At 71.4% G+C, this 115,343-nt stretch carries 64 protein-coding genes and 2 pseudogenes (2 of these 66 cut by a window edge); 26 read left to right on the forward strand and 40 right to left on the reverse strand.

Annotation, left to right across the window (positions count from 1 at the left end):
* The 3 genes in view from mhpA to ABD236_RS23865 are tightly spaced (at most 28 nt apart) and all read right to left on the reverse strand, a layout consistent with a single transcriptional unit that may run on beyond the window.
* Positions 1-860, reverse strand: the 5' portion of a protein-coding gene (gene mhpA / locus ABD236_RS23855) for a bifunctional 3-(3-hydroxy-phenyl)propionate/3-hydroxycinnamic acid hydroxylase MhpA (protein ID WP_344076549.1). Its footprint begins 790 nt before the window's first position; 860 of the gene's 1,650 nt are visible here — the first part of the coding sequence; its start codon is at positions 858-860; the stop codon falls past the left edge of the window.
* Positions 861-867: 7 nt separating this feature from the next.
* The gene (locus ABD236_RS23860) at positions 868-1,857 is read right to left on the reverse strand and encodes a fumarylacetoacetate hydrolase family protein (RefSeq protein ID WP_344076551.1); all 990 of its coding nucleotides are present in this window, start codon (positions 1,855-1,857) and stop codon (positions 868-870) included.
* A gap of 28 nt (positions 1,858-1,885) precedes the next feature.
* Complete coding sequence (locus tag ABD236_RS23865) at positions 1,886-3,040, reverse strand: VOC family protein (RefSeq protein WP_344076553.1); 1,155 nt, start codon at positions 3,038-3,040, stop codon at positions 1,886-1,888.
* Between the two features lie 136 nt (positions 3,041-3,176).
* Between ABD236_RS23865 and ABD236_RS23870 the strand changes: the two genes are divergently transcribed.
* Positions 3,177-3,812 (forward strand): TetR/AcrR family transcriptional regulator, encoded by a 636-nt coding sequence (locus ABD236_RS23870; protein WP_344076555.1) that lies wholly within the window; start codon positions 3,177-3,179, stop codon positions 3,810-3,812.
* 210 nt (positions 3,813-4,022) lie between these two features.
* Here ABD236_RS23870 and ABD236_RS23875 read toward each other — a convergent pair whose 3' ends face one another.
* A complete protein-coding gene (locus tag ABD236_RS23875; RefSeq protein WP_344076557.1) occupies positions 4,023-5,210 on the reverse strand; it encodes a hypothetical protein in 1,188 nt (395 codons plus the stop codon).
* Between the two features lie 360 nt (positions 5,211-5,570).
* On the opposite strand from ABD236_RS23875, the pseudogene ABD236_RS23880 reads away from it, so the two are divergent.
* The 3 genes and pseudogenes from ABD236_RS23880 to ABD236_RS23890 all read left to right on the forward strand — a co-directional run.
* Positions 5,571-5,795, forward strand: a pseudogene (locus ABD236_RS23880) (cytochrome P450); the annotation flags it as partial.
* A gap of 445 nt (positions 5,796-6,240) precedes the next feature.
* Positions 6,241-6,804 (forward strand): papain-like cysteine protease family protein, encoded by a 564-nt coding sequence (locus ABD236_RS23885; RefSeq protein ID WP_344076559.1) that lies wholly within the window; start codon positions 6,241-6,243, stop codon positions 6,802-6,804.
* A gap of 10 nt (positions 6,805-6,814) precedes the next feature.
* Positions 6,815-7,696, forward strand: a complete 882-nt coding sequence (locus tag ABD236_RS23890; RefSeq protein WP_344076561.1) for a hypothetical protein — start codon at positions 6,815-6,817, stop codon at positions 7,694-7,696.
* 99 nt (positions 7,697-7,795) lie between these two features.
* Here the strand turns inward: ABD236_RS23890 and ABD236_RS23895 are convergent, their stop codons facing one another.
* Positions 7,796-8,185 (reverse strand): VOC family protein, encoded by a 390-nt coding sequence (locus ABD236_RS23895; RefSeq protein WP_344076563.1) that lies wholly within the window; start codon positions 8,183-8,185, stop codon positions 7,796-7,798.
* A gap of 86 nt (positions 8,186-8,271) precedes the next feature.
* Between ABD236_RS23895 and ABD236_RS23900 the strand changes: the two genes are divergently transcribed.
* The gene (locus ABD236_RS23900) at positions 8,272-9,039 is read left to right on the forward strand and encodes a TetR/AcrR family transcriptional regulator (protein ID WP_344076565.1); all 768 of its coding nucleotides are present in this window, start codon (positions 8,272-8,274) and stop codon (positions 9,037-9,039) included.
* Positions 9,040-9,085: 46 nt separating this feature from the next.
* Here the strand turns inward: ABD236_RS23900 and ABD236_RS23905 are convergent, their stop codons facing one another.
* The 7 genes from ABD236_RS23905 to ABD236_RS23935 form a co-directional block, all read right to left on the reverse strand.
* Positions 9,086-10,609: an SDR family oxidoreductase gene (locus tag ABD236_RS23905; RefSeq protein WP_344076567.1), complete on the reverse strand. Its 1,524-nt coding sequence runs from the start codon at positions 10,607-10,609 to the stop codon at positions 9,086-9,088.
* A 271-nt stretch (positions 10,610-10,880) separates the two neighbouring features.
* Positions 10,881-11,423: a GNAT family N-acetyltransferase gene (locus ABD236_RS23910; RefSeq protein WP_344076569.1), complete on the reverse strand. Its 543-nt coding sequence runs from the start codon at positions 11,421-11,423 to the stop codon at positions 10,881-10,883.
* Positions 11,424-11,551: 128 nt separating this feature from the next.
* Entirely contained in the window at positions 11,552-11,755 is a 204-nt protein-coding gene (locus ABD236_RS23915) for an MbtH family protein (RefSeq protein WP_344076571.1), read from the reverse strand.
* A gap of 143 nt (positions 11,756-11,898) precedes the next feature.
* Complete coding sequence (locus ABD236_RS23920; RefSeq protein WP_344076573.1) at positions 11,899-31,800, reverse strand: non-ribosomal peptide synthase/polyketide synthase; 19,902 nt, start codon at positions 31,798-31,800, stop codon at positions 11,899-11,901.
* Between the two features lie 10 nt (positions 31,801-31,810).
* Entirely contained in the window at positions 31,811-50,407 is an 18,597-nt protein-coding gene (locus ABD236_RS23925) for a non-ribosomal peptide synthetase (protein ID WP_344076575.1), read from the reverse strand.
* Positions 50,408-50,650: 243 nt separating this feature from the next.
* Positions 50,651-52,006: a serine hydrolase domain-containing protein gene (locus tag ABD236_RS23930; protein WP_344076577.1), complete on the reverse strand. Its 1,356-nt coding sequence runs from the start codon at positions 52,004-52,006 to the stop codon at positions 50,651-50,653.
* Between the two features lie 107 nt (positions 52,007-52,113).
* Positions 52,114-53,322 (reverse strand): cytochrome P450, encoded by a 1,209-nt coding sequence (locus ABD236_RS23935; RefSeq protein ID WP_344076580.1) that lies wholly within the window; start codon positions 53,320-53,322, stop codon positions 52,114-52,116.
* A gap of 1,712 nt (positions 53,323-55,034) precedes the next feature.
* On the opposite strand from ABD236_RS23935, the gene ABD236_RS23940 reads away from it, so the two are divergent.
* A complete protein-coding gene (locus tag ABD236_RS23940; protein ID WP_344076582.1) occupies positions 55,035-55,373 on the forward strand; it encodes a hypothetical protein in 339 nt (112 codons plus the stop codon).
* A 162-nt stretch (positions 55,374-55,535) separates the two neighbouring features.
* On the opposite strand, the gene ABD236_RS23945 is transcribed toward ABD236_RS23940, so the two are convergent.
* From ABD236_RS23945 to ABD236_RS23955, 3 genes are all read right to left on the reverse strand, one after another.
* Positions 55,536-57,365 (reverse strand): alpha/beta hydrolase, encoded by a 1,830-nt coding sequence (locus ABD236_RS23945; protein WP_344076585.1) that lies wholly within the window; start codon positions 57,363-57,365, stop codon positions 55,536-55,538.
* Positions 57,366-57,370: 5 nt separating this feature from the next.
* Positions 57,371-57,826, reverse strand: a complete 456-nt coding sequence (locus tag ABD236_RS23950; protein WP_344076587.1) for a hypothetical protein — start codon at positions 57,824-57,826, stop codon at positions 57,371-57,373.
* A gap of 272 nt (positions 57,827-58,098) precedes the next feature.
* Positions 58,099-58,785 carry an adenosylcobinamide amidohydrolase gene (locus ABD236_RS23955; protein WP_344076589.1) on the reverse strand — a complete coding sequence of 229 codons (687 nt, stop codon included), beginning with the start codon at positions 58,783-58,785 and terminating at the stop codon, positions 58,099-58,101.
* Between the two features lie 427 nt (positions 58,786-59,212).
* On the opposite strand from ABD236_RS23955, the gene sigK reads away from it, so the two are divergent.
* A complete protein-coding gene (gene sigK / locus ABD236_RS23960; protein WP_344076591.1) occupies positions 59,213-59,797 on the forward strand; it encodes an ECF RNA polymerase sigma factor SigK in 585 nt (194 codons plus the stop codon).
* Positions 59,794-60,540, forward strand: coding sequence for an anti-sigma factor (locus ABD236_RS23965; RefSeq protein WP_344076593.1), 747 nt, complete (start codon positions 59,794-59,796; stop codon positions 60,538-60,540). The genes sigK and ABD236_RS23965 overlap by 4 nt, the downstream gene beginning before the upstream one ends.
* 93 nt (positions 60,541-60,633) lie before the next feature.
* Here the strand turns inward: ABD236_RS23965 and ABD236_RS23970 are convergent, their stop codons facing one another.
* From ABD236_RS23970 to ABD236_RS23985, 4 genes are all read right to left on the reverse strand, one after another.
* Positions 60,634-60,762, reverse strand: coding sequence for a hypothetical protein (locus ABD236_RS23970; RefSeq protein WP_344076706.1), 129 nt, complete (start codon positions 60,760-60,762; stop codon positions 60,634-60,636).
* Positions 60,763-60,947: 185 nt separating this feature from the next.
* Complete coding sequence (locus ABD236_RS23975) at positions 60,948-61,613, reverse strand: fasciclin domain-containing protein (protein WP_344076595.1); 666 nt, start codon at positions 61,611-61,613, stop codon at positions 60,948-60,950.
* 124 nt (positions 61,614-61,737) lie between these two features.
* The gene (locus ABD236_RS23980) at positions 61,738-63,366 is read right to left on the reverse strand and encodes a sulfite oxidase (protein ID WP_344076597.1); all 1,629 of its coding nucleotides are present in this window, start codon (positions 63,364-63,366) and stop codon (positions 61,738-61,740) included.
* 301 nt (positions 63,367-63,667) lie between these two features.
* On the reverse strand, positions 63,668-64,084 hold the full coding sequence (locus tag ABD236_RS23985; protein ID WP_344076600.1) for a hypothetical protein: 417 nt from the start codon (positions 64,082-64,084) through the stop codon (positions 63,668-63,670).
* Between the two features lie 1,309 nt (positions 64,085-65,393).
* Here ABD236_RS23985 and ABD236_RS23990 point away from each other — a divergent pair.
* On the forward strand, positions 65,394-65,777 hold the full coding sequence (locus ABD236_RS23990; protein ID WP_344076602.1) for a phytanoyl-CoA dioxygenase family protein: 384 nt from the start codon (positions 65,394-65,396) through the stop codon (positions 65,775-65,777).
* A 411-nt stretch (positions 65,778-66,188) separates the two neighbouring features.
* Here ABD236_RS23990 and ABD236_RS23995 read toward each other — a convergent pair whose 3' ends face one another.
* Complete coding sequence (locus ABD236_RS23995) at positions 66,189-67,121, reverse strand: LysR family transcriptional regulator (RefSeq protein WP_344076604.1); 933 nt, start codon at positions 67,119-67,121, stop codon at positions 66,189-66,191.
* A 117-nt stretch (positions 67,122-67,238) separates the two neighbouring features.
* Between ABD236_RS23995 and ABD236_RS24000 the strand changes: the two genes are divergently transcribed.
* From ABD236_RS24000 to ABD236_RS24015, 4 genes are all read left to right on the forward strand, one after another.
* On the forward strand, positions 67,239-68,102 hold the full coding sequence (locus ABD236_RS24000; RefSeq protein ID WP_344076606.1) for an alpha/beta hydrolase: 864 nt from the start codon (positions 67,239-67,241) through the stop codon (positions 68,100-68,102).
* 348 nt (positions 68,103-68,450) lie between these two features.
* Entirely contained in the window at positions 68,451-68,822 is a 372-nt protein-coding gene (locus ABD236_RS24005) for a hypothetical protein (RefSeq protein ID WP_344076609.1), read from the forward strand.
* A 145-nt stretch (positions 68,823-68,967) separates the two neighbouring features.
* Positions 68,968-69,672, forward strand: a complete 705-nt coding sequence (locus ABD236_RS24010; RefSeq protein WP_344076611.1) for a hypothetical protein — start codon at positions 68,968-68,970, stop codon at positions 69,670-69,672.
* A gap of 282 nt (positions 69,673-69,954) precedes the next feature.
* On the forward strand, positions 69,955-70,314 hold the full coding sequence (locus ABD236_RS24015) for an Imm51 family immunity protein (RefSeq protein WP_344076613.1): 360 nt from the start codon (positions 69,955-69,957) through the stop codon (positions 70,312-70,314).
* 90 nt (positions 70,315-70,404) lie between these two features.
* On the opposite strand, the gene ABD236_RS24020 is transcribed toward ABD236_RS24015, so the two are convergent.
* Both ABD236_RS24020 and ABD236_RS24025 read right to left on the reverse strand, forming a co-directional pair.
* Positions 70,405-70,950: a hypothetical protein gene (locus ABD236_RS24020; protein WP_344076615.1), complete on the reverse strand. Its 546-nt coding sequence runs from the start codon at positions 70,948-70,950 to the stop codon at positions 70,405-70,407.
* A 228-nt stretch (positions 70,951-71,178) separates the two neighbouring features.
* Entirely contained in the window at positions 71,179-71,532 is a 354-nt protein-coding gene (locus tag ABD236_RS24025; protein ID WP_344076617.1) for a VOC family protein, read from the reverse strand.
* 223 nt (positions 71,533-71,755) lie between these two features.
* Between ABD236_RS24025 and ABD236_RS24030 the strand changes: the two genes are divergently transcribed.
* Entirely contained in the window at positions 71,756-72,334 is a 579-nt protein-coding gene (locus tag ABD236_RS24030) for a hypothetical protein (protein WP_344076619.1), read from the forward strand.
* Positions 72,335-72,501: 167 nt separating this feature from the next.
* On the opposite strand, the gene ABD236_RS24035 is transcribed toward ABD236_RS24030, so the two are convergent.
* The 4 genes from ABD236_RS24035 to ABD236_RS24050 form a co-directional block, all read right to left on the reverse strand.
* On the reverse strand, positions 72,502-73,251 hold the full coding sequence (locus ABD236_RS24035) for a DsbA family protein (protein WP_344076621.1): 750 nt from the start codon (positions 73,249-73,251) through the stop codon (positions 72,502-72,504).
* A 97-nt stretch (positions 73,252-73,348) separates the two neighbouring features.
* Entirely contained in the window at positions 73,349-73,663 is a 315-nt protein-coding gene (locus ABD236_RS24040; protein WP_344076623.1) for a hypothetical protein, read from the reverse strand.
* Entirely contained in the window at positions 73,660-74,085 is a 426-nt protein-coding gene (locus ABD236_RS24045; RefSeq protein ID WP_344076625.1) for a hypothetical protein, read from the reverse strand. Before ABD236_RS24045 ends, ABD236_RS24040 begins: the two co-directional genes overlap by 4 nt.
* A gap of 131 nt (positions 74,086-74,216) precedes the next feature.
* On the reverse strand, positions 74,217-80,486 hold the full coding sequence (locus ABD236_RS24050) for an RHS repeat domain-containing protein (RefSeq protein WP_344076627.1): 6,270 nt from the start codon (positions 80,484-80,486) through the stop codon (positions 74,217-74,219).
* Positions 80,487-80,782: 296 nt separating this feature from the next.
* Here ABD236_RS24050 and ABD236_RS24055 point away from each other — a divergent pair, with 296 nt between their 5' ends.
* Together ABD236_RS24055 and ABD236_RS24060 are read left to right on the forward strand one after the other, a co-directional pair.
* Positions 80,783-84,391: an FG-GAP-like repeat-containing protein gene (locus tag ABD236_RS24055; RefSeq protein ID WP_344076629.1), complete on the forward strand. Its 3,609-nt coding sequence runs from the start codon at positions 80,783-80,785 to the stop codon at positions 84,389-84,391.
* A gap of 248 nt (positions 84,392-84,639) precedes the next feature.
* Complete coding sequence (locus ABD236_RS24060) at positions 84,640-85,815, forward strand: hypothetical protein (RefSeq protein ID WP_344076631.1); 1,176 nt, start codon at positions 84,640-84,642, stop codon at positions 85,813-85,815.
* A gap of 49 nt (positions 85,816-85,864) precedes the next feature.
* Here ABD236_RS24060 and ABD236_RS24065 read toward each other — a convergent pair whose 3' ends face one another.
* Positions 85,865-86,371, reverse strand: a complete 507-nt coding sequence (locus tag ABD236_RS24065; RefSeq protein ID WP_344076633.1) for a DUF6069 family protein — start codon at positions 86,369-86,371, stop codon at positions 85,865-85,867.
* A 307-nt stretch (positions 86,372-86,678) separates the two neighbouring features.
* Here ABD236_RS24065 and ABD236_RS24070 point away from each other — a divergent pair, with 307 nt between their 5' ends.
* The 3 genes from ABD236_RS24070 (at position 86,679) to ABD236_RS24080 (ending at position 95,250) form a co-directional block, all read left to right on the forward strand.
* Complete coding sequence (locus tag ABD236_RS24070; RefSeq protein ID WP_344076635.1) at positions 86,679-87,734, forward strand: hypothetical protein; 1,056 nt, start codon at positions 86,679-86,681, stop codon at positions 87,732-87,734.
* 261 nt (positions 87,735-87,995) lie between these two features.
* On the forward strand, positions 87,996-92,585 hold the full coding sequence (locus tag ABD236_RS24075) for a HAMP domain-containing protein (protein ID WP_344076637.1): 4,590 nt from the start codon (positions 87,996-87,998) through the stop codon (positions 92,583-92,585).
* Positions 92,586-92,679: 94 nt separating this feature from the next.
* Complete coding sequence (locus ABD236_RS24080) at positions 92,680-95,250, forward strand: SpoIIE family protein phosphatase (RefSeq protein WP_344076639.1); 2,571 nt, start codon at positions 92,680-92,682, stop codon at positions 95,248-95,250.
* A gap of 83 nt (positions 95,251-95,333) precedes the next feature.
* Here ABD236_RS24080 and ABD236_RS24085 read toward each other — a convergent pair whose 3' ends face one another.
* The gene (locus tag ABD236_RS24085; RefSeq protein ID WP_344076641.1) at positions 95,334-96,320 is read right to left on the reverse strand and encodes a hypothetical protein; all 987 of its coding nucleotides are present in this window, start codon (positions 96,318-96,320) and stop codon (positions 95,334-95,336) included.
* Positions 96,321-96,924: 604 nt separating this feature from the next.
* On the opposite strand from ABD236_RS24085, the gene ABD236_RS24090 reads away from it, so the two are divergent.
* A complete protein-coding gene (locus ABD236_RS24090; RefSeq protein WP_344076643.1) occupies positions 96,925-97,689 on the forward strand; it encodes a maleylpyruvate isomerase family mycothiol-dependent enzyme in 765 nt (254 codons plus the stop codon).
* A 188-nt stretch (positions 97,690-97,877) separates the two neighbouring features.
* Here ABD236_RS24090 and ABD236_RS24095 read toward each other — a convergent pair whose 3' ends face one another.
* A complete protein-coding gene (locus tag ABD236_RS24095; RefSeq protein ID WP_344076645.1) occupies positions 97,878-98,864 on the reverse strand; it encodes an SGNH/GDSL hydrolase family protein in 987 nt (328 codons plus the stop codon).
* Between the two features lie 490 nt (positions 98,865-99,354).
* Here ABD236_RS24095 and ABD236_RS24100 point away from each other — a divergent pair, with 490 nt between their 5' ends.
* Together ABD236_RS24100 and ABD236_RS24105 are read left to right on the forward strand one after the other, a co-directional pair.
* A complete protein-coding gene (locus ABD236_RS24100; RefSeq protein ID WP_344076647.1) occupies positions 99,355-100,506 on the forward strand; it encodes an FAD-dependent oxidoreductase in 1,152 nt (383 codons plus the stop codon).
* Positions 100,507-100,651: 145 nt separating this feature from the next.
* On the forward strand, positions 100,652-101,632 hold the full coding sequence (locus tag ABD236_RS24105; protein ID WP_344076649.1) for a helix-turn-helix transcriptional regulator: 981 nt from the start codon (positions 100,652-100,654) through the stop codon (positions 101,630-101,632).
* Between the two features lie 150 nt (positions 101,633-101,782).
* Here the strand turns inward: ABD236_RS24105 and ABD236_RS24110 are convergent, their stop codons facing one another.
* Positions 101,783-102,244, reverse strand: coding sequence for a hypothetical protein (locus ABD236_RS24110; RefSeq protein WP_344076651.1), 462 nt, complete (start codon positions 102,242-102,244; stop codon positions 101,783-101,785).
* A gap of 1,141 nt (positions 102,245-103,385) precedes the next feature.
* Here ABD236_RS24110 and ABD236_RS24115 point away from each other — a divergent pair.
* Positions 103,386-104,249, forward strand: coding sequence for a hypothetical protein (locus tag ABD236_RS24115; protein ID WP_344076653.1), 864 nt, complete (start codon positions 103,386-103,388; stop codon positions 104,247-104,249).
* Between the two features lie 128 nt (positions 104,250-104,377).
* On the opposite strand, the gene ABD236_RS24120 is transcribed toward ABD236_RS24115, so the two are convergent.
* The 6 genes from ABD236_RS24120 to ABD236_RS24145 form a co-directional block, all read right to left on the reverse strand.
* On the reverse strand, positions 104,378-104,899 hold the full coding sequence (locus tag ABD236_RS24120; protein WP_344076655.1) for a hypothetical protein: 522 nt from the start codon (positions 104,897-104,899) through the stop codon (positions 104,378-104,380).
* A gap of 271 nt (positions 104,900-105,170) precedes the next feature.
* The gene (gene tgmC / locus ABD236_RS24125) at positions 105,171-106,307 is read right to left on the reverse strand and encodes an ATP-grasp peptide maturase system methyltransferase (RefSeq protein WP_344076657.1); all 1,137 of its coding nucleotides are present in this window, start codon (positions 106,305-106,307) and stop codon (positions 105,171-105,173) included.
* Positions 106,297-107,268, reverse strand: a complete 972-nt coding sequence (gene tgmB, locus ABD236_RS24130; RefSeq protein WP_344076659.1) for an ATP-grasp ribosomal peptide maturase — start codon at positions 107,266-107,268, stop codon at positions 106,297-106,299. Before tgmB ends, tgmC begins: the two co-directional genes overlap by 11 nt.
* The gene (locus ABD236_RS35060; RefSeq protein WP_425543931.1) at positions 107,265-107,369 is read right to left on the reverse strand and encodes a hypothetical protein; all 105 of its coding nucleotides are present in this window, start codon (positions 107,367-107,369) and stop codon (positions 107,265-107,267) included. The genes tgmB and ABD236_RS35060 overlap by 4 nt, the downstream gene beginning before the upstream one ends.
* Positions 107,370-107,758: 389 nt before the next feature.
* Positions 107,759-108,538, reverse strand: a complete 780-nt coding sequence (locus ABD236_RS24140) for a calcium-binding protein (protein ID WP_344076661.1) — start codon at positions 108,536-108,538, stop codon at positions 107,759-107,761.
* A 399-nt stretch (positions 108,539-108,937) separates the two neighbouring features.
* Positions 108,938-109,063, reverse strand: a complete 126-nt coding sequence (locus ABD236_RS24145; protein WP_344076664.1) for a hypothetical protein — start codon at positions 109,061-109,063, stop codon at positions 108,938-108,940.
* Between the two features lie 183 nt (positions 109,064-109,246).
* Here ABD236_RS24145 and ABD236_RS24150 point away from each other — a divergent pair.
* Positions 109,247-110,170 (forward strand): annotated as a pseudogene (locus ABD236_RS24150) (MFS transporter); the annotation flags it as partial.
* Positions 110,171-110,413: 243 nt separating this feature from the next.
* Positions 110,414-110,815 carry a YybH family protein gene (locus ABD236_RS24155; protein WP_344076666.1) on the forward strand — a complete coding sequence of 134 codons (402 nt, stop codon included), beginning with the start codon at positions 110,414-110,416 and terminating at the stop codon, positions 110,813-110,815.
* Between the two features lie 275 nt (positions 110,816-111,090).
* Here the strand turns inward: ABD236_RS24155 and ABD236_RS24160 are convergent, their stop codons facing one another.
* From ABD236_RS24160 to ABD236_RS24175, 4 genes are all read right to left on the reverse strand, one after another.
* A complete protein-coding gene (locus ABD236_RS24160; RefSeq protein ID WP_344076669.1) occupies positions 111,091-111,414 on the reverse strand; it encodes a MerR family transcriptional regulator in 324 nt (107 codons plus the stop codon).
* A gap of 613 nt (positions 111,415-112,027) precedes the next feature.
* Complete coding sequence (locus tag ABD236_RS24165) at positions 112,028-113,233, reverse strand: PP2C family protein-serine/threonine phosphatase (RefSeq protein ID WP_344076704.1); 1,206 nt, start codon at positions 113,231-113,233, stop codon at positions 112,028-112,030.
* A 267-nt stretch (positions 113,234-113,500) separates the two neighbouring features.
* Complete coding sequence (locus ABD236_RS24170; protein WP_344076671.1) at positions 113,501-114,034, reverse strand: RICIN domain-containing protein; 534 nt, start codon at positions 114,032-114,034, stop codon at positions 113,501-113,503.
* Positions 114,035-114,238: 204 nt separating this feature from the next.
* The gene (locus ABD236_RS24175) at positions 114,239-114,868 is read right to left on the reverse strand and encodes a type III effector protein (protein WP_344076673.1); all 630 of its coding nucleotides are present in this window, start codon (positions 114,866-114,868) and stop codon (positions 114,239-114,241) included.
* A 129-nt stretch (positions 114,869-114,997) separates the two neighbouring features.
* Between ABD236_RS24175 and ABD236_RS24180 the strand changes: the two genes are divergently transcribed.
* Positions 114,998-115,343 carry the 5' portion of an Hsp20/alpha crystallin family protein gene (locus tag ABD236_RS24180; protein WP_344076675.1) on the forward strand. 86 nt of this gene lie beyond the right edge of the window, so only the first 346 of its 432 coding nucleotides appear in the window; its start codon is at positions 114,998-115,000; the stop codon falls past the right edge of the window.

The raw sequence follows: 115,343 nt of genomic DNA on the forward strand, positions 1-115,343 counted from the left end.
TACTGCGTCTCCCGTACGACCTCGAAGTCCCCGTCGTACGAGGGCGACAGCCACGGGGCGATCAGTTCGCGAACCGGTTGCTGCCCGTCTTGCAGCCGGAACTCCCAGCGGTAGCGGTCCTCACCGACGCGCATGAACGTCGCCGGGCGGCGCGGGTCGCAGACCTGGTCGATGCCTTCCCAGCAGCGGACGTCGGCCTTCGTGCGCACGTCGATGACGGTCCAGCGTTCCTCGAAGCGCAGGTCTTCCCATGCGGCGCCGATGGCGTCGCGGGTGAGGCTGCCCGCGCCGTCGCAGCCGAGGACCGCCTCGGCCCACAGGTGGTGCTCAGCGTCGTTGTCGCGGTAGGTCACGCACACGGGGCCGGCCGGGTTCGGGCTGACGCCGGTGACTTCGACACCGCCCCGCAGCTCGCACTCCGGGCGCTGGGCGAGGGCGTCGCGCAGCAGTCGTTCCAGCTCGGGCTGGTCGAACATGCTGGTCTGCGGGTAGCCGTGGTGGCCGTGCTCGGAGCGGCGGAACTCGGCCATGACCCGGTGCCGGGCGTCCAGTAGCCGTAGTCCGTGCGCGGGGCGGGCGATGGCGGCGAACTCCTCGCCCAAGCCTGCGGCTTGGAGGATGCGGCGCACCTCGTCGTCGGCGGCGACGGCGCGCGGGAGCGGGTAGACGTCCTGATGGCGTTCCAGGATGACGGTGCGGATACCGCGCCGGGCGAGGAGGAGGGCGGCGGTCACGCCCACCGGCCCGGCGCCGATGATCACGACGGGTGCGGGGTCCGTCAGTGCGCGGTCTGTCTGTGCGCGGTCTGTCTGTGCGGGCCCGGGTGCGGTGTGCCCGGGCCCGGTCTGGTCGGCGGTCATCGGCGGCTCACCTCGGGTCTTCCTTCGCGTCCGTGACGGGCGTGCGCTGCTCGCCGAGGTCGATCCGCCGACCCGCGGTCGAGATTGTCGCCGTGATCACGTCACCCGTGTGCAGGTAGTGCGGGTTACGGGCCTGGCTCTTGAAGAACGCCTTCCACTTCAGGGCGGGCGGCAGCAGCGCGCCGATCTTCTCGACCGCCTTGGGCGGGGCCTTGAGGGCCGTGCCGCCGGGGGTCCCGGTAAGCAGCAGGTCGCCGGGGTCGAGGGTCTGGAAGCGGGCCAGCAAGGTCAGCGCCTGCGCCGGGCGGACGATCATGTCGGCGAGAGTGCGGTCCTGGCGCAGCTCACCGTTGACCGACAGCCTCAGCCGCAGATCCAGGAGGTGGGCGAAGTCCTCGGGCTCCAGCAGCGCCAGGTAGGGCCCGGTCGGTGTGAAGGTCGGGTAGGACTTGCTCTCGTAGAACTGCGTCTTGGTCAGCTGCACCTCACGGGCGCTGACGTCGTTCGTGATCACCAGCCCGGCGACGTACGACGGCAGGTCGCGCTCCTCGACGACGGTGCCGAGGGGCAGGGATGCGCCCATGACGAGCCCGAGTTCGATCTCGTAGTCGAGGAACTTCACGTGCGACGGCCGGACGATCGCCTCGCCCGGGCCGCTCACCGACCCGGACGCCTTGCGGAAGAAGGCGGGCGGGATGTCGCCGCTGAAGCCCGAGTCACGTGCATGGCTGCGGTAGTTGACCATCTGTGCGACCACGCGGCAGGGAGTGGTGACCGGCGAGAGGGCGACCAGGTCGGCGACGGGCGTGCCCACCTCCCCGGAGAGGGAGGCCTCGCGCACGGCCGCCCGGTCGGCGATCAGCTCGGCGGTGGTGGCGGCCTTGGTGTCGACGGGGACGGCCCGGTCGAATGGGGTCTCCCCTGCTCGAGCGGAGTCGAGAGCTCGGGGAAGGAGGACCCACCAGCCGTCGGCGGTGCGCAGGACGTTGGTGCTCATGTCAGTACCTTCGTGAGGGGGTCGGGGTTCAGGACTTGGCGGCTCTGAGCAGGCCCAGCAGGCGTGCCGGGTCCATCTCGTTGTCGCCTCGCAGGGCTTCGATGACGTCACGGACCCGCTGCGGGGAGGGGCTCGCGCCGAGGAAGTCACGGGTGGCAGGAGGCCCCCACTGGGCGAGGCCGGTGGTCGACATGGGTGCCCAGCCGGGCTCCAGGTCGCAGGAGAACAGGTCGCCGTCGGCGAAGTGCTCCAGCATGAAGCGGTCGGGGTCGCGCCAGTAGTCGAAGAGCTGGCTGCCCTGGATGTGCCGACCGATGCCCCAGCTGCGCCGGTAGCCGCGCTCGGCCAGGTACTCGCCGCCCGCGGCGATCGAGTCGAGGTCGGTCACCTGGTAGGCGGAGTGGACGTAGCCGTTGCCCGGGCCCAGGTGCATGGCCAGCGTGTGGTGGTCGACGGCCCGGCTGCCCTGGTCACAGCGGATGAACGCCATCGTCGGGCCACGGCCGCGCTGGCCGTCCAGGAACAGGAAGTCGGACACGATCATCCCGAGGGTGTCCAGGTACCAGTCCAGGGCGCGCCCGAACACCCTGGTCTCCAGGACCACATGGCCCAGGCGCTGGATGCGGGAGGGTTCACGCGGCGGGCGCTGGGTGACGTTCGCGCGACGGTGATCGGTGCCGAAGTTGAGCAGGAGCGGCTGCTGCTCGGGCAGCGCCGGCAGTTCCTCCCCGCAGTGCACGACCCGGACCGGGAAGCCGGAGGGGTCGAGCAGGTCGACCGCCTTGCCGCCGCCGGGCACGTCCGCGTCTCGTACGGACGTGCGCGTGGCGCGGGCCAGCCGGTCCAGGTCGGCCTGCTCGGCGGCGCGGAACGCCGGGCCGATGAAACGGGAGGTCCGGCCGCGCCGGATCACCATGCACGGTGAGCCGGCGAAGGTGCCCCGCAGCCACAGCTCGCTCTCGCTCCGGGCGGCGATACCGAAACCGAAGTCCCGGGCGAAGACCTCGGCCCGGTCCAGGTCGGGCTTCTCGAACTCCAGCCATGCCAGGTCGGCGACCTTGATCACGGGGTTGCGCGACCGCCCGGGATGTTCGCCGCGCAGGGCGCCCTGCGCGGCGTGAAGGTCCTGGTGGGCCGTCCTGACGTCCGGGACGCCGACTGCGGTGACGCGGGTTTCGGACATGGTGCCCTCCAAGCGACATTGCCATAATGATGAAATCATCAAGTGTGACGGTTCCGTCGTCAAGGTGTTCGTTAGGGGGAAATGATGAATTCATCAGGACTGTGATCGTCATCGTCTCCACGGTTAGACTCTGCGTATGCCTACGTCAGCCCCGCCCAGCAACCGGTTCGAGCGGCGTCGCGCCGAGACCCGCGGAGCTCTCGTCCGCGCGGCCCGCCAGATCCTCGCCGAGACCGGGGACACCAGCATCAGCATCCAGGTGATCGCCGAGCGCGCAGACGTCGGCTTCGGCTCGTTCTACAACCACTTCGACTCCAAGACGGAGCTGTTCGAGGCCGCGGTGCAGGACGCGCTGGAGGAGTTCGGCCAGACCTTCGACGAGCACCTGGCCGGCATCGACGACCCGGCGGAGCTCGTCGCGACCGGCTTCAGGCTCAGCGCCCGCATGGCCGAGTCGCACCCGGAGCTGATGCAGGTGCTGCGCCGTCGCGCCCTGGGCCACATCCACTCGGACAACGGCCTGGCCCGCCGGGCGCTGCGGGACGTCGAGGTCGGCATGGCCTCCGGCCGCTTCACCGCCGTCGACCCGACAGTGGCCCTGTCCGCACTGGGTGGCACCTTGCTGTCCCTGGTGGAGCTGAGATTCGCCCGCCCCGACGTGGACGGCGATGACGCCGCGGTGAACCTCGCCGAGATGGTCCTGCGCATGCTGGGCGTACCACCGGACGACGCCCACGAGGTCGCCCGACGCCCCCTCCCCGACCTCGTCTGACCGACCACCGGCGTCCACCCCAGCGCATTCAGGGGCGGGGTCAGCTCACCCCGGCCCGTACGGACGTCCGTGGAGGCTATGTGGCCGTCCTTCGCTGCCGAGACGACCGTACTCACGCCCTGCGGCCATGAGCCGGGAACAAGTGCAGATCAGCAACGGCATTCAGAACCTGCGGGAGTCACAACCCGTGAATAAAGCCAGGGCGAGCCTTTACAGTTCGACGGCGGTCGTGGGCGTCGTGTCGTGCAGTGCCTGTTGCGCACGGGCGGTCACTGTCCGGGTGAAGGCGTTGAGCGCGTCGAGGCCGGCGGTGCTGCCGTCGTCATCGGAGACGACGACCCGCACCAGGATGCTCCCGCAGCGAACCACCGAGAGTCCCTGCGATACGCGCGAACCACTGCCGGGCACAGTGCCGGTCATGGTGACAGCCGATGACTCGTCCCCGTAGGCCGGCAGAGTCGCCTGCGTCACCTGCTTCGCGTCGTTGCTGTCGGCGTTTTCGGCTTCCACTCCCAGAAAACCCTCGGCCGCCGCGGCCGCTGAGGGGTACGCCAGAACCTCGACGTTCACCTTGTTGTAGTCGGCACCGGGGCCCGGCTCGTATTCCGACTGCAGGTCGAGAACCGAGCCGGTCTCGCAGATGGGGTGGGACTGCCCGTCCTTTGAAATACCGACGCGGCTACGGCACTGCTGCGTCGTCGGCGAGCCACTCGCGACGGCCCACCCCTGCGGCAGGCTCGCTGCGTCCGGGAGGATCTGCCGCACCTTCACCGCGTCACGTACTGCGGAGGCGTCAGCATCCGAGGTAGCGTCCGAGGTACCGGAGGCCGGGCGGGAAGGCGTTCCCGCAGGGGACTTCCGACCGGACGACGGCCCGGCGGCTGAGTGGTGGGAGTCGTCGCCGGTGAGCAACTGCACGCCCCGGTAGAGGCCCAGGGACAGCAACGCGACGAGCAGGGCGGCGATCCCGGTGAGGGATACGCGGGCGGCGCGCGTATTGGTAATGGTCAGCGGGCCCAGTGAGATCTGGCTGTTCCGTACCTTGCTGCCGCCCCCGATGATGATGCTGCCGGTGTACTGCGGACTGACAGCGTGCGCGGGCGGCGCATCCGGCGGGGGGCCGGCCAGCGCTACGGCCATGCGGGTCCGGAACTCGGGATCGGCAGCCAACGCTTCCCGGATTGCCTCCTGCAATCCGGCGACCGCCGACGGATCCGCGGGGTCGGCGCTGAGCCCGTCCAGAGCGGCGCGACCGTCACCGGAAGTGACCAGCCGCGCCCGGACGAGGTCGCCCACCGCCCGGCCCGCCTCGTTCCCCACCGCCGTGGCCGCCCCTGTCGCCAGGCCGGTCAGTACCTGTACGGCAGATAACGCCATGCTCCCTGCCACATCATCCATGTGACACCCCCCAAGCCGTCGGACCTTGAGACAACCACAGCCCCAGCGCCAGCGCCAGGATGCCCGGCACGTGCCCACGTAGTACCGACGACGACGCCTCCAGCGGCCGCGCCCGGCCCCGGCGCCGGGCTGATCAGAAGCCACCGGCCGGCGCGGCCTGCCGAGGCTTTCAGCCCCTGACAACGGGTCAGCGATCCCGCACGGATACACCCCCCGCCAGCGTTAATTGTCCGGTCGCCGGACAACGATGCCTTGTCCGCCGTCGACCTGCGGGTTTGTCTCCTCGTGTTGACGGACAAACCACGCCGACGCCAGGGTGAGAAGGCCAGCGCGACTCGTCGCTTAGAGAGCGGTGGTTGCGCGGGCCACGAGACCACCGTCAACACCACGGCCAACGGCTGGTGGACCCTCTTCCGCCACCCCCAGCAGCTCGCCCCGCTCCGCGCCGAGCCCACGCTCCTGCCCGGCGCCGTCGAGGAACTGCTGCGCTACGACACCCCGTTGCAGCTCTTCGAGCGCTGGGTGCTCGACGACATCGAGGTGGGCGGCACCGTCATCCCGCGCGGGTCCGAGGTCGCGCTGCTCCCGCGCCCAGGCGCCGGGACCAAGGGCGATAGGGGCGGCCGTCGCCCTGCCGTCTCGCCCGGCAAAACCGACGACGTGCGCACCGCGTACCTGGAGGGCCGCTCGATCACAACCAAGTTCTGCGATCTCAGGTGCCGCACCCCGAACGGACCCAGCGCCGTAAGGGGCTGGCTGGCCCGCTCCCCCGGCGGTACCGCTCTGGTGCTGTTCGCATCAACGCACTGAGCGCCTGGAGTCTGCCGGGGCTGACAGGTTGCGAGCATCGCACCTCCCTGCGGTATGGAGGCATGAACTGTAAGTGCCGACTTTGAGTATTAGCCCACAAGTAATCAGTAGGGAGTAATCTCCTGCAACTCCTCTATGTGTCCCCGGCATGATGCGCTGTCATATTCCTGACCCGATTGTCCCGTTCATCTCGTTCAACCCGTCAAGGGAAGGCAGGAAAATGGGCAGGTTCAGGTACGGCACCACGGCGTCGGCGATCGCGCTGGCCGCGTTGGGAGCGCTCGCTGCCGCGGGAGGCACAGCTCACGCGGAAGCGGGCCAGGACACCATCACCATGTACAAGCAGGAGAAGACCCAGTGGTGCTGGGTCGCCTCCGGGCTGACCATCGCCAAGTTCCAGGGCTTCGGCTCCACACAGACGGACTTCTGCAACCGGGCCCAGCCCTACTACGGCTGCAACAACCAGCCCGCCACGCTCGACGACATGGCCAAGGGGTGGAGCAGCCTCGGCATGACCCACACCGGCACCGGGTTGAGCAGCGCGGCCACGTTCAACCAGGTGTACACCGACGTCAAGGCGGCCCGACCGATCGGTGCCCGCATCGGGTGGACGTCGGGGGGCGGCCATATGAACGTCGTCTACGGCTTCGACACGTCGAACAACACGATCGCCGTGACAGACCCGTGGCCGGACACCACCACGTACACATGGTGGAACTACAACGACTACGTGAGCAACAGCTCGTCGAAGTGGACCCATTCCCGCATCGGTATCTCCCGCTAAGGCAGGCGACATGCGCGACACCAGCGGCACCGAAACGTCCAGCAAGCGGGCGGTCTCCCGCTCCTCCCGTCTGTCCCTCGTCATCGCAGTGAGCGCGTCCGCGCTGCTGTCCGTCGTCGGTCCGACGCACGCGGCCGCCGCCAAGGACCCCCTCCCGGCCGACATCCCCGACTACCAGGCCGCCCTCAACGCGGTGAAGTCCGCCGACGTCCTCAACACCGTCTGCCGATTCCTGCGCACTCCGGTGCCCGCTGACGGCGCCGGCGGGCCAGTGCAGACCATCCCCGAAACGGCCGAGCCCCGCCAGGGCCTCCCGGCCTTCACCATCAACGACCCGGTGGCGCGGAACGAGATCACCCCCGGGTTCGTCGCGGGCACCGCGAACCCCCTGCCCACCGAGGCGATCCAGCTGACACAGCTCGTCTCCTCGCTGAGCGCCACCGTCAACGGCCGCAACGCCACCGTCACACTCGCCCCCACCCAGGGCGGCGGCTGGCATCTGGCAGCCGTGAGCGACGGCGACAGCGACGCCGCGTACGCCGGCAAGGCCACCCTGGGCACACTGGTCTTCACCGAGCCGCAAATCCGCGGCTGGTACCAGCTCAAACTCAACACCGTCGAGCCCCTCAACGACCAGGCAAGGCAAGGATTAGGCGGCCAGGCATCGGTGTCACTCAGCGACTACCAGAAACTGGTCAAGGCCCGCTACGCCGACAAACTTCCCGGATCGGAGTACGCCACCAAGGGCTACTCCAGCGGCTACAGTCGCCAGCACGCGCAGGACGACGGCCCGTCCTCCACTCTGCTCCTTGCCAGCGGTTCCAGCGCGGCGCTCGCCCTCGCGGGCGGAGCCGTCGTGCTCCGCCGACGCCGACGCGCCAGCACCCACTGAGTCCAACCCCGCACCGCCACTGCGCTCCGTTCCGACAGCCAGCCGGGACGGAGCGAGTGCCGGTCCGGTTATCGCGCTGTGGGTTGTGTAAGGGCGGGCTCAGCGGCTGGTGGGTGCGTTCCAGTCGACGAGCTGGACGATGACGCCGTTGGGGTCGCGGACCTGGAAGGCGCGTTCGCCCCACTCCTCGTCGGTGAGCGGCATGGTGATCGAGACGCCCTCGGCACGCAGGCGTGCCAGCTCGCCTTCGAGGTCATCGACGGTGAAGGCGAGGATCAGGCCAGTGGCGTGCTCATCGCGCTGGTCGGCGGGCAGGGTGGCGAGGCCCCGCCGCAGGAATATGACGTTCATCCCGATGTCGTCGCGGGTCAGGGAGGCGAAGCCGTCGGCGGCCATGTCCTCGCGGAAGCCGAAGTGCTCGGTGAGAAAGGCGCTGGAGGCGGCGACGTCGTCGACATTGAGCGACACGGCACTGGCGGTGATCTGCACGGGGGCTCCTCAACGTGATGATCGAGCTTACTCTATACGTCGTACAGTGTACTGCGTATAGAGTAAGTGTGCGAGAAGATGCCCACGTGGCGACAGAACGAACCAGCGCCGGCGACCCGGCCCGCACCCTGCAACTGCTGTGGCGCGCGAACACGGACAGCGGCCGACGCGGACCGCGACGGGGACTGAGCATCGATGCCGTGGTGGAAGCGGCGACCGTCATTGCCGACACCGAAGGCCTGGAGGCGCTGACGATGCGCCGGGTGGCCCAAACGCTCGGGGTGGTGCCGATGACGCTCTACACCTACGTGCCCGGCAAGGCCGAGCTGCTCGACCTCATGCTCGATGCCGCCTACGCCGGCATGCCGCGCACCGACACCACCGGACAGCCCTGGCGGGACCGCGTCACCGCGATCGCACAGGAGAACATGGCCCTCTTCGAGCGCCACCCGTGGGCCGCGGCGGTCACCACCGCCCGGCCGCCGCTGGGGCCGGGGCAGATGGCCAAGTACGAGCACGAACTCTCCGTACTCGACGGGCTCGGCCTCGACGACGTCACCATGGACGACTGTCTGAACCATCTCCTGGCCTTCGTACAGGCCAGCGCCCGCGCCGCCGCCGACGCCCGCGCCGCCCGACATGACAGCTCAATGGACGACCAGCAGTGGTGGGAGGCCAACGCGCCCCTTCTCGCCCGGGTCTTCGACGCGGACGCCTACCCCCTCGCCGCCCGCGTCGGAGCTGCGGCCGGCGCGGCACACGGCAGCGCCTACGATCCCGACCACGCCTACGCCTTCGGCTTGCGACGGGTCCTCGACGCCCTCGGCGCCCTCATCGACCCGCACCACAACTGAGCGTGCTGCCTCGTCGGCGGCATGAGGCGGAAGGGCGGGTTCAGGTTCAGCGAGCGGCACGCCGCCGGCGCCCCGGCGGGCGGGTGCCCAGGGCCGCACGGGCGATGTTGCGTGCCATGCCCCCGAAAAGGAAGGTGTGGAAGGGCGCGATGCTCCACCAGTACAGGTGGCCCAGCAGGCCGTGCGGATGGAACAGGGCGCGCTGACGGTACCGGGCCCCTCCGCCGGGCTCCGGATCGGCGCGCAGCTCCAGCCAGGCCAGACCGGGCAGCCGCATCTCGGCGCGCAGCCGCAGCAGGCGTCCGGGCTCGATCTCCTCCACGCGCCAGAAGTCCAGCGAGTCACCCACCCGCAGCCGTTCGGCGTCCCGGCGCCCACGGCGCAGGCCCACGCCGCCGACCAGCCGGTCGAGCCAGCCGCGCACGGCCCAGGCCAGCGGGAAGGAGTACCAGCCGTTCTCGCCGCCGACCCCCTCGATGACCCGCCACAGCGCCGCGGGAGAGGCATCGACGGCCAGCTCCCGTCTGTCGGTGTACAGGCTCCCGCCTGCCCAGTCCGGGTCGGTGGGCAGCGGATCGCTGGGGGCGCCGGGCAGCGCGGCAGACGACCAGCGGGTGGTGACGTCGGCATCGCGCACCCGTCGCAGGGCCAGCTCCAGGGCGGCCTGGAAGGGAAGCGGGGTGCCGGGCGGATCGGGCACGTAACGGGCGATGTCATGCTCGTCGCAGACCACTTCGTGCCGCAGGGATTCGGCCAGTGGCCGGGCCAGCGTACGCGGCACCGGGGTGATCAGGCCGATCCAGTGGCTGGACAGCCGGGGCGTGAGCATGGGGACGCGCACGATGAGACGTCGCGGCAGCCGCGCGACCTCGGCGTAGCGGCGCATCATCTGCTCGTAGGTCATGACATCGGGGCCGCCGATGTCGAAGGCGCGGTTCAGGTCCTCGGGCAGTGTGGCGCTTCCGGTGAGGTAACGCAGGACGTCGCGGACGGCGATGGGTTGGATACGGGTGCCGACCCAACTCGGGGTGACCATGACGGGCAGCCGCTCGGTGAGATAGCGCAGCATCTCGAAGGAGGCCGACCCCGAGCCGATGACGACGGCCGCCCGCAGCACCGCCGAGGGCACCGGCGACTTGAGGAAGATCTCCCCGACCTCGGCACGGGAGCGCAGATGCGGCGAGAGGTCCTCGGGCCGGACCCCGGCCGGGCTCAGACCGCCCAGGTAGACGATCCGCCGCGTGCCCGCGCCCGCGGCCGCGTCCGCGAACGTCCGCGCGCAGTGGCGGTCGGTGTCCTCGAAGTCGCGCCCGGTCCCCAGGCCGTGCACGAGGTAGTACGCGACGTCGACATCCTTGAGTGCCGAGGCCACGGACGCGCGGTCCTTCACATCGCCGCGCACCACGTCGACGTCCCCGATCCAGGGGTAGTCGCGCAATTTCTCCGGTGTACGGGCCAGGCAGCGCACCCGGTGCCCGGCGGCGAGGAGATCCGGCACCAGCCGGCCCCCGATGTACCCGGTCGCTCCCGTCACCAGACAGGTGAGCCCCGCCGTCGGCATGCTTCCCATGAGTGGCTCCCGAACCAGTGGTCAGCCGCTCCCGTGCGGATGTCCCGTACCTCATCCTTCGGCCCGGCAGGCGAAAACGGATGCGGACGGCGGGCGCGTGGCGTACCAGCCACCCGACCGGCCGACACCCGCAGGACAGGTACACCGGCGTACGGGGTCTGACGGGCGGGAACGGAGGGAGCATTCCTCGCCGGGTGCGACCGGCGGGACGGTTCGTGGAGATCCGCTGCCCCGGATCCCGGATCAGCAGGAGGCTCATCACCAGCGGCGGCTATCCCCGAGGCGGCGTCTCCAGTTGAGATGTCGCGCCTCTGACCGTGGGCACGACCAACATTTTCGTGACCGTTCCGTCGTCGCCGACGACATCGCGAACGTGCCGGAAGCCGAGCCGTTCGCACATCGCGAGGCTGGCGGTGTTCTCCGCGCCCACCATGCCCCACGCCTCGGTCAGACCCAGGTTGTCGGCCGCGTGCACCAGCAGCCCGGTGACGACCTCCCTGCCCAGGCCCCGGCCCCAGTGCCCGGGGACGAGTGCGGTGACCAGCTCGTGTCCGGGGACGTTGCCCGTCTTCTTCACCTCGGCGTGGCCGACGTAGAGCCCATCCAGCCACAGGCCCCATACGTCGAACAGCCCCTGCGGGTAGACCTCGTTCAGGATCGACCGGAACAACGTCCGGATCTCAGGTTCGGGCACCAGGTCCTGGCCCATCCACCGGCACACCTCCTCGTCGCGGAGCAGGGTCACGAAGCGGTCCTCGTCCTCGGGCCGGTAGGGGCGAAACCGTAGGCGAGCGGTGTGCAGTTCGGGGGTCATGGGCTGCTCCTGGGTGTCGACTCGATACGTGGGGCGCCAGGCTGTCGTAGCCGTCAGTACTAGGAGGGCCAAGGGGTGGGGGCCAGGGGGTGGGGGAGCCGCCCGGGCGCCCCCACCGTCCGGAACGGTCAGGCCTCGGCGTTCTCCATGCGCTCGCGCAAGCTGCGGGGACGCATGTCGGTCCAGACCTCGTCGACGTAGGAGGTGCACTCGGCCTCGGTGCCCTCCTTACCGACAGGCTGCCACCCTGAGGGGACCTCCACGTCAGACGGCCACAGAGAGTACTGCTCCTCGTCGTTGCGCAGCACCTGGTAGCGGGTGTTCTCGTCCATCTCTTCTCGTCTCCTTGGTTCGTTGGATGCCAGTGGGTGGCGGTTCGGGGTGTGCGGGGCGGCAGGGGTGGGCGGGGCCCGTAGGGGCCGTAGGACGTGTCCGCCGGTCCCGTGAGTCGCCGTGAGGCGTGGGGGTGCGGGGCTCACCTGCCTCCTCGGGCGTGGCGGGCGATGTGGCGCAGTGCCTCGGCGAACTCCTCGGCCACCCGGCGCACCGTCGCGGTGTCGTGCAGGGACGGCCGGTGGTGCCAGGTGAAGGCGAGCCGTCCGTTCTGGACGGCGCCGACCACCTCCAGGGGGTGGGAACCGCCGTCGCGGGGGTCGTGGTCCTGTCCGAAGGAACCGTGCTGGGTGCGGATCAGGCCGCTGCCGGTGGTCTCCGGGTGGGCGTCCCACTGGCCGAGGTAGTTGAACACCACCTGCCCGTGGGCGCTGCCGCCCAGACGCTGGCGGACCTGAGGCGGGCCGAAGGTGCGCAGGGCGCCGAAGCCGATGCCGTTGCCGGGTACGGCGCGCAGCTGGCGGCGTACCTGCTTCACCAGGCCCCGCCAGTCGCGTTGCGGGCCGAACTGATCGGGATCGGTGATCCGCAGGGCGACGGGGTGGACGCTGGTGAACCAGCCGACCGTACGGGACAGGTCCACGCCGTCGAGCAGGTCCTCGCGGCCGTGCCCCTCGAGGTCGAGGCGGACCCGGTCCTGGCCGGTCCAGCGGGCCAGGGCGAGGGCGAGGGCGGCGAGCAGCACGTCGTTGATGCGGGTGCGGTAGGCGGTGGGGGCGGCCCGCAGCAGGGCCTCCGTGTCCTGCTCGTCGAGTTCGACGCCGACCACGGCGGCCGGCGCGCCGTCGGTCCGCGCCGGGACGGGCTCGGCCTGTACCACCTCCTCCCAGTACGGCAGTTCGTGGTCGAGGCCGCCCTGGGCGACATGTGCGGCGAGGGCGCGGGACCAGTCCCGGAAGCTGGTGCCGCGCTCCCCCAGGTCGACGGTCCCGCCCTGGAGAGCCTGCCGGTAGGCGTTCTCCAGGTCGTCGCTGAGGATGCGCCAGGACACAGCGTCCACGACCAGGTGGTGGGCCACCAGCAGCAGGCACGCGGGGCGCTGGGAACCGCCGGTGAACAGGGCAGCCCGCAGCTGTGGGCCTCGGGCCAGGTCGAAGCCGGCGTGCAGCTCGTCCGCCGTCTTCTCCATGGCCGCGTCCGCGTCCTCGGCGGACAGGCCGGACAGGTCGTGCCGCACGAGGATGCCGTAGCCCGCCCGCTCGCGGCCGGCGGGCGGCGGGTTGAACTGGTGCCAGCCGTCGCCGTCGTGCGTGAAGCGCATGCGCAGGGCGTCGTGGTGGTCCAGCAGGGCGTTGAGGGCGGTGTCGAGGGCGTCGGGGTCGGGGGCGCCGTCGAGTTCGAGCAGCGCCGACTGGTTGAAGTGGTGGTGGGCGGCACGTGGGGTGGTGAGGAACCACTCCTGGATGGGGGTGAGGGGGACGTCGCCGGTCACGGGGCCGTCGGCCTGCCGCTGCGGGGCCGCGCGGACGACGTCGGCGAGCGCGCCGAGCGTCTGGTGGGTGAACAGGTCGCGGGTGGCCAGGTGGAGGCCGTCGCGGCGCAGCCGGGAGACGACCTGCATGCTCAGGATGGAGTCGCCGCCCAGGGCGAAGAAGTTGTCGTCGACGCCGATGTCCGCGACGCCCAGGACGTCGGACCATATCCGGGCGACGCGGCGCTCGGTGTCGGTGCGCGGCGGGATGTGTGCCCGTCCGCCGGGCCGGGCGGGCCCGGGGGCGGGCAGGGCCTGGCGATCGAGTTTGCCGTTCGGGGTGAGCGGCAGTTGCCGCAGCGGTACGAAGAGGGAGGGCACCATGTGGGGCGGCAGCAGGCCGCCCAGGTGCGCGCGCAGCTCCTCGACCGGGAAGTGTCCGGCCGCGTCCTCGTCGGCGGCTTGCCGCGGGACCACGTAGGCGACGAGGCGTGCGGGAGCGGTCGTCGCGCTGTCGGTGGGCGATGTCACGTCCGCGCGTACGACGACCACCGCGTCACGCACCAGGGGGCTGCGGCGCAGGGCGCTCTCTATCTCTGCCGGTTCGATGCGGAAGCCGTGCAGTTTGACCTGGTTGTCCACGCGTCCCGCGTAGACGAGTTGACCGTCCGCGCTCCAGCGTGCCAGGTCGCCCGTGCGGTACATGCGCTCTCCCGGCGCCCCGTACGGGTCGGGCAGGAAGCGCTGCGCGGTGAGCCCGGGGCGGCCCAGGTAGCCGCGGGCCAGGCCGGGACCGCAGACGTACAGTTCACCGGTGACGCCGGTCGGCACCGGGCGCAGGGCGGTGTCCAGGACGTACAGGCGGGTTGCGCCCGAGGGGCGGCCGATGGGGGGCGCGGCTGGGCCCGGGGTGAGCGGGTCGGTCCAGCTGGCGACGACGGTGGCCTCGGTCGGACCGTAGGAGTTGATCATCCGGCGGCCGGGGGCCCAGGTCGCGACGAGTTCGGCGGGACAGGCCTCGGCTCCGACGATCAGGGTACGCAGGCCGGGCAGGGCGGAGGCCGTTTCGGGCGCGAGGGTGGCGAGCGCGGCCGGAGGGACGAGGGTGTGGCTGATGCGCCGCTCGGCGAGCACCTGGCTCAACCGTTCCCCGACCAGCGGGCCTTCCTCGTCGGTGACCAGGGTGGCGCCGCTGAGCAGGGCGGTGCACAGCTCCAGGACGGAGGCGTCGAAGCTGGGCGAGGCGAACTGGAGGACACGGTCGCCGGGGCCCGCGGCGTAGCGTTCGGCCGCCGCTGCGGCGAAGGAGGCGAGGCCCCGGTGGGTGACCGCGACTCCCTTGGGGGTGCCGGTGGAGCCGGAGGTGTAGATGACGTAGGCCAGGTGGGCGGGGGTGAGAGGGGCCGTGCGGTCCTCGTCGGTGGGGGCGGTGTCGGGTCCGTCGCCGTTCCAGACCTCGGCCGGGTCGGTGACGGTCCGGTAGGCGCCCGCGTCGCGGATCATGAACTCCCGGCGCTGGCGCGGGTAGTCGGGGTCCACGGGCAGGTAGGCGCCGCCCGCCTTGGCGACGGCGAGCTGGGCCACCACCATCGCGGCCGACCGCGGCAGGGCGAGGGCGACCACCCGCTCGGGCCCGACGCCGTCGCGGACGAGCCGGTGGGCGAAGCGGTTGGCAGCCTGCTCCAGTGCGGCGTAGGTCAGCTCGCGGTCGCCGTCGTCCAGGGCGACCGCGTCGGGCGTCCTGGCCACCTGCCGGGCGAACAGCGCAGGCAGTGTCGCCTCGGGAAGCACAGGGCCGTGGCTGCCCCTGCCCCGCTCCAGCAGCGTGTGGGTTTCCTCGGCCGAGGTCAGGGGCAGGGCGCCGAGGGGGCGTGCCGGGTCCTCGGCGACGCCGGTGAGCAGGATGCCGAGCCCGGCGGCCAGCCGGTCGGCGGTGGCCCGGTCGAACAGGTCGGTGTTGTAGGTGAGCAGGGCGTGCAGGGGACCTTCCGGCGTCTCGGCGAATTCGAGGGTGAGGTCGAACGCCGACTGCCGCGAGTCGGTCTCGACGTCACTGACGTCCAGGCCGGGCAGGTCGAGGTCGGCGGCCGGGGTGTTCTGCAGGACGACCATGGCCTGGAACAGCGGGCTGCGGCTGGTGTCCCGGACCGGCTGCACCTCGTCCACGACCCGCTCGAAGGGCACGTCCTGGTGGGCGAAGGCGTCCAGGACGGTGCGCCGGACGCCGGTCAGGAAGTCGGTGAACGGCAGGCCGTCCTCGATCCGCGAACGCAGCACCAGAGTGTTGACGAAGAACCCGATGAGCCCCTGGGTCTCCGCCCGGTCGCGCCCGGAGGTGACGGTGCCGACGGTGATGTCCCGCTGGCCGGACAGCCGTGCCAGGTATGCCTGTACGGCGGCGACGAGCGTGGTGAACAAGGTGGTACCGTTCGCCCGGGCGAGCCGGGTGAGCCGCTCGGCGATGTCGGCGGGCACGACCAGGCGGGTGCTGGCGCCGTTGCTGGTGCGCACCGCCGGGCGGGGCCGGTCGGTGGGCAGCTCCAGGGGCGCCACGCCGGCCAGGTACTCCTTCCAGTAGGCGAGTTGCTCGTCGGCGTCCGCTGCTCCCGCGGTGCGCTGCCAGTGGGCGTAGTCGGCGTACTGGACGGGCAGGGCGGGCAGTTCGCCGCTCTCGGCGCCGAGAGCGGCTCGGTAGAGGTGGGCGAGGTCGCCGACGAGGACCGAGGTGGACCAGCCGTCGGTGACGATGTGGTGCAGGGTGAGGGCCAGTACGTGCACGTCGTCGGCGAGCCGAACCAGCCGGGTGCGCAGCAGCGGTCCCTCACGCAGGTCGAAGGGGCGCTGGCGTTCCTCGGTGAGCAGGGTGTGCAGGGCGGGTTCGCGCTCCGCGGGCGGCAGCGGCGTCAGGTCGTGGGACGGCAGCGGCACCGGGCGGGCGGGGTGGACGACCTGTATGCCTTGGCCGTCGACGCTGTCGAAGGTGGTGCGCAGCGACTCGTGCCGTGCGACCAGGCCGTTCAGGGCCTGGGTGAGCGCCGCGGTGTCCAGGCGGCCGCGCAGGCGCAGCGCCAGCGCGGTGACGTACTCGCTGCCGCCGGGCGCGAACTCCTCCAGGAACCATAGGCGTTGTTGCGCATACGACATCGGGGTCGCGCCGTCGCGGGCGACGGGGACGATGGCCGCGGCGGCGGGGCGGTGGCGTTCGGCCAGGAGCCCGGCGATCCCGGCCGGGGTGGGACGGGTGAAGACGTCCCGGGGGGTGAGGTCGGCGCCGAAGGCATCGGAGAGGCGGGCGGCGAGCCGGATGCTGAGGATGGAGTCGCCGCCGAGGGCGAAGAAGTCGTCGTGCGCGCCGAGCGGTTCGGTGCCGAGCACCTGGGCGAAGGTCTCGGCGGCCCGGACTTCGGCAGGCGTGCGGGGTTCGGTCCGGCCCCGTTCGCTGACGGCTGCGGGCGCCGGGAGGGCGGCGCGGTCGACCTTGCCGTTGGCGCTCAGCGGCAGGGCCCCGAGCGAGACGACGTCGGTCGGCACGAGGTAGTCGGGCAGGGTACGGCCCGCGAACTCCCGCAGCGTCGACGGGTCCCGTCCGGCCTCGCCGACGACGTAGGCGACCAGGCGTTTGACACCAGGCTGGTCCTCACGGGCCAGCACGGCCACGTCCGCGACGCCGGGGTGGGCGGCCAGGACGGCCTCGACCTCGCCGGGCTCCACCCGGAAGCCGCGGATCTTGACCTGGTCGTCGGCGCGGCCGAGGAACTCCACCGTGCCGTCCGGGCGTCGGCGTGCCAGATCGCCGGTGCGGTACATGCGGGTGCCGGGCGGGCCCGCAGGGTCGGCGAGGAAGCGGGCGGCGGTGTCGCCGGGGCGGCCGAGGTAGCCGCGTGCGACGCCCTCCCCGGCCAGGTACAGCTCGCCCGGGCTGCCCGGGGGGACCGGTCGCAGCCGGGCGTCCAGGACGTGGACGTACATGCTGTCCAGGGGCCGGCCGATGGGCACGGTGTCGGGCACGGCCGCGGGGTCGGTCAGCGCGTGGGACGTGGCGAAGGTGGTGGCCTCGGTGGGGCCGTAGCCGTCGACGACCGCGAGCCCCGGGCAGGCGGCCAGGACGCGACGGACGGCGGCGGACGGGACCACGTCGCCGCCCGTCCACACCTGCCGCAGTCCGGCGAAGCAGTCCGGCGCGTCCTGGGCAAGCAGCCGGAACAGCCCGGCGGTCAGCCACAGCGCGGTCAGCCGCCCGCCACCGGCGAGTCGGCACACCAGAGGCGCGTCGACCGTCCCCTCGGGGGCGACGACGACACCGCCCCCGTTGAGCAGGGGTGCCCACACCTCGAAGGTGGCCGCGTCGAAGGCCACCGGGGAGTGCAGCAGCACCCGGTCGCAGACCCCGTCGGCGAACCGGCTGTCGGTGGCCAGCGCCGCCACGTCGCGGTGGCGTACGGCAACCGGCTTGGGGCGGCCGGTGGAGCCGGAGGTGAACATGATGTAGGCGAGCCGGTCGGGATCGACGGGTGCCGGCGGGTCCCCCTCCTCACCGGTGCGGGCGGCGGCCACGTCGGCGGCGGTGAGCTGGACCGTGGCGCCGGCCAGGGCGAGCAGGGTCCGGCGGCGCTCCTCGGGGGCCCGAGTGTCGACCGGCACATAGACGCCGCCCGCCGCGAGGACGGCGAGCTGGGCGACGACGAGCTCGGTGCAGCGGTCCATCACCAGCGCCACCCGCCCCTCGGGCGTGAGGCCGCCGTCCAGCAGCCGGGCGGCCAGACGCTGGGCCCAGGAGGCGAGTTGATCGTACGTCAGCTCCTGGTCGCCGTCGCGTACGGCGACGGCGTCCGGGGTGCGGCGGGCCTGCTCGGCGAACAGGTCGACAGGGCTGCGCGGCGGTGTCGTACGGGCCGGGAGGCGCCACTGCGCCAGCAGGTCGCGATCGGCTGGGGTCAGCCCGTCCAGAGCGGCTACCTCGCCCTCCAGTCCGTCGGCGAACGCGGTGAGCACCCCGGCGAGCCGCTCCACGGCACGTTCGACGGTGACGGCGTCGAAGAGCGCCGGATCGTAGGCCAGGTCGAAGCCGAGGCGCTCGGCGAGGTGGGCACGCAGGCACCAGGCAAAGGTGGGGGCGTCATCGGCTCGCACCTCGGCGACCCGCACCCCGGTGCGGGCGGTGGCCGACTCGTCGACGGGATAGTTCTCGAAGACCACCATGCTGTCGAACAGCGCCTCCCCGGACCGCACGGCACTCTGGGCCTGGATGCGGGGCAGGGCGAGGTGGTCGAAGCGGCGGGACTCGGTCTGGGCCTCCTGGAGGCCGCGCAGCCAGTCCAGTACTCCCCCACCGGACAGCCTGACCCGGGTGGGCACGGTGTTGATGAACATGCCGATCATGCCCTCCACGCCGGGCAGTTCGGCCGGACGGCCGGAGACCGTGGTGCCGAACACCACGTCCTCGCAGCCGGCTCCCCGGGCCAGCAGCAGCGCCCAGGCGCCCTGGACCAGTGTATTGACGGTCAGCCCGGCACGGGCCGCCTGTTCGCGCAGCCGCCCGGAGACCCGCTCGTCCAGCGCATGACTGACCTGCGCGGTGGCGCGGGCCCGGTGCGCCTCGCCGGGGCCGCGGTCGTAGGGCAGCGGGGTGCGGGCGGTGAACCCGGCGAGCGCCTCGCCCCAGTGGCGTTCGGCGGCCCCCTCGTCCTGCTCGCGGAGCCAGCGTACGAAGTCCGCGAAGGGGCGGCGTGTCACGGGTGCCGGGTCCGGACCGCCGGTGAGCGCCGCGTAGTGTTCGCACACCTCGGTCAGGAGCTGGCCGGTGCTCCAGCCGTCCAGGGCGATGTGGTGGCTGGACCACAGCAGCAGCACGGCATCGCCGGGCAGCGCGGCCAGGGTGAGCCGGGTGAGCGGTGCGGCGGTCAGTTCCATGCCCGCCGCGCGGTCCTGTGCGATCAGCTCCTCCGTGCGCGCCGCGCGCTCGGCGGCACTCACATCGCGCCAGTCCAGGTGGCGCACGGGCAGTTCGACGTGTCGGTGGACGACCTGCACGGGCTGCGGCAGGTCCCGCCAGTGGACGCTGGTGCGCAGCGCCGGGGTGCGGTCCACGACCTGCTGCCAGGCGCGGGCGAACGCCTGCGGATCGGCGACCCCGCGCAGCTGTACCGCGATCCGGTCGAAGTAGGCGCCCTCGGTGTCCATCAGACCGTGGAACAGCATGCCGGACTGGAGCGGGGTGAGCGGCAGGACGTCCTCGACGTGCCGGCCGTCGCCGACCAGCCGGTCGAGGGCCTCCTGCCCCAGAGCGGCGAGCGGGAAGTCGGAGGGGGTACGGCCGCCCGCGCCGGGCAGCGCGCAGTGCTCCACGACGGCCCGCAGGGCCGCGAGCATACGGTCGGCCAGAGCCCGGACGGTGGCCTCGTCGTGGACGGCCGCCGGATAGGTCCAGCCCAGCTCCAGACGCCCGTCCTGGACGACGCCGGTGACGTCCAGGACGTAGGGGCGCGGGGCGTCCGGGTCGGTGTCGCGGCCGGTGGGGGCGAGCACGGCGGTGAAGGGTCCCTCGTCGCTCCCGCCGCCCGCGTCCCACTGGCCGTGGTAGTTGAAGCCGACCTGCGGTCCGGGAGCGTCGGCCAGGGGGCTGTGCGGCAGGAGGTGGCGCAGGGCGCCGTAGCTGAGCCCGCGTACGGGGACGGCACGGAGCTGTTCCTTGACCGACCGCAGGGTGTCACGCCAGTCGGCACGGGGATCGACGCGCAGCGCGAGCGGGAACTCGGCGGTGAACCAGCCGACCGCCCGGGACAGGTCGACGTCGTCGAAGAGGTCCTCTCGGCCGTGTCCTTCCACCCCGACCAGGACCGTGTCGCGCCCGCACCACTCGGCGAGGGTGTGTCCCAGGGCGCTGAGCAGGACGTCGTTGACCTGAGTGCGGTACACCTCGGGCACCCGGCGCAGCAGGGCGTCGGTGGTCTCCGTGTCCAGGGCGACGGTGACCGTGGCCGCGGTGGCGTACGTGTTGGGGCCCGGGCGTCCGGCGGGCAGATCGGCCGGGGCCTGGGCGGTGCGCAGCCAGTGTTCGAGGTCGGAGGCGAAGCCGCCGGAGCGCGTGTGGTCGGCGAGCCGTGCCGCCCAGCGGGCGCTGGAGGTTCCGGCGGGCGGCAGCTCCACGGTCCGCCCGGCCGCGGCGGACCGGTAGGCGTGGGCGAGGTCGGCCGACAGTACGCGCCAGGAGACCCCGTCGACCGCCAGGTGGTGCACGGTGACGACGAGTTGGGCGGGCCGGTCCGGTCCGAGGTCCAGGAGCAGGCAGCGCACGACGCGGCCCTCGGCCGGGTCGAGTCCGCTCTGGGCGCGCTCGGTGAGCCGGTGCGCCCGCGCCTCCGCGGCCGCGTCGTCGAGCCCTGTCAGGTCGTGGCGGCTGAGGACGGCGGCCGGTGCTGCCGGCAAGATCTCCTGCTGCCAGCCGGAACCGGTGTGGACGAAGCGGGTGCGCAGCGCCGGGTGCCGGGCGACGACCGCGTCGACGGCCCGCTCCAGGGCCGCGTCGTCGGTGGCCGCGCGCAGGGCGAAGCGCTGGGTCATGGTGAAGCGCAGCGGGCCGCCCGGCTCTCGCCCCTGCAGGTACCACTGCTGGATGGGGGTGAGCGGAAGGAGGCCGGCGGGCTCCTCGTCGGCGGCGCGGACAGGAGCGGACTCGGCGGCGCTCAGGGCGAGTTCGGCGATGGTCTGGTGCCGGAAGACGTCCTTGGTACTGAGGGCGAGTCCGGCCTGCCGGGCGCGGGAGACGATCTGGATGCTGAGGATGGAGTCGCCGCCGAGGGCGAAGAAGTTGTCGCGGGCGCCGACCCGCTCGACGCCCAGGACGTCGCTCCAGATGGCGGCAAGTGCCTCTTCGGTTCCGGGCCGGGGGGCGACGTAGGGCGTGCCGTTGTCCGGCTGGGCGGGCGGGTCGGGCAGGGCACGGCGGTCGGTCTTGCCGCCCGCCGTGCGGGGCATGCGCTCCAGCGCGACGAAAGCGGCGGGCACCATGTGGTCGGGCAGGACGCGGCGCAGCCGCACCCTCAGGTCGTCCGGCGAGGGCGAGGTGGCGGGGGCGGCCACCACGTAGGCGACCAGCATCACACGTCCGGCGTGTTCGCGGGCGGTGACGGCGGCGTCGGCGATGTCCGGCAGGGCGAGCAGAGCAGCCTCGATCTCGCCGGGTTCGATACGAAAGCCCCGGATCTTGACCTGGTCGTCGGCGCGGCCGAGGAACTCCAGCACTCCAGCCGCGTCCCAGCGGACCCGGTCGCCGGTGCGGTACATCCTCCCTCCCGGCGCGCCGAACGGGTCCGGCAGGAAGCGGGTGGCGGTCAGTCCCGGCCGGTGCAGATAGCCGCGGGCGACCTGGGCGCCGCCCAGGTACAGCTCGCCGGGCGTCCCTGCCGGTACCGGGCGCAGGGCGCCGTCCAGGACGTAGGCGCTCAGTCCGCCGCCGGGCCGGCCGATGACGGGACGCTCGGCGCGGGCGGTGACGGGGCCGCAGACGGAGTCGACGGCACACTCCGTGGGGCCGTACATGTTCAGGACGGTGACGCCGAGTGCGTCGTGCGCCGCGGCCAGGTCACGCCAGAGACCGGCGGGAACGGCCTCGCCGCCCACGAGCAGCAGCCTGGGACGGTGCCGGCCGGGGGTGAGGAGCCCGGCGGCCAGGAGCTCCCGCATGAACGTCGGCGTCACGTTCACCAGGTCCAGGCGGTCGGCGGCCACGCGGGCGCAGAACGCCGCCGGGTCCAGCCGCGTGTCGTCGTCGATCAGGTGGACCTGCTGGCCGAGGGCGAGCAGCAGCGGCCCTTCCCAGGAGGTGTCGAAGGCGAACGACGCGCTGAGCGCCACCCGCAGCCGGGTGCCGTCGGCGGTGTGGGGCGCGACGAGTGCCTCGCGGTGGTCGTGGCAGAGATTGACGAGCTGGCGGTGTTCGACGGCGACGCCCTTGGGTCGGCCGGTGGAACCCGAGGTGTAGACGACATAGGCGGTGTTCTCAGGCCGCAGCGGGCCGGTGCGGTCGGCGTCGGTGGGGTCGTGGGCGGGCAGGTCGCTCTCGGCCGCCGCGCGCAGGGTCTCCTCGGTGAGCAGGGTCCGCGGCCGGGCGTCGTCCAGCAGGAGGCGGACCCGTTCCTCGGGCAGGCGCGGGTCGAGGAAGAGGAACGCGGCGCCCGCCTTGACGACCGCCAGCAGCGCCACCAGCACGGCGGAGGTCCGTGGCAGGCGTACGGCGACCACGCTCTCGGGTCCGGCGCCCTCGGCGATGAGATGGTGGGCGAGCCGGTTGGCGCGCTCGTTGAGGGTGGCGAAGTCCAGGGTGGTGTCGGGCGCGACCAGTGCGGTCAGGTGCGGCGTGCGGGCGGCCTGCGCCTCGAACAGGGCGGGGAAGGTGGTGGCGGGCGGGGGCAGCGTCCGGCCCTGGCCGAGCCGCAGGAGCCGCTGGCGCTCGCTCCCCGTCATCAGTGCCAGCGCGCCCACCGCGCGCTCCGGATCGTCGGCGACGGCCTCCAGCAGGATCCGCAGCCGCTCGGCCAGGAGCTCGACGGTGGAGCGGTCGAACAGGCCGGTGCTGTACTCCAGATGGCCGGTGAGACCTTCGCCGTGCTCGACGAAATCGAAGGCGAGGTCGAAGGTGGCATGCCGGACCGGCGGGGTCAGCGCCGTCACCTCCAGTCCGGGCAGCGCCGGTGCCTGGGTCCCCAGGTTGTGCAGCGCGACCATCACCTGGAACAGCGGCGTGCGGCTGGTGTCGCGCTCGGGCTGGACGGCGTCCACGACCCGCTCGAAGGGCACCTCCTGGTGAGCCACGGCCTCCAGTACGGTGGTGCGCACCTCGCTCAGCAGGTCGCGGAAGGGCAGCTCCGGGCGGACCCGGGCCCGCAGGACCAGCGTGTTGACGAACATGCCGACCACATCGTGGAGGTCGGGGTTCTCCCGCCCGGCGGTGATCGTGCCGACCGTGACGTCCTGCTGGCCGGTCCAGCGTGCCAGCAGGACCTGGCAGGCGGTCAGCAATGTGGTGAACAGCGTGGCGTCGGCCTCCCGGCCCCGGGCGCGCAGTCGGTCAGTGAGCGTGGCGGGAAGGGTGAAGGTGACCAGTGCGCCGTCGCGGGTACGGACGGCGGGGCGCGGCCGGTCGGTGGGCAGGTGCAGCGGGGCCACGCCGTCCAGCGCGCGCCGCCAGTGGGCGAGGTCCGCCTCGGCCTGGGCGGTACGGGTGCGCTGCCAGGCGGCGTAGTCGGCGTAGCGCACCGGCAGCGCGGGAAGGGCGGGTGGGCGCCGCTCGACGGCCGCGGCGTACAGCTCGCCGAGGTCGCGGCCGAGGACGCCCATGGACCAGCCGTCGGTGACGATGTGGTGCACGGCCAGCACCAGGACGTGTTCCTCGCCGCCTCGGCCGGCCAGCCGGGCCAGCTGGGCCCGTAGCAGCGGGCCGGTGGCGAGGTCGAACGGCTGGGCGGCCTCGCGCGCCACCAGGGCGTCCAGTGCGGCGGTGTCCGGGCAGTCCTGGGTGCGCAGGTCGACGGGGGTGGCCGGGTGGACGACCTGTCGTGCCTGGCCGTCGTGTTCGGCGAACGTGGTGCGCAAGGACTCGTGACGGGCCACCAGGCCGTCCAGGGCCGTGCGCAGGGCTGCCTCGTCCAGGTGCCCGTTCAGGCGCAGGACGGACAGGGTGGTGTACTCGGTACTGCCCGGCTCGAAGCGGTCGAGGAACCACAGCCGCTGCTGGGCGTGGGAGAGCGGCACCGGGCCGCCGGGGTCGGCCGGTGGGATCGTGGCGGGAGCATCCGGTGCCTCGCGCGGGTCGCCGAGGGCGGCCGCGAGAGCGGACAGGGTCGCATGGGTGAACAGCATCCGCGGCGAGATGTCGGCGCCGAAGGCCGTGCGCAGCCGGGAGACGACGCGCACGGCGAGGATGGAGTCGCCGCCCAGGGCGAAGAAGTCGTCATCGGCGCCGATCTCCGCGGCGTCGAGGACGTCCGCCCAGGCAGCGGCGACGAGCCGTTCGGCGGGGGTGCGCGGTTGACGGCGCTCGCCGTCGCCGGCGAAGCCCTCGGGGCCGGGCGTCGGCAGGGCTCGCCGGTCCAGCTTGCCATTGGGGGTGAGCGGCAGCTCCGCCATCGGCACATAGGCGGCGGGCACCATGTGCGCGGGCAGTGACCGCTGGAGGTGGGAGCGCAGCTCCGCGGCCGTCGGCGTGCCCGCGCCGGTACCGACGACATGGGCGACCAGCCGACGGGTGCCGCCGGCGTCCTCGTACACGCCGACGGCCGCCTCGGCGACTTGGGGATGGCCGTGCAGGGCGGCCTCGATCTCGCCCGGCTCGATGCGGTAGCCGCGGATCTTCACCTGCTGGTCGGCGCGGCCCAGGTACTCCAGGGTGCCGTCGGCCCGTCGGCGGGCGCGGTCCCCGGTGCGGTACATACGGGTGCCCGGGCGGCCGAAGGGGTCGGCGAGGAAGCGTGTCGCGGTCAGGCCCGGCCGGTTGAGGTAGCCGCGTGCCAGGCCCTCACCGGCGACGTAGAGTTCGCCGATCGCCCCGGCAGGCGCGAGGTTCAGCGCGTCATCCAGAACGTAGGTCCGCAGGTCGGGGATGGGGGTGCCGATGGGGCTCGCCGCACCGCCCCCCGCCGTTGCCCGGTCGAGTGCGGCGTAGGTGACGTGCACGGTGGTCTCGGTGATGCCGTACATGTTCACCAGGCGCGGCGCGGTGTCGGGGTGGCGCCGGTACCACGCGCCGAGCCGGGACACGTCGAGGGCCTCACCGCCGAAGACGACCGTGCGCAGTGCCAGCCGGGCGCTCACGTCGGGGTGCTCGGCGTCGGCGCGGATCAGCGGATAGAACGCGGAGGGCGTCTGGTTGAGGACGGTGACCCGCTCGTCGGCGAGCAGGCGCAGGAAGTCCTCCGGGGAGCGGGCGGTGTCGTCGGGGACGACGACGAGCCGGCCGCCGTGCAGGAGCGGGCCCCACAGCTCCCAGACGGAGAAGTCGAAGGCGTAGGAGTGGAACAGGGTCCACACGTCGGTGTGGTCGAAGCCGAACCGGTCCCGGGTGCGGCTGAAGAGGCGGACCACGTTGGCGTGCGGCACGACGACGCCCTTGGGGCGGCCGGTGGAGCCGGAGGTGTAGATGGCGTAGGCGGGGCTCTCGGCCTCCGGGCGGTGGCCGGGTGCGGCCGGGCCGTCGGCGGGACGCCGATCCAGGTCGGCGCGGACTTGGGGGTCGTCCAGGCGCAGCACGGGCACGGCGGTGTCCGCGGCCGCCGGCGCGGTGGTGACGAGGACGACGGGGGCGGCGTCGGCGAGGAGACCGGCGACGCGTTCGGCGGGCAGGGCGGGGTCGATGGGCAGATAGGCGGCGCCGGTCTTGAGGACGGCGAGGACGGCGACGACCAGGTCGGTGGAGCGGGGCAGGGCGAGGGCCACGTACCGCTCGGGCCGGGCGCCGAGTGCGGCGAGGCGGTGGGCCAGCCGGGCGGCGCGGGCGTCCAGGGCGGCGTAGTCGACGTGTTCGGCGCCGCAGGTCACGGCGATGGCGTGCGGAGTGCGGGCGGCCTGTGCCTCGAAGAGGTCCACCAGGGTCTCAGCCGGGCGCTCCCCTTCGATGCCGTTGGCCTCGGCGAGGATGCGGCGTCGTTCCTCGGGGGTGGTCCGGGCGAGTGTGGCCACGGGGCGCTCGGGGTCCTCGGCCAGCTCGGTGAGGAGCCGGCTCAGCCGTGCGGCCAGGTCGGCGGCGGTGGTCGCGTCGAACAGTTCGGGGTCGTAGGCGAGGTCAAAGCCGAACCGCTCGCCTTGGTAGGCGCGGAGCACGAGGGCGTAGTTGGTGGCGTCGCGGGAGGAGACGTCGGCGAGCCGCACCCCGGAGGTGGCCGTGTTCGCGGTGTCGAAGGGGTAGTTCTCGAAGGCGACGATGCTGTCGAAGAGGGCGCTGCCGGACGGCACGTCGCTGACGGCGGTCAGCTCGGCCAGCGAGACGGCGGCGTGGCGGCGCGCCTCGGCCTGCGCCGTCTGGAGGTCGCGCAGCCAGGCGGCGGCGCTGCGGCCGCTCTCCACGCGGACCCGGGTGGGCAGGGTGTTGATGAACATGCCGACCATGTCCTCGGCGCCCGGCAGGTCGTCGGGACGGCCGGAGACGGTAGTGCCGAAGAGCACGTCCGGCTCGGCGGCGTAGCGGGACAGCAGCAGCGCCCAGGCGCCCTGCACCATGGTGCCGAGGGTGAGTCCGGCGGTGCGGGCGGTGCGGACGAGCCGCGCGGAGACCTCGTCGGACAGAGCGGTGGTGTGCACGGCGGCGGAGCGTGCCTCGTGCCCGGCGGGGCGGGGCCGGTCGGCGGGCAGCGGCGTCGGGGTGGCGAAGCCCTCCAGGACGCCGCGCCAGTGGGCGCGGGCGGCGTCGGAGTCCTGCCCGGCGAGCCAGCGGACGTAGTCACCGAAGGGCCGGCGCACGGGCGGTGCCGGTTCGGCGCCGGCGGTCAGGGCCGCGTACTCGGCGATGACCTCGGTCAGGACCTGGCCGAGGCTCCAGCCGTCGAGGAGCAGGTGGTGGGAGGTCCACAGCAGGTGCAGGCGGGCGTCGGGCAGCCGGACGAGGGTGAGCCGCATCAGGGGCGCGGTGGCCAGGTCGAGGCCGCGGGCGAGGTCGTCGGCGCGCAGCCGCTCCAGGCGGGCCGCCCTCTCCCCGGCGTCCAGGCCGCGCCAGTCGAGTGTCTCGACGGGCACCTTGACGTGCCGGTGCACGATCTGGAGCGGGACGGGCACGTCCTGCCAGACCACGGAGGTGCGCAGGGCCGGGGTGCGGTCGGTGACGCGCTGCCACGCGGTGGCGAACGCGTCGGGGTCGCCGACGCCTTCGAGGAGCAGGGCGGCCTGGTCGAGGTAGACGTCGTCCGCGCCGCCGACCAGCCGGTGGAAGAGCATGCCCTCCTGGAGCGGGGTGAGGGGCAGCAGGTCCTCCACCGTCCTGCCGTCGCCGGCGAGCCGGTCCACCGCCGCCTGGTCGAGACGGGCGAGGGGGAAGTCGGAGGGAGTGCGGCCGCCCGCGTCCGGGCGGGCGCAGTGTTCGGTCACGGCGGTCAGCGCCCGCAGCATGGCGTCGGCGAGGCCGCGGACGGTGGACTCGCGGTGTACCTGGTCGCTGTAGTGCCAGGTGATCTCCAGGGCGCCGTCGCTCACCACGGCCGACACGTCGAGGAGGTGGTCGATCGGCTCGTCGCCGCCGATGTCTCCGGGGGGCACGTCGGCGATGGGCTCGAAGTCGCCACCCGCGGACGGCGTCCACTGTCCGTGGTAGTTGAAGGACACCTGAGGGAGCGGGAGTTCGCGCAGCGCCCGGGCGGCGGGCGCGGGGGAACCCAGACGGGCCAGCGCCTCATGGCTCAGTCCCCGCCGGGGTACGGCCCGCAGGCGTTCCTTGACGGACTTCAAGGTGGCGGCCCAGTCGGGGGCGGCCGCCGGGCCCGCCGGGGTGAGGGTGACGGGGTACTGGCTGGTGAACCAGCCCACCGTGCGTGACAGATCGGCGCCCTCGACGAGGTGTTCCTCGCGGCCGTGGCCCTCCAGCGCGACGGTGACGTGCGGGGCGTCCGCCCAGTCGGCGAGGGTGCGGCCGAGCGCGCTCAGCAGCACGTCGTTGATCTGCGTGCGGTAGACGCCGGGAACGCGGCGCAGCAGCGCCTCGGTGGTGGCGGCGTCCAGCCGGGTGCGTACGGTACGCACGGAGTCGGCCAGCGGGATGCCGGGCAGGTCGACCGGGAGCGGGGTGCGTGGGCGGGTGGCCTCGGCGGTCCAGTAGGACAGGTCGTCGTCGAGTTCGCCGTCGCGGACCCGTGCGGCGAGACCGCGCGCCCAGGCGGCGAACGGGGTGTGCTCGGGCTCCAGACGGATCTCCTCGCCAGCGGCGGCCTGCCGGTAGGCCTGCTCCAGGTCGGCGAGCAGGACGCGCCAGGAGACGCTGTCGACCGCGAGGTGATGGGCAGTCAGGAACAGGCGCGGGCGGGCGCCTTGCTCCGCCGGGAGCAGGACGGCGCGCAGCAGGGTGCCGGTGGCGGGGTCGATCGCGGCGCGGGCGGCTTCGGCGGCCCCGGCCAGGTCAGCCCCGTCGTGGCGGACGAGGTGGCCGGTGGCGGAACCGGCGCCGGGGTGCTGTCGCCAGGTGTCCCCCTCGTGGACGAAACGGGACCGCAGCGCGGGGTGGTGGGCGACGACCTCGTCCAGGGCGCGGGCGAGCGCCGTCTCGTCCAGGGCGTGCGGCAGGTCCAGGAGCATCGACATGGTGAAGCGGCGCAGCGGACCGTGGGCGGCGAAGAACCACTCCTGGACGGGGGTGAGCGGGCCGGGGCCCGTCGGCTGCGGGCCAGGCGCGGCCGGGGCGGACCGGGATACGGCAGCGGCGGCGAGGTCGGCGACCGTCTGGTGGCGGAAGACGTCCTGCGAGGACAGGTGCAGTCCGGCGGCGCGGGCGCGGGAGACGGCCTGAATGCTCAGGATCGAGTCGCCGCCCAGCTCGAAGAAGTTGTCGGTGACACCCACCCTGCGTATCCCGAGCACCTCGGCCCATATTCCGGCGAGGGTCTCCTCCTGCGAGGTACGCGGGGCGACGAACTCCCGTGTGGCGTCGCCGCCTTCGAGGTCCGGGGCGGGCAGGGCCCGGCGGTCGAGCTTGCCGCTGACGGTGAGCGGGAGCGCGTCCAGCACCGTGAAGGAGGACGGCACCATGTGGTCGGGCAGCACCCGGCGCAGCGCCGCGCGCAGACTGCCCGCGTCCGGCTCGGACGCGCCGGGGGCGGGGACGGTGTAGGCGGCCAGCCGCAGGTGGCCGTGGGCGTCCGGCACCGCGACGACCGCGGCGGCCGCGATCCCCGGCAGGTCGAGCAGCGCGGCCTCGACCTCCCCGGGTTCGATGCGGTGACCGCGTACCTTCACCTGGTCGTCGGCACGGCCGAGGTAGTCCAGCCGCCCGTCCGCGGTCCAGCGGGCCAGGTCGCCGGTACGGTACATCCGGGTGCCGGGCGGGCCGTAGGGGTCGGGCAGGAAGCGGGCGGCGGTCAGGCCGGGGCGGCGGACGTACCCCCGGGCGAGCTGCTCGCCCGCCAGGTACAGCTCACCGCCGACGCCCGGCGGCACGGGCTGGAGACGGTCGTCCAGGACGTAGGCACGGGTGTTGGGCAGCGGGCGGCCCACCAGCGGCCGGCCGGCGCCGTCGATCCGGCACGACAGCGCGTCGACCGTGCACTCGGTGGGGCCGTAGAAGTTGTACGCGGCCACGTCAGGGTGGGCACCCAGCTCGCGCCAGAGGGCGGGTCCGAGCGCCTCGCCGCCGAGCATGAGGATCCGGGGGCGGTGGCGCGGGTCGGTGAGCAGTCCGGCGGGCAGCAGTTGGCGCAGGTACGAGGGGGTGAGGTCGAGGAAGTCGACGCGGTGGGCGACGACGTACTCCACCAGCGCGGCCGGGTCCATCCGGGTGGACTCGTCGACCAGGTGCAGCGGGTGGCCGTCGGCGAGGAGCAGAACGCCTTCGAGGGAGGTGTCGAAGGAGAAGGAGGCGGTGAGCGCGACCCGCAGCGGTCCGCCGCCCGCCTCGGCGACGAACCCGGCGCGGTGGGCGGCGAGCAGATGGGCGGCGGCCCGGTGGGACACGCTGACGCCCTTGGGGCGGCCGGTGGAGCCGGAGGTGTGGATGACGTAGGCGGGGTGCAGCGGGTCGAGGGGGGCGAGCCGGTCGGAGTCGGTGGGGTTGGTGTCCGGCAGGCCTTCGGGCACGGCGGCGACCGCCGCCGCGTCCAGGACGAGGGCCGGACGGGCGTCGCCGAGCAGGAAGCGGACGCGTTCCTCCGGCAGGCCTGGATCCAGCGGCAGGTAGCCCGCGCCGGACTTCCACACGGCGAGGATGGCCACGATCATGTCGGCGGTGCGCGGCAGCCGCAGCGCGACGAGCCGTTCGGGGCCGGCGCCCAGGGCGATGAGGTGGTGGGCGAGCCGGTTGGCGCGGGCGTTGAGCGCGCCGTAGGCGAGCCGTTCCTCCCCCGCCACCAGGGCGAGGGCGTCAGGGGTGCGGGCCGCGCGGTCCTCGAAGAGGTGCGGGTGCAGCTCGCCGGCGACGGGCAGGGCGGTGGCGTTCCAGTCGCGGGTGACCTGCCGTGCCTGCGCCGCCGACAGCAGCGGCAGGGTGCCGAGCGGCCGGTCGGGGGCATCGGTCGCCGCGGCCAGCAGGTGCAGGAACTGGTCGGCCATGCGGCGGGCGGTGTCCGGATCGATCAGGTCGGTGCGGTACTCCAGCAGTCCGGTCAGGGCATCGCCGTCGGGGACGAACTCGATGCTGAGGTCGAAGGTGGCCGCCTGACGGGGCACGGACACAGGGGTGAGCGCCAGCTCATGAGAGGCGGTCGTGGCCGTGGGCGGATCGGGGTGGAGCAGCACCATCACGTCGAACAGCGGGTTGCGGCCCGCCTCGCGAGGCGTGCCCACCGCTTCGACGATCCGCTCGAAGGGAGCGTCGCCGTGCGCGAAGGCGTCGTTGACGGTCTCGGCGGTGCGGGCCAGCAGGTCCCGGAAGGATCTGTCCGGCGCCACCGGCGTGCGCAGCACCACGGTGTTCGCGAAGAAGCCGACAGCGCGCTCCAGGTCGGTGCGCGTGCGGCCCGGGGTCAGCGAGCCGACGGTGCTCTCGTCCTGCCCGGACCAGCGGGCCAGGAGCGCCTGGGCGGCGGCGACCAGGGCGGTGTGGAGGGTGGTGTGCTGCTGTCCGGCGAGTGCGCGCAGCGTACGGGTCAAAGGGGCGGGAACGGTGAAGGAGTGGACGGCGCCCGCCCCGGCCTCCTCGCCGCGCCGGGGGCGGTCCAGCGGGAGTGCGGGGGCGATCGCGCCTGCCAGCCGCTCCTTCCAGTGGGCCAGGTGGCGCCGCAGCCGCTCCCCGGAGAGCTGCTCGCGCTGCCAGACGGCGAAGTCCGGGTACTGGGCCGGCACCGGAGGCAGCTCCGGCGCGTTCCCCCGGGCCAGCGCCGCGTAGGCGGCGCTCAGTTCGTCGAGGACGATGCCCATCGACCAGCCGTCGATGATGATGTGATGCGCCGTCAGCAGCAGGACGTGCGTGTCGGACGCTTCCCGCAGAAGTAACGCCCGCAGCAGAGGACCCGCCTGAAGGTCGAAGGGGGCGGAGTACGCGTCGAGAAGAGCCGCCTCCACCTCCCCGGCCGGAACGTCCCGGACCGGCAGCGGCACCGGGGCGGCCGGGTGCACGCGCTGCACGGGGCGGCCGTCGGTCTCCTCGAAGGTGGTGCGCAGCGCCTCGTGCCGCTCCACGACCACGGCCAGAGCGCTTTGCAGAGCGGCCCGGTCCAGGGGACCCGTGAGGCGGACCGCGACCGCGCTGTTGTAGCGGGCGTCACCGGGCCGCAGCCGGTCGAGGAACCACAGCCGCTGCTGGGCGAAGGAGAGGGGCAGCGGCCGGTCGCGGTCGGCGCGCGGGAGACCGCTGGGCGCGGCGCGTCCTGCCAGCCGCTGGCGCAGGGCTTCCCGCAGGTCGTCGGGCAGGGCCGCGGCGCGCTCGCGCCGGGAAGGCTTCGAAGACGTCATCGTCGGGTCCTCACCGTTCGTCGTGGTCGGGGCCGCCCTGGGCGGCGTCTTCGAGTTGGCTGAGCACGTGGTCCTCCACCAGTTCCGCCAGGGCGGCGACGGTGCGCGAGACCAGCACGTCGCGCGGGGTGAGGTCCACCCCGAACAGGTCGTTGGTGCGGGAGGCGATGAGCAGGGCGCGTATCGAGTCGCCGCCGAGCAGGAAGTAGTCGTCCTCGACGCCCACGGTCGTGCCGAGGGCCTCCTCCCACAGACCGGCCACCGCCTCCTCGACGGGGGTGCGGGGCGCCACGTGCGCGGACGGCGGTGCGGCGGCGGGGGCCGGCGCGGGCAGGGCGGCCCGGTCGGTCTTGCCGTTCTCAGTGACGGGAAAGCGGTCCAGGCAGACGAAGGCCGTCGGCACCATGTAGCCGGGCAGCGACCGCGCGGTGAGGGCGCGCAGTTCCGTCTCCGCCACGGGCGCGGCTCCGGGCGCCGTGAGCAGGTGGGCGACGAGCCGGGGCAGGCCCGGTTCGTCCTCGCGGACGCTCACCACCGCGTCCAGGACGTCCGGGTGGCGCGTGAGAACGGTCTCGACCTCGCCTGCCTCGATGCGGTGGCCACGCAGCTTGAGCTGGTGGTCGGTGCGGCCCAGGTAGTGCAGTTCGCCCCGGCGGTCGCGGCGCACGAGGTCGCCGGTGCGGTACATGCGGGTGCCGGGCGGCCCGTAGGGGTCGGCGGTGAAACGGGCGGCGGTCAGGCCGGGCCGGCCGAGGTAGCCGCGCGCCAGAGCCGGTCCGCTGAGCCAGAGTTCGCCAGGTACCCCGTCGGGAACCGGCCGCAGCCGGGCGTCGAGGACGTAGGCGCCGGTGGCGGGCAGCGGGCGGCCGATCGGCGGGGCGGCTCCGTCCGGGCACAGGGGCGCGGACCAGGTGGCCACGACGGTGGCCTCGGTGGGGCCATAGGAGTTGACCATGCGGTGGTGCGGGGCCCAGCGGGCGACCAGGTCGGCGCCGCACGTGTCGGCGCCCACGATCAGCGTCTTCAGGTCCGTGAGGGTGCCGGGCGTGCCGGACGGCAGGGTGGCGAGCGCGGCCGGGGGCAGCAGGGTGTGGGTGATGCGCTCGGCGCGCAGGACCTGGGCCAGGGCCTCGCCGAGCAGCGGCCCGGGTTCGGGCACCACCAGACGGGCGCCGTGCGGCAGGGACGCGCACAGCTCCAGCACCGAGGCGTCGAAGCTGGGTGTGGCGAAGGCCAGCACCCGGTCCCCCTCGCCCACCTGGTAGTGGGCGGCCTCGGCGGCGGCGAACGCGGCGATCCCGCGCTGGGTGACGACGACACCCTTGGGGGTTCCGGTGGAGCCGGAGGTGTAGATGACGTAGGCGGGGTCGTCCAGATCGAGCGGGCGGCTGCGGTCGGCGTCGGTGGGCCGGTGGCCGGGACCGTCGTCGGCCGGGTCGGCCAGCAGCGCGGCGACCTCCTTGGCGTCCAGGGTGAGCACGGGGGCGGCGTCGCGCAGCATGAGCGTGATCCGCTCGTCCGGGTAGGCGGGGTCCACCGGCAGGAAGGCGGCGCCCGTCTTGGCCACGGCGAGCTGGGCCAGCACCATGTCGAGCGAGCGGGGCAGCAGCAGCGCCACGAGGTCGCCGGGCCCGGCGCCCCGGGCGATCAGCCGGTGGGCGAGGCGGTTGGCGCGCGTCTCCGCCTCGGCGAAGGTCAGCAGCCGGCCGGGATCGCTGAGCGCGGGATCCCCAGGCCACCGATCCACGGCCGCCTCGATCAGGGCGGGCAGGGTCGCCGGGGGTACCGGGTCCGCCGCCGGGCGCACCGGTCCGCCCAGGAGCCGGGCGCGCTCCCGTGGCGGCAGCGTGTCCAGGTGGTCCAGGCGGGTGGTGCCGTCAGTGGCGGCCAGCGCGTCCAGGGTGTGCAGCAGCTGGGCGGCGAGGGAGCGTGCGGTGTCCGCGTCGAAGTGGCGCGGGTCGTAGCCGAGTTCGACGGCGAGCCGGTCCCCGGGCGAGACGACCACGGTGAGCGGGTAGTTGGTGGCTTCGCGGGCGTCCAGGTCTCGCAGGGTCAGACCGTGCGCACCGGCAGTGGCGTCCCCGACCGGATAGTTTTCGAACACCACCAGGCTGTCGAACATCGCCGAGCCGGGCGGCAGTTGGGTGAGGGCGTGCAGCTCGTTGAGGGGTATGTGGTCGAAGCGGCGGTCCTCCGCGCGCGCCTCCTGCAGGGCGCGCAGCCAGGGGGCGATGCCGGCGTCGCCATCGATACGGGTGCGGGCGGGCAGGGTGGTGATGAACAGGCCGGTGATGGTGTCCGCGCCGGGCAGGTCGGAGGGGCGGCCCGAGACGGTGGTGCCGAAGCAGACGTCCGGTGTGCCGCTCCAGCGGGACAGCAGCAGGGCCCACGCGCCTTGGACGAGGGTGTTGAGGGTGAGCCGGTGGCGGCGGGCGAATTCCTGCAAAGCCGCCGTCCGTCGGGCGTCGAGCCGTTCGGACAGCCAGGTGTCGCAGCGGGCGGTGGTCTCGGGAGCGGGCCTGCGGTCGTAGGGCAGCGGGGTCGGGGCGGCCAGGTCGGCCAGGGCACCGCGCCAGTGGTCCCGGGCGCCGGCGGTGTCGCGGCGGGCGAGGTGGGCGGCGTAGTCGGCGAACGGACGGCGTTCGGGCAGGCGGGGCTGCTCCCCGCGGGCGAGCGCCGCGTGGGCGGCCAGCACGTCACCCAGGACGTGGAAGACACTCCAGCCGTCCAGCAGGACGTGGTGGAACGTCCACACCACGCGTATCGTGTCGTCGCCCAGCCGGACCAGGGCCAGGCGCAGCAGCGGCGGCCGGTCGAGCGCGATACCTCGAGCCTGCTCCTCCCTCAAGAGTTCTTCCAGGGCGGCCGGGCGGCGTTCCTCGGGCAGGGCGCTCCAGTCGTGCCGGGTGACCGGCACGACCGCGCGGCGGTGGACGCTCTGCAGCGGTACGGGGACGCCGGCGAGGACGACAGCGGTGCGCAGGACCGGGGTGTGGTCGACGACGTGCTGCCATGCCGCGGCGAGCAGGTCCGTGTCGTTGGCCCCGTCCACGACGAAGGTGATCTGCTCGACGTACAGACCGTGGGCGGCCTCGTCCATGCCGTGCACGACCATGCCGGTCTGCGTGGGGGTGAGCGGGTACACGTCCTCCACGTCCCGGCCACTGCCGGCGACGCGGTCGACGCCCGCCTGGTCGAGCGGAGCGAGCGGGAAGTCGGAGGGGGTGCGCCCGCCCGCACCCGGCTCGGCGCAGTGCTCCACCAGGGCTCGCAGCTCCTGCGCCAGCTCGCCGGCGAGCCGTTCGACGGTCTCGCGGCGGTGCAGGTCCCGTGAGTACGACCAAGCGAACTCCAGCCTGCCCTCGCTCACCCGCCCCAGCACGTCGAGGAGGCTCGGCCGGCCGGCCGAGCGGTCCATGCCGCCGGTGAGGCCGCCACGGGGGGCGCGCAGCAGCCCGCCGGACGGCATCCGCCCGTCCTGGCGGCCCAGGTAGTTGAAGGTGACCTCCGGCAGGTCCGGCAGGTCGCGCCCGGCTGTCGGGTGCAGGTGGCGCAGGGCCCCGTAGCCGATCCCGCCCCTCGGCACGGCCCGCAGGCTCTCCTTGACGGCCTTGAGCACGCTGCCCGTGCCGGCACCCTGTGGCACGTCCAGGAGGACCGGGTACAGGCTGGTGAACCAGCCGACGGTACGGGAGAGGTCGGCGTCGGCGAAGAGGTCCTCGCGTCCGTGCCCCTCCACGGCCACGGCCACCCGGTCGCGCCCGCTCCAGCGGGCCAGCACCCGCCCCAGGGCGTACAGGAGCACGTCGTTGACGCGGGTGCGGTAGACGTCCGGGACGTCCTGGAGCAGCCGCCGGGTGTCCTCGGCGTCGAGGCCCGCGAACACGGTCTCCTCCTGCTCGGCGGTGTTGGCTCCGCCCGGGTGGTCCACCGGTAGCGGGTCCGCGACGCGCTGGGAGCGCCAGTGCGCCGCCTCGTCGTCGAAGCCGCCCGCCGCCGTGTGCGCGCGCAGCCGCTGCGCCCAGGCTTGGAAGGAAGTGCTCTTGGGCGTGGGGTGGGGGTCTTCTCCGGCGCGCAGCGCAGCGTAGGCGACGTCGAGGTCCTCCAGGATCAGCCGCCAGGACACCGCGTCCACGACCAGGTGGTGGGCCGCGAGCAGCAGTACCGGCCGGTCTCCTGCCCCGCCCCGGTACAGCGCGGCCCGCAGGAGCGGCCCGTTCGCCAGGTCGAAGCCGTGGGCCAGCCGGTCGGCGGCGCCGGGGGCGTAGGGCTGGTCGTGGACCTCCAGGTACGGGGCCTCGCCGGGCGGGGTGCCGTATTGCCGCCACGCCCCGTCCGGGCCCTGGTCGAAGCGCATCCGCAGCGCGTCGTGCCGTTCCAGGACGGCGGCCAAGGCGGACCGCAGCAGTGACGTGTCGATGCCGTCCGCCAGTTCGTACGCGACGGCCTGGCTGAAGTGGGACGGGTCGCCGGGAAGGGTGTCCAGCAGCCAGTGCTGCACCGGGGTGAGCGGGCTCTCCCCCACCACCGGGCCCTGTTCGGCGACGACCGCCGAGGCGGGCACCTCCTGGGCGGCGCCGGCGAGTTCGGCGAGAGTCTGGTGGGTGAACAGGTGGCGCGGGGTCAGGGCGAGTCCGGCCCGGCGAGCGGCGGAGACGATCTGGATGCCGAGGACCGAGTCGCCGCCGAGCATGAAGTAGTTGTCGTCGGCGCCGACTTCGGGCAGGCCGAGCACCTCGCACCAGATGGCCGCGAGGGTTTGCTCGGCCGCGGTGGCGGGCGGTCGGCCGGGGCTCGCGCCGGTGGTCCACTCCGGGTCGGGCAGGGCCCGGCGGTCGAGCTTGCCGGTGGCCCCGAGCGGGAGCCGGTCCAGGGGCACCACCAGGGCGGGCACCAGGTGGTCGGGGAGGGTGCCGGCGAGGAAGGCACGCAGCTCCGCCGGGTCCCACGCGCCGTCCCCGGCGGGGACCGCGTAGCCGATCAGACGGCGGTGGCCGTCGTGTTCGACCACGCGGGCCGCGGCGGCGGCCACGGCCGGGTGGCGGGTCAGGGCCGCTTCGACCTCGCCGAGTTCGATACGGAAGCCGCGCACCTTGACCTGGTCGTCAGCCCGGCCCAGGTAGACGATGTCGCCGTCGGCGGTCCAGCGGGCCCGGTCGCCGGTGCGGTACATGCGCCCCCCGGGCGGCCCGAAGGGGTCGGCAAGGAAGCGGGAGGCGGTCAGCCCGGGGCGGCGCAGGTAGCCGCGGGCCACGCCGGTCCCGGAGAGGTAGAGCTCACCGGGCGCGCCGACGGGCACCGGCCGCATCCGTTCGTCCAGCACATAGGCGCGGGCGCCACCGAGCGGCCGCCCGATCGGCGGGTCCCGGTCGGGGTCCGCGGGGTCGCAGGTGAAGGCGGTGGCGTAGACGGTGGCTTCGGTGGGGCCGTAGATGTTGCGCACCTCGCAGCCGGGGACGGCGGCCCGTACCTGCCGTACGGTCCGGGCGGGCAGCCCCTCCCCCGCGAGCACCACGGTGTCGGCTGCGACGTGCACGGTGTCCTCCGCCAGCAGCCGGCCCAGGGCGGAGGGCACCGCGCTGAGCAATCCGGCCCGCCACGGCTCCGGCCGCTCCGCCAGGGCCAGAAGGTCGCGGACGACCTCGACGCAGCCGCCGGACATCAGGGGCGAGAAGATCTCGAAGACCGACACGTCGAAGTTGAGCGAGGTGGAGGCCACGACGTGTGCCAGGCCCCGGCCGGTGAACTCGGCCGCTGCCCAGTCGGTCAGGGCGAGCACCGAGGCGTGCGCGACGACGACACCCTTGGGGCGGCCGGTCGAGCCGGAGGTGTGGATGACATAGGCGGGGTGCGCGGGCAGCAGGGGGGCGCGCCGATCGCCGTCGCCGACCGGCAGGGCGGAGGCGGCGGCGAGCCGTTCGGCGCAGCGCGGGTCGTCCAGGACGATCCGGGTGGCCGCCCCGCGTGGCAGACGCTCCTGCGTCGTGGTGGCGGTGACGACCGCCAGCGGTGTGACGTCGTCGAAGAGGAATGCGATGCGCTCGGCCGGGTACCCGGGGTCGACCGGCAGATAGGCCGCCCCGCTCTTCAGGACGGCGAGGAGGGCCACGACGAGGTCGGCGGTCCGGGGCAGGGCGAGCGCGACGTACTGCTCGGGGCCCGCGCCCGCGTCGATGAGCAGCCGGGCCAGCCGGTTGGAGCGCTCGTCGAGTTCGCGGTAGGTGAGCTGGTCCGCGCCGTGGCGGACGGCCGGCGCGTCGGGCATGCGGGCCGCCTGGCGGGCGAACGCCCCGGGCAGGGTGTCCTGGGGGGCGGCGGTGCCGGCGCCGCCGAACCGGTCGAGCAGTTCGCGGCCCCGCTCGGCCGCGGTGAGCGGCAGGTCCGCCAGCGTGGCTGTGCCGGGTGCGGTGGCCATGGCGGTGAGCAGGGTGCGCAGGCTCTCCCCCAGGCCCTCGACGGTGGAGGCGTCGAAGGCCGCCGGGTCGTAGTCGAGGCTGACGTCAAGGGCGTCCCCGGGGGCGACGACCACACTGAGCGGGTAGTTGGTGGGCTCCAGGTCCCGTTCCGTCTCCATGGACAGGCCGTGCCGGGCGAGGGCGGCCTCGTCGAAGGGATAGTTCTCGAACACGACGATGGAGTCGAACAGCTGGGTGCCGCCGGGCACGTCGCTCCAGGTGCCCAGCTGCGCCAGGGAGACGAAGTCGTGGCGCCGGGATTCGGACTGGGCGGACTGGAGCTCGCGCAGCCAGTCCAGCAGGCGGCGCTGCCCGTCGACGCGGGCGCGGGTGGGCAGGGTGTTGATGAACAGGCCCACCATGGCGGTGACGCCCGGCAGTTCGGCCGGGCGGCCCGAGACCGTGGTGCCGAACACCACGTCGTCCCCGCCGCCGTAGCGGGACAGCAGCAGCGCCCACGCGCCTTGGAGCATCGTGTTGACGGTGAGCCCGGCCTGCTGGGCCGTCTCGCGCAGTTGTGCGGACACCTTGCCGTCGAGCGTCATCCGTACCGTGCCGGAGGAGCTGGCGCGGTGCGCCTCGGTGACGCGGCGGTCGCACGGCAGCTCGGTCGGGGCGCGGAACCCGGCGAGGGTGGCCCGCCAGTACTGTTCGGCCTCGGAGGTGTCCTGCCCGGCGAGCCAGGCCAGGTAGTCGGCGAAGGGCCGCCGCGCGGGCAGCTGGGCGGGACGCCCGGCGGTGAGCGCCGCGTACCGCTCGCACACCTCGTCGAAGACCTGGGCGGCGCTCCAGCCGTCCAGCAGGATGTGGTGGAAGGTCCACACAAGGCGTACGCGGTCGGGAGCCAGCCGGATCAGGGTGATCCGCATCAGCGGCGCGTCGGAGAGGTCGATGCCCGCCTCCCGGTCCTGCTCGACGAGCCGGTCGAGGTCGGCCGCGCACCGGTCTGCGGACCTGCCGGTCCAGTCGTGCTGGGCGACCGGCAGGGCCGCCCGGTACCGGATCACCTGGACGGGTTCGGCGCTGTCCTGCCAGGCCGGGTGCGAGCGCAGCACAGGGTTGGCGTCCACGGTCCGCTGCCATGCCTCGGCGAGGGCGTCGCTGTCGGTCACGCCGGCCAGCACCAGCTGCACCTGGTTGACGTACGTGCGCCCGTCGGGCTCCAGCAGGCTGTGGAACAGCATCCCGGACTGCATCGGGCTCAGCGGCAGGACGTCCTCGACCGTGCGTCCGTCTCCGGCCAGCCGGTCGACCGCGCTCTGGTCGAGGCGGGCGAGCGGGAAGTCCGACGGCGTACGGCCGCCCGCGTCCGGTCGGGCGCAGTGGGCGAGGACCTCCTCCAGGGCGTGCAGCATGGCGTCGGCGAGCGCGGTGACGGTGCTCTCGTGGTGCCGGGCGCGGCTGTAGTACCAGCTGATCCGCAGGTGCCCGTCCTCGACGCGGGCGATCACGTCCAGCAGGTGGGGGCGTTCGGACTCGGGTGCGTCGGCGCCGCCGAGGCCGCCGGGAACGGCGCGCACCAAGGCGGCGTCGTCGGCCGACCAGTCGAAACGGCCCAGGTAGTTGAAGCTGATCCCGGGCATGGGCGCGGCAGCCAGGCGGGGGTCGCGGGCGAGGTGGCGCAGGGCGCCGTAGCCGATGCCGCGTCCGGGCACGGCCCGCAGCTGCTCCTTGACGGCCTTCAGGGCACCGCCCCAGGCCCCTGCGGGAACGGTGAGGGCGAGGGGGAACAGCGTGGTGAACCAGCCGACCGTGCGGGACAGGTCGACGTCCTCGAACAGCTGGTCCTCGCGGCCGTGTCCCTCCAGCGCCACGGCGACGGTGTCGTGCCCGGTCCAGTCGGCCAGGACCCGGCCCAGCGCGGTGAGCAGGACGTCGTCGATGCGGGTGCGGTAGACGGCGGGAACCCGGCGCAGCAGTTCGTCGGTACGCCGCCGGTCCAGTCGTACGGTGACCTCGCGGGCATCGGCCGTGGCGTTGCCGCCGTCGGCGTCCTGGGGCAGCGGGCGCGCGCAATGGCCGGCAGCGCGGGTCCAGTGGGCGAGCTCGTCCGCGAAGCCGCCGGCGACGGTGTGGTCGGCCAGGCGGCGCGCCCACTCCCGTACGGAGGTGGTGCGGCCGGGCAGCCGCACCGGCTCGCCGGCCAGGGCCTGCCGGTAGGCGGTCTCCAGGTCCTCCAGGAGGATCCGCCAGGAGACGCCGTCGATGACCAGGTGGTGGACGACGAGCAGCAGGCGGGCGGGGCCGGCGCCGTCGGTGAACAGGCGGGCGGTGAGCAGCGGGCCGGTGCCGTCGCCGAGAGACGCGTGCGCCTCGGCGGCGGCGTCCGCCTCCGCCCGCCGTGCCTCCTCGGGGTCCAGGCCGTCCAGGGGGCACACCGTCAGCAGGCCGGGGGCGGGCACGTCGGCGGCGATGACCTCCTGATGCCAGGCGTCGTCGCCGGTACGGGTGAAACGGGAGCGCAGGGCGTCGTGGTGGGTCCACAGGGCGTCCAGCGCGCGGCGCACGCAATCCGGGTCGGTGCCCGGCGCGGTCTCCACCCAGACGCACTGGTCGAACACGCCGGGCCGGTCGCGCAACGGGTCGAGGAACCAGTGCTGGATCGGGGTCAGCGGGACCTCGCCCCGGACCGGTTCGGTGCCGCGGACCGGTGCGGCGCTGCCGGTGGCCGCCGCGAGCCGGGCCACCGTGGGGTGCCGGAACAGGTCGCGGGGGGTGAGGGCGAGACCGGCGGCACGGGCGCGGGAGACGACCTGGATGCTCAGGATGGAGTCGCCGCCGAGCATGAAGAAGTTGTCGTCGACGCCGACGCGTTCGCTGCCCAGCAGCTCGGCCCAGATCCCGGCCAGGACGCGCTCGGTGTCGGTGGCGGGGGCCCGGTAGGCGCTGTCGCCACCCGCCGACCAGTCGGGCTCGGGCAGCCGCCGACGGTCCACCTTGCCGTTGGCGGTCAGCGGCAGCCGGGGCACCGGTACGAACGCGGCGGGCAGCATGTAGTCGGGGAGGTCGGCGGCGAGGTGGGCGCGCAGCTCTGCCACGTCGGGCAGGGCGGCGCCATCGGCCGGGACGAGGTGGGCGGCCAGCCGCTTGCGTCCGTCGGCGCTTCCCACGTACGGCGTGACGACCGCTTCGGCGACGGCGGGGTGCGCGGTAAGCCGCGCCTCGATCTCGGCGGGTTCGACGCGGAAGCCGCGGATCTTGATCTGGTCGTCGGCGCGACCCACGAAGTGCAGTTCGCCGTCCGCGCTCCAGCGCACGATGTCCCCGGTGCGGTACATCCGCGATCCGGCGGGGCCGAAGGGGTCCGCGAGGTAGCGGGCGGCGGTGGCTCCGGGCCGGCCGGCATAGCCGCGGGCCAGACCGGCGCCCGCGAGGTACAGCTCGCCGGGGATGCCGGGCGGCTGCGGCTGGAGGGCGTCGTCCAGGACGTAGGCGCGGGTGTTGTCGAGGGGGCGGCCGATGGGCAGCACGGCGGGCAGCGGGTCCCCGGCGCGGAAGGGCCGCCGGGTGGCGAAGGTGGTGGTCTCGGTCGGCCCGTAGCCGTCGACGACGGTGAGACCGGGGCACGCCTCCAGCACCCGACGGACGACGGCGCCGGGGACGGCCTCACCGCCCGTCCACACCTCGCGGGCGCCGCGCAGACAGGTGGGGTCCTCCTGGGCGAGCAGCCGGAACAGCCCGGCCGTCAGCCACAGGTGGGTGACGCCGCGTTCGGTGAGCGCGTGGCGGACCGCGGCGGCGTCCAGGTCGGCCGGTGGGGCCAGGACCGCGGTGCCGCCACGCAGCAGCGGCACCCACACCTCGTAGGTGGCGGCGTCGAAGGCGTGCGGGGAGTGCACGAGGACCCGCTCGTGTCCGGCGAAGGCCCGGTCGCGGGCGAGCGAGGCGACATCGCGCTGGCGGACCGCGACGCCCTTGGGGACGCCGGTGGAGCCGGAGGTGAACATCAGGTACTGGACGTGGTCGGGGTGGAGGCGGACGTCGGCGCACGTGCCGCTCCCCCGCCTCCCCGCCCCCTCGTCCACACGGCGCACGCCATCGCCGGGCAGCAGCTCGCGGGCGGTCTCCTCCCACGCGGCGTCGGTGAGCAGCAGCTCGGCACCGGCCTCGGCGAGCATGCGGCGCAGCCGTTCGTGAGGTGCCCTGCCGTCCAGCGGTACGTACACCCCGCCGGCGCGCACCAGCGCCAGCTGGGTGACGATCAGGTCCGTGGACCGCTCCATGAGCACGGCGACGGGCCGTTCGTCGCACACTCCCAGGTCCGCGAGGCGCCCGGCCAGCTCGGCGGCCCGGGCGTCCAGTTCGCGATAGGTCAGCGCGGCGTCAGCGGTGTCCAGGGCGATGGCGTCGGGGGTGCGCGCGACCTGCGCGGCGAAGAGGCCGGCGACTGTGGTCTCCGCGAGATCGGTGGCTGTGCCGTTCCAGGTGTGCAGGACTTGGGTGCGGCGCTCGGCCGTCAGCAGCGGTATCCGGGCGGGAGCCCGATCCGGGTCGGCGGCCATCTCGGTGAGCAGGACGGTCAGATACTCACCGAGCCGCCCTACGGTCGCGGCGTCGAACAGCTCGGGGTCATAGCCGAGCCGCAGCGTCAGCTCACTGCCCGGGTAGGCGACGAGTGCAAGCGGGTAGTTGGTGGTCTCGATGCCGTCCAGGTCGCTCAGGGCAAGGCCGTGGGCAGCGGCCAGGGTCTCGTCCACCGGGTAGTTCTCGAAGACGACGATGCTGTCGAACAAGGAGGAGCGCTCGGGGAGTTCGGTGAGCGTCTTCAGCCGGTTGAGCGGCAGGTGGTCGTGCCGGCGGTCCTCGCTCTGGTCGCGCTGGAGCGAGCGCAGCCACTCGCGCAGGCTGCCTTCGGCCGCGACGGCGACCCGGGTGGGCAGCGTCGTGATGAACAGCCCGGTCATCGACTCCGCGCCGGTCAGCTCGGCGGGACGGCCCGACACCGTGGTACCGAACACGGCCTCCGCGCGACCTGACTGACGCGCCATCAGGATGGCCCAGGCGCCCTGCACGAGGGTGTTGAGGGTCAGGCCCGAGGTCCGCGCCAGCTCCTCCAGGGCCCGGGTGGCGGCCTCGGGCACGGCGACCCGTACGGCGGCGGTGGACTCGGCGCGGTGGTTCTCGCGGGGCTCCCGGTCGTAGGGCAGCGGCGTCGTCTCGTCAAGTCCGGCGAGCCGTTCACGCCAGTACGTCTCGGCCTCCTCGCGGTCGCGGTCGCCCAGCCACGCCACGTAGTCCCGCCAGGGACGCCGGTCGGGCAGGGCCCGCGCGCCGGGCCTCCCGGCGAGGGCGGCGTGCCGGGCGAAGACGTCCGACAGCACCTGGAACAGGCTCCAGCCGTCGAGCAGCAGGTGGTGGAAGGACCACACGACGCGAACGGCGCTGTCGGAGACCCGTGCGAGCAGCAGGCGCTGGAGCGGGCCGTCGGCCAGGTCGAACCCCCGCTCGCGGTCCTCGCGCAACAGCGCGTCCAGGCGCTCACGGACCTCCTCCTCGCCCGCCCCGCGCCAGTCCAGTCCGGTCACCGGCACGACCGTGCCGCGCCGGACGACCAGCAACGGCTCGGGCACGTCCTGCCAGACCACCTGGCCGCGCAGGACCGCCGTGGCATCGGTGACGTCCTGCCAGGCCGCGGCCAGGAGGTCCGGCCGGTCCACGCCTTCCAGGACGAACGTCAGCTGTTGGAAGTAGACCGCTCGGTCGTCCTGGGAGAGACCGTGGAAAAGCATTCCGGCCTGGGTCGGCGTGAGCGGCAGGATGTCCTCAACCGCGCCCGGGGCGTCGCCGGCAAGGCGGTCGACGGTCCTCTGGTCGAGCGGCACCAGCGGGAAGTCGCCGGGAGTGCGCCCGGCCGCGTCCGGCCGGGCGGCGTAGCGGGCGAGGTCGGCCAGCGCGTCGGCGTAGCCGCGGGCGAGGGCGGTGACGGTGGCCTCGTGGTGCACCTGGTCGGAGTAGAACCAGGTGAACTCCAGTGCCTCGCCGTCGAGTCGGCCCACGACCTCCAGGGCGTGGGGGCGCCGGGCCGCCGGGTCGGCGTCGAGCTCCAGCGGCCGGAAAGAGCCCCGGTACAGGCCCGTGCGGTCATCCTCGACGTCCATCCGGCCCAGGTAGTTGAAGCTCAGCGAGGCGGCCGGGGCGGCTTCGTCGCCGGCCCGGGGGGCCAGGTGGCGCAGGGCGTCGTGGCCGACGCCCTGCCGTGGCACGGCCCGCAGCTGCTCCTTGACCTGCTTGAGCACGGCGTCCCAGGAGGCGCTCGTCGGGACGGTGAGGGCGACGGGGTGGCGGGTGGTGAACCAGCCGACGGTACGGGAGAGGTCGAGGTCGGCGAAGAGCTCCTCGCGTCCGTGGCCCTCGACATCGACCACGACCCGGTCCCGCCCGCTCCAGGCGCACAGGGTCCGGCCGAGCGCGCCGAGCAGGACGTCATTGGCGCGGGTGCGGTAGGTGTCGGGCAGCCTGCGCAACAGGACGGCGGTGTCCTCGGCGCTCAGCCGTACGGTGACGGCACGGGTGGAGGCGTAGGTGTCGGGGCCGGGCAGATCCATGGGCAGGGCGGTGGCCTCCGGCGGGATCGCCTGCGCCCAGTACTCGCGTTCGTCATCGAAGCCGCCGGCGGCGGCGTGCGCCGCCAGCCGCCGCGCCCACTGCCGCACCGGCGAGGACTTGGGCGGCAGAGCCGCCGCGCCGTCCGCGCCGCCCCTGCGGGCGCGGTAGGCGCGGTCCAGGTCCTCCAGCAGCACCCGCCAGGACACGCCGTCCACGACCAGGTGGTGGACCGCGAGGTGCAGGACGGGGGCGCGGCCGGTGCCCCGGTCGTGGAGGACGGCCCGCAGCAGCGGTCCCCGCGCGAGGTCGAAGGGACCGAAGTGCGGGCTGTCGGTGTCGGGTCCGGTGTGCCGGGTCAGCGTGATCCGCTCGCCCGCGTCGGTGACGTGCCAGGAGGGCGTGGCGCCGGGCCCGGTCTCGAACCGGGAGCGAAGGGCGTCGTGGTGGGCGACGAGGTCATTGAGCGCACGTTCGAGGGCCACCGGGTCGAGGTCGTCGGGCAGCAGCACCGAAAGGGCCTGCGCGAAGTGGCCGGCCCGGCCGGGATCCGCGCGGAACAGCCAGTGCTGGATCGGGGTCAGGGGCGCGGGCCCGGTGGGCTCCACCGGCGCGGCCCCTGCGCTCCGCGAGCCGGCGGCGCTGTCGGCGCAGCGGGCCAGCGCGGCGACGGTCTGGTGGCGGTAGACGTCCCGGGAGGTGACCGTCAGACCCTCCTGCCGGGCCCGCGCCACCACTTGGATACTGAGGATCGAGTCGCCGCCGAGTTCGAAGAAGTTGTCGTCGACGCCGACGCGATCGGCGCGCAGGACCTCGGCCCAGACGTCGGCCAGCAGCCGCTCGGTGGGGGTGCGCGGCGCGACGTGGCGTACGGCGCGGGCGGCCGGGGCGGGCTGGGGCAGCCGGGCGCGGTCGATTTTGCCGTTGGGGTTGAGCGGCAGCTCCTCCAGGAGCAGCACGGTGGCGGGGACCATGTAGTCGGGCAGGGTCCGCCCGAGCGCGCGGCGGGCGGACTCCGGGTCCACCCGCTGTCCGGGCAGGGGGACGACGTAGCCGGTCAGGCGCCGGGTGCCGTCGGTGTCGGCGACGGAAACCGCGGCCTCGGCGACTCCGGGGCAGCGGCGCAACGCCTCCTCCACCTCGCCGAGTTCGATGCGGAAGCCGCGCACCTTGACCTGCTGGTCGGTGCGGCCGACGTACTCCAGTTCGCCGTCGGCGCTCCAGCGCACGAGATCCCCGGTGCGGTACATGCGCGCGCCGGGCGCGCCGAACGGGTCGGCGACGAACCGCTGGGCGGTGAGTCCGGGGCGGCGCAGATAGCCGCGGGCCAGTCCGCCGCCGCCGAGGTACAGCTCTCCCGTGACGCCCGGCGGCTGGGGGCGCAGTCGCGCGTCCAGGACGTAGGCGCGGGTGCGGGCCACCGGTCGTCCGATGGGCGGCGCCTGGTCGGGTAACCGGTCCCCGGCGAACCAGGCGGTGGCGTACACGGTGGCCTCGGTAGGGCCGTAGATGTTGGCGATCTCGCAGGAGGGCAGGGCAGCCCGCAGGTCGCGCACGGTCTGCGCGGACAGCGCCTCACCGGCCAGGACGACCGTGTCGGCCACCACCGGCGCCGCACCCGAGGCGAACAGCCGGGACACCACGGACGGCACCCCGCTGATCAGCCCGGCGCGGCGCACCCCGGGGTCGGCGAGGGCGGTGGCGTCGGCCACCACCTCCACCTGCGCACCGGCCAGCAGGGGGCACAGCAGCTCGAAGACGGAGACGTCGAAGTTGAGGGAGGTGGAGGCCATGACCGGGGCCGCGCCGCGGCCGGTGAACCGTCCACACGCCCAGGCCGCCAGGGCGGCCACCGTCCGGTGGGTGACCACGACGCCCTTGGGGCGGCCGGTCGAGCCGGAGGTGTAGATGACGTACGCCGGGTGGTCGGGCAGCAGCGGGCGGATCCGGGCGTCGTCGGTGACGGCCGCCGACGCGTCCGCCGACGCGTCCTCGTCCCCGTCGGCTTCGGCGTCGGCTTCGGCGTCACCGATGATCAGCGGCTCGCAGTCGTCGGGCAGTGCCGCCGCGGTCTCCGTGGTGGCGAGCACGAGGGCGGGCCTGGCGTCGGACAGCATGAACCGGATGCGGTCGGCCGGGTAGGTGGGGTCGACGGGCAGATACCCGGCACCGGACTTCAGTACCGCCCACAGCACGACCACGAGCTCGGCCGTGCGCGGCAGACAGAGCGCCACCAGCGTCTCCGGCCCCGCGCCCCGCGCGATGAGCCGCCACGCCAGACGATTCGCGCGGCGCTCGACCTCGGCATAGGTCAGCCGTTCGGCGCCGTGGATGACGGCGACCCGGTCGGGGGTGCGCTCGACCTGGGCCCGGAACAGCTCGGGCAGGGCGGTGACGTCACGCTCGCGGTCCGCGTCCACCGGCGGATTCCAGGCGTCGACGAGGGTGCGCTGCTCGTCCGGGGAGAGCATGGGCAGTTCGGCCAGGTTCCGCCCCGGGCCGTCGGCCATCGCCTCGAGCAGCCGGTGCAGATGGCGGGAGAGGCGAGCCGCGGTCCGCGCCTCGAACAGGTCGGTGTTGTACTCCGCGGTCAGCACGCAGCCGTCGTCCGCGTCCGGGGTGAACTCCAGCACCAGGTCGAAGCGGGCGGCGGGCCTGGGCAGCGGGTGGTCGTCGAAGAGCACCCCGCCCACACGGGCGGCCGGGGCGGTCGCGGTCTGCTGCACGACGAGGACCTGCGCCAGCGGGTTGCGGCTCGGGTCACGAGGCGGCGCCAGCTCCTCGACCACGCGGTCGAAGGGCACCGCGTCGTGGGCGAACGCGTCCAGCAGGGTGGTGCGCATGCCCTCCACGAAGCGGTCGACGCTGACTCGTTCGTCCACCTCGGTGCGGAGCACCACGGTGTTGGCGAAGAAGCCGACCACGTCCTCCAAGTCGCGGCGTCCGCGCCCGTTCGTGATCGTCCCGAAAGCGACGTCCCGCTGTCCCGAGTAGCGCGCGAACAGCAGCGCGCACGCCCCGGCCAGCACGGTGAAGACGGTGGTGCCACGGCTGGTGGCGAGGGTGCGCAGCCGGGCCATCAGCGCGGGCGGCAGGTGGTGGCGGTGGCCGGCACCGGCGGTGGTGCGCACGGCGGGGCGGGGCCGGTCGGTGGGCAGCTCCAACTGCTGGAGGCCGTCGAGGTGCCTGCGCCAGTAACGCAGGTGTTCCGCGTCCTCGTCGCGTCCGCGCTGCTCCCAGACTGCGAAATCCGGGTATTGCACGGCCGGTTGGCCGAGGGAGTCCGCCTCGCCGGTGGTCTCGGCGTGGTACAGCGCGGCCAGTTCCCGGATGAGGATGCCCACCGACCAGCCGTCGGTCACGATGTGGTGCTGGGCGACCAACAGCAGGTGGTCGGCGTCGGCGAGCCGCACCAGCAGGGCGCGGGTGAGCGGCCCGGCGCCCAGGTCGTGCGGCCGGCGCAGCTCCTCGGTGAGCAGGCGCTCGGCCGTCTCTTCGCGGCGAGCCGCGGGGACTTCGGTGAGGTCGGCGGTGCGCAGCGGGAGGTCCGGCTCCGCCGCGATGAGCTGGGCACCCTGGCCGTCGACGGTGCGGAACGTGGTGCGCAGCGCGTCGTGCCGGGCGGCCAGGCGGTGCAGGGCACGGTGCAGAGCGCCGGAGTCCAGTGGGCCGCGCAGGCGCAGGGTGAAGCCGGTGTTGTACTCGCCGCCGCCGTCGGCGAGGTCATCGAGGAACCACAGTCTGCGCTGGGCGCTGGACAGCGGCAGGGGGCCGGGACGCGGGGCGGCCGGGATGGCGTCGGCGGGCGCGGCCGCGGAGGGGTCGCCCAGCAGCGGGGCGAGCGCCTCGACGGTACGCGCGGTGAAGACGTCCCGGACGGACAGCCGCACGCCCAGTTCTTCGCGGATGCGAGCAAGGACGCGCGCGGCGAGGATGGAGTCACCGCCCAGGTCGAGAAAGTCGTCCGTGACGCCGATCCCGTCGGCGCCCAGGGCGTCCGCCCAGACCGCGAGGAGAGCCTCCTCCTGCGGGGTGCGCGGGGCCACCCGGCCCGCGCGGGGGGCGTGTTCGGGCGCGGGCAGCGCGGCGTGGTCGGTCTTGTTCTGCGCCGTGAGCGGCATCCGGTCCAGGACGACCACGGCGGACGGCACCAGGTGAGCGGGGAGCACGGCGGCGAGGGCGGCGCGCAGGGACAGCGCGTCGGGACGCGCGCCGGAATCCGCGGGGGTCGCATAGCCGACCAGGCGAGGGCGGCCCGGCTCGTCCTCGCGGACCACGACGACGGCTTCGCCGACCAGGGGGTGCCGCGCGAGCGCCGCCTCGATCTCGCCCGGCTCGACGCGGAACCCACGGATCTTGACCTGCCGGTCGAGGCGCCCCAGGTAGTCGAGTTCACCGTCCGGACGCAGCCGTACCCGGTCGCCGGTCCGGTAGAGGCGGGCGCCGGGCGGCCCGGCGGGGTCGGCGACGAACCGGGCGGCCGTCAGGCCCGGGCGGCGCAGGTATCCACGGGCCACCGCGTCGCCGCCGATGTACAGCTCGCCGTCCGCGCCAGGCGGGACGGGCCGCATCGCGGGGTCGAGCACCAGGGCGCGGGTATGAGGCAGGGCCGCGCCGATCGTCGGGGTACCCTGCCCCGCCGTGAGCGCTCCGGTCCACGTGGCGACGATGGTGGCCTCGGTGGGGCCATAGGAGTTGATCATGCGGCGGCCCGGGGCCCAGCGGTCCACGAGGCCCGCCGGGCATGCCTCGGCGCCCACGATCAGCGTGCGCAGATGACGGCCGGTGCCCCGGTCGGGCGCGGGCAGCGTCGCCAGCGCGGCCGGCGGGATGAGGGTGTGGGTGATGCGGTACTCGTCCAGGACCGCGGCGAGCTCGTCGCCGAGCCAGGGGCCGTCCGGCGGGACGACGAGGGTGGCGCCGGTGAGGACGGAGACGAACAGCTCCAGCACGGAGGCATCGAAGCTGGGGGAAGAGAACTGGAGCACCCGGTCGCCGGGACCTACGGCGTACCGCTCGACCGCGGCGGCGGTGAACCCCCCGATGCCGCGGTGGGTGACCGTCACGCCCTTCGGGATGCCGGTCGATCCCGACGTATAGATCACATAGGCGGCCCGGTCGGGCCCGGCCCCGCGCGCGGCGTCAGGGCCCGCGGGAGCGCCGTCCCCGTGCTCCAGCAGAGCGGCGACCGCCCCGGGGTCGTCGAGCGTCGCCACGGGGGCGGCGTCAGTGAGCATCAGCGCCCGCCGCTCGGCGGGATAGCCCGGGTCCACCGGCAGGAAGGCGGCGCCCGCACGCGCGACGGCCAGTTCGGCCGCGATCAGTTCCATGGAGCGCGGCAGGATGAGGGCCACCACCTGGTCCGGGCCCGCTCCCCGACGTATCAGGTGTCCGGCCAACCGGTCGACGCGCTCGGCGAGTTCGCGGTAGGTCCAGGTGCGGCTGCCGTCGGTCAGAGCCGGGGCTTGGGAGCGGCGGGCCACCTGGTCCGCGAACAGGTCTTCCAGCGCCGGGTGTGAGAGTGCCGGGGCCGCGGTGTCCGCCGGTCGTGCCGCGTCGCCGCCCTGGGGTCGCGGGGCGGTCGAGGGCGTGTCGTGCGGGTCCGTCATGGGTCCAGTCCTTTGGCGGTCAAGGTACGGAGCGGGTGTCCAGCGGGGAGCGGGGGCACAGGCGCCCCTCCTGCGGGGGCGCGACGGGACGGGCGGCGGAGCGGGGGCACCAGCGACCGCACCGCAGCACGACGGGCTGACGCCGCCGCCCGGCGACCGAGGCGAACCCTGCCTACTGGGGGCCACCTCGCGTGCGGACCCGGGGCACTCCCGGCCACCGGGTGGTGGCCGGGTCCCGGGGCGTCAACAGTCGTCGACGCGGCGCGCCGTACGGCCGGACACCTGCACGCGTTCGACGCGGCCGCCGGCCGGGTCCCGGTGGAAGCGGCCGCCGGGCTCCGGGCGGCCGGTGGCGGGATCGAGCAGATCGAACGTCAGGTCGGGGTAGCAGACCAGCGGCAGGGACAGATCGCCGTCGATGGACAGCACCGGTGAGCCGTCGGGCCCGGCGGCGACGCGGTAGGCGACGCCACCGTTGCGGTAGGTGCCCAGGCACTCGGGCAGGGCGACCGGACGGCCCCGGTCGGTGGCGGGGCGGGCCGTGGCCGGCACCCGTATACCGGCCACGCGCTCCAGCTCCCGGGTGAGGTCGCGCCAGAGGCCGGTGGCCCCGCCCGCGTTCCCCGTGAACGCCACCACCATGCCGCTCTCGGCGTCGGCCCGCAGATGGCACGAGGTCCCCTGGGCGTTGCCGTCGTGGCCGCACCACACGCGCTCGCCCTGCCGGAACAGGGCGACGCCCAGTCCCCAGCCGTCGGCAAGCGCGCCGGGCCGGGCCCCGCTCTCCCCGCGCCGCATCTCCTTGGCGACGGCAGGCGGCAGCACTTGGGAGCGGCCCACCAGGGCGGAGCCCAGCGCGGCCAGGTCGGCGGCGCTGCCCAGCAACGCACCGGCGGGAGCCTCCAGCGGTGCCAGGTACTGCCGTACGGGGCGCACCTGCCCGGTAGCCGTGTTGACGGCGTGCCCGGCGGCCGTGGGGCGGGCGGCGGCGGTGTCGCCGATGAAGGCGGGCCTGGTGCCCAGCGAGTCGAGCAGGAGCGTGCGGACGGCCTCGTGCCAGGGCATACCGGTGATCGTCTCGACGAGCCGCCCCGCGGCGACGTATCCGGCGTTGGAGTAGGAGAAGTCGGTACCGGGCGGGAACAGTGCCTGCTCGGCAGTGCACAGCGCGGCCAGGTAGCGAGAGCCGTTGGTCGTGGACGCCGCATCGGAGTCGGGTCCGGTGGGCAGTCCGCCCGTGTGGCTCAGCAGGTGGCGGACGGTGACCCCGGGCAGACCGGACAGCTCCGGCAGGTGGGCGGCAACGGGCTCGTCGAGGTCGAGGTCACCGTCATCGGCGAGCAGCAACACGAGCGCCGCGGTGTAGGGCTTGGTGAGCGAGCCGAGGGCCACGGCCGTGTCAGCGGTGAACGGGACGCCCGTGGCCGTATCGGCGGTGCCGGTGTACAGCGAGAGGGTCTCCGTGCCTGTGTCCAGGACCAGTTGGGCACCGGGGACACGGTGGGTGTCGGCAAGGGCCTCTAATCGGCTCTGTATTTCCTCACGGAGTCGGGTCGGCGCGCCGGCGGCGGCCCGGGCGGCGGGGACGGTGTACGGCATGGGAGTGTGCTCCAGTGACGTGGGCTTGTCGTGCGCGGGTGGGTACCTGCGGCCCGGTGGCGGAAAGGCCGGGCCGGGCCGGCGCGCGGCCGGGGTGAGCGGAGCGGCTAGGGCCTGTCGACCTCGACCGGCAGATGGCGCACGCCGATGATGACTGCCGGGTTCTGCGTGACGATGTCGTCATACGAGGGGATCGCGACGGAGCAAAATCGTTCATGCAACATACGCAGGGCGATCCGGGCCTCCAACCGGGCCAGGGGGGCACCGAAGCAGAAGTGGATGCCGTGCCCGAAGGTCAGGTGCGGGTTGGGCCTGCGGCTCACGTCGAACTCGTCCGGCCGTTCAAACCGCGCGGGGTCGCGGTTGGCTGCGCCCAGGTGGGCCATCAGCAGCGTGTCGGCGGGCAGTTCATGACCTCCCAGGACCACCGGCCGGGTAAGGCGTCGTCCCAGCTCGGGGAAGGGGGGCAGCCAACGCAGCACTTCCTCGACGGCAGCGGGGATGCGGTCGGGGTCATCACGCAGCGCGGCGTCCGTACCGGGGTGGCGGTCGAAGGCGATCACGGCGTTGCCCAGCAAGGCGGTGGTGGTGATGTGTCCGGCGACCAGCAGCAGGGCCACGAAGCCGACCATCTCCTGGTCGGTGAGCCGGACGCCGTCCACCTCGGCCCTGATGAGTCTGCTGGTGAGATCGTCACCAGGGGATGCCCGGCGGTTGCGTATGTAGTCCAGCATGTAGCTGTTCATCTCCCGGATGGTGGGCGCGATGGCCTCCAGCGCCCGCTCCAGGTCCGCCATGTCGGGCGCTTCGCCCAGCTGGTCGCCGCCGAACAGCACACTCGCCCAATCCTGGAAGGTGCGGTGCTGCTCGGCCGGGATACCGAGCAGTTCCGCGATGACGATGATGGGCAGCGGGTAGGTAAGGGTGTCTACGAGGTCGAAGCGGTCCCGGTCATCGACGGCGTCCAGCAGGCGGGCGCATATCGCTTCGATGCGGGGCTCGAGTCCCTGCACGACACGGGGGGTGAATGCCTGACTCACCAGCTGGCGGAGCTTGCGGTGCTCGGGCGGGTCCATACCGACGAAGTTGCCTTGGGTGAAGGTCGCGAAGTCCTCCTGGGTGGGGGCCAGGGAGGAGAGGTCGGAGGAGTAGGTCGCCGGGTCGGCGAGAACCGCGGAGACGGTCTCGTGGTCGACGACTTGCCAGACACCCTGGCGCTCGTCGTGACTCACCGGCCCGGCCGCGCGCAGATCGCGCCAGCGACCTGGTAACGCGTCCAGCAGGAAGGTTTCGCTCTTCGTCTGGTCGATGGGCACGATGTCTCCTCGGCTGACGGCACACGAATGCGGCTGGGCCGATAGCAGGCGGCCGGATGCGACGGAAGTGAGCAGTTCGGAGGGCGGCTCCGGGCGGCGGCGACGAACAGATCTGCCGGCGCGCAGCGGGGCGCGGCTTGGCACACACAGACATGGCAACGGTTTACTCACGTGAGGAGCGCCGCTGCGGGAGAGTCAGCCGTGTGCGATCGCGGTCAGACCACTTTGTCCGGGCCTCAACATGCTCGGCACGACGTGATGGTCGGCTTCCGGCCTGCCCGGCAGGCCCTCATTACCGCACGCCAATCCGACACAACAATCCCCCCTCGGCGAAGCCGCCGCGTGACGGTCACGCGGCGCGCCCTGCCGGCCCTTGGCCGGACAGCAATGAGCCCCGGGCACCCGGAAATGGATCGAGAGCACCCACCAGCCACCCTGCGATTTCCCAGGATCGACTGACGCAGACCCTTGAACAGCTTCATTTCCGCGGCACTTCGACCATAGTTTTCACACTCGGTCACCGCAAAGCAACCCCCCGAAGTCTAGCGGAAAACTCCTTGACGGTGTGTTTACATCACCGTCAGGCGATGTCAGCGGGGTGCTGCAGCGCACACAGCACTATGGCCGAATCGCCGACCATGCGGGTGCCCTGTCGCCGAGGAGACAAACGGTCTTGTACGCGTCTGCACGCGAAAGCGAAATATACAAGCCATTCCAGGCGCCGCCCCGATCAAGAAACCTGACGGAGCACCACACGCCCGACCAGTTCTTTCACCACACTCAGTGCAACTACTGTTCGAAGCGATGAAAGGCTGGGAATGGACGCTCAGCGGACTGGTGAAAGCGGCGGTCGGCGCTCTGCCTGTCTGGACTGCGCGCCCGCGGAAGCTGCCAGTTGTGCGCCGGTTGCACATCGGGCACCGTCCAACTTCGGCCATACACCAAGACACCCAACCGCGCCTCGATCGCCTTGCGAAGCTCGTCGGCCGGCCGATGAGGGCCGTCACCTCCTTCGCCGGCGTCCGCCGGGCGCCCTGAAGCGTCTCCCGGCCGCGAGACACGCGAAAGCCCCCACTGGCGGCGTTGTCCGCGCGGCACCGAAGGCACCCATGGACTGAATGCCGACCAACTCGCCCCATAGCTAGGCGAATTGCCGGGAGTGGTACCGGGCGGATTCAATCGGTCGTCGCGACACCTTCTGGAGGTTTCCTCATGCTGGCGTTGTGCAGCCGTGTCTTGCCCCGACCACCTCCGGCGCTCCCTCTCGTTCGCCGGACGGGAGGAGGTCGCGTTGCTGCGTGCCGCGTGCCCGGACCGTCGGTGTTCGTGCAATCGCGCGGCGCTTGGGACGTCAAGTGATAGCCTGCACACAGCAAGTACCTGCCTGCGGGGGACAGTAGAGCCCCTGGACGTCTCACCGTCCCAGGCAAGGAGATGTTTTCGCTTCTCGGCCAGCATCCGGACCGACCTCCCCTGAGACACCGAGGTCCGTCCTTCCATGTCCCCCTCTGCTATGTGCACATCGCCAGCAGAGGGGCATGAAAGCAAGTGGCATGTCCGTTCGCTCAAGGAGTGAGGCGACGAACGCCCCCGAAACCGTCGGCCTGTTCACCATTGCCGGGACCCCCCACGGGCCCTACCCCGGCATAGCCGCTGATGAGACCGACCCCCATGGAGTCGTCACCCTCAGTTACGCCACAGTTCGCCAGCTCGTGAACGACATCAACCACGATTCCGGTGCGTATGCGGGTACCTGGCACGGCTCCGTGCTGCAGATCATCGGAAATCGTGACGATCGGGAACAGCCTGCGAGCATGCACTTCACGCCCGATGCACATAGGCGGTACGCAATCGGAGGGCTGTGGCGCTGGGATGACTGGAATGGCTGGGGCGAGGCCGGATTCCCGAGCACCCGTACACAGGCATTTGCCCTGGGCGTCATAGAATACTGCTACACGCGCGGCACTGCGCTCCCCGCTCACCTCAGCGAACCCTATGCCCACGGGCGCGCAGTAGCCCATGAAGTCACCCGCTACCGCTACGCATCCTGAGTACAACCTTCTCTCCGCTCGGAGCAGGTGCTGCGGGGCAGCCCGAGGATCACCAGTGTTCGACGGTCCACCCCTCGGGCACCCGGTAGCAACCGGATCTGACCTCGATACCGATGCCCGGGGGGTGGGTGGGTGACGGCGTCGCCCGGTGGACGCGCCGCGCTAGTGGGCAGCGGTGACGTCGGCGTATCTGCCGACGACGACCAGTGCCTGGTTCTTGAGGGAGGTCGTGCCCGGATCCCAGTACTCGCCGTGGCCGTGGGCCCCTTTGAAGTGACCGAAGCCGCCGTCCTCGCCGTGGGTGTTCATCTGGTGGGCCCCGAACTGGTCGTCACTGGGTACGAGGAACACTCCCCCGCGGTACTTCCACTGGCTGCCGCCATGACCGAAACGGCCGATGTCGGGCACGTCGTCACCGTCGGCCTCCTCGTTCCACACGTGCCCCTTGGGGACGTCCAGTTGCTCGGCCGAGCCCACTCTGACGCCCGGACTGCCGGCGAAGATGACGTCATCGGCGTTGAGGTCGCCCTTCTGGGCCGCGGCTCCGATGAGGGTGCTGCCGTACGAGTGGCCGATGGCCGTGCGGTGCGGTTCCCCGGGGCTGGTGTACGAGGCGTCGAGACCGTCCAGGAACTTGCGGTAGGCCGGTGCGCCGTCGTAGGCGTAACCCGGGAAAGGAGCGTCCTTGAAAAGGCTCTGGGGAGCGTCGTAGCCCAGCCAGGTGATCGTGGACACCGAGGCACCCGGCGCCGCCTGGCTGGTCTGACGCCACAGCTCGGTCATCCGGTCGATGCCTCCCCCGATGCCGTTCAGGCTGGATCCCGTGCCCGGCACGTACACCGCTTGGTGCTGCGCCGTGTCGGGGTTTCCGGTGGCGACGATGGCGCGGCCGCGGCCCTCGGGGCTGAAGCCGAGGAGGTAGGCCTCCGGCAGGCCTTCGGCTCCGGTGGCGTCGAAACGCTTCCGGATGGCTTCCATGCCGTTGAGGGAACCCGTCAGATGGCGGTACTCGTCGCCGTACTTCCGGTTCCACTCCGACCACTCGTCCGTAGTGCTCCACACGGGCCCGGTGGTGGTCATCAGCATGGTCGTCTTGTTGGCGGGCTCTTTGGGTATCGGCGCCAGCCTGATCCGGTACTCCGCCTCCTTCTCGTCCAGCACCATCCGATTGGCCTCGTCCCTCACCTCGGCGGGCAGACCGTCCAGCCGGCCCACGACGTCGGGGCGCGTGGAGAGGTATGCCTGTTGTGCTCGGGGGGTGAGGCTCCTCCACCAGTCGGCGTTCTGTGCGGGGGTGCCGTCCTTGAGTGGTCCGCCGACGGAATCCAGATAGCTCTGGCCGCCCTGCTGTACGCCCCTCATGTCCGACTGGGCGTCGGCGAGGTCGTACACCGAGACGGTGAGGTCGTCGTCGGCCTTCAGCGCCCGGATCCTCGGCTCCCACGTGGCGTCCGCGTCCGTTGCCTCCTTGAGCGCGGCAGCGATGCGGTCCGCCAGGGCGATCGCCTCGGCGCGGTGGGGGTTGGGGTCGGGGGCCAGCCGGGCGAGGGCGGACTGGGCACCGGCTGCCTGGGGCGGCGCCCCGGCGGCGACGGTACCGCCGGGGGGCGGTAACTCGACGCCGTTGCGCGCCTGTCCGGCGGGGTAGGTGATGCTGCCGTCGGCGCCGACGGCGAACTTGAGGGCTTCCGCGTCGCCCAGCGCGGACAGGAGCTTGCTGCGGGCCACTTCCATGTCGTGGGCGAAGGCGTTGAGCGCGGTGCTCACGAGACCGCACTCGATCTGCGTGTAGTGGAAGTTGTCCGACAGCTGCTTCAGCTCCGCCAGCGCGGCGTCCCGGGCGGCGCCGTTGAGCGCTCTGCGCATGCCCGCCGCGACGGTGTTGTCGATGTGGTCCTTGGCCGCGGCGGCCATGGTGCTGGCCGCCCGGTAGCCGTCGGCCGCCCGTACGAAGTCGGAGGTGTTCAGCGCGTTGAGAGTGGCGAGATCCATGGCCCTCACCGACCCGCCGCCTGGCCGCCGACGGCATGCGTGTCGGCGTACCGGCCGTCGATGGCGGCGAACGCGCCCCTGACCGCTTCGTCGGTCACCAGGAGGTCGTGCCCGGTCTTCTCCAGCGCCTCCCTGACACTGCCGCAGCGCTCGTCCACGCTCCGGGCGTACCGGGTCCAGGAGTCGTACACGTCCTTCTGGGCGCCCGCGGTCAGACATCCCGTGGCGCCGAGCCCGTGCTGTCCGTCGGCCAGCTCTGTCAGGGCCTTGTCCAGCCCTTCCTTCAGTACGGCGATGCCCTCGCTCGCCTTGATCCACGCCTGCTGGTTGGACCGCAGGCCGCCGGTGACCCCGCTCGTCGCCGACGTGGGGCCGCCGTCGTCATAGTGGTTGAGCCGAGTCTGGCCCGCGTGCCTCTGTACGGCGCCCTGCTTCAGCCGTTCCCACTCGTCCCACGCCATCCGCGCTTCCCTCCCCCGTGCCCCGGACCCGTCCCGGGACGTGTCGTACCTCTTGCCGCGCCCAACTACTGAGCGGCCTCCGGCATCCGTACCGGGCGGCCGGGCCCACCGTCACAACGGTGGTGGATTGTCCGCAACCGCACAGCCGACCGGGTACGGAAACGGTGTTGTCCGCGGACAATGCGGCGACCAGCCATCCAGGACCTGCCGGCGCGCTGACGGCGCGCGGGTGACGGCCGGCACGCGTCGGCCTGGCACCTCGGGTCACGCGCTCAGCGCAGGGCCGGGGCCGCCCCGCGTACGGCTCGGTGGACAGCGCGGGCCAGGCGCGCGCCCCACAGCGAGCGGGGACCGGCGAAGGCGTGCACCTCCTCCCCGTCCACCGGCGTCCGGGCGGCGACACAGACGGCGTCCGTGGGGGTACCGGAGCAGTCGTAGCCCATGTCGAGCAGAGCCTGCACCTTGGCTTCGGTGGCCGTGGCCACGGCGTTGACCAGCGCGGCATCGGTCATGGCCACCGGAAGCGCGACCACGATGTTGATCGTGCCGGGCCGCGAGGGGGCAGCCAGGGCTTCCGGTGCGGCGGCCGCCCAGCCGCGCACTCCGAGTCCCGCGGTGGCCACCGCCACCACTCCCTCGTCGGCCCCGTGGCCGTACGCCCGGACGTCGGCGGCCGTCATCAGCCCGACCCCCGCCCCCTCGGCACCCGCCTGCCGGGCCAGCTCGGCGAGGTGCCGGTCGGGGTCGTGGCGCCGATAGCCGTGGGAGACCTGGGCGTTGAGGACCCAGGCGCGCTCCCCGACGCCGCCGCCCAGCACCGCACTGCTGATCATCCGCCAGCCGGCACCGGCCTGCCACAGCAGGCTGTGCAGCCGTTCGCCGTCCTCGAAGCGGGACAGCTGCCGCACAGGGAGGAGGGTGGCGGTGGCGGGTCGTGGCGGCGGAACGACGGCGGTCACCGGACAGGCACTCCTCACAGGCGGAAACCGCTTGATCGTACGTTGTCCCGCCCATTCCGCCCCGCCTCGGGCGCTGGGTGCCGCCACCGAGCGGGCGCGCCCTCGGGGGCGAGTCAGCTCGGCGTCATCACCGTCGCCGGACGTCTGAGCCGCGCCACCGGCCACCGGCTGGCGGCTGGCGGCTGGCGGCTGGCGGCTGCGCAACGTGATCGCCGAGTGTCTCGGGCGGTCGCAGCCGCCCGTACCGCACACTCAGACGACGGACAGCGACGGCAGCAGCCATTCGGCCGGTGCCCGAACCGATCTGAGCGAGGAACCGGACACCGCGGCAACCCCCGCCGCCATCGTGTGGCGACCAATCCTCAGCTCGCGCGGCCCCGGATTACACAGGGCTGTTCCGCCCCGCCGTACCCATGGGAGAGCCGTTGTGAAGGAACCCGTATATATCGGCCGTGATCAAGCTGCCAAACCTGATCTACAACAGCTGGTGCACGCGGTGGCGCTGGGCGATCAGGAGGCTTTCGCCTCGGTCTACGACGCCGTGGCCGGCTCCGTCCTGGGGGTCGCCCGGGCCGTTCTGCGTGATCAGGCGCAGTCGGAGGAAGTGGCGCAGGAGGTGCTGGTGGAGGTGTGGCGCACCGCCCCGCGCTACCGGCCCGAGCGCGGCACGGCCATCAACTGGATCCTCACCCTCGCCCACCGGCGGGCAGTGGACCGGGTCCGCTCGGTGGAGGCCGCAGCCGCCCGTGACACCAAGGCCGCGCTGCTGGAGCATCAGCCCGCCTACGACGAGGTGACCGAACAGGTCGAGACCCGGCTCGAGCAGGAGCAGGTGAGGCGCTGTCTGCGCACCCTGACCGAGCTGCAGCGCCAGGCCGTCACACTCGCCTACTACCGGGGCCTGACCTACCGGGAGGTCGCCAAAGCACTGGCTTTGCCGCTGGGCACGGTGAAGACGCGGCTGCGTGACGGGCTCATCCGGCTCCGCGACTGCCTGGGGGTGACCGCATGACCACGACCGATCTGCACGCGCTGACCGGCGCCTACGCCGTGCACGCGCTGGACGGTGAGGAACGTGCCGCCTTCGAGCGGCACCTCGCCGACTGCGAGGCCTGTCGGCAGGAGGTCGCCGAGTTCACCGCCACCGCCGGGCGCCTGGCCCTGGCGTCCACGGTACGCGCGCGCCCCGCCATGCGGGAGGAGGTACTGCAGCGGATCACCACCGTGCGGCAGGAGCCGCCCGGTGCCGCACCGCTGGAGCGGGTACGCCGCGGCGCGCTACGCGGAGGGGGCCTGGCCCGGTGGGCGCTGGCGGCGAGTGTGGCCGCCGCCGTGCTCGGCGGAACCGTCGTGTGGCAGTACGAGCGCGCCCAGGACGCCCGGCACGAGGCTGCCCAGGCACAGCAGCACGTCGAGGACCTGGCAGGGTTGCTGGCCGCGCCCGATGCCAAGTCCCGTTCGGCGAAGGTGGCGGGCGGCGCGAGCACGCTGGTGGTCTCCGCCAGCCAGGACCGGGCCGCCTTCGTCTCGTACCACATGGCCGCCCCTCCACGCGGCAAGGTGTACCAGCTGTGGTTCGCCGACGGCGGCACGATGCGCTCGGGTGGCTTGATGGACCCCGACCGCAACAGCCAGGCCGTGCTGATGCAGGGAGCGGTCGACGGCGCCTCCGGGGTCGGCATTACGGTGGAACCGGCCGGTGGATCGGCGCAGCCGACTTCGGCGCCGCTCGCCTTGCTCGGCGTGCCGGGGTGAGGATGCGCGTGGGGAGCCCACACCATGGCGGGCTCCCCACGCGGTTATACGGCGTCGGCCCGGTGGCCGAGGAAAGAACCCGAGGTCCGCCGGTCACGGGTCACCGGTCGGACGGAGCGGTCGCCAGCCCACCCCCAGGGCAGCGGCGGCGTCGAGGCGTTGGAGCCGGTTCACGTCGTCGCTCGCCAGCACCCGGTCGCCGCCGGCCCGGCAATCAGGCATCAGGTAGTCCCAGGAGGCGCGGGCACCAGGCCGTGATGCCTGCCGACCAGTCGTCGGATGAGGGGCATCCGCCAGCCGCTGCCGGGGGCGGCTGACGGATGCCCCGTTTGGAAGGGACGCGCGCCGCCCGACTAGCTCCCGTCGAGGCAACCGGGCGGCGCATGCGTCCTCGCTCCGTGGTGGTGTCAGCTCTTGGGCATCAGAACGGTGTCGATGATGTAGACGTTGGCGTTGGCGGTCTTGACGTTGCCGCAGACGACCATGGCGGAGTCGTTGACGGTGTAGGACTCGCCCGAGCCGGAGGTCATGACCTTCGACTTCTCCAGCGTGTCGAAGGAGCCGTTCTCCAGGTCCTTGGGAGCGAGCTTCTGACCGACGACGTGATACGTGAGGATCTTCGTCAACTGCGCCTTGTCGTTCAGGACCTTGTCCAAGGTGGCCTTCGGGATCTTGCTGAAGGCGTCATTGGTCGGCGCGAACACGCTGATGTTCTGCGCGTTGTTGAGGGTGTCGACCAGCCCGGCCTTCTTCACCGCCGCCACGAGCGTGGACAGCGCGGGGTTGTTGGATGCGGCCGTAGCCACCGGGTCCTTGGCCATGCCATCGAAGGAACCGGCACCGTTCTTCGGCACGGAGGCACACGCCGGGCCGAACGGCTGGTCCGTGCTGCTCGAGGAGGCCGTCGAGCCGGCCATGTCGTCGCTGCTCTTCGTGGCCGGAGCCGATGCGTTGCTGGTGGAGTCGTCGGACTTGCCCGAGTCACTGCTGCCGCTGGAACAGGCGGTCAGGACCAAGGGAAGCGCGGCGGCCGCGGCGAGGAGTCCGGTGCTACGGCGGATACGGGTGTACATGAGGTTCTCCTGTTTGACGGTGCAGCATGATGCGGCTGCGCTTGTGGTGGTGCGGAACGGTGGTTCGGGAAGGGGCACGAGGGGCCCTTGAGGGGGAAGGAGGGGCCCTTGAGGGGGAAGTTGGTCATTCGACGGTCACGACGACGGAGTGCCACCCGCTGGCGCCGTCGGGAATGGTGCGGGTGCGTTTGTCGGTCTGTACGGCGCCCGTGCGGTCGGTGGCGCGGACGGTGAGGGTGTGGCCGCCCTTGGTCGCCCGCCAGGGAAGCGACCACTGGCGCCAGGTGTCGCGGGTGTCCTCGCCGGCCAGATCGGCTTCTTGCCAAGGGCCGTCGTCGATGCGGACCTCGACCCTGTCGACGCCCCGGTGCTGGGCCCAGGCGACTCCGGCGATCATCACCGTGCCGGCCTTGGGCCGGGCGAACGGCTTGGGGGTGTCGATCCGCGAGGCGGTCTTGATCGGAGCCCTGCGGGACCAGCCGCGCTTGACCCAGTAAGGGTCGTAGGAGTCGAAGGTCGTGAGCTCGATGTCCTCGATCCACTTACAGGCCGAGACGAACCCGTACAGGCCCGGGACGACCATCCGGACGGGGAAGCCATGGTCGAAGGGCAGCGGCTCGCCGTTCATTCCCAGGGCCAGCATCGCGTCACGGCCGTCCATGACGTCCTCGACCGGGCTGCCGATCGTCATGCCGTCCGCCGACCGGGACACCAGCTGATCCGCCGCGCCTCCCTGGGACGGGGGCTTGATGCCGCATTCGGCGAGCAGGTCGGCCAGCCGTACCCCGATCCACCGGGCGTTGCCGACATACGGGCCGCCGACCTCGTTGGAGACACAGGTCAAGGTGATGTCCCGCTCGATCAGCTCACGGTGCAGCAGGTCGTCGAAGGAGTAGGTGGTGGGACGGCGTACGCCCTTGCCGTGGATGCGCAGCCGCCAGCTGGCGGCGTTCAGCTTGGGCACCACCAGCGCGGTGTCCACGCGGTAGAAGTCCGCGTTGGGGGTGACGAAGGCGCTGATGCCGGGGATGCGCAGCCCGGCCCCCTTGGGGATGGGTTGCGCCGGTGACTGGGGAGAAGGCAGCACGAGCCTGTTACGGGAGGCGATCGCGCCCTGGCCGCGCGAGGCGTTCAAGGACCGGCCGACCCCGCCGACCGCGGCAGAAGCCGCTGCGGCGGAGACGGCCGCCAGGACGAATCCCCGCCGGTCCCATCCAGCGGACGAAGACAGACCGTCACCGGCTTCCCAGGTCCCACCCCCGGCGGCCGACGCTGGCGTCTTCACCTTCGTCAGACGCCCGACAAGTACGTACAGCAGCAGCGCTCCGGCAGCGGCACCCACGAGGGAGGGCAGCGCATCGGCGAGGCTGGTGGAGTCGGGCCGGCTGACGGCGGCCGCCGCCCCGATACCCCCGAAGACAAGGAACCCGGCGGCTCCAACCTGCCGAAACCACACCGCCAGCGCACCCAGCGTCAGAGCCAGCACGGCCAGCACGGCGAGGATGCCGAGCTGCAGTACGAGTTTGTCGTTGGTGCCGAAGTGGCGGATCGCCCAGTCCTTGACCGCGGCGGGTGTTGCGTCGATGGACGCCCCGCCCACCGCGATGACCGGACTGGACTGCGGGCGCACCGCCGCGGCGACCAGTTCGGCCAACGCCAGCGACGCGAAGCCGGCCAGCACCCCGCTCAGCGCACCCAGCGCCACCCGGGGCCGACCCGGCCGTACTCGCTGATCCTTCGCTTCGTCCCTCACGGGGGGAATCCGGTTCTGGCGGCCGGGTGGATTGGTCCTCGACCTGATCAGGTGAAAAAAGATCCCAGACCAATCCACCCGCGTATTCCGCTACGGATTACTCAGATGGGCTCCAGCGCCCCTCCGCCCTGATCGCAGTGTTGGAGCAGCTCAACGTTCTACGCTGACGACCTCGGGTTCTGGCACAGGTTCCGAATGCCATGCAGCCGGTCATCCAGATCGCCCTCCGCGGGCGCAGGGCGCTTGACCTGCCCTGACGGTCATGCCGACCGCGGGGCACGGTCATCATGAGATCTGCGCGCTACGGCACGCAGGTGAGTGTCGGCCCCTGCATCATGTTCCCGGTGTACGTGTCCTGGCCCTTGGGCAGCCAGTACCCCATCTTGGACACCACAGTGGAACAGGACTTCCCGACCTGGACATCCACCTTCACCGTGCTCGGGTGACCAGGCTGGATGTCGACCAGCGCGCAGTCCAAGACGTGTGCCTGCCGCTGGGAGGACGGATACCCACCGGTAAGAGGGTTGCTGCACTGCCGGTCGGCGGACGTCAGACGTACGCCGGTGGTCGCCTCACCGACCAGCCCCAGTCGCGCGTTGCTGTCTCCACGGGCCCCCAGGCGGGTCACCGTGTACGTCACGGTGGTGGTGCGGCCTGACCGTACGGTGCGCGGACTGACGTCGATACGGTGCGTAGGTTCCGGGGAAGGCCAGCTCAAGGTTCCTTTGGTGGTCCACCGTGTCCGCAGGTCGACGCCCCGGGACGCTGATGTCACCCGCAGGGTGGTGACGATCTCATAGGTGCCCGGTCCCGGATACTGCACACGCCGACCGAGTACGCCGGAGGCGATCCGCCCGCCATTGCGGGACATCCGCCACGTTCCCGCACTGTCACAGGCGGCGAACCTCGCGGTGCCGCATTCCGCAGGGGCTGTCACCGTCATAAACACATGATCGAGCGACACACACGTATGAACCCTTGCGGCCTGCCGGGCCTTGCCCTCAACCACGTGGGACGGGAAGCAACGTTGGGCGCCGGGTGACCTTGGCGTGGGCTGGGCGGCAACGGACGGCGAGTGCGGTGCGGCGGGGACCGTTCCCAGGGGGACGGCGAGCAGTGCGGTCACCGCAAGCGATCGAGCGAGCATCATCATGGCAACCTCGGCTCCCGCAGTCGTCTTATCGAACAACCCGCATCATCCTTCCCCGGGCCCGTCTGCCTTCCCGCGACGCGCAGGGCACCCCTCACTCGGCGTAAGGCCCAGCCCTTGACAGACCGTCGATCAGCCCAATCGAGGGGCTGCGCCATACGACATGTGCGGGCCAGGACCCTGTGCCGACGCGGGGTTCGCTCGGTCGGCCAAGTCACCAATGACTTCGACGTGACCAACACCGCGGTGGCTGCGGGTCAGCCAAGCTCCGCTCGACACCGGGGGGAAGGACGGGCTGTCCAGCAGCGAAGACGACGAACTGGCACCCCTGACGAGTCCGGGCACGCCCGGGAAGGGCCTGGCTTCGATTCCGTGGCTTGTTCTCACCGGTTCTCGCCCGGCGCGTGGTGCGCCACAATGACCGTTCCGTCCAGTTGTCGCACGGACCGGGAGGCCGGACATGACGAGCAAGCGTGATCGGCCGCATCCGGCAAGAGCAGCAGGGTCCGTAGTCATCGCTGCGGCACTGGCGTTCAACGTGTCCGCGTGCTCTGGCGAGTTGGACACCGAATGCACCGGTGGCGCGTACGAGGTGGAGTGCCATCCGGTGTACCGGCCCCCGAGCACCACCACGGCCTCCGTATCGCCGGTTGCGGCACCGACACCTACCGGTTCGTGCCCGTCGGACTGGGCAGAGGCGTGGAAGCGGATGCACGCGCGGACCTGGGACTCCGCCTGCCCTCTTCCCAGTCCTTTGGGGACCGTTCTACCGGCTCCGAGCGGTTGATCCCTGCCCCACGTCATCGGTAGGGCGGGGCGGTGGGGCAGTCCCGATGCGGGGTGCGCCACCGCCGGTTCAGGGGATGGGGTCAGTCGTGTGGCCGCGCCAACTGCTGCTCGCGGCAGGAGGAACGACCCGAACGATTGCCTACGTCGCTGGCTCCGCCCACGAACAACGGGACCATCTGCTGGGGGCACCGACACCGAGTCCGGCGCCACCCTGGTCTGGCCCGGCAGCCATCTCCACAACAAGGACACGCCCGCCGACCACGAGGCCGTCCCGGTGGCTGCCCGCCCGGGCTCCGTCCTCTTCCTGCACTGCCTCACCCTGCATCGCGCGAGCACCAACGTGACGACACACCACCGCTCCATCCTCATCAACGAGTACAAGAGCGCCCGGACGACAGAACTCACCCCCAACGACGCCGCCTTCGGTGACCTGCCACTTCGCAGAGGAGGCCGCAACCTCGTCGAACTGTGACGGCGTGAATGCCCGGGAACACCCTCTCCCCGGGCAGAGCGCACGCACTTCCCCTGCCCGCAGGGTGCCACGACGGCATCACCCGGGGTAGTACAGAACGCCCGTGACGCGGTCGCCGACGGAAGTCCGTATGAGCTGACTTACGCCCCCGCCCGACACACCGACGCCCTGCGCGGAACCCCACACTGGAGCGTGCGACTGACCAGGCGCCTTGTACCTCCGGCCGGATCACTCGTCGACCGAGGGCCCAGTGGAATATCGCCCTGGAGGACGGCGATCCCGCGGCGACCGCGTCCGCCGGCTCCCGTTGCCGTGTGCGTCACCCCAGAGGGATACCGGCCCCCGACATGGGTGGCGTATCGGCGTGCAGGACGTCGCACGTTCCCGTCCCGAGAGGGAGGGCAGCGCGAATCAAGTGTGGCTGCCGATACGGTCGTTGAGTGCGGCCCCGACGTCGGGGCAGTTGGCCCGGATGACGTCGAGGAAGGCGCGCAGCACCGGGGAGTGATCGCGGGCCGCGAAGGACAGGACGAGATCGGGCAGAGGCGTGCGCGGGGTCACTTCGCAGAACCGCACTCCCGGACGCGGGACCGCCCTCATACGGGACGGCCCCAGGCCGACGCCCACGCCAGAGGCGGCGAGGCCGATGATCGTGTGCACGTCCCTCGCGACGATCGCCCCGCCGAGAACCGACGAGTCCGTGCCCAGCAAGGTGCGCAGTGCGGCGACCACGGAGGGCTCGTCCTCGCCGGCCGACACAATCAGCGGCTGCCGCCGCAACTGGTCGGCACTTACCGACAGTTGTCCCGCGTACGGGTGCGCCGTATTCACTACAGCGATCACGTGGTCGCGTCCGATCGGGACGGACACGAGATGCTCGACTCCGGCCCCGCGCGGGGAGCCGAGGGTGATGGCCACGTCCAGTTCCCCGGCGACGAGAGCGAGGCTGCTGCGGCTGGTTGCCATCTCGTGCAGTTCCAGTCTCACGTCGGGCCGTTCGCGGCCGAACCTGCTCAGGACGCCCGGCAGCGGGTCGAGCAGTGCCGAAGCGATGAATCCAAGGCGCAGACGTCCCGTCTCACCGCGCGCGGCCCGACCCGCGTCGACCGTGGCCGCCGCGATCTCCTCGAGCGCGCGGCGCGCCCGTACGAGGAACGCCTCGCCCGCGGCGGTAGGGAAGACCCCCTGACGTGTGCGGTCGAACAGCCGGGCCCCGACCTCGCGCTCCAGGTCGGCGATCTGCTTGGACAGCGGCGGCTGCGCGATGCCCAGCTCGCCGGCCGCCCGGCCGAAGTGTCCGTGCTCGGCGAGAGCAACCGCATACCGCAGGTGTCGGGCTTCCATGACCCTTCCTTCACTCCACCGATCCTGTCGGCCGTTGGCGATACCTCAAAGATATCGCCACGCCACTTACCAGATCTATGCATGGATGATGCTGTGCTTCCTGTCTGGAATGGAGCCATGAAGAACGTTCCTCTGACCGACACCGTCTTCGTTTTCGTACACGGCGCCTGGCACAGCTCTGGGCAGTGGGCGGCGACGCAGCGCGCACTGGCGGGACTGGGCGCCGCAAGCGTGGCCGTCGACATGCCCGGGCACGGCTTCGACGCACCCCTGCCCACCGGATACCTGCTGCCCGGCCAGCCGGGCCTTCTGACCGAGAAGTCACAGCTCGCCACCCTGACGATGGACGACTGCGCCGGGGCAGTACTGAGCCTCCTGCACCAGGTGCGTCACCATCGAAGTGTCGTGCTCGTCGCGCACAGCGCGGGCGGCGGCCCCGCGTCCCTGGCCGCGGAGCGGGCGCCCGAGCTGGTGGACCGGATCGTTTACGTGTCCGCTTTCGTCCCGGGCGGGCGGGCGCGGTTCTTCGACTATCTGGGCTCGCCGGAGAACGCCACCGCACTGGGCCAGAACCTGAACCTCGGCGACCCCGAGGCCCTGGGCGCCGTACGGATCAATCCACTCTCACCGGATGCCGCCTACCTCGCCGAACTGCGGGAAACCCATTACCACGACACCCCCCTGGACCGATTTGACCGCTGGCGGTCCGCGCTGAGCCCTGACCTGCCCCTGGCGATCCCGACCACTCCGGTCACCCTGACCGCAACACGGTGGGGACGAATTCCACGAACCTTCCTGCGCTGCGCCGAGGACCGGGCGCTGGCGCCGACCGCACAGGACCTGATGATCGCGGAAGCCGACCGGGCCTTCCCCGCCAACCCGTTCACGGTGCATACCCTGCCCGGCAGCCATAGCCCGTTCGCCGCCCGGCCGGGAGAGCTCGCCGCAGTCCTCGCCTCGTCAGCCGACATCGGCCCATAGAGGGGTCCCCGCCCCCGAGCGGGGCGGCGCCACGCCGGTGACGAGGGCCTCGTACTGTGGGTCGTGCTGAGGTCGGTCCGGATCGCTGCGGCGGCGACCTATATGGCGGTGACGTCGGGCAGCTGTAGGAATGCCGCGGCGCCACCGCGCCTCCGCTGCCCCGCGAGCCGTTTGGCACATATGTTCAATTACTGACCATTTGGCGCGATTCGCCCTTACTGGCCTCCGTGGTGACGAGTCACTCTGCGAGTGCACGCCATCTGGGACCGACCCGGTCGAGGCGGCGTCAGCACGGATCGAGTGGTCGCATACCGCCTGCTGCGGCCACGTCAGCAGCGGGGAGGACCCATGTCCCGTCGGATCAGCACCTTGTTCATCCTGCCCAGCGCCGCCCTCCTCGCTCTTACGGCGAGTGTGGCGACAGCCTCGGCCGCTGGGGTAGCTCACGGCGACTTTCTCTATACCAGCGGAGCAAACACCACCATCGGCCTGCGCAACGCGCCGACGGACAAGTGCATCCCCCTAGTGATGGTGGGCGCGAAGAGCGGAACCAATGGCACGGACAGGACGGCACGCATCTACGCGACCGGCGACTGCCACCAGCAGTTGGTCGTCGCCGCCGCCGGGAAGCCCGGGCGCGGCACCGCATGGAACACGCCGGACTTCCAGCCCACCGCGCACTCGGTATGGTTCGAGTGCGACAGCCCGGCTGTGTGCTGAGGCCCAACGCGGCGTCGATCGGGGCGGATCCAGACATCGCCCCAGGGTTCGTCAGCAACGCTGCTGGCCCTTCTCTGGTTGTTCCACGGGGAGCGCGTTCCGTACGCCATAGTGGGAGTAGCGGAGCCGGACGGGGGGATCCTTCATGATCGAGCAGGCGTACCTTCAGCAAGGGGACGTGACCGTCCCGGCGGTCGCGTCGTTGCGGACCCGGATCGCCGCCGCGATCGACAACAATCCCGCGCCGGGCACGGGCAGCGTCCTCGACCGCGTGACCTTCTGGTTGCAGCTGCCGACCACCACGATGTTCACCGGCATGCTGGACAAGCTTTGCGAGGCTCGGGGCGCGCGCGTGGCGAACGCCCTCAGTTCGCCCGGAGCAGGGGGGCTCTATGACCCCGCGGACCTGTCAGCGGCTGCGGACATCACGGCCAAGTGGACCGCGATCAGTGAGCGCCTGCACGCCGGCCGTGCCGTGACCGTCAAGGGCCCGACCGACCATGTCGGCGGGCCCAGAAGCCTGTTCATCCAGCCCAACGGGGCCGGGTTCCACGTGATCGTGCTCCTCGCCACCGGCAACGACGGCGGACCCGACGGACGCCCCTTCTTCCTGGCCTTCGACCCCGACGTCAGTGCCGTGACCGAGGCCCGCCAGACATGGACGACCAAGAAAACCATCGGCGACACCAACGCGAAGGTGCCCGCGCTCACCGCCCCGGAGGCCACCGCGCACATCAAGCTCATGCTGCTCGGCAACGACCCGAACAGCTTCGGCCCGCTGATCCGCAAGTACTACATCGACACGGCCGCGAGCTTCCCCGCGATCTCCCGCGCCGGGACCGGTCAGTAGTTATTGCGGCGAGATCGCGCAACCCGCAGTCCTGAACCGCCCGGAGCTGCGCGCCGTCGCCGACACGGACCGCGCCGCGTACCGCCCGGTGAAGGCTGGCCGCCCCGGGGCAGGCGCAGTGGGAGATCAGACGCTCGGAAGGCGGACGCAATCTGTCGGGGACACGGCTGAAGTCGCCCATCGCCGCGAAGTCCACCGCGCGCACGGCCCCTGCCCGGTGCCCGCTCACCTGGCGAACCGTCCTGTCGCGATCAAGATCCGGGCACACCTACCATCACCCCCGTGAGTGACCCATCAGCCCTGGCCCCGTTCCACCTGGACGCAACCGGTGAATCCGACCCCTCCCACTGCCTCTATCTCTTCGCCGGCGACATGGAGCAGGTCGCCGACGTCTTCGAGGAGCACAACGCCGAGAGCCATGGCCACGGCTGGGAGGGGCTGGCCGGGTCACTGGTCAATTCCCGCATGCCCGACAGTGCGGACCAGCTTCACTTCGGATCAGAAGCCGACACGTTCGTCGTCTTGAGCAGCGACCTCAAAGCCCTCACGGAGCTGGCCGTGCTCTTACGCTCCGCGTTCCACAACCGCGAACTCCTCAGCCAGTACATCCTGACGGCCGAGCCACGTTTCCTGGAGCGATAGGGCCCCTGAGTGGAGCTGGTCTGGTCCGATTCACTCGCCGTCTCAGAGCGTCTCGTCCGTCCTGGCTCCGCTGCGCGGTGCGGCGGCTCTTCATTCCTCGTCGTCGACGTGGCGTGCCCGAAGCCATGCTGCCTCGAACTCGTCCGGGTGGATCTCCTTGTCCGCCCACTCAGGGTCGAAGAGGTCCACAACCGGCGGATTGAACGGCCAGTCGTCGGGACCACTCTTCAACGCGGCTCCGTCGTCGGCGAGTTCGACCTGACGCAGCCTGCGGCCGTCGGAGCCGACCTCCAAGAGGAAGGTCGCTGGTTCACCACCGTCGCCGTCCCAGCGGCGCCGAAGGCGCACGATGCTCCGGCCCGCGAGTGCGCCGAAACCGGGGCGGCCGCGCTGTGCGTCGCGCTTGGCCCGCAGCCCGTCCAGGCCCGCAGGCATGGCCGGCTCGTCGATGTCGACTTCGTCCAGGTCCCAGTTGGCACGCTCGACAGCATCTGGACCGTCGACCACCTCGACCTCGGCGAACGTCTCAAGAACTTCCCCGGCCGATCGTGCATGGACCCACCACCAGGTGCCGCCCATGCCGTAGTCGTGCAGGACGAGGAAACGGGCCTTCGACGCGGAGTGAGGGCTTGTCATACCGGCTGAGGGTAATGGAGCACGCGCGTCCCACTATGCCGCCGGCCCTCCCTGGTAGTTCGTAAGTCGTCCAGGCCGAGCCGCGCACGCGTCACCAACGCACCAGCCGGAGCCATGCACGGATCACGGTCGAGCACCCGGCCAGCGGGTCGACGAGCAGCGGCTGGCGCAGCTGTGGGTGGGCGAAACCGTCCGGCGCCACCCGCCCGAACGGCTGCCCGGCCCCGCTCAGCTCTTCCGCTCACCAAGGACACAGAATTCGTTGCCCTCCGGGTCGAGGAGGGTCACCCAGTGCTGTTCGTCCCCCACGGTGTCGGCACGCCGGGCACCGAGGGAGAGCAGCCGGGCGACCTCGGCCTCCTGATCGTCGGGGCGGAAGTCGGGGTGGAGCCGGTTCTTCGACGTCTTGCCCTCGGGGACAGGCACGAAGAGCAGCCCCGGCATCCGATCCGGCTCAGGCCGGATCTCGATGATCTCCTCGGTCTCGTCGACGACAACCCAGCTGAGAGCCTCGGCCCACCAGCGCCCGAGGGCGATGGGGTCGGAGGAGTCGACGATGATCTGTTCCCATTCCAGTGCCATGGACGTGAGCATAAACAGGGTCGGCCGACTGCTGGGGCCGGGGGTGGCTCCCGTCGACCGCCGGAGCACACCCTCGCCTGAACCGGAGTCATCGAACCAGACCGGTTGAGACAGCAGCTCCGCGTACCGGTCGAGGCCCGGGGAGTCAGCGGGACTGTCATGTAGTGGCGACGCTCCGGCACCGGCCGTTTCAAGGCCGCGACCGCAGGCGTAGTGTCCGGGCATGGTCGAACTGAACTTCCCGTCGGCGCACCGGAACCGCGCGGCAAAGTCGTCCGTGGTGTTGGCACTTGTCGTCTTGGTCGTCGAGGGGGTCGCCGCGTACGTCACGCTCGGTGGGGTGGGGTTCTGTTGGCTGGTGGGCGGGAGCATCGTCCTCCTCGCCCCGCTTGTGCTCCTGTCGTCGCGGAGCTGGAGCAGGGTCGGGGCCGACGGAATAACCATCTGCTGGGGCCTGGGAGGCGGCCGCACCTACCCCTGGCACGAGATCCAGTGGATTGACGTGCGCGAGACCCAAGGCCAGGGTTCCTCCGTGTCTGCGATCCGCGTGTTCCTGCTGGGCGGCCGGCGTCGCTCGTTGCCCGGGCTTTACCGCAGCGCCACCCATCCCGCTCCCGATTTCGACGAGCAGTTCCAACGGGTTGTCGACTGGTGGGAGTTGAGTACTGACCCGAGCGCCCGAGTGCGGCCCCCCAAGCGGTTCCGGGACCGGCTGACTCCCGTCACGGTCGGACTCCTCGTCGTACCCGCGGCCATTGCCGTCGCGGCCGTCGTGGCTCTCGTGGTCTTCGGACCCCACTAGAGGAGTGAGGCGACGCTGACGAACGCCCACCTGAGCCGGTCGACGCTGATTGAGACGCAAAAGGCTCGCCAGGATCAGCGACGGCAGAGATAACGGAGATACCGGAGAGGAACGTCCGGCGCACAGCCCGTGGCTGGCTGAAGGGAGTTCCCGCCGAGGCCCCGACGTCAGCCGATGCCGCGCTCCTTGAGCATCCCCGCGAAGGCGCCCGCCTCGTAGAGGGCGTCGTCGGGTCCCAGCGGCTTGCCGTCGAGCAGCACCGTGGGTGTACCGCGCGCGCCGGACGTCTCGAACGCCTTCTCGGCGCGGGCGGTCCAGTCGGCGTGGGCGCCGGAGGTGACCGCCTTGTCGAAGGCGGCGCCGCGCAGCCCGGGCACCTGGTCGGCGAGCGCGAGCAGGAAGGCGGGGGTGAAGCCGTCGATGGATTCCTTCGGCTGGGAGGCGTAGAGGGCCGCGTGGTACTCGGGGAACTTGTTCGCGTCGAGGGAGGCGCGCAGCGCCCGTGCGGCGTTCGCCGAGCCGCTGCCGCCGAGGTTGACATCGAGGAACGAGGCGATGGTGTACTCGATCTTGATCTTGCCGTCGGCCGCGAGCTCGGCGAGCTTGGGACCGGCCGCGGTCTCGAACTTGGCGCAGTACGGGCAGCGCGGGTCCTCCAGGATCTTCACCGTGTGCGGGGCGGAGTCCTTGCCGACGATGAGCGAGGTCCCGTCGGCGCCGAGCTTGGCGGGCAGCTTGGCCAGTGTCGGCGCCGCTTCTCCGGCGCGCGCGGTCGGGCCGACCGTGGAGACGGCCGGCGCGGGCTCGGCCTTCTCCCCGCTCCCGGAGGAGCAGGCGACCGCACCCGCGCAGAGCAGCGCGGCGAGCGCTCCCAGAGTGGAGCGGTGTCGAGCGGATCGGGCGGCACTGTTCAGCACGAGAAGGGACTTCCTTGGTGGGACGGAGGAAAAACGTGGAAGGAGGGGTAGGGGCGGGCGGGCCGGCGCGCGCCGACCGCGCGCACGCCCTGAATGGTCAGAGCCAGCGCCCCCAGGCGAAGGTGACCAGATACGCCCGGCGGACCGACTGCCAGGTGAAGCCGGCCAGGCACTGGACGCCGAGGGTCAGCAGGAAGATCGCGGCGAAGGCGGCTGCCACGAGCAGCCCGTAGAGCGGGGCGACGAAGGCTCCGACGAGCGCCGACAGGATGATCGCGGCGGCCAGGCCGAAGTGTGCGTCGGGCAGGTCGGCGCGCAGGGCCGCGCGCTCGGCTGCCTCGTCGGCGGCGGCACGTGCGTGGGCGTCGTGCCCGTCGCCGGGCACCGTCCCGAAGTCGGGGTCTTCGCTCACTGCGTACCGCCCGTGCTGGTACCGGCGCGGCCGAGCAGCGCCGTGACCGTCTCGGTGTCGGCGGCGCTCGTCATTATCCGGATCTCCTGGCCGTCGGAGGTCCGGTAGAGCAGGTCGGTGTTCCCGGCCCGCCAGCTGTTCGCCGTCTCCGCGATCCGGCCCGCCGGGAGGGGCAGGGCCTGGCGCATCGGGCGGATGAAGACCGCCTGGCCGCCGTCCGGGGCCGCGGTCAGCTTTCCGTAGACCGATCCCCTGCTGCCGGTTCCCTGCTTCCAGGTGATGCGGCAGGGGATCTGTGCGCGGTTTCCGGCGCGCAGCTGTGTGGAGCGCTCAGCTGCCCGGCGGCGTTGCACGGACATCACGACCCTCGTCGTGACACCCGCCACCGCGAGGATCAGAAGCATCTCGATGATGGTCGACATTTCTCTTTTCCGTGTCCTTGAATTCCGTGTCCGCACATTGTCCGTGCTTTTCCGCAGCACCGTTCCCGGAGGGGAAGCGGCGGCGCGGCCGGTGGGCGCCGGAATTCGTCCGGCGCCCACCGGTATCCACCCTAGAAGAGGTTCCGCACGTGGTTCACGATCGTGCTTCCCCACTGGCTTCTGGGTACGCCGTACAGCAGGGGTGACGATCCGCCCCGGGTGCTGAGCGAGGAGACCGCCGGGGATTTCGCCCCTCTGAGCACTCCGCCCACCAGGCCGCGGCCGAACAGCGTTCCGCCGATGATGCCCTTGGCTTCCGCCTTGCCCGTACGCAGCAGGAACTGGGCTCCGCCCTTCCTGCGCTCGTCGTCCGAGGCGACCGCCATATGGGCGCCGAGGCCCGCGGTGAACAGGGCCGCCGCGCCGACGATGAACAGACCGCCGCCGCAGACGACCGAGGCGATACAGGCCGCGGTGCCCATGGCTGCCACGGCGCCGACGGCCACGTCGACCACCTTGTGCTTCCAGTCACTCTTGAAAGAGTCGACCTTGTGCGAAATGGCATCGGACGCCTTCTTCGCTCCGCTGGAGACCGAGTCCCCTGCCTTGCGTATCCGGTTGCCCGCCGCCTTTACCTGCTTGGCCACGTACTTACGCGTGGCGTGATAGGCCCGCTTGATTGTAGGCCAAGCCTTGGTCTTCACCCATCGCTTGGTGGACTTCCAGACCTTGGCCGCCTTCTGCTTCACGCTCCGCACGATCTTCTGGAGCTTCTTCGGAACGTACTTGTGGTAGACCTTCTTGACCTGCTTGACGACCGGGGCGACGACCTTCTGCTTCACCCAGTTCGTGGCCTTGTGGGTGACCGTGGCCACCTTCTTCTTGGCCTTCTTCCACGCACCCTCGCCCCACCAGGTTCCGTCCGGGTCCGAGATCGTCGCGGGCGCGCTGTTGGCGTACTGGTACGCGTTGAGCTGCTGCGGACTGGTCGGGTCCAGGACCGGGTCGACCGAGATGAACCGGCCGAGCTGCGGGTCGTAGGGGCGGGCGCCGAGCTGGGTCAGCCCGGTGGTCCGGTCGATCGTGCCGCCGACGAACCCCTTGTTCCCGGTCCATGGCGCGGACTGCTTGAGCCGCTCGTTGCCGAACTCGTCCAGGGTGCGCCGCGTCACGTCCAGGCCGACCGAGCCGATCTGGGTGACGTTGGTGCCGTGGTGGTCGTTGATCAGGTAGCTGACCGGGGTGGCGCCGTCGTCGGCGGCGGTGCGCACGGCGACCTGCTCGTCGCCGTGGGTGTAGTAGCGCGTGCCGCGCAGCGACTTCTTCACCGGGTCCCAGGTGAACTGCTCGTCGCCCAGGTTGAGGGTGACGCCCTGCGGGCCGCGGGTGATGAGCTGCTTGCCCTCGGCGTCGTAGAGGTAGCTGCTGGTGTTCCCCTCGGTGTCGGCGGCGACGAGGTCGCCGCTCGCGTCCCACTGGAGGGACTGACCCTTGGGCAGCTCCGGAAGGGTGCGCTTGACGGTGTTGCCGGACTCGTCGTACTCGAAGGACGACTCCCCCGTCATGCCACCGGTCGTGGTGACCTTGCGCACGGCGTGCGGCTGGGCGGAGCCCGGCGCGTTGTAGGTGTAGGTGTCCTTGATGTCCTTGGCGGTGTCCCCCGTGGTGTCGTGGGTGGTGCGGGAGGTGCGGTTGCCCATCAGGTCGTAGGTGTACGAGTGCCAGTACGGGGCGAGCCCTGCCAGGTCCTCGGCCTTGGGCGCGGAGTTCGCGGCGCAGCCGGACTTCGGCGTCCAGGACTCCGTGGTACGGCCGAGGTAGTCGTAGCGGAAGCACTGGTTGTCGGTGCCCAGCGGGTTGTTGTCCTGCTTGGAGTTGATGCCGAGGACGTTGCCCATGGGGTCGTAGACGTAGGAGCGGTCGTCCGTGTTGGCGCCGCCGGTGACCTCGCGGTCAACGACCGAGCGCTCCAGGCGCCGGGTGGCCTCGTCATACGTGCTGGTCACGCCGACGCGCGCGCCCGCGGTGCCGTGCACCAGCTGGGTCGCCTCTCCGAACGGCGAGTAGCTGCTCTCCTGGACGTAGCGCACCCCGCCGCCCGTGGTCGCGGCGGGCATGCCGTCCGCGGTGTAGGTGTGGGTGACGCGCTCGGCCTTCAGGCCGCCCTTCGCCTCGTACTGCTCCCAGGCGATCTGGCCGGTGGTGGTGTAGCCGAACTTGACGTTGTACGTGCCCGCCAGGCCCGTCTCCTCGGCCGGGACGGTGACCGTCATGCCCGTGGGCTGGTAGTCGTCCGTGTAGCCGTCGATGGCCTCGGTGTAGGCGCGCCCGTCCTGGTAGCGCGTGGACGAGCTCAGATACCCCTTGGCCAGCGAGTCGTAGGTCCAGGAGGCGAGCTTGGTGCCGTCGGTGCCGCCCTCGTACGCGGCGGTCTTGCGGCCCGCGATGTCGTATGCGTACGACGTCTTCTTGCCCCGCGCGTCCGTGGTGGACGTGAGGCGGCCCTGATCGTCGTAGGACATGGTCTGGGTTCCGAAGTCGGGGTCGGTGACCTTGGTCCGGTTGCCGGCGACGTCGTAGGTGTTGGTCCAGGTGTTGCCCGCCGCGTCGGTGATGGTGGCGAGGTCGCCCTCGGGGGTGTAGGTGTACTTCGTGGTGTCGAAGGTGGCCGGTCCCGTGGTGGTCCGGTGCTGGCGCTGCTCCACCACGTTTCCGCGGACGTCGACGACCGTGGTGGTCGGTGTGCCGCCCTTGGGCGGGACGGTGGTGGTGACGTTGCCCGCGTACGCCGTGGTGGTGCGCCACTTCTCGTCGCCGAGGGAGTAGAACACCGACGCCGTGGGCCGCCCGGCACCGTCGTAGGTGTAGCCGGTGGCGCGCTGGAGCTCGTTGTCGTTGGGCTTGAGCAGGTCGCCGCTGACGGCCTGGTCGTTGTAGTAGGGGCCGTTGTGGGCGATCTCCAGGCCGCGCGAGTCGAAGACGCTGTCCTCGTTGACGCGGCCGCCGCCGACCGCCGGCACCTGGGTCTGCCGCTCACGCAGCAGGGCGTCGTAGATCACGTTGGAGGCGGCGTAGTCGCCGTCGTCCTTCAGCGTCTCCGTGGTCACCACGGAGGGCTTGGTCTGCGACATCTCGTAGCGGTAGCGCACCGAGGCGGACTGGGTGTCCTTGGCGCGGCCCGGCGCCCAGACGGCGAGGGTGCGGCCGAGCGCGTCGTACTCCGCGTCGGTGCGCCGCCCGTTGGGGTCGGTCTGCGCCAGCGGCAGGTCGCGCGTCGGGTTGATCTCCAGGGTGGTGACGTTGCCGAGGACGTCGGTCTCGGTCGTCTTCACCGGGTTGGCGCCGGTGGCCGGGACGTACTCGGTCCGGCTGGTCTTGCCGCTCGCGTCGACCTCGGTCAGCGGACGCCCGTAGGTGTCGTACGTGGTCTTGGTCGCGGTCTTGTACTGGGGCGAGCCGTCGGCGTAGTCCTTGAGGCCCTTGACCTCGGTGACGTTGCCCTTGTCGTCGTAGGACGTGACGGTGTCGGTCACCACGTCCTTGGGCCGCTGCGCGGTGGCCGAGCAGGAGACCGAGACGGTCTCGACGCGCTCGGGGTCCTCGAACATCCACTTGTCCGCGTTCTGCGCGTACGTGGTGCGCGTGCACAGGTTGTCGGAGTCGATGGACAGATCACCGGCGTCGTCGACCTCGACGGCCTCGCCCTGGTCGTTGTACGTGGTGGTCTTGCGGGTGCGGATCCACTGCTCGCCCTCGCCGAGGCTGCGGGTGCGGGTCTCGGCGGTGGCGGTCATCCACGAGGTGAGCGGGGCGAGACCGGCGCGCGGGCGCGATGCGGTCGCACCGCGCAGCCACGGGTCGGACGCCTCGGCGCCCAGCAGCTTTCCGCCCTCGCCGTCGTAGGTGAGCGACTCACGGACGGTGCCGGCGAGCGCGTCCGCGTCGGTGATCTCGCGGCCCTCGGAGTCGGCGACCTTCACCGAACGGGTCCCGGAGGCGGCCTTGTCGCCGTCCATGCCCCGGAAGAAGACGGCCTCGGTCTGGGTCCGCCCGGCCTGGCCCTTGGTGCCCAGCAGGGTGCGCACCTTGCCGTAGCCCCGCCACTGGCTCCAGGTGCGGTGCTCGGGCTTGGCCATCTCGCTGTCGTCGAAGTGCCAGGCAGGGGCGCCCAGATACTCGTACGAGCTCTCCTTGGCGGCGGCGCCGCCGGTGGTGTCGCTCTCGACGACCCGCGTCACCACGTACTTGTGGAACCAGTCGATCGTCGGCTTCTCGGCGCCGTCCTTGGCCCAGAACACCGGGTAGCAGCGCTTGGCGTTGGTCGCCGGGTCGGGCAGCGAGGCAGGGGTGCACTCGGGGGCCGAGTAGGTGGCGCCGATGACGCCACCCGCCTCGGTCCTGATGGAGGCCACGCGCCAGCGCACCATCGGCGCCAGGCCTTCCAGGCCGTCGACGCGGTTGGCCAGCTGCTCCCCGGTGAAGGTGACGGGCGGCAGCGTGACGGGGGTGCCGTCCTTGCCGGTGCGGGTGACGGACTTCAGCCACAGCGGCGGCGGCATGCCGTCGCCGGTCTCGGGGAAGCTCTGCTCCAGCTTGTAGGAGTCGACGTCCTTGAGGGCGCCGCCGACGAGCACCCGGGTCGTGATGTCGGTGAGGCGCTTGCGGCTGAAGAAGGTCGGCGACTTCTGCGTGGTGCACTTGGCGCCGTCGGCGCAGATCTGGTCGAAGGGGGTGTCCGGCCAGTTCTTCGCGGTGGTCTTCGTCAGCTTCTCGGGCGCGCAGTCGACACCGGTGCCCGGCACGCACCGCTCGGCGGTGGTGAAGGCGACCTCGGCCGGGGCCTTGGCGGTGAACAGCTCGTCGGCCTTCTGCCCGTAGCGGATGGCGTTGAGGTGTCCGCCGCGCACATAGGGGGTGGCGGTGTCGCTGTTGTTCTTGCCGTAGTTGTTGCGCTCCGCGGTGTACCAGTACGTCGAGGTGTTGCCCTGGGTGTCGACGACGTAGTCCAGGTTCCAGCGCCAGCCCTGGGTCTTGAAGGAGTTCGCGAACGAACTGGCGTAGCCGGGCTCGCCCTTGTTGTTGCCGGCGACCGGGACGGTCCAGGCGGAGTTGGTCTCCTCCTTGCCCGTGCTCCAGCCGGGCAGGCGGCCCAGCCCGAAGAAGTACTGGGTGCCGTCGGTCGCGGTCACCTTCCAGTGCTCGCCCCCGTCGGTGCCGTTGGCGGCGCCGGTCAGACGCTCGACCTTCTCGCCCGCGTCCTTGGTGGGCCGGTAGACACCGGTCTTCTCGTCCTTCACCAGCTGGGAGGAGGAGCCGCCCAGGGAGAGCGTGAGGATGTCCGGGCCCCAGCACAGGTCGCCGGTCTTGGCGGTGTTGTTGGCGCCGCCTCCCATGTCCTGTGAGCAGGACTTGTAGGAGCGCTCGACGAAGCCGGTGGAGTAGTCCCAACCGTCACCGATCCAGGACGACTGGTTGTTGGTGGCCGAGGTACGGCCGTCCAGCGCCTGGGAGTTGTAGGAGAGCGCGACGGTGGGGCCCTCGCCGGCCGGGGACTCCGGCGTCTCGATCGGGTACGCGTAGGTGAAGGCGCCCGAGGATCCGCCCTCGGACCACGCCTGCGAGGTGGAGAGCGAGGAGGCGGCGAAGCTGCCGCCGTCACCGGCCGCCTGGGCCGCCATGGCGTAGGTGGCCGGGGCCGCCCCGAAGGCCGCGAGGGGCACATCGGCGCTCAGCGTGCGCAGTTTCGGGTTGTTCTTCACGCCCGTGAGCGCAAGGGCCTGGCCGCGATCCTTGCCGTCGCCCACGCGGAACAGGGTGAGCCGGGAGGACCAGTCGCCGCCGTAGGCCTGAGCAAAGGCGGAATAATCCATTTCGACCCGGATTGATCCGTCGGTCGCCTTGCCGTCCTTGCGCTCCAGACGGATGAGCAGGCCGTCCACTCCGGCCTGCTGGGCAGCCTTGCGGTCGAGGAGGGAGACGCCGACCTTGCCGGGGGCGGGGTCGAGGGCCGGGGCCGCTGCCGCGCTGCGTGCGGCGGCCTTCAGCGGGGCCGGGGCCGAGGTGCGGCCCACCTTCACCGGGAGCGTTCCGGCCTGCTTGAGGCCCTGGGCCGCGGCGCGTCCGGCGGCCGGGGCGCCCGCACCCAGGGAGCGCAGGGCGGGGGCGGCAGGAGCGTCGGAGAGGTCGACTTCGGCGGTGCCCGCAGCGGGCCAAGTCGCCTTGCCCGGGCGGTAGTCGCGGCCCTTCATCGGGTCGCCGCCGAGGGATCTCACCGGCACCGCGGTGCCGGAGACCGACTTCTCCCGCTGCGTCGCGCGCAGGTGGAAATCGACCTGCGCGCGCTCGGCGGCCAGTGCGGGCCAGCTGCCGAGGAGGGGGGCGAGCAGCGCGGTCAGCAACACGCCCGCCAGGAGTCTCAGATGGCTCCGGGACCGAGGTCTCCGAGCCCTACGAAGGCACCCACAACCGGCATACCTGTTTGAAGATATCAAAACGAACTTCCCGCTCAAAAGCGTTGAATGCCTGATGGCATGACTAGGACGCCGCATGACCAGCAAGGTCAAGGGCGATGCAAGGCACATGGAAGCACAGGCAAACCATTGGTAAATGCTGTGTAAAGTGTGTCCGTTCTACCCGTCTTGTTCTGAGAGGACCGCCTGTGCCTCGGCCCCCGAGCCATCGCATACGTACAACCGCGATGGCCACGCTGCTCGCGCTGGCCGCGCCGGCAACCGCCGCCTACGCCGATGGACTTCACGTCCAGCCCACATCGACCCAAACCCCCCGAACCACAGCGGAGGACGGCGCCCGCGCCGAGGCCCGCGAGACCGGCAAGCGGGTACGGGTCGACGCGGCGACCACCGAGACGAGCGAGCTCTTCGCCAACCCCTCGGGCACCATGACGCTGGAGGAGACCCTCGGCGCCCCCCAGCGCGTCAAGCGCGGCACCACCTGGGTCCCCGTCGACACCGCGCTGCACAAGAACGCCGACGGACGCTGGCAGCCGGCCGCCGCCGCGATGCGGATGTCCTTCTCCCCCGGCGGCAGCGGCCCGCTGCTCACCATGGAGGGCTCCGACGGCAAGGCCCTGTCCTACAGCTGGCCCACCGCCCTGCCCGCGCCCCGTATCGACGGAGCGGGCGCCCTCTACCCCGAGGTGCTGCCCGGCGTCGACCTACGGCTGACCGCCGCCGCGGCGGGCGTCGAGCAGGACCTGGTCATCAAGGACCGCAAGGCCGTCGACAACCCCGCGCTGGGCGAGCTGAAGCTCACCGCCCGCTCGGCGGACGGCCTCAAGCTCAGCGCCGACACGACCGGCAATGTGGCCGCCGCCCCCGCGCGCGGCGCCGAGGAGCCGTCACTGGCCGCACCCGCGCCGGTCCTGTCGGACTCCACCGGCGGCGGCCCGGGCCGCGACGACGCCCCGCAGGGCCCCGACCGCTCGCGCACCGCGCTCGGCGGCGCCGAGGTGAAGGGCACCACCCTGCGGCTGGCTCCCGACACCGCCTTCCTGCGCGCCGCCGCCACCCAGTACCCCGTGCAGATGAGCCAGCAGTACGCGCAGGGAAACCGCGCCAACTGGAGCCGCGTCTACAAGCGCTACCCCACGACCAGCTTCTGGAACTCGACCGACCCGGCGCGCGTCGGCTTCGAGAACGAGACCGACGGCCTCTCGCGCTCACTGTTCACCATGGACTCCCGCAACCTCAAGGGCGTCAAGGTCACCAAGTCGACCTTCCGCGCCTACGAGACATGGTCCTGGTCGTGCTCGGCACGGCCCGTAGAGCTGTGGCTGACCGGCCAGATCAACTCCAGCACCCACTGGAACAACCAGCCGAACTGGATCTCGAAGGTCGGCTCGGCGAACGTCGCCAAGGGCTGGGGCGGCGACTGCCCCGCCGGCGGCGTCGAGTTCGACGTCACCTCCACGGTGCAGAAGGCCGCCGAGGGCAGCTGGAACGACATCACCCTGGGCCTGCGCGCGGGCAACGAGTCCGACACGTACGCGTGGAAGAAGTTCAAGAACGACCCGGTGCTCGTGACCGAGTACGACCGGGCCCCCGAAACCCCCTCGGACGCGGTCACCGACCCCGTCATCGCCTGCGGCCGCACCCAGCCCTTCCCCAAGATCGGCAAGGTGCTCACCGAGAAGGGCATCGGGCTCCAGGCCACCGTCAACGACCCGGACGGAGGTGACGTCACCGCCAGGTTCACCTTCAAGCACTTCGGCGGCGCCGACATCACCACGCCCGAGACCACCGTCAAGTCGGGCTCGCCCGCCAAGGTCCGCATCGCCACCGAGCAGCTCAAGGACGGCGAGACGTACTCCTGGAACGTCCAGGCGCGCGACCCGTACGGCATGACGTCGGCCACCACCGAGACCTGCTCCTTCGGCGTGGACTTCACCCGGCCCGCCGAGCGGCCCAAGGTCTCTTCCGAGCAGTACCCCGAGGACAAGGCCGGCGCCTCCGCCCGCACACCGGGCGTCTTCGTCCTCGACGCCAACGGCATCGACGACGTCGAGTCCTTCCAGTACTCCCTCAACCACGACTTCACCACCGGCTCCAAGCCCGCGACCGTGAAGGCCGACAAGCTCGGGGGCACCGCCCAGGCGAAGCTCACCCCGTTCAAGTGGGGCACCAACACCCTCTACGTCCGCAGCGCGGACGGCGCGGGCAACCTCTCCGACACCTACAAGTACGCCTTCAAGACGGGGACCTCGCACGCCGACCCCGAGGGCGACATGAACGGTGACGGCTTCACCGACGTCTTCACCATCGGCGGCGACAAGCTCTCACGCCACCCCGGCAATGGCAAGGGCGGCTTCGGCGACGCCAAGGTCTTCGGCGGCGGATGGTCCGGCGGCAAGCTCAGCCACCGCGGCGACTGGACCGGCGACGGCTACGAGGACCTCTTGGCCCTGCTGCCGCTGGACCCCAAGAACCTGCGCCTCTACCCCGGCGACGGCATGGGAGACTTCCAGGCCACCACCACGCTGCCGCGCCCGGCGGGCGCGCCCAGCCCCGACTGGTCCAAGGTCACCAGCTTCGTCTCCGCCGGTGACATCACCTGGGACACCTTCCCCGACCTCCTCACGGTCGAGGACGACAGCCTCTACCTGTACCCGGGCACCGGCGACGGCAAGGTAGACACCCCGGTGAAGCTCGGCGCGACCGGCTGGGCCAAGACCGATCTCCTGGCCCCGGGCGACGCGGACGGCGACGGCCTCGCCGACCTGTGGGTGCGCGACGGCGACTCCGGTGACCTCTTCCAGATCCTCAACAGCACCGACAACCCGGGCAACTCCCTGGGCGAAACGGACCGCCGGGTGCGGATCGCCGACGGGCTCACGCGCAGCGCCCACCCCCAGCTCGGCGCCGACGGCGACCTGACCGGCGACGACCACGGCGACCTGTGGATCCAGACGGCGACCGGCCGCCCGGCCATCGTCGCCGGCCACCCGGACCCGGCGGCCGGAACGGTCTTCCGCGGGCCCTACCCCAAGGCGACGCTCGGCGACGCCGCGCAGTGGAAGGGCGTCAAGCTCAGCACCGCCGGCGACTTCACCGGCGACGGCAAGGCCGATCTGCTGACCGTGCGCGCAGACGGTGAGATCCGCGTCGCGCCGGGCACCGGCACCAGCTGGTTCGGCGCCGAGATCCAGGCGCAGTCCGCCAACAGCCTCTGGGCCAACCACGCCACCCTCATCACCGCCGGGGAGTTCACCGGAGACGGCAAGACCGACCTGGTCGTGCGCTGGAGCGACGGCGAACTCAGCCTGTACCCCGGCACCGGCGACGGCAGGTTCACCACCGACATCATGCTGGCCGCCCCGAGCGAGGCGTGGAAGAGCGCCGGCGCACTGGCAGCCGAGGACTTCACCGGCGACGGCAAGACCGACCTGGTCGCCGCCCGTTCCACCGGGGTTCTCAGCGTCTACCCCGGCAACGGCACCGGCGGCCTCGGCACCGAGAAGCAGCTCGCCGCGGCCGGATCGATCTGGAAGTACGACGTCCAGCTCACCGCGGGCGACTTCAACAAGGACGGCAAGGCCGACCTGATCGCGCGCTGGGTCGACGGAGAGCTCAGCTTCCACCCGGGCAACGGCTCCGGGGGCATCGGCCAGGACGTGACGCTCATCGCGCCGAACGCCGAATGGAAGGAGACCAAGGCGATCGCCGGCGGTGATTTCACCGGCGACGGCAAGGCCGACCTGCTCAGCCTCTGGAACAGCGGCCGACTGGCCCTCCAGGCGGGCAACGGCACGGGCGGCCTGAGCACACCGGGCGACCTCGTCTCGCCCTGATCACCCCGTTGTTCGCGACCGGCCGCACCCTCAGCGGGGTGCGGCCGGCCGTACGTTTTCGGCAAAAGACCGGGTGAACGTCTTCCGTGGGCTTGGCTGGTGACTGGCGCGCCGGTCTTCCGACGGTTCGTCTGATGTCGATCAGTCCGCCATGGCACACTCCCCGAAGACGGCCGCCAGAGGCGGGAGGCCATGCCGCTCTTGGCAGCGGCCGTCCGGCAGCGACGACATGTCCCTGGGGAGGCCCCATGCCCGCGCCGATACCCGTCACCGACGACCAGCTACGGCGTTGGGCCACCGAACGCGTAGACCGCTGGATCGACGACACCGAAAGCCGACTGCGGATGGCCGCTGAGCCCACGCAGATGCCGCCCCAGGCCCTCGCCGGAATCCCCGACAGACGCCGGCCGAAATGGCGAGACCTCGTACAACAACTGGCCCGTACCGGTGCGGATGCCTTCCGCAAAGCGGCCGCCCAGCGGCGCCCCGACATCGCGGCCCAGGCCTTCGCATTGCTGCGCGCCGCCGAACCGCGCCTGACCGACCGCGACATGGCGCAGCCGTCCGCCGCCGTCAAGACGATGCTGGACGGCCTCGCGGCCCAGACCGAAGCCGGGGCAGCACTCGCGGCACTGGCCACGGCCAGCTATGCCACGGTGGCCGAGCTCCTCGAACGGGCGCCCCTCTTCGACGACCTGCGCGCCGCCAAAACCGTCGAACTCGGCTATGTACGTGATTCGTTGCTGAACCTCATCGCGCCGTTCAGCCAGGCCCAAGCAGCGGTCACGGGGTCTTCCGCCCGGAAACTGCTGCCCCTGCTCGTCGAGGAGACGGCCGTCGGCGCCGCCGCCCGGGCCGCCGTGCCCGACCTGGCACGTGTCGAACATGACTGTGACCTAGCCCTGCGCAACTCGCTCGGCATGTCGCTCGGAGAGCAGTACCGAGCGCTGGTGGGCCCCCTCAATGCCGCACGCACCGCGGCGCAGACGGCGATGGACCGTCTTGCCCCGGCTTCGGCCGCGTACGGCGCCATGCTCGCCGCCTTCAGGGACCGTTGGATCGACTCCCACTGGGACAGGCCCTACAGCGCCCTCGACAAGCTCTTCGACTTCTACGGGCTGACAGCGCTGCGGGCGGTGCTCGCGATCTCCCCTCAACAGGCACGCAAGGTGGCCTACCAACTGGATCCGCCCTACGACCGGTTGCGGCCCGACGACCCCGCCATCGAGCTGGTGCCGGACTTCTGCCGGATCTTCCCCAGGAACACCACGGAGAACGTACTGATCTGGGCATTCAACGAACTCACCAACACCACGGAAGAGCCCGGCGCCTGGCTCCGCTCCCTGGAACACCAGCTCACCGGCAACCCGGCGACCACTCCATGGCCACCCGAACTCGGACCACCCGCACCCCCCGACAACTGACCGCTCTCCCCCCACACCGCCGTGGTGGCAACCGGTTCGCCGGGCCGGCTCAGCCCTCGTACGCCCGCCCCGTGGCCAGGCTGACGGCCGTGGTGGACAGCAGACCGGTGATGGTGGCACCGATGACGAGGAAGACGGCGGCGCTGGCCAGTTGCGTCGACGTGCTCAGGTCAGCGGTGAAGGGCAGCAGCATCATCGCCACGGTCACCAGCGAGGCGATCCAGGTGAAGAAGGCGCGGGGCCGGGGCACGGCGAGGAGCAGCAGGTGCAGCAGTCCCGTGGCCACCAGCGCGGCCACCGCCGCCCAGGCGGCGAGGTACCCCGTCGTGGCGTCGCCCCAGACACCGGCCCGGCGGGGCGCGAAGAGAGGCACGTCCAGTACGCCGCGCATCAGCAGTGTCCCTACGACGGCGGCCAAGGCAGCGACCACGGCGGTGGCCACACCCGTCGCCCACAGCCGCCCGGCGGACACTCCCGACGGCGGCGCCGGCTGGGCGGTGGAGTAGGTGGGGGCGCTGTAGGACGGGTAGTCCCCGTAAGGGCTACGGTCAGACACAAGATCACCTCGGTGAACGTCACGGTGCTGATTGCGGGCGCCGGTCGGGGCCATGGGTTGCGCCTGTCCGTCCGGCCGACGTGGCGACGGGTGCCCGCCTCCCGAGCGAAAACACGCCGAATCGCCGCAGCGCCGGCGAGGGATCCGGGTGTCGACCGCACGCGGCCGCCCGCGCCCCCGTCGTCCGTTGCCGCGCAGGTCAGCCCCAGGCCGTATCTGGGGCTCCGGAAACCGAACGCTATGCGAACGCGTCCCTGAGGGTCGATACGCTCAATCGGTCGCTGTATCGCACCAACACGGGGATGGCATGAGTCAGGCGCTCTATACGGAACGGTCGTGGAATCCGCTGGCGCGGACCGCCGAGCTGACGGAGGAAGGGCTGCGTCGCGGCGGCAAGGTCACGCCGCTGAGCGAGCTGAACCTCCCGGCCATGGCGGAGGCGTTCCAGCGCGGCCACTGGCTCGGCGGCGGCGGTACGGAACGCCCTCTGGACCGGCTGGCCGAGGGCGGCGGGGTCGTCCCGGTCACTCGCGTCACCGGCACCACCGCACCCGTGAAGGTACAGCGGGCGGCCGAATTCGCCCGCGCACTGGGAGAGTTGGCGGTGCGGCACTGCGGAGGGCCCGCGCAGGTGCACGCCTTGGCCGAGCAAGCGCGGGCGGCGGGCGTGCCGCTGTGGATCGCCCGACGGCACGCGCAGGGTCCCGCCGGTCCGGTGGCGGTGGCCGTGGACCGCCGGCTCGTACGTGTCGACGTGTGGGGGCCGGGCGCTCCCGCCGTACGGGTCCGGGCTCCGCTCGGGGTTCTGAGCAGCACCGCCGACCAGGCGCAGGGGCTACGGATGACCGTCGGAGAGATACCGGCCGTCCTCTGTCTGAAAAGGAAGCTGCGCAAGTCCAAGAGTTACGCGCAGGCACGGCTGCCCCAGGGCGTCTGGGAACTGCGCCGGGCGGACAGCACCAGTTCGTGGCTGCTGCGGGACGAGCGGCGGGTCGCCCTCCTCCAGCGCCCGCCACGCCGCCGCCGGGAGCTGGATCCCGGAACGGTGCTGCTGCCCCTGGCACCCGTGCGCTACGAGAGCCCGGACCCGTTCGACGCCGTCATGGCTCAGGCCTTCGCGGCCACCTTCGGCCTCGGAGACACCACGGGCACGGCCCGCTTCCGCCTCCAGCGCCCGCAGACCAGCGGTGGCGAACCCCTGGCCAGCGACGACGCCTGGGACCGCCCCTGGTTCAGCAACCTGGGCACCGGCGGGGACGACAACGAATCGGGCGGCTCGGACGGCTGGGGCTCGGACGGCGGGGACGGAGGAGACGGGGGCGGCTCCGACGGAGGAGACGGCGGGGACGGAGGCGGGGACTAGGTCCTGTGACGGGGGTCACGAAAACGGCAGGTTTGCTGTCCGGTCTACGCGGTACAGGCTCGGGGCAGCTTGATCACATCTCCTACAACCGCCCATCACACGAACATCCCCTCATCACTTCGCATTTACTACAGCCAGGTATCGTTGTGCACACTTTCCTCACGGAAACCGTCGGGGGTTCACCGGCGCGCGAATCAGTGCCGGAACGGCTCTACGGCAGACCCCGTCATGTCGTACCGCCAGCGTTGGAACGAGGTTGTCATGCCTGAGACGTCAGTAGAGACGTCCCGCTCACTGGCTCGGGCTACGTCGGCGGGCACCGCCGCCGAGGTGGGCGAGCCGGAGCTGCGTCAGCTGCTCGCCGGGCTGACAGCCGTGCGCGACGGCGACTTCGGTACTCGGTTGCCGGACGAGTCGGAGGGGCTGCTGGGAGAGATCGCCTCCGTCTTCAACGGCATGGTCGACCAGCTGTCCCTGTTCACCTCGGAAGTGACCCGGGTCGCGCGGGAGGTCGGGACCGAAGGGACGCTGGGCGGCCAGGCGGATGTGCCGGGGGTGTCGGGAACGTGGGCGGATCTGACCGACTCGGTCAACGCCATGGCGGGCAACCTCACCACGCAGGTCCGTGACATCGCCCAGGTCGCGACGGCGGTGGCGCGCGGGGACCTCTCCCAGAAGATCGACGTGGACGCGCGCGGGGAGATCCTGGAGCTGAAGAACACCGTCAACACGATGGTCGACCAGCTCTCCGCCTTCGCCGACGAAGTCACCCGCGTCGCCCGCGAAGTCGGCAGCGAGGGCCGGCTCGGCGGCCAGGCACAGGTGCCCGGGGTCGGCGGCGTCTGGCGCGATCTCACCGACTCGGTGAACTTCATGGCCGGCAACCTCACCGATCAGGTCCGTAACATCGCGCAGGTGACCACGGCGGTCGCCCAGGGAGACCTGTCGCAGAAGATCACGGTCGACGCGCGGGGCGAGATCCTGGAGCTGAAGAACACCATCAACACGATGGTCGACCAGCTCTCCGCCTTCGCCGACGAAGTCACCCGCGTCGCCCGCGAAGTCGGCACCGAGGGCAGTCTGGGCGGACAGGCCGACGTCAAGGGCGTCAAGGGTACCTGGCGGGACCTCACCGATTCGGTGAACTTCATGGCCGGCAACCTCACCGCCCAGGTCCGCTCCATCGCCCAGGTGGCCACCGCCGTGGCCAAGGGCGACCTGTCGCAGAAGATCGGCGTGGACGCCCGGGGCGAGATCCTGGAGCTGAAGAACACCATCAACACGATGGTCGACCAGCTCTCCGCCTTCGCCGACGAAGTCACCCGCGTCGCCCGCGAAGTCGGCACCGAAGGCAACCTCGGTGGCCAGGCCGACGTCAAGGGCGTCTCCGGCACCTGGCGCGACCTCACCGAATCCGTCAACGTCATGGCGGACAACATCACCGCTCAGGTGCGCTCCATCGCCGAGGTCACCACCGCCGTCGCTCAGGGAGATCTCTCCCAGAAGATCCGCGTGGACGCCCGGGGCGAGATCCTGGAGCTCAAGGACACCATCAACACGATGGTCGACCAGCTCTCCGCCTTCGCCGACGAAGTCACCCGCGTCGCCCGCGAAGTCGGCACCGAAGGCAACCTCGGCGGCCAGGCGACCGTGCGGGGAGTCTCCGGCACCTGGAAGGACCTGACGGACAACGTCAATGTCATGGCCTCCAACCTGACGGGCCAGGTGCGCTCCATCGCCCAGGTGGCCACCGCGGTGGCCCGGGGTGACCTGTCGCAGAAGATCACCGTCGAGGCCAAGGGCGAGGTCGCCGCTCTCGCCGGGGTCATCAACACGATGGTCGACACGCTCTCCGCGTTCGCCGACGAAGTCACCCGCGTCGCCCGCGAAGTCGGCACCGAGGGCCGCCTCGGCGGCCAGGCACGGGTGCCCAACGTCGCCGGTACCTGGAAGGACCTCACCGACAACGTCAACTCGATGGCGAACAACCTCACCGGGCAGGTCCGCAACATCGCCCAGGTGACGACCGCCGTCGCCAACGGTGACCTGACGAAGAAGATCGATGTCGATGCCCGGGGCGAGATCCTGGAGCTGAAGACGACCATCAACACGATGGTCGACCAGCTCTCCTCGTTCGCCGCCGAGGTCACCCGTGTCGCCCGCGAGGTCGGCAGCGAGGGCCGCCTGGGTGGACAGGCCGAGGTCGAGGGCCTGGCAGGCACTTGGAAGCGCCTGACGGAGAACGTGAACGAGCTGGCCGGGAACCTGACCCGGCAGGTCCGCGCCATCGCCGAGGTCGCCAGCGCGGTCGCCGAGGGCGACCTGACCCGGTCGATCACCGTGGAGGCCTCCGGCGAGGTCGCCGAGCTCAAGGACAACATCAACGCGATGGTCGGCTCCCTGCGCGAGACGACCCGGACCAACGAGGAGCAGGACTGGCTCAAGTCCAGCCTGGCGCACATCTCCGGGCTGATGCAGGGCCACCGGGACCTGGCGGTGGTGGCCGAGCTGGTCATGGACGAACTCACCCCGCTGGTCTCGGCGCAGTACGGCGCCTTCTACCTCGCCGAAGAGACCGCGGACGGAACCGAGTTGACCGTCGTCGGCTCCTACGGACGCCCGGCGGGCATGACCGGACACGACCGGTTCAAGCCCGGCGAGTCCCTGGTGGGACAGGCGGCCCGCAGCCGCCGCGTCATCGCCGCCGAAGGTGTCCCCGCCCACTACATCGGGATCTCCAGCGGGCTGGGCACGGCAGCGCCCGGCGGCCTGATCATCCTGCCCATCGTGGTGGAGGAGCAGGTCCTCGGCGTCATCGAGCTCGCCGCGTTCACCCCCTTCACCCCCATTCACCGGGACTTCCTCGAACGGCTCATGGAGACGCTCGGCGCCAACGTCAACACCATCCTCGCCAACGCGCGCACGGACGAACTGCTGGACGAGTCTCAGCGCCTGGCCGCGGAACTTCAGGCACGCTCGGAGGAGTTGCAGGTCCAGCAGGAGGAACTGCAGCGCTCCAACGCCGAACTGGAGGACAAGGCCCAGCTCCTCGCCTCCCAAAACCGTGACATCGAAGCGAAGAACCTCCAGATCGAGCAGGCACGCCAGGAGCTGGAGGACCGCGCCCAGCAGCTCTCCCTGGCGTCGAAGTACAAGTCGGAGTTCCTGGCCAACATGAGCCACGAACTGCGTACCCCGCTCAACAGCCTGCTGATCCTGGCCCAGCTCCTCGCGCAGAACCACACCCGCAACCTCACCCCCAAGCAGGTCGAGTACGCGGGCATCATCCACTCCGCGGGATCCGACCTGCTCCAGCTGATCAACGACATCCTGGACCTGTCCAAGGTCGAAGCCGGCAAGATGGACATCCACCCCGAGCGCGTCGCGATGCGCCCCCTGCTGAGCGACATCGAGGCGACGTTCCGCCCGATGACCACCCAAAAGAGCCTCGACTTCACCATCAGCACCGCCGCGGGTGTCCCCACCGAGCTGTTCACCGACGACTCACGGCTGCGGCAGGTGCTGCGCAACCTCATCTCCAACGCCGTCAAGTTCACCGAGTACGGCAGTGTGGAGCTGTGCATCGAGCCGGCCCAGGACGAGGAAGTACCCGCCACCGTCCACCAGGGCAGCCCCGTCGTCGCCTTCCGGGTCAAGGACACCGGCATCGGCATCGCGCCCCAGCATTTGGAGGCGATCTTCGCGGCGTTCCAGCAGGCTGACGGCACCACCAGCCGCAAGCACGGCGGCACCGGGCTGGGCCTGTCCATCAGCCGGGAGATGGCCCACCTGCTCGGCGGAGCCATCACCGCACACAGCACACCCGAGGTGGGCAGCACCTTCACCCTCTACCTGCCGTCCTCCTCCACGACCCTCCTCGACCATGCGGCCGGCGGCGAGCCGCAGACCCGCACCCCGGACACGGCCAACGACCTGCCGCTGTCCGACCCGAGCCAGCCGCCCACCGCCCCGGCGGAACTTCCCACCCGCCGCCCCAGGCGGCTGCTCGTGATCGAGGACCGCCATCGCGGCCTCCTCTCGCTGGTCGCCGAGAGCGCGGTCGCCCATCTGGAAGGCAGTCCGGAGCTGCCGGGCGAGCGCGGCCACGCGGTCGTCACCGTCGTCGGCGCTCAGGAAGCGGCGACCGCGCTCGCCGCAGAGCCCTTCCACTGCGTCGTCCTCGACGTCGACATGGCCAACAGCGAAGCGTGGACGTTCCTCGACGCCATGGACGGCGATGCCGCCCTGCGCCAGGTTCCCGTACTGGCCCACAACAGTCAGCGCCTGCACACCGAGCAGGAACAGGCCCTCCAGAACCGGGCGGCCGAGCGCCCCTTGGAGATCCTCTCCAGCCTGGACGAACTGCGCGAACGCATCGCCCTGCACCTGGCCGCCGAACAGCCCGGCGACGTCATCGCCCTCGTCCGGGGCGACAAGGCACGCCACCAAGAGGCCGACGGCATCGACGAGACCCTGCGCGGCCGTACCGTACTGGTCGTCGACGACGACGCCCGCAACCTCTTCGCCATCAGCGGCATCCTCGAAATCCACGGCATCCACGTCCTGCACGCGGAAGACGGACGCAAGGGCATCGAGACCCTGTGCGCCCATCCCGAGATCGATCTCATCCTGATGGACGTGATGATGCCCGAGATGGACGGCTACGCCGCGATCACCGAGATCCGGCAGATGCCCGAGTACGCCGACCTGCCGATCATCACCGTCACCGCGAAGGCGATGCCCGGGGACCGGGACAAGAGCCTTGCCTCCGGCGCCAGCCACTACATCACCAAGCCGGTGGACGCCAACGACCTCCTGAGCTGCATCCGGCACTGGCTCGGTGACAAATGAGCCCCGCCCCGGCCCGCCGGACCACCGCGCTCCCCCACCCATTGCCCTCGTACCAGGCCCGTCCCTCCACTGACACCGAGGAGTCCCCGGCACCATGAGCGCTCCCGAGCAGAGCGGGGGCCGCTTTGGATCGCACCTCCACGAGGACGCCTCCCCCACCTCCGACGCCTCACCCGCACCGCACCGGCAGCCCGCGCCCGCGACGCTGCCGATGCACCCGGGCGGCGACGCCGCCGACGTCCTGCCGTCATCGACAGAAGCCACCGTCCCCGCACCGCGTCCTGGGCACGCACCGACCCCGACCCCGACCGCCCACCAGGACAGCGCCGCAACAGTCGGCAGGCTGGCCGCCACCGTGGAGCGGCTGCGGGCGGAAGTCCAGGCCGCACGCGCCGCCGTCGACGGCCGGGCCCTGGTCGAACTCGCCAAAGGCATCATGATCGAACGCCTGCACTGCGGCCCCGCACAGGCCGCCCGGCAGCTCACCGAGCTGGCGGAGCAGGCAGACATCTCCGAGCTGGAACTCGCCGCCGACATCATCAACGAGGCCGCCCGCGACCAAGTCGCCCAGGTCGCCGCCGACTTCGTACAGCGCGCCACCACCTCCGCCCCACAGGACGGCTCCGCCTCCGTGGCCGTACGACTGAGGACAGCGGAGAGCGCGGCACTGGCCGCCGACGACACCCAGGCGGTCGCACAGTCCCTGCTCCAACACGCGCTGGCCCCTCTGGACGCCGTAGCCGTGGCGGTATGGACAGCGGGCCGCGACGGCTCCCTGGCCCTCAGCGGCCATGCCGGCTTCACCAGGGAAGAGGCCGACCGCTGGCGCTACGTCCCGCCCGGTGTGGCCACCGTCGCCCGCCAGGCCCTCACGAGCCGCCGTACCGTCCACCTCGAAACCGTCGGCACCCTGCCCTCCATCGGCCAGTCCGGCTGCCCCCAGGGCGGTCGTATCGCCATCTGCGCCGGCACCGGCGGGCGTATCCACGGCGTCCTGGAAATCTGCTGGCCACACCCCCTCCCGCCGCTCCCCCAGGCAGTCGAACGGCAACTCGAAGCACTGGCCGAGCTGTGCGGCCACACCCTGGAGAGCCGCCCCGCACCCTCGCCGTCACCCCACTCCCCCGGCGACGACCCCGCCGCAGCCGAACTCGTCGACCTGTCCGACGCGCTGCACGACCCCGCCCTCGTCCTCACCCCCCACCTGGACACCGACGGCAACCTCATCGACTTCCGCATCCACCACGCCAACCTCCACTTCCAGGATCCGGCCGGACGCCCGCGCAGCAGCCTCAACGGCACACTGCTGCTGGAGACCTACCCCCTGTCCGTCGGCGCCGGCGACCTCTACCACCACCTGGAGCGCGTCTACGCCACCGGCGAGCCGCTCCCGGTGCGGCGGACAGCGCTGACCACCCTGGTCGACGAAGTCCCCCTCCAGGTCGTCGCCGACATCAGCGTCAGCCGCCTCGGCAACTGCCTGCTGATGATCTGGCGCGTCGAGGACGAAACCGCCCGCCTGGCCAGCCTGCTCCAGCACGCCCAACGCCTGGGCCGCATCGGTGGTTTCGAGGAGGACCTCACCACCGGCGAGATCACCTGGAACAGCACCCTCTACGCCCTGCACGGACGCCCCCTCTCCGAGGGCCCCGTCGCTCTCAAGGACCTGGCCGCGCACGCCCACCGCGACGACGCCAACGCGATCGGCCGGTTCCTGCGGACCGTCCTGCTCCACCGACGCTCCGCCAACGTCGCCTTCCGCCTCCAGCGCGCCGACGGCGTCACCCGCCACATCCGCATCGTCGCCGAACCCGTACTGGACAGCGAAGGACACCTCTGGCGCCTCCGAGGCGCCTACCAGGACATCTCCGCCCAGCACTGGACCGAGGTCGCACTCGCAGCCACCCGGGACCAACTCGCCCAGACCGCACAGGAAGCCGCCGAACGCAACCGGCTCACCCTTCAGCTCCAGCACGCGATCATGCCGCCCACCCACGGCCCGCTCCAGGTCCGCGGCCTCCAGGTGGCCGTGCGCTACCGGCCCGCCGAGTCCGAAGCACTCGTCGGCGGCGACTGGTACGACGCCGTCGTGCTGCCCTCCGAACAGGTCCTCCTGTGCGTCGGCGACATCGCCGGCCACGGCATCGACGCGGCCACCGGCATGGTGGTCCTGCGCAACGCGTTGCGCGGTCTGGCCATGACGGGTGCCGGACCAGCACAACTGCTGTCCTGGCTCAACAACGTCGCCCACCACCTGACCGACCAGGTCACCGCCACCGCCGTCTGCGCCCTGTACGACCCGGCTACCCGAATCCTGCGGTGGGCCCGCGCCGGGCACCTTCCCCCGGTCCTGGTCCGCACCGACCAGGCGAGCGCCCTCCCTCTCACCGGAGGCCTCCTGCTGGGGGCGCTGCCCGAGGCGGACTACGAAGAGGACGAGGTGCAACTGCAGCCCGGGGACACGCTGCTGATGTACACGGACGGCCTCGTCGAGCGGCGTGACACCGCCATGCACGAATCCCTCACCCAGCTACTGACCAACGCCCAGACCCCGGTCGACAGCCTCGACCAGCGCCTCGACCACCTCCTGACGTACAGCAAGTCCGACACCGACGACGACACCTGCCTGATCGGCATCGAAGTCCTCACCGAGCCACTGGACTGAACTTCCCGGACCGGCCGCCGCCGGACTCAAGCGCCCGACGTCGGCGCCTCACAACGGCGGGATGTCCGCCTGTCGAGGAGTGGTCAGGCTGCTGTACGTCTGCGGTACAGGCAGAGCGCGGTGCCCAGGGCGATGGCGGTGCCTCCCACGCCGAGCTGCCAGCGTGTAGCGGCATCAAGTCCGGTTTCTGCCAGGGCTCCTGTGGGGTCGTCAGCTGGACGGCCGACGCCGCCGGAGGCCGCGCCCTCAGCCGTGGCCGGATCGGCTTCCGGTGCCTGCGGCTGGCCATCGGTACCGGTTTGGCCTGCTTCTGTCCCGGCCGTTCCGCCCGGGCTTCCTGCCCCGGCCTCAGCACCGGGATCCGTCGGCTGTTCGCTGCCGGGGTCCCCCGGCCCGTCGTCGCCGGGATCAGTGGGATCCTGGCCGCCGGGATCGGTCGGTTCCTCGGTGCCCGGATCGGTGGGTTCCCCGCCCCCGGGGTCGCCCGGTTCGGTCGCGCGGGTGATGCGGGACTCGTACCAGGGTGAGTCGTAGCTGATGCCGTCGGATGCGCCTATGTGGAAGCCGACCAGAGGTGCGTCGGCATGGAACCGCAGGCGTATGGACACTTCAGTCGTACCGGCGGGCACCGCGAGTGCATAGTGCGCGGTACTGCCGCCGAACGCCGGGTCCAGGTCCTGCCATTCGCTCGCCCCGCGCACCTGCACGTCGACGTGTTGGGAGTTCAGTTCCGCTGCGCCATCGACGATCATGAACGTCACTTCGCGGGCGCCTTCCGAGGGCTGGGCGTCGACTGCGAGGGTGAGTTCCTGCCACGGCCCGCCCGCCGTGAACGCCTGGGGCACTCCGCGCACGGAGACGGTAACGCCCTCATCAGCGTCGTCCCCGCCGCCTGCCCGCTCGTTCTTGCCTTCCGGCTCGCGCTCCTCCTTGCCGTCGTCTGACGACGGCTCAGGGAGTGTGAGGGCTGTGGGTGGGCTGCCGACCGCCAGGGCAGGGGCGGCGCCCAGTACGGCAGTGGGGGCCATCACGCCGGCCGCGACGACCAGGACTGTTCTTCTGAAATGCACTGTGCTCTCAGTTCCGTGAAATGATCACTGACGAACCCACTCTCACGTGAACATCTCCACCGCAACAGCCCAGAGCGCCTTATCAACCCATAAGGCACTTCTATGGGTACGGGCACTGGCGCTGCTGCCCAGCTGGCCGTCGAGGCAGTAGCGGCAGGGCGGCGCCGAATACCCGGTGGGCAGCTACGGCGGATACACCGCCGGGGGAAGTCCGGCAAGGACAACGCCGGTGGGGCAACACCGGCGTGTCCTCGCGGATGGCGAGGATGGTTGGCCGCACCCGACCCACGTCCAGGTGGAGTGGGAGGGGTGTTGCGGGGGTCATCCGCTGGGTGCGGTGCCGTCGTCCTCGTACCCCTAGACAACCTGACGCGGCACGGGCGGAACAGGAAATTCCACCCGCAAGAATGTGATCGCACGGACTTCTGCGGGTTGGTGGTGCTGTGATCCCGTGCACCGCCGCCGTCGACCGGACCGCCTTCGAACTCGTGGTGCTCCCGCTGGGACGGCCGCCCCACCGCCCGGCGCCTCAAGTGGTCCAGCCGATCTGCTGATCGGTCTTAATCAAGTGCGAGAGTCCCGGTCCGGGTGATACAAGGTCCGCGTGACTGATCATCTCTACTTCCCCACCCTGCTGCGGATGATTGACGAGCGTTCCGCCGCGTTCCGCGCCGCCGTCGCCGCGGCGCCCAGCCTCGACGCCGACGTCCCGTCCTGCCCGGGCTGGACGCTGTACGACCTGGCGAACCACCTCAGTGAGGGGGACCGCTTCTGGGCCCACATCGTGCTGAACACCGCGCCGGGCGACGAGCGGCCGACCAAGGACGGGCGGGCAGCGCCCAGGGAGCGCGAGGCCCTCATCACCTGGCTGGCCGACTCGACGGAGCAACTTCTCACCGCGCTGCGCGAGGCCGGTCCGGACCGGAGCTGCTGGGCCTGGTGGGAGCCGTTGGCCTCGCCGCACACCGTGGCCGCCGTGGCCCGCCGCCGCGTCCCGGAATCGCTGATCCACACGTACGACGCCCAGCTGGCCTCCGGTACCCCGCAGGAGCTGCCGACGACCGAGGCGGTCGACGCCATCGAGGAGTTCCTCGCCACCGTCTGCACCGTCACGGTCCCGTGGCCGGGCGAGCCCGCCACCATGGACTACCACGCAGCCGGGGCCGGCTCCTGGCGCCAGACGGTGGACGCCGCCGGTTCCCGCTTCACCCGCCTCACCGCGGCGGAGGCCCCCGAGAGCAAGCCCACCGCCGCCATCTACGGCACGGCGAGCGAGATGGCCCTGCTCATGTACATGCGCATCCCGGCCGACTCGCTGCGGATCGAGGGCGACGCCGGCCTGCTCCAGCGGCTGCAGGACTGGGGCTGAGGCCTGGGACGTTCGGCGGGCGGATCACTTGAGGCGCCGGGCGGTGGGCGGCCGTTCTCACGCGACAGGGCGGCCCGTAGCGGTCCTAGCTGACTGCGGTAGCCCCGCTGGTGGTTGGTCCGGAGCGCGGAAACGCCTCCGGCTGGCGGCCGGAGGCAGTTCCGCTCGGGCAGGTTCGCTGGCGGCGGTCAACTCACGTCGAGGGCGTTCAGCATCGCGTCTTCGAGGTGGAGGGCGGCGTTGCGGTGGCCGAGGGCATTGGGGTGCACCAGAGAGATCTGAGGGTCACCGCCATCGGGAAGGGTGATGAGCCCCTCCACCCACTTGGCGTCGTCACAAACGCTGTGGCCCTGGGAGGAAGCGTAGAGGTCGACGTAGCTGGCCGCTTCCTGCGTGCCGGTCGAGTCCTCGATCTTCTTGTTGAGAGGTTCCAGGACGGCCTTGCGCAGCCAGGTCAGGTCGCCCTGGGTGATCGTGCCGAACTTTGTCGGGTCGCCGTAGTGGCAGGTGGAAGTGTCCTCGGGGATGACCGTGGGGTAGCCGACGGTGAGGATCTTCGCCTTCGGGCCGCGCTCGTGGAGCACGGTGAGCATCCGGTCGTATTCCGTACGCACCTTCTTCAGCTGGAGCGGGATGCCGGCGGCCAGGGCGTCCTTGCACGGGGTGCCCGCGCCCTCGCTTTCGGCGCCCAGCTTCATGCACTTGTCGAGGAGGCCGGCGAACCCGAGGGTGTTTCCGCCCACGCCGACGGTGACGACGTCGGTGTCGGAGTCCACCGCCTCGGACTGGGGCGGAACCGCCGGGAAGGGGTAGTCCGGGTCCTCGATGTACGGCGGGAAGTGGCGGCCGATCGGGTGCTGGGGCGTGTCGGTGACGTTCGCGATGGTGGCCGCGCCGCAGCTGACGTTCTTCAAGTCGAAGAGACCGTAGAGGTCGTAGTCGATGACCTGGGGGTAGGACTTGTCGGTGCGCTCGCAGCCGTCGCGCGGGTAGTCGATGGGGTCGCCCGCGGCCCGGATGACCCCGGCGGTGTAGGAGTCACCCAGGGCGACCCACTGGAAGTCTGCCGCCGCGGCGGCGGACTGGGCTCCGGCGAACTGCGCGGGTAGCAGAGCGCCTGCGGCGAGAGCTGCGGCTGAGCCGAGCAGGGCCAGACGAGTACGGAAACGTGCCACGAATCCTCCAGGGATGCGGTTTTGGCGTCGCTTTGACCGTAAGAGGGTCATCACTGTGTGCACTAGATCGAATGCGGACAGTAGTGACTCGGTTGCTGGGTGCACCTGTGTGGGGGACGTGGGGTTCGGCGTGCCGACCGAGTGCGCTCAGTTCGTGACCGAAGTTGCACGGTACTTGCTGCCAATGGAGAGGTTCTTGACCAAACGAGTAACCCCGATCCGAGGTGCACGTTCGCGGCTACTGTCTTGTTTCCGATCACCGGCAGGCTCGACCGCTGGTCGGCGGACGTAAGGGCATGGTCGACGCACCGCGCCCTGCTTTCTCCGATCGAGCCGATGTTTGCCGAGGCCTGGCGGGAACTGCCGCCTGACGCCGTGGAGGGCCACGCTCTCGGTGAAGTGACTGTTCGTGCACGACCCCTGTGTGCCGTCAGCGGATCCCCGTCGCCAGATCCGGACAGGGCAGTGCGCCCGGGCGTCCTACCGTTTCGTGGAAATCGGAGCTGTGGAGGCGTATATGGACGGCTATCGCGGTGCACGGTCGGCTGTGATCGTGGGTGCGGGTGTGGCGGGTCTGACGGCGGCCACCGCCCTGGCACGGGGCGGGTGGCAGGTGGAGGTCGTCGAGGTCGATCCGCCGGGGACGACTGCTGGCTGGGGGTTGTGCCTGACCGGTCCTTCGCTGCGCGCGCTGGACGAACTGGGCCTTGCCGAGACGTGTCTGGCCGCCGGGTACGGGATGAGCTCGATCACCCACATCGATGTGAACGGCAAGCCCGCCGGTACGGTCGAGCTGCCGCGCCTCCTGCCGCGGCGGCCGGCGATGGCGGGTATCGCCCGACCCGTCCTGCATCGGATCCTGTCCGCGGAAGCCGCTCGGCGCGGCGTCGTGGTGCGCCATGGAGTGACCGTCACCGCGGTGGCGCAGGAGGGCGAGCGGGTGCGGATGCGGCTGTCGGACGGGGCGGTCCGCACCGTCGCGCTGCTGGTGGGCGCGGATGGGATCCGCTCGTCGGTGCGCGGTCTGCTCGGCCTGGGGGCCTCGCTCGACTTCGACGGGCAGATGGTCTGGCGGGCTGTGGTGCCCCGGCCGCAGTGGGCCACCGGGATCCACCAGTTCGCCGGCAAGCCCCACACCACCGGTCTCGTGCCTCTTTCGGACACGCAGGCGTACGTGTTCTTGACGGAGAACGCAGCCGAGCCGAACGCCCTGCCCGATGCCGAACTCGCCCCGCGTCTGCGGCGACTGCTCCGCGACTTCCCCGGCCGGGTCCAGGAACTCCGTTCCCTGATAGCGGGGTCGGAATCGGTGGTGCGCCGCCCGGTCCTGACCGGGCTCGTGCAGGGCGACTGGTATCGGGGCGGCGCCGTGGTGATCGGGGATGCCGCGCATGCTCCGGCACCGCAGATGGCCAGCGGTGCTGCCCTGGCCATCGAGGACGGTCTCGTTCTGGCCCGGGAGCTGGAGCGGCACGAGTCAATCGGCGCGGGGCTCACGGCGTTCGTGCGCCGAAGGGCTCAGCGGTGCCGCACGTTGGTGGAGACGTCGGAGGCGATCGTCGGCTTGGAGCAGGCGCAGCGCCATCAGGAGGCCTATCCGCTGATGGACTCCTGCCACAGGCTCATGGCCGAGCCCGTGTAGCGGTCCGGTACGCAAGCCACCGCGATGACCTGCCGGCGGCGGGGCGCGTGAGGAGGCAGTGGCGTACGGCTCGATGTGTACGGTCGTGACGGATCCCGCGACCGCAGCGGCTGACAATGGGCTCTGACGGAGGAGGGCCCTCATCGTGTCGACGCCACTGCGCAACCATCTCATCACCAGATCGGCCAACCCCGCCGATCTGCTCAACGCCACCACCCGCCTGTTCGGCGGGTCCATCGTCCCCTCGCCCCTGGGGGAGCTGCGCGGCGGCGTTCACGAACTGCGCGGCCTGGCCGCACCCGACTTCGCGGTGGGCTACTTCGCGACGCCACAGGGAGTGCGCGTCGCCCCGGCGCAGGGACGCGACCGAGGCTCCTACCTGGTCAACATCGGGCTCTCCGGTGCCCTCTCGGCGACATGTGGCGGCCGACGGGCGACGCTCGACACCTTCACGGCGGGAGTGGTCAACCCCGGAGACACTCAGGAACTGCGGCCCCTGGGCAGCGGCCGGACGCGTTTCGTGGGCCTGCGGATCAGCCGGGCCCTGGTCGAGGAGGAGTTCGCGGCGCTGACCGGGCATCGGCCCATGTCCGCCGTGCGGTTCGACTTCGCGCTCGATCTGACCACACGCCAAGGGCGCTCCGTACGACTGCAGGCCGGTGCCTTCCTTGAACAACTGGACGCGAAAGAACTGCTGTTCCCACACACGGAGTTATCACGCAGCCAGCTGCGCTGCCTCGTCACCGCGCTGCTCCTGGCACAGCCGCACTCACACACCGCCGAGCTGTACAACGGTCCGCGCCCCGGCCACCCGCGCCCGCTACGGGCGGCCGTCGCGTATATCGAAGCGAACCTCGCCGAGCACCTGAGCCTCGCCGGCATCGCCGCCGCCGCAGGTTGCAGCACGCGGACACTCAGCTCCGCCTTCCGCACCGGACTCGGCCTCACGCCCATGTCGTACGTTCGTAACCTGCGGCTCGACCGCATCCGTGAAGACATCCTTGCCACCGGCGACCCGGTGGGCGCGATCGCCTACCGCTGGGGCGTCACACATCTGGGCCGCTTCGCCGGCGCATACCGTGACCGCTTCGCCGAACTGCCTTCCGGCACTGCGGCCCGCAGGTGACGGTGCCCCATACTCAGGCGGCAGAATGAGGCGACCCTCGGCGTACCGCGCTGACGTTCCGCCATCAGCGTTCCGGGCACACCGGTTGGGTCGGGGCCCCTCGAATACTGCTGCGCGCATGCTGGTTACGCGCTGCGCGGGCGCGGCAGGTCAGGTCTGGCACTGGGAGGTGGCGGCGCTGGACCAGTTGCTCCAGGCACCTCCCGCCGGCCGGACGTGGACGCGGACGGTGATCTTCGCGTTGACGACGAAGCAGACCCGGGTGGAGCTGGCGATTTCGATGGGGCCCACGGTCGAGCGGCGCTGGACGAGGGTGCGGCCGCTCCCCATCTTCATCCAGTCGTCGCCGTCGCCGGCGACATGGAGGAAGGCTTCGTACTCCACGTAGGAGGCGCGGGCGCGGGTGTTGGTGATGACGGTGTGGGCCTTGATGTCGCGGAAGAAGATCTTTCCTTCCTTGAACTTCTCGGCGCTGATGCAGCCGTTGGCGGCGACGCCCTGGGTGGAGACGGAGCCGCCGCAGGCGACGGCGGCGGCGTGGGCGTCGGCGGTGGGGATGAGGACGGCGAGGGCGGTGGCGGCGGTGAGGGCTGCGGTCTGTCGCAGGCGCATGGAGTACCCCTTGTCTGTCACGGGTCCGAGGCTATCCAGGAGCGGGGCGCAAACGCGTCATCTCCACGAATCCTGTGTCCTGGCCCCAGCGCAACGCTCCTTCTGACCGTGCGGGGGTTACGACTCATCACGCCCAGCCGCCCGGCGACCGACGCCCTGCCGGGACGCCCCACCCCTGCAGATAGTCCCTCAGCTTGCCCCCCCACCCGCTACGACGTCGGACGAGACTTCGCCACCAGCGAGCCGTACGCCCGACCCACGCACCACAACCAAGGAGCCAAGCCCGGCGCACTGGCGAGACGACTCGTCCGATGTCTAATCCGGGGCGCGAAGCCGTCCCCGGATCTGGCATGCTGGCTCCGTGAACAACAAACTCCGAAAGGACGATGCCGCGTAACCGGCCGTCCCAAGTCCGCGCCTCCGGACGTCACCCGAGGCGGCAGACTCAGGAAACACGAGCTACTGGGTTGCCGCGTGGCTCCGGCAAGCTCGTCGGAGCGGTTTCCCGTCTCGAACACGATCGACTCTGGCCTGGGGCGATAGCCCAGGCCTTGCGGCAGTGGTCACGAACAGCCCACCGCCCCAGCCGTGCTCTCTCCGGTGGTTGCGGTTGCCCTATGTGCAACCCCTTCTACACAACCGACGAGCGGGCAGTTCTGGAAGCAGCCATGCACGCTCTGCCGCCACAGGCGGCGCGTGAACTGCGGCGTATGGTGCAACCGCTCGACGACCTCTACATCGCCAAAACCTGGCCCGACCCCTTCGCCTCACCCGACGACGGATGGTGGGCAAGACGCTGTTGGGGGTAGTCCAACGTCGATCGCTGACCCAGCACCGCTGCCGGGTGCGGCGTCGACGCGATACCGACACATCGGCCCGTGCATCACCGATGACCGTAGCGGGACCGCCCGCGGCGTGCACCTGCCGCTGGCCTCCCGTGGGGCGGCCACATCGGAAGAGGGTGACTGAAAATTGTTGCCTGGCCTGTCGGTGCTGCCGCAGGGTCGCGCAGTGACCGCGAGGGGGGCACGCTTCAGGGGGCCGATATTGAACGCGTTCAAATTGCCTGGCAGTATGGGGCTGACGCGGCCGGTGAACAGGCGAGCCGCGCTGTCGCGCCGCGCTCTGAGAGGTCCTGGCTGTGAGGTATGAACGGTCCGCCAACCGGATGGTGTGGGCCTCTTCGGTGGTCTTGCTCCTGGAGGCGGCGCTCACTCTGGTGGTGACGGTCGTCTACAACCAGACCAGGGAGTCACCCAACGTCGGCGGCAACTACGCGCTCGGGTTGCTTGCTGCGCCCTGCGCCGCGGTGGCAGGTGCGGTGCTGGCCGCTGCCGTGTCGGGAGCCATCGTGCTCCCCGTGGTCCGGGTGAGTGGCGCGCTGGGACGGAAGTTCAGCGGCCGCGAGAGGTGGTGGTGGGCGCCGCTCGTGATGGCTGCTGTGCTCGCCGTCCTGTGGCTGGCGGCCGCCGTCGGCGGAGCCGTCCCGTGGTCGTTGTGTGCGGTGCTGTGGGGGGTCGTGACCAGTGCCGCCCTCGCTCTCCCGGCATGGGCCACGGGGTCGCGGTGCGTGAGACGGACCGGCGCGGTGGCGGGCTGGGGCGCGCTGTTCGTGATCGGCGTCGGAGTCTTGGGCTGCGTGGCGTTGCGGCTGAACCTTCTCCAGACGTACCGGCCGCCGACGCTCTCCCCTGCCGCACTGGTCGGGACGTGGTCGGACAACGAGGGCGCGACGCTGAGGTTCGCCGCGGACGGCAAGGTCACCGCGACGGGCGTCAAAGAACACCGCGAGGAGAACTTCAACACCACCGTGAAGCCGTGCACCGGCAAGGGCACATGGACCTTCGACGAGGGCGAGAACTCCTGGACGCAGGAAGTCCATGTCACCCTGCCTGACTGCTCGTGGCCGGCCTGGAACATTGGTGGTACGCAGGAGCAGCCGACCCTCTACCAGTACATCGGCGACCCGGACTCCTGGGACCTGTACACACTCAAAAAGAGGTAGAACGCTTCCCCTGGGCACATGATTCATGAACTCCACCACGGCGGGAGCCGAAGCCGGCCTGGCCAGGGTACTGGCGTTCGGCGCTGAGCTGGGCGACATCAGCGGCTGGGCTCCGTCCCGACCTGGGCTTACCGCTGCTGGTGGTAGCGCATGCACTGCCCGCTCGCGTATACCGTCGGCTCATCCCCGAACCAGGCCTGCTGGAGGGAAAGTTCGATGCCGTGGTCCTTCGTGCTGATCCCGGGCAGGCCCGGCTTGCCGGGGCGGTCCCACGGCTCCTCGTCCGTGACCGTCAGCCCCTTCGCTTTCCAGTCGGCACGCAGGTGCGCGACGGCGGTGAGGTAATCGGCGCGGGTCGCATAGTGCAGAGTCCAGCTGTAGCGCGGCTCGCCGCGCGTCACGTCGTCCTTGTCGAAGCCGAAGTCGTCGACGCAGGACGTACTGGACTCCTCGCGCGCCGCCGCCTCCGGTCTGGCGCCGGGCCCGGTCCCCGCCAGCTGTGCGGTGGGCAGCAGCCGCGCGACCGTGTCCACCCCGGCCTGCTTGGTACGCGCGGCATGCGCGCTGTAGTCCGCCTCCGAATAGACCCGGCCCGCACCCACTTGGCAGGCACTGGTCCCCAGCACGACCAGCAGCAGAGGAAACGCCATGACGGCAGAGCGGCGGACACGGCGCGACAGGCAAAACGAATCGATCGGCATGCAGTCGATCAAAGCCCCTGAGCAGCTGGGGCGGCAGCGCACACCTACTCATCCGGCTCTGAGTACGTCCTCTGCCTCGCCCACCTCCCACCATGTGAAGCGCGCTTCACAGTGCAGTCCGACTCAGCGGAGAATGGGCGCATGCCGACCATCGCTCCGGGCCAGGTCCGTGCCCTGTGGAACAGCCCGTACCCGGCGTCGCCATCGAGCGCGGCGCGGTTCACACGGGCAGGTGCCAGCGGGGCCCGTCCGGGGACCCCAGCCAGATGGTCTGCCGCTCTGCGGTGGCGGTCATTCCGAACTCGGTGAGCTCGGGTGCTCCTGCTGCCTGCCAGGTCTGAAGGGCTGCTTCAACTTGGTCCCGCAGGCGCAGGGGGCCGTGCTGGTGGACAGTCCAACCGTTGTCGTTCTCCTCGGTCCAGGCCTGTGATCCGGTGGCGACGTCCCACAGGACCACACCACTGCTGGAGTGCATCAACGTGGCTGACGGCGCGGCAAGTTGGGCGACGAAGTGCCCGGCCCACACGTCGAGGAGCGCCGGGTCCACTTGAGTGGGTCGGGCCTCGCCGTCCTGGCGCAGGAAGACCGGCTGAGGGGGGCGTTCGTGGGAGCGGGCGAGCATGTAGGAGATCGTGTCGGGCAGGAAGCGGCCGTGGGCGATGTCCTGGTCGTCGAGGGTGAGCCGGATGAGTCCGGAGGCCAGCATCCAGCCGCTGAGGGTGGTGGTGATGGTGCCGCGCTCGGCAAGCTGCCACAGCCACGGGGCCGGGATGGAGCGCACCGCGCAGGTGGCCACGATCGCGTCGTATTCGGCCTGCTCTTTATAGCCTTGGAGTCCGTCGCCGGTCACCAGGGCGGGTGCGTATCCAGCCGCCGTGAGGTGGGCGGCCGCAGAGGCAGCCAGGCTGGTGTCGTACTCGATGCTGATCACGTGGTCTTCGCCCAGGCGGTGGCACAGGATCGCGGTGGAGTAACCGGTGCCGGTGCCGATCTCCAGGACCTTCTCGCCGCCGCGCAGGCCGGCCGCCTGCAGGGTGCGCACGACGAGAGAGGGCAGGGTGGCCGAGGATGTGGGGTTGCCCGTCACGGGTCCCGGGGCATCTTCAGCGTTCAGGTTGTCGACCTGGGTGACCCAGGTACGGTCGGTGTAGGCGAGACGCTGCCACTCCTGCCGGCTCAGCTCGGCACGCCGTACGGGCTGCCAGCGGGTGTTGTCGGGCCGGTATACAGCGGGGCCGAGGAACAGGTCCCGGTCCACGGCCTCGACCGCTGCGCGCCACTCGGGGCCAAGGGCTGGGTTACCGGCCTGGATCTGCTCAGCCAGGTGACGGCGAAGGGCGGTGGTGTCAGCGGTCACGGTGCTCTCCGGCATGCTGGAGCTGGTCGGCGACGGCGGTGATGAGCCGCTCGCTGATCGGGGCGGGAAACCAGGCGAACTGCCCGTTGGGGTTGCATTCGTACCACCAGGCGCGGCCGTGCGCGTCCAGGCCGAAGTCGAACGCGCCGAAGATGAGCCCGAAGGCGTCCAGGTAGGCACGTACGCGTTTGGCCAGTTCGGGTGGGGTGTCGATGAGCGTGTAGGACAGGGCGTCGTAGTGGCGGCGCCAGTCCACGCCGGGCGAGCCGTCGATCCGTACGGTGAAGACCTGCTCGCCCACGGCAGTGATCCGCAGATCCGCGACCGAGACCACGCGCCGCTGGAACAGGTGCATGGTGGCGGCGATACCCTCGTGCAGTTCCTCGGGGTTGACCTCGTCCACCCACACGGTCAGCGCCTGGCCCTGCTCGTCGTAGTAGTCCGTGCTGCGCAGCGGCTTGTACACGACCCGGCCCTGCTCGTGCACGAAGGCGCGAGCCGCGGCGGAGTCGTTGGTCAGCAGGGTCGGCGGCACATCGAAACCGCATCCCGCGGCCATCGCCAGTTGGGCTGGTTTGTACTCGGCGTCCCGGTTGCGCCAGGAGTGGTTGACGTAGTGCGCGCCGGGGAGCGAGGCCAGGATGCCGCCCAGTCCGTAGCGGGCCTCCTCGACACACCAGCGCGCTTGCTGATCAGGTACTCCTTCGGGGGCGGCATAGGGCCGAGGGCGACGCCAGTACACCGCCCGGACCCGATCCAACTCGGCGGTCCGGGTCGCCGTTCGTACCTTCCCGGCCAGGCCGAGCCCGTTCAGGAGGGCGCGGACGTTCAGTGTTTCGTGGAAGTCGGCCGGATCGAGCCGGACCACCGGCACCCGGCGCCGGTTCAGCTCCTCGATCACCATGTCCGCTGTCGCGTCACCTACCCGGGAGACCACCACGACGGGACCCGCCGCGGTCAATCGGAGTCCCCCTCTTGATCGGCGCCCTGGTCCGGTGTGCCGTCCAGACTGGTCTTCGTGCTCGTCTCCTTCGAGGTCTCTGACCGCTTGTGCCGGTCCATCGCCGGCGCCTCGATTCCGTCCGGGCTCCGCCACTGGCCCGTCTGCCGCTCCGGATCACTCGTGCCCGTTGGTTGGCGGCGTAATCAGCCGAGGCCCTGCCGTCGAACCAGCCACCGTTCATTCCGGGTGGGTATCGTCACGTCGCCCCTGTGGAGCGCAAGCGTCCTGAGCGGCGGGTGCGACTCTTCCGCATGGGGCGGGTGATGCTGTACGCCACCCCCCAGCCCGACCAGCCCCACTACGAACGCGGAGCCTGACCCTCGAGCTCAATAAAATGCAAAGGGGTTGGTCGGGTTGTGCCCACCCGACCAACCCCTGCAGAGAGCGCTCGGGGTCCGCTGCCCGGCCCCGGCGTTCGGGGCAGAGGCCACCGGGCCGGGGCTCGGGATCAGATCTCGCAGCTGCTCTCGGTCCCGAAGAAGGGCAGGTCCTCGGCGCAGGTGTCCGTGCCGCTACCGCCGTCCACGGTGCCGGTGGCCTCCGCGCCTACGTGGAGGTTGTCGTTGCCCGCCCCGCCCGCGACCGTACAGTCGTTGGAGTCGACGACGTCGATGGTGTCGCCGCCGCCCTCGCCCGCCAGTGTGCTCAGGGTGCAGACCCCGACGGTGAGGGTGTCGTCACCGTCGTCGCCGTGGATGCTGGCGCTGTCGCTGAGGCTGACGGTGCTGAGGTTGGCGAAGTCCGCTCCGGGGCCGAGGTGCATGGCGTCCGCGGCGACCGTGCCGAGAACGGTGACACGGTCGGCGCCGCCGCCGGTGTCGATGTTGCCGGAGTCGTTGCCTGTCACGGTGACACGGTCGTCACCGCCGTCCGTGCTGATCGTCCCGAGGGAGTTGCCGAGGATTTGGACCGTGTCGTCACCGATCCCGGTGTCGAACGCCGCGCCGTCCGCGCTGCCCGCCGAGATGAAGTCGTTGCCGGCGCCGGAGTTCACATTGCCACTGGCGTTCAGCACGATGGTGATCGTGTCGTTGCCACCGAGACTGTTGATGGTCTGGCCGGGCAGCAGGAACGGGCAGTTGATGGTGTCGTTGCCGTTGGTCTCCGTGCCCGTGCACTGTGCGGGCAGGGCGGAAGCGGTCGTGGCCGAAAGCCCGACCACCCCGATGGACATGAGCGCCACGGCGGCCACCCAGGCCATGCCACGACGCAGGGGAATCGCATACATCACAGGCTCCTCTCCGCCCGGTCACCGATATACGGGTATACGGGGCAACCGCGCGGGACCAAGTGCGAGGGTCCGCCGGATGGCGTTTGAGCGGGGGAAGGCGCCGTCGACGCTCGGGGCGCCACCACCACCGACGCTTGAAGTGTGCGCACGATTTGGCTGAAAACATGAGGCGTGCGCAGCGACGCGCGGTGGTGCGGTCCAGCGCCCGGACGGCCCGCGAGCGCCGTTCAACCCGGAGCCGGGCCGCTCACGCAGGTACGCGAGGTAATGCCGCACCCCAGAGCCCGGCGGAAGCAGCTGCGGCCTTCGTGGCCAGATCTCGGGCCAAGTGGCCACCACGTGGCCACCGTACGGTCATGTGGTGGCCACGTACCCGCGACGCGCACCTCGAGAGCGTCACTCGGTCACGTGCCGCCAGGTCCCGGTGGCTGCCATGGTCCGCGCGATCTCGTGGGTCATACGGCCGAAGAGTTCTATCGCCCGGGTGCCACCGTCGGACCGCCACATCAGGCCATATCCCACAGGCGTGTCTCCCTCCACGGGGACATAGGAGATTCCAGGACGGCCGTGGTAGAGGGCGATGTGGGCCCCTGCGAGCAAGGCTCCCTTGCCACCCGCGACGAGCGTGAGTGCCTCCTGGAAGTTGGTGACGGACGGTCCCTGTCCGATGGGTTTGCCGCTGGGTGTGCGCGTCGGCAGCCGGTGTTCTCGCCAACCCTGCTCATCCTCGTGGCGGCGCTCGTGTTCGTCCCGCGGTCGGTCCGGCCCGACAGACTCGGCAAGCGAATCGATGTCGGTGGCGCGCTCACCGTCACCGCTGCCCTCGTGCTGATCGTGCTGGGCGTGGAGCGTGCCGCCCATACCGGGGCGGCCGTCAGCGTGGGTACGTTGCTGGCCGGGCTGGCGTTCCTCGTGGCCTTCCTCGTCATCGAACGGCGGTCCGCCGAGCCCCTTGTGCGCCTGGGGATCCTGCGCGGCGGCTCCCTGGTGCGGGCCAACCTCTCCGCGATGCTGTTCGCTGCCGGATTCTTCGGATTCCAATTCCTGGTGGTGCTGTATCTCCAGGATCTGCGCGGCTGGTCGACGCTGGAGACCAGCTTCGCGATGCTGGTCATCGGCATCGACGCGATCCTCTCGCCGACCCTCACCCCACGGCTGGTCGACCGCTTCGGCAACGCCAGGGTGATCCTGGGCGGCCTCCTGCTCGCGGTGCTCGCCTACGGGCTGTTCCTGCGGGTCGGAGCGGACTGGAGCTACGCGACGATGTTCCCGAGCCTGATCGCTCTCGGTCTCGCCTTTTCCCTGGCGTACGGCCCTCTCACCATCGTGGCGACGGAGGGGATCGCGGAGGAAGAACAGGGTCTCGCGGGCGGGCTCCTCTACACCGCCTTCCAGTTCGGTGCCGCGCTCGGCCTCTCGGCCGTCACCGCCGTCAGCGTGGCCGCCACCGACACGCAGACTCCCGAAGCCCTGCTCGACGGCTACCGCACCGGTCTGCTCGTCCCGTTCGCAGCAGCCGTCATCGCCGCTGTCATCAGCGCCTTCGGCCTGCGCTCCCGGCAGGGCGGTGCGGCGTCGACGCCGGCAGACACCACCGCTGAGCACACCGGCGCCACTGTCTCCCGCTGACTCGAAAGGGCAGGCGCATGACCGCCGTTGGCTGCTTCGGTCGCCCGGCCTCCTCGGGTGCGGACGAGAAGAGGGGCGAGCCCGCGGATCTGCCTCTGGAAAACCGAAGCCGCTGGCTGAACCCGGGCCACTCCTGGTCGCCGTGTCGAAACCGCGCGAAAGCGACTCTCTTTGCCATTCTGGCCTCTCCAAGTCTGTCGCGGCCCGTATCCATGCGACGGGCACGGCCTGAGAGGACCGCCGGTGCCTGAGCCCCTCCCCGACCACGCCGAAGACTTCCCGGCGGCGTTCCGTGACCGCTACAACAGCGGCGATATCGAAGCCTGCATGGAGCTGTATGAGCCCGACGCGGTCTTCATGCCCGCGCCTGGAACACCGGTCAGGGGCGAGGACATCAGAAAGGCGATGACCGACTTCCTGAGCCTGGGGGTGCCCATCGCCGCCCGGGAACCGCGTCATGTTCATACCGCGGGCGACACGGCCTTGCTCATCTACGACTGGTTCATCGACGGCACTGGGCCGGACGGCGACCCCGTACACATCGAAGGCACGGCCACCGACATCGTCCGGCGGGGCAGCGACGGCCGCTACCGTTACATCATCGACAATCCGTTCGGCATCCAGCCCACCGACTCCGCTGAATGAGCCGACTTGAACCGTTCCGGCGGCCGTGGCCGACCGAGCGGCCCGCACCGCCGGACCGGGCCGGTCCGCCGGAGCGGCTCGGGGCGGTCACCGTGCGATCCCCCCGTCCTGCCCAGGCCGGCGACCCGCGAAGGGCCGCCGGGACGAAATTCTGCTTCGGCAGCTGAGGGCCAGCCGCCAGGACACCCAGCGCGGGAGCGAAGGCCGTGCGCCACTGCCCGTGGCAGCGGCGGAACCGGCATCAACCTGACGTGGCAGGCGGGAAGAAGGCTGTCCTACGGATTGGATTCGGCGGCGCGGCGGTATTCGGCGTTGATGCGCTGGGCTTCTTCGAGTTGGTCCTCAAGGATAATGATGCGGCAGGCGGCCTCGATCGGGGTGCCCTGATCGACGAGTTCGCGGGCGCGGGCGGCGATGCGCAGTTGGTAGCGGGAGTAGCGCCGGTGGCCGCCGGTGGAGCGGAGCGGGGTGATCAGACGGGCTTCCCCGATGGCGCGCAGGAAGCCCTGCGTGGTGCCGAGTATCTCCGCGGCTCGGCCCATGGTGTAGGCGGGATAGTCGTCGTCGTCGAGACGGCTGTTGGAGTTCTCTACTGTCATTTGCACCTCTTTGTGGAACGCGTCGAGGGGCCCTGGTGCCGATTGGCACCAGGGCCCCGAAGGAACTACACCATCTACCGGCCCTGATACTGCGCCGGCATTGTGTTTCCGCCGACCCGACCCAGTTGCTGTCGGGAATGCGGGGATCGCGGTTGCTTGACCGGAGACCACCTCACTATCGATGTCCTGCGGTACCCGGGCTCAGACGGCCGCCCGGGCGATCCTGATGGCGCTGGAGCTCCTCCGTTCTTTCCTCTGGAATCACTCACTTACCTACTGCTGGTACTGCGAACTGCACCTACTGCTACTGCGGTACTGCTCGTGGCGGCCCCTGATCACTGCGGGCCACCCGGTCCGGCCGTCAGTCCCGTCACCGTCCTGCAACCGCTCTGGCTTCGGAACTCCACCGTCGAACCGTCTTGCGTACTACACCTACCTGTACTGCGGGTACCACTGCCTGGCAGTTCGTCTCTGCCGGGCCTTGCGTGACCTCGGTTACGAGAGAAACACTAACTGGATCAGCGCCCAAAGTCTACTCCGGCCGACATAGATTTTCTCGTGTGGGCGATCTGGTAGCTGGCGGGTCGACCTGTCAGTGGGCCTGAAGGCGGGATCAGTCCCCCGCGGGCGTCTGTGCGGATGCCGGTATGGGGCCGTGCCAGTCCAGGCACAGGACGGTGGCGTCGTCCCGGGGTGGTCGGCCGCCATACGCATCAGTGACCGCGCCGACGAGCGTGCGCACCACTTCGCGAGGGTGCTCGGCGGCGCTCTTGCGCAGCAGGCCGGGCAGGTCGACCGCTTGGGCCTCGCGTTCCTGCATGCCGTCCGTGAGCAGCAGGAGCCGGTCCCCCGGGCGCAGGTCGAGGTCCTGGACCAGGTACTTGCCGTGGCAGGAATGGTCGACCCCGAACGGCATGTCCACGGCCAGGGGCAGCTCGGTGACCGCGCCCTCGCGCAGCAGGAGCGGTCTCGGGTGGCCGGCGTTGACGAGGTGGGCGCCACTGCCGTCCAGGGCGATGCGCAGGAGCTGGCCGGTGGCGAAGGTGCGGTTGCCGTGCTCCCGCAGTGCCAGGTGGGTCTGGCGTGCCTGTTCGGCGAGGTCTTCTCCGGCGCGGCGGGCACCGCGGGAGGCATTGACGAGAAGGGTCGCCATGAGCGAAGCCTGGGTGTCGTGGCCCATGGCATCGGTGATCGACAGATGCAGGGTGTTCTGGTCGACGCTGTAGTCGTAGGTGTCGCCGGCGATGTCGGACGCCGGGACCAGGGCGCCCGCCAGCGTGAACTGGGGTGCTTCGCAGCAGGAGGCGGCGGGCAGGAGCTGGCGCTGGATCTCGGCCGCCAGGCTGACCGTGGTGGTGCGGTTGCCCCAGTGGTAGAGGTCGGTGAAGCGCCGGTCCGTGACGATGACGTACGCCAACGCGTGCGCCGCCTCCTCCACCTGCTCCAGCACATCCCCGGTGATGTGGGGCAGGAAGAGCTCCAGGACTCCGATGGCGTCGCCGCGGTTCGTGACGGGGGCGAGCACCCGTCGGCCCTCCCCCCTGTCCGGTGCCAGGACCAGGCGCTGGTCGCGCAGCACCTCGTCGTAGATGCCGCTGCCCGCGAGCGGCACCTGCTCAGCGCGGTGCTCCTGCTGCTGGGTGGCGGTGTCGTGGACCCGCAGCAAGCGCCGGCCGACGATATCGACGAACAGGAACGACACATACCGGGCGCCGAACCGCTCACGCAGATTGCGCGCCACCACATCCAACGAGTCCACTGGCGCGGCGGCCTCGGCAGCCGCCAACACCTGCGCCAGTCCAATCCGCTCACCCGCCACATCAGCCTCCAAAAGGGTCTCGTCATCTCCTTCCCGCCCGGCCCCCACAATCACGGTCTCTCTTCTTGTACGCCTCGGAAAGCGACGTGTTACGCCTCGGAAAGCAACGTGCAGGTGTTCCGCCAACCCGCGCTCTGGGCTCTGCGGCACGGTGTCCCAGCGCTAACGCGCAATGAGGGTGCGGTACGTCCGGACGTACCGCACCCTCATCACACTGTTACGCCGTTACCGCCAGGGACTGCGGGGCGCGTTGGACGCGGGAAAGCCTCACCGCACGGTCCACGCCTGGCTCTTGGGCCCGACGCATTCCCACACCACGAGGGGCACGCCGTTGCCGCCGACGCCCATGGCGGTGTCCAGGCACAGGCCTGAAGCGTTCCTGATCTGCGCGGGCTGGCCCGTGAGAGTCCAGTTCTGGCTGGGTGAGCCGTTGCAGGCCCAGAGCACTGCCCGGGTGCCGTGCGTCTGGGCACCGGCGGGACCGCCGGCCACGTCCAGGCACTTCCCCCCGATGGTGACCGTTCCCGACCCGGAGGTCGTCCAGCGTTGGTTGGCACCGCCGTTGCAGTCCCACAGAGCGATCTGCGTGCCATCGGCGGTGGCGAAGGCGGGGTCGTCCATGCAACGGCCGGCCACCCCGTTCACCAGCGAGGCAGTGACCGCAGCCGGTGCCTTCGCCGGGGCGTGGGACGTGCTGTCCCCGGCGGCGGAGGCCGTCACCGACGGGAAGGCAAGGACGACGGCGCCTAAGGCCGCAGCGGCGACGAGCCCAGGCCGCCGCGTTCGGAAGTTGAGGTTCATGGCGAAACCCTTCTTCTCTGCGAGCCCCCCGTACCCGGGGAGCAAGTCCACAACAGCGCGGGGCACCAACCATGAACAGATGCCAGACGCATATTTCACTCGAAGGGTGCATTCATACGTTTATATGGATTGCATGCACCACAGGCACGGCCGGCGTCGCGGGCGGGCGGCCAGCGAGGACCCGTACTACGGGGCTGACCGGTACTACGGAGCCGTGAGGGTGTCGAGCCGGGCGGCGAGGTCGGGGTGTGCGGTGGCCAGGTGGGGGCGGGTCGCGGTCAGCGGGGCGATGAGGTCGGCGGGGTCGTCGTGGGCGAGGGCCGCGTCGAGTTCGCGGAGCGGGCGGCGGGCCGCGGCGGGTAGGTCGGTGAGTGCGGTGATCTGTCCGGCGAGGCGGCGCAGGTCGGCGGCGTTGCGGCGGGCCCAGGCGGCGGTGGTGCGGTCGGCGGCACGGGCCTGGCGGGTGGCCGTCACGCGCTGTTCGCCGGTAGTCCCGGCTGGGCCGGGACGGCCGCGCAGGTAGCGGCGCTCGGCCGCCTGGCGGCTGGCGACGCCGAGGGGCGGGGCGAGGTCGGCCCAGCTGGCGCCCGCGTCGCGGGCGGTCTCGATCAGGCCGGTCTCCCAGCCGGCGAGCTGCTCGCGCACCTGCCGCAACAGCATCAGCGAGGCCAGCGCCTGCTCGGGCTCCGGCCCGGTATCGGAAGCGTTCGGGGCCTCCTGCTGGGCTTCGCGCAGGGTGTCGTCTATGGCGTTGAGGGCCGCCGCGGCGGCGAGGAACGACGCCGGGCTGTGGGCGCCGGTGCCGGTCGTGGACGGCTGATCGGCCGGGGTCACGGAACACCTCCCGGGGTATGTCATCGAGTAGACGACATCATGTTTGTCATCCATTGGATGACATGTTACAACGGTGTCAGTGAGGCGCATTGGCAGTAACTGCCTGGACCTGCTGGAGGTGTTTTCACGATGTTGATGCGCACTGACCCCTTCCGTGAGCTGGACCGGATGACGCAGCACCTGCTTGGCCCGGGGACCTGGTCGAGGCCGGCGACGATGCCGATGGACGCCTACCGCGAGGGCGACCAGTACGTGGTGGCCTTCGACATCCCCGGTGTCACCGCGGACGCGATCGACATCGACGTCGAGCGGAACATGCTGACGGTCAAGGCCGAGCGCCGACCGGTGGTGAAGGCCGACGACGTACAGATGGAACTGTCCGAGCGGCCGCTGGGCGTCTTCTCCCGCCAGATCGTGCTCGCCGACACCCTCGACACCGAGCACATCAACGCCGACTACGACGCGGGCGTACTGA

Source organism: Streptomyces crystallinus (assembly GCF_039521265.1).
Lineage (GTDB): Bacteria > Actinomycetota > Actinomycetes > Streptomycetales > Streptomycetaceae > Streptomyces > Streptomyces crystallinus.

Excerpts from the sequence above, each read along its gene's own strand:
- ABD236_RS23860 (WP_344076551.1), bottom strand. The coding sequence starts at position 1,857 with ATGAGCACCAACGTCCTGCGCACCGCCGACGGCTGGTGGGTCCTCCTT.
- ABD236_RS23865 (WP_344076553.1), bottom strand. The coding sequence starts at position 3,040 with ATGTCCGAAACCCGCGTCACCGCAGTCGGCGTCCCGGACGTCAGGACG.
- ABD236_RS23870 (WP_344076555.1), top strand. The coding sequence starts at position 3,177 with ATGCCTACGTCAGCCCCGCCCAGCAACCGGTTCGAGCGGCGTCGCGCC.
- ABD236_RS23875 (WP_344076557.1), bottom strand. The coding sequence starts at position 5,210 with ATGGATGATGTGGCAGGGAGCATGGCGTTATCTGCCGTACAGGTACTG.
- ABD236_RS23885 (WP_344076559.1), top strand. The coding sequence starts at position 6,241 with ATGGGCAGGTTCAGGTACGGCACCACGGCGTCGGCGATCGCGCTGGCC.
- ABD236_RS23890 (WP_344076561.1), top strand. The coding sequence starts at position 6,815 with ATGCGCGACACCAGCGGCACCGAAACGTCCAGCAAGCGGGCGGTCTCC.
- ABD236_RS23905 (WP_344076567.1), bottom strand. The coding sequence starts at position 10,609 with ATGGGAAGCATGCCGACGGCGGGGCTCACCTGTCTGGTGACGGGAGCG.
- ABD236_RS23910 (WP_344076569.1), bottom strand. The coding sequence starts at position 11,423 with ATGACCCCCGAACTGCACACCGCTCGCCTACGGTTTCGCCCCTACCGG.
- ABD236_RS23915 (WP_344076571.1), bottom strand. The coding sequence starts at position 11,755 with ATGGACGAGAACACCCGCTACCAGGTGCTGCGCAACGACGAGGAGCAG.
- ABD236_RS23920 (WP_344076573.1), bottom strand. The coding sequence starts at position 31,800 with ATGACGTCTTCGAAGCCTTCCCGGCGCGAGCGCGCCGCGGCCCTGCCC.
- ABD236_RS23925 (WP_344076575.1), bottom strand. The coding sequence starts at position 50,407 with ATGACGGACCCGCACGACACGCCCTCGACCGCCCCGCGACCCCAGGGC.
- ABD236_RS23930 (WP_344076577.1), bottom strand. The coding sequence starts at position 52,006 with ATGCCGTACACCGTCCCCGCCGCCCGGGCCGCCGCCGGCGCGCCGACC.
- ABD236_RS23945 (WP_344076585.1), bottom strand. The coding sequence starts at position 57,365 with ATGGATCTCGCCACTCTCAACGCGCTGAACACCTCCGACTTCGTACGG.
- ABD236_RS23950 (WP_344076587.1), bottom strand. The coding sequence starts at position 57,826 with ATGGCGTGGGACGAGTGGGAACGGCTGAAGCAGGGCGCCGTACAGAGG.
- ABD236_RS23965 (WP_344076593.1), top strand. The coding sequence starts at position 59,794 with ATGACCACGACCGATCTGCACGCGCTGACCGGCGCCTACGCCGTGCAC.
- ABD236_RS23970 (WP_344076706.1), bottom strand. The coding sequence starts at position 60,762 with ATGCCTGATTGCCGGGCCGGCGGCGACCGGGTGCTGGCGAGCGACGAC.
- ABD236_RS23975 (WP_344076595.1), bottom strand. The coding sequence starts at position 61,613 with ATGTACACCCGTATCCGCCGTAGCACCGGACTCCTCGCCGCGGCCGCC.
- ABD236_RS23995 (WP_344076604.1), bottom strand. The coding sequence starts at position 67,121 with ATGGAAGCCCGACACCTGCGGTATGCGGTTGCTCTCGCCGAGCACGGA.
- ABD236_RS24000 (WP_344076606.1), top strand. The coding sequence starts at position 67,239 with ATGAAGAACGTTCCTCTGACCGACACCGTCTTCGTTTTCGTACACGGC.
- ABD236_RS24005 (WP_344076609.1), top strand. The coding sequence starts at position 68,451 with ATGTCCCGTCGGATCAGCACCTTGTTCATCCTGCCCAGCGCCGCCCTC.
- ABD236_RS24010 (WP_344076611.1), top strand. The coding sequence starts at position 68,968 with ATGATCGAGCAGGCGTACCTTCAGCAAGGGGACGTGACCGTCCCGGCG.
- ABD236_RS24020 (WP_344076615.1), bottom strand. The coding sequence starts at position 70,950 with ATGACAAGCCCTCACTCCGCGTCGAAGGCCCGTTTCCTCGTCCTGCAC.
- ABD236_RS24025 (WP_344076617.1), bottom strand. The coding sequence starts at position 71,532 with ATGGCACTGGAATGGGAACAGATCATCGTCGACTCCTCCGACCCCATC.
- ABD236_RS24030 (WP_344076619.1), top strand. The coding sequence starts at position 71,756 with ATGGTCGAACTGAACTTCCCGTCGGCGCACCGGAACCGCGCGGCAAAG.
- ABD236_RS24045 (WP_344076625.1), bottom strand. The coding sequence starts at position 74,085 with ATGTCGACCATCATCGAGATGCTTCTGATCCTCGCGGTGGCGGGTGTC.
- ABD236_RS24055 (WP_344076629.1), top strand. The coding sequence starts at position 80,783 with ATGGCCACGCTGCTCGCGCTGGCCGCGCCGGCAACCGCCGCCTACGCC.
- ABD236_RS24060 (WP_344076631.1), top strand. The coding sequence starts at position 84,640 with ATGCCCGCGCCGATACCCGTCACCGACGACCAGCTACGGCGTTGGGCC.
- ABD236_RS24070 (WP_344076635.1), top strand. The coding sequence starts at position 86,679 with ATGAGTCAGGCGCTCTATACGGAACGGTCGTGGAATCCGCTGGCGCGG.
- ABD236_RS24075 (WP_344076637.1), top strand. The coding sequence starts at position 87,996 with ATGCCTGAGACGTCAGTAGAGACGTCCCGCTCACTGGCTCGGGCTACG.
- ABD236_RS24080 (WP_344076639.1), top strand. The coding sequence starts at position 92,680 with ATGAGCGCTCCCGAGCAGAGCGGGGGCCGCTTTGGATCGCACCTCCAC.
- ABD236_RS24110 (WP_344076651.1), bottom strand. The coding sequence starts at position 102,244 with ATGCGCCTGCGACAGACCGCAGCCCTCACCGCCGCCACCGCCCTCGCC.
- ABD236_RS24120 (WP_344076655.1), bottom strand. The coding sequence starts at position 104,899 with ATGGCGTTTCCTCTGCTGCTGGTCGTGCTGGGGACCAGTGCCTGCCAA.
- ABD236_RS35060 (WP_425543931.1), bottom strand. The coding sequence starts at position 107,369 with ATGGACCGGCACAAGCGGTCAGAGACCTCGAAGGAGACGAGCACGAAG.
- ABD236_RS24140 (WP_344076661.1), bottom strand. The coding sequence starts at position 108,538 with ATGTATGCGATTCCCCTGCGTCGTGGCATGGCCTGGGTGGCCGCCGTG.
- ABD236_RS24160 (WP_344076669.1), bottom strand. The coding sequence starts at position 111,414 with ATGACAGTAGAGAACTCCAACAGCCGTCTCGACGACGACGACTATCCC.
- ABD236_RS24170 (WP_344076671.1), bottom strand. The coding sequence starts at position 114,034 with ATGAACCTCAACTTCCGAACGCGGCGGCCTGGGCTCGTCGCCGCTGCG.